The following is a 115,343-nucleotide window of genomic DNA, read 5'->3' as shown; positions in this document are numbered from 1 at the left end:
AACAAATTTGTTTCATATGGATAAATTCCGGTAACAATCACTACTTGGGTAGGATTTTTCGTTGCTGTAAAAATTACTCGAATTGTTATAATATGGATTGTTGAGTTTCTTTATGTTTTCCGATTAGTTAAAAGAACGCGGGACGGTCACAGATCTTAGAGCTATCATCAACGACGAAAAAAAGTGCAGGTGCATATGATGAGAGAATTACCATTAAAAGATAACCTAACAATCTTAACTACACCCACAGAAAACAATTTATGTATATTTTCAAAAGAAAAAGCTACTATTAAAATTTTTGAAGAAGATAAAATAATTCATACTTTTGAGAATGAACTGTTCGAACAAAAGGAAATTAAGATTCATGGAATTATGATGTATAAAAATGAATGGTATCTATTTTTTTCGATGGATGATGAAGAGGCTATCTTTATAAATAATTCTATTACTGTATTAGGAAATGGAATACTAAATATAGTGCCATCTCCAAGCGGAGTATTAGTTGCGTATAATGAAGAAGGAATACTATCCGCAGAAAACGATTGGGCTCACTATGGATTAGTAGAATTCAATATAGATTTAAATAGATTTAATGCGGTACTCCCTCATCATTTAACTTCGACATTCATTGATCTAGGGGCTATATCTACAACATCCGCTAATGGTGATATCTTTTTAATCGCATATACTGATGCAGAAACACAAATAATGATTAAATGTAATTTGTATAGCCATTTAACTGAAGTAAAAGAAATTGGGTGTGACGCTACCATATTTGAACTTCGACAATTTAATGATTATATTTGCGTTTTTGCAGAAGATTCCATTTACTTATTTGATAAAACTATGTGCTATATTAAAAAAATAGATATTAGTGAAAAAGTAGGACACGAGATATATAATGTTTATTCTAGTAAAAACAATATTATTTTTGAAACAGAGGAAATGTATATTGTAGCCACTATGGGTGAACTGCTAAATAGCATAATATAGTCTAAAATGTTATCATCATTATTTAATCATTGAATTTACCAATGAAACTGCAACCTAATATGTGAGAGATTAAAGTCAGACCAAGAGTGAGATACAATGGATGATGACTAAATTATTTGAAGAATATGGTGGGGTGCGTTGAAAAGTGCAGCAAATTATGCGGTTTATCTGTTAATAATATCCAAATGATTAAATCATCAAGGTGTTTAGGAATCTATTTAAAAGAGTGTTCAGAAAATAACTATTTTTTGAGCACTCTTTTTAGATACCATAATTGCAGTAAAGCTTTTTATTTTTATGTCCTTAAACTTTTAAATTAAATGATTGTTCATTTGAAAATCATTTTTATAAGTATTTGGACAAATTCTTAACGGGGTCAGAAACTTAATAGTTTTTGATCCTTTTTCTATATTAAACAATAGAAGAATAAATTATATTGATAAATTTCATGTTATAAAAATTCCCTCGTGGTTTTTAGTTATTTCATCTGTCTATGAAAAAAATGATTTCAAATGGATTGGAATTCCATGTAAGCTAAGTCATGTAAGAAAGAAGTATGCATACAAACTTACGGAAGAAGTGCCAAAAACCTTCGTTTTTTAGAATAGATATTTGTTATGTATTCTATAAAATAGAAAACCTATTCTAACAACTTTTCCAAGACATTCGATGGTATCGGATGTCTTTTTTTATTGTCCTCTCAAATACGAAGAATTATGAGACATATCAGTTGTTTTTATAAGAAATTTGAAAAGTTGATAGAGAGGGAATAATTGGCTTAACTGGAGTGTATATACCTACAGGAAAACCTGATTCAAAACCACCAGAAATACGTTGAAACGTAGAGTTTTAAAGCACTCGATACTATTTACACAAGTTCAAAAAGAGGTGATCATATGTGCAATTATTAAAGAGGAAATGTATTTGGTTTTGTTTATTAGCATTGTGGATTTTTGTCCCAACTGTTTCTGCCCAAACGGTTCAATCGAATAGTTCGATTACCTTTCAAAATATCATTCAAGACGAAATACAGCCGGAGCCACCAAAAGGAGATCAGGCAGACATTCAAGAAATCCCCACATACAAAAAGCCAGAAAGGCTTCCCCAGTTAATGTCTATAACAGAAACACATATTGTGTTTCTAGGAAGCATCTTGTTGATCGTTTTTGTTCTATTAAAGAAAAGGAAAGAAGGAAAAAGAAGTGAAAAAGAAGTATTTAGCAATTGGATTACTTAGCAGCTTGTTGTTTGGAAATGTTGTTACAGCTTCAGCCGAACAAATTACAAGAAATGCAGAAACAGAAGGAGAAGTAACTCTTTCGATAGTTGATGATGTTGACACGGTCGATCCAGATCCAGACCCAGACCCAGATCCTGGAATTATCATTCCCCCAGTACAAATCGGGGAGTTTTCCATAACATACGTGCCTACTTTAAATTTTGGGATGCACGATAATGTTCATTCAACAGGTTTGCTAAAATTTGAGGCCCTGGCAGAGTCCTTTGAAGTGAATGATGAGTCTGGGGAAGAAGTTTTGCGTCCACATTTTGCTCAGATTCGTGATACCCGTGATGTATCAACAGGATGGACATTGAGAGTTGAACAAGTAACACCATTTACCAATGATAATAATGTGCAATTGAATGGTGCATCCATTACGTTTAGTAACCCAAGACTTTCTCAAGCCTGGGATTCCGAGGTTGCTATTCACTCAAATCCTGTCACTATTTCGGCGGAACATGGCAGCCAAATTCTTATGGGTGCAGAAGTGCTTAACGGGCGCGGATGGAATTCGATTACCTGGGGAACGTTAAATGGTGAGGTGAATCCGAATATTGTTTTAGAAATTCCAGGAGAACGAGCAAACGGCCAATTCACAAGTGAATTGAATTGGAGTCTAAGCAATGTCCCTTCTTCGCTGGCCCCTGTTATTTAAGAACAACGAAAAACGTATTGGCAGAATATTGTTGGTCTCTTTTATATGAATGAGATCAACAATATTTGTAAGAAGATTATTTCGTTGAAATATGAGGAGAAGAAAATGAAGAAATTCATAGTTTTAATAGCGATATTTTCTTTAATCAGTCATTCATCCCCATTGCTAACTTTTGCTCAAACAGTATCTATAAACGAAGTCTATGAGGAAACTAGCGATTCTTTCATGGAAGATAGTGTTGAGAAAGGTAGTGATCATAATGAGGAAGATGAAATACAATCAAGCGATAAAGTGGCAAGAGATGACGCGGTTTCTCCCAGTGATAGTGGTAGGGACACTTCAGAAAGCAAGCAAGAAGAGAATGCGGTTTCTTCTGAAACCCGTTCTTCCGCAGGCCAGTTGATCACTGGCGTATGGGGGACAGTTCCATGGACCTATGATTTGGTATCGTCAACAATCGTTCTCAGGGGAGGCGAGGTTGGGTTGACCGGACTAGCGCCTTGGAAAACCTATACTGATGTTGAACAGATAATTCTTGAAGATCGAGTCATCCTGGATAGTAGTGCTACAAGCTTGTTCAGTGGATTAACTCAATTGAAAAATATACAAGGGATTGAAAAGTTTGATACTGCTAATGTAACAAATATGAACTCAATGTTTCAAGGAGCAAGTAGTATAACAGAATTAGATTTGAGTCAATGGGATATGTCTAATGTTACCAGTACTACCACAATGTTTGCTGAAATGTCCAATTTAAAAAAACTAGATATAAGTTCATGGCATCGCAGTATCCAGGTTATTAACATGTTTAGAGCGACATCTTTCGAGCAACTCACTTTAGGTACCGGAACAAGAATTAACGGTACCTGGTTATCCAATATACCGGCAACGGAAACCTATACGGGGCGTTGGGTACTTCAAGATAGTTTGGCTAGTTCAACTAATTTTGTTTCATTTGCTAGTTCAACTGCATTTATGTCTGGATATAATGGTGCGAATCCTGGCGTATATGTTTGGGAAGAAACAATTGATCTTGAAGCACAAGTAAGGCCCCAGACAATCCTTCTAGGAGAGGGAACCCAAGACATTGATTTAGGCAGTGCGATTCATACGGTAACGGCAGATGGTGTCTTGTTGTCTTCAGGGGAGTACGATGTTACTTACATTGACCCATCCTCCTATCTTTATATAGGTGATCGATTTAAAGATGTGACCATTACATATCGAACGGTGCATACGTTATCTGTCCGCATTCCCATTTCCGTTCGTTGGGGCAACACAATACGTTTACGTGGAACATGGGCGAATAACTTCGAGGAGTGGCGAACAATAGCCGCTTTTACACATCACGTTGGAGAATCGGGCCCCGAACTGTCCCTATCGCCAGGACGCGGTGGGACAAACCCAACTACACCAATGATCCAACAGTTGCCAAATCAAGAGTTTGCTTCACTTCATGCATACTCAGGCTCCGCCACTATTCTTGTAAACCAAGGCCAACATTTTTTTGACTTTACGTTGTCTACTCAGCAAACACCTGCCGAAGCACAACAAAATTTTGAAAATGCGGTGGGAGAAAATGGACGTCTGCAGTTAACGGTTGGTGATATCGTCAGCGCGACGCACTTGTTTTCATCAGGAGAGGAATTTGATGGCGCCTTAGCTGGCTTCTCTAATCTAGAATGGAATGTACTTATGCAAGATGAAGCAGAAGAACATGTAGGCACAGATCACACGGATCATAAAAATAGTGCATTTTATGAAGTGACAGCAACTAACCTAAGACCGTTAGTGATCAATCAGTTGAAGCCGTTGCTGAACAATGAGGTTTGGCAATATATTTCTGAAGAGGAGTTATTGGTAGTAGCAGAAAGTTTTTTTGATTTTGACATTGCTGAAGGGTACGTTTCCATAGCGGAGATCATTGAAATGCCTGATACGAATCAGCCAGGAGATTCATCCATGGTTGTTCGAGTGCAAGAAAAGTTATCCTCTGGGCAATACGCTCAAATGGATTACACCGTTCCAGTAACAATAAGGCCGTTACAAGTCTCACCTAAAGATCCAGAGAATCCTCAAGAAGAATTGCATCCAGAGGTGATGCCAGAACTGCCAGAAAATCAAGGATTTTTAAGCATTGATTTTGTTCCTACGATTCAGTTTGGGGATCAAGAAATATCGTATTTTGCACCGGAAACACTATACGCCGAACCATTAAGAACAACAGCAAATGAAACACGTGCAAACTTTGTACAAGTTTCTGATAGACGTGGAAGAAATCAAAGTGATGGGTGGCGCTTATCTGTGAAACAACGAGAACAGTTTAAGAATAGCGGAACAGGGCATGTTTTAGCTGGCGCTTCTTTGCAGTTTCATCATATTCAAGCAATAGCAGTGTCCGGTCAAGAAAATCAGCCTACCCATTCAGAACAGCTCTCGCTCCTTCCGGGTGTTTCATCTACTGTCGCTCAGGCACAAGCAGGATCGGGATTAGAAACGTGGTTATTTGCCTTTGGTACAACAGACCAAGCAGATGAGAGTGTTGTACTGCACTTAGCGTCCGAACAGGAACGCCAAACTGGAACATATGAAACCACCTTGGAGTGGATTCTTCAATCGGTCCCTGATAATGTCATTCAATGATAGAAATCAACTGGATTCGTACTTCATCAGATGTTCAAACAGCCTAACATCCAATAAGAAATCATTTTGGTTGTTAGGCTATTTTTTCTGTTTGGCCATTTGCGAGGATTACAAGCGAGAGGACTCTGGCGGTACTGCTCCTCATTAGTAATCATGATGGTCAATTTGTGCATCGTCCCATACACAAATCGAGCGTATATGATTTATGAGTTTTGCTATGCTGGGGAGGAATTAGACACTCATGGTAGAAGCAAAAGAAATGAAGGCAATCCCCGTGGAATATAGAGAGGAAGATCGTTATGAATAAAATACTATTTAACAGTAAGAAAACTATGATGTACATAGTGGTAATTTTTATATTGACCCTGTTTTTTGGTCCAGTTGCTTTTGCTGATCAATCTGCTGGTTTTTCAGTTAGACCGATTCTGAGTGAAAATCAAGTGAATTCTGAGGTAGGCTATTTTGATCTGAATCTTGAGCCTGGAGAAAGCCAGACGTTATCCTTGGAGTTACGAAATATGTCTGATGAAGAGATCAACTTATCAATATCCGTACATACAGCTTTTACAAATGTGAGTGGTGTAGTGGAATATGGTAGCGACGCCGATGTCCCAGATGACACCCTACCATTTTTTTTGGCTGATTATATTCAAGGAGATGGCAAGATTACTCTTAGTGAAGGGGAGACGAAACAAGTAGATCTCTTATTGACCTTACCAGAAGATAAACCATTTGAAGGTGTTCTAGCAGCAGGAATTCGCGTGGAAGAAATCAAAGATAGCGAGCATTTATCAGAAGAATCAATGGCTATTGAGAACACACTGTCTTATGTTATGGGCCTCGTTGTATCGAATAAGCGGGAGCAACTTTCTCCCGAGCTAGATCTCTTAGCTATCTATGCGGATCAATTAAACTTTAGAAATGTGTTCAGTGCTCAGATCCAGAATCAATCGGGGACGTTTGTTAATCAGTTAGAGGTTATTGCCTCAATTTATAATGAAGATCAAACAAAACGCCTCTATTCCACAGAGGCATCAGGAATGCAAATGGCGCCGCACTCCAATTTTGCCTTTCCAATTCCTTTGAATGGTGAGTCATTTGCTCCAGGTACTTATGTCCTTCATCTACAAGCAAGTTCTGGAGAACTGGAATGGGAGTGGACGAAATCATTTGTGGTAGATGATCAGACATCTAAGACATTTAATCGACAAGATATAACTATTCCTAGCCAAACTAATTACTGGTTATTAGTCTCGATTTTTCTTGTTATACTATTACTCTTAGTGATTCTTATAAGGAAAAGAAAGTAACCTCAGAAGATTGCATAGTGATAGGAGGCCAAAATAAGTGGATTCTCTAGCAACAAAACTAATACTTAATGCACATAGTAAACGATCGTTACAGTTGCTTATGTTACTTGAAGTTAATTCAGATTTGACCTTAAGCGAAATCTCTCAAAAAGCAAATTTAAGTAAGCGAACAATTCAAGCTGATCTTAATGATTTGAGATACTTGTTTGGAGATGCGATCGACTTAAACGGATCTTTGTCGGGAATGCGAATGACCATCCATGATTACGAATGCTATTATGCTAAAAAAAAACTATTTTTTGATCAAGAGCCACTGATTAGAATGGTAACGTCCTTTTTTTCTAAGAAAAAAATGACGTTACCGGAGTGGGGGGCAGAACTGAATTTTTCTCTATCAACCCTTAATCGGATGCTCACTACGTTGCGTGACGAACTGGCAGAGTACCATATTGAACTGATTACTTCTCCATTATCGATCAGAGGAGAAGAAGTGATGATTCGAAAATTTTACTGGGATCTTTTCTGTGAGTCCACGTATTTTGAATTTGACGATTCATCTGAGTTGTCTAGCAAAATTGGTCAGTTATTTCCCGATATTTCTTTGAAAAAAGTGAAAAAAATTATTCATCTTACTTACCAAAGGATGGGAGAAGGAGAGCTGTCTTTTCCCGTTCATGTGCGGGAATTTTTAACAAATAGTTATTTATATAAAGAAATACTAGCTACCCTTTGTCAAATGAGCCGATTTAAGAGGGTGCCTTATGACAAACTTGAAGATGAAGCGTTTTTTATTTGCATAATGGTTTACGCGCATTGTGACTTTCGTGGCAAAACCAACGTACCATTGACTAATCTATCCCAGACAGCAGCCAATGTTGCCGATGGATTATATGAGATTTTGAGAGAACGTTTTTTGTATCTAGGCATTAATTGCGATATTCATGAAGTGTATGATTTTTTATCACGACAATATGCAAAAGTATTACTAGAACCTATTTATATTAAGAATGATTGTGTTACGAATAAATTTGCTCAATCGCTAGATTCAGATTTATTCGACTACTTAAAAAATTATTTGAACAGTTTGAAAGAATCAAATTATTTTACGGGTGCGTGGGTTTCTGATTTTTGTGGGTCGTTGATTGTTTATTTGTATCTAAACAAAAAAATTGGTCGCACGCATGAAATTCTTGTTATTCTTTCAAACGGATCATTAATAGATGAAACTGTAGCAATTCTTTTGGAGAGATTTTTCTATCGTAGATTAACGATTGTATATGAAGACACTGACTTAGAAAAAAAAATCAAAGGGTTTAAAGGGCACTTACTAATAACGAATATCATCCCTTTTGAATATCAGGTACACACAAAGACGAAACTTGTTTATTTGCCACGAATTTCTAAAGTGACTGATATTGGACTTTTTTTTCAATCGATCCTTGAAGATGAACTCTCATTTACTCATTCACAAATGATGTGTGACTAATCTTCCCTAGGTTTCTTTGTAGTTGTATATGCCTATAAATACATGATAGCTACCTGAGTAGTTTATGTAAGATCCTGATGCTCGGTTTATACAGATGATTTTGAATGATACGAGTAACGAATAGGGAATAGACAAGAATGACGGCAATGAAAAGTATAAAATATAATAAGTGGTTTGGCTGCACCGAATATACCATGTTAATCGTTTAGAAAGGAAAATAAATATGCTTCTATTCACGACAAAAAAAGAGTATACGGACTATTTTTGGCAAGAATTGGGTGATTCTTGCGCTGATGAAATTGAACTTCAAGAGTATATTGATCAACAGTTCGTCAGACTGGTAGAACTGACTGACAATATTTCGAAAACATCATTCTGGCAAGATTTTCCAGAAATACTTGGGTTGGATGCAAAGCTGAATCTTTTAGTGGAGTTATGTAAAATTCACGAATTTACCAGTGCTGACATCATTCGAATCACTGAAAATGATTATCGAACCTATTTTAAGGAACTATGCGGGTATGATTTAAGTATGAAAACAAAAAATTCAATGATATTCAATATTTCTTGATTGTTGAAAGAAGTTAATTAGTGTTGTAAGACTTCCAGAAAATATTTCGATTTTCGAAACAATTTAATTACGTATGCGATTCGCGTTGGCAGCTGTTACAAAGAGAAGAATGAAATTAAGAAAGCGCAATTCCATTGGAATAATTACAAAGAGACTGAATGGAACTACATTTATAACAGTAGAATGAGATAACCCTTTCGAGTTGGAGTTTTTGACCGGACGCAAGAATACGATCAAAACACCTCTAGGCTAGAGATATAGCTTAGAGGTATTTTTATGACTAATTATGGTAAGATTATTAAATAAAAGTTGTCTTCATTTCAAATCGCATCGAATCCTCAAGTGGGGGAGATTAGTGAATGAAAAGGTCCATTTGGGGTGAGCTAATCTTTACAAGAAAAGAAGATTGATTTAGATAATGAAAGAACGGGGAGAAGAAATGAAAAAGAAACATAAAGTGATACAAATGTTGGGTGGGGCTACACTCTTATACATCTTAGCGGTCCTGTTTATAGGTGGCGCAACACTATTGCTGTTCAAAAATCTTACCTTTTTGATTGAGCCAGTAGTTAAAGTATTTCAGGTGGTTCTTCCTCCGTTGACTATGACGCTCGTTTTATATTTTGTACTTAAACCAGTTGTAAAGTTTTTGGTAGGGCTAGGACTTTCAAAAGTACTGAGTATTATTATTACATTATGCACACTTACTGCTGCCTTCATCTTGTCAACTGCCCTCGCACTGCCGTTACTTATCCAACAATTTGAACGATTGATCGAAAACTTCCCAAATTATTTGATCGAAGCTGAACGAGTAATAGAAACTTTTATACAAAATACTAGATATGAACAAGCATATCATGAGGGACTCGAGGTTCTGGCGAATTGGATAAATCAAGTTTCTAATAATGTGGGCGTATATCTGGGCAATATTATTTTCGGTGCTTCACAAGTGTTTTCAACGATTACCCATGTCCTATTGTTGTTATTGACAGTGCCGATCATCACGTTCTTTTTATTGAAAAATGACCGTCAATTTGTAGAGTATTCTTTAGGTATCTTCCCCCCTAGATTACGTCATGAAGTCAAAGAAATCATTCGGACGATGGAAAATCAGGTGGGCGCCTATCTAAAGGGCCAACTAGTCGTTTGTGTGATCATAGGAACATTGACTTTTATTGGCTTCTTAATTATCGACATGCCTTTTTCTGGAAGCTTAGCATTTCTTGTTGGCGCAACAGCTATCGTTCCTTATATCGGACCGGTTGTCGCCTTTTTCCCTTGTGCAATCATTGCAATCATGACGTCTCCTACGATGTTCATTCAGTTGTGCATTGTCTGGATCGTTGTTCAATTATTAAATGGGGAGCTGATCGAACCTCAGGTCATGGGAAAACATATGGTGATCCATCCAGTAACAATTATTTTTGTGCTATGGATAATGGGTGAACTTTTCGGCATGTTTGGGTTGATTTTCGGTATACCACTTTATGCAATCGTGAAAGTGTTAGTGGTGTTTGGGTTTCGAAAATTTAAGCAGCGATACAATCGCATACATGCGGAAGATGTTCCCTATGAAGAAACTGAATTTAGTTTAGAATCATACACTAAGAAAAGCAGCCATGGTTAACGAGGGAAACCTGTTGAACAAATGAATTCAAGTACGCATGTCCTGCTCAAATTGATCGTCATAAAAGGTGCGATCCAAATTGATCGTTTGAGTTAAATCATTTGCTTTGATAGTGAAAGAAAGATTTTTAATACATAGAGTGCTTGGAAATATCTATTTTCTGAGTACTCTATTTTTAGTTTGGGCCGATGAATTTCCGATAATTAAGTTTTCCAGTGTCAGAAATTCATTGGATCATGACTCCTTTTTAGCCATTTCAATAACTTGTCATTTTTCTACGAAAGAGGCTGCTTGACTAAGCAGGAATCAACGCACAACAATGATAAGCGCCAGATGGATAGACTACCTATTTGACATCTGATTTCCCAAATGATATAGTTTCCAAATAGAAATCAATTTGAGGGGAAGTTTTCAATGAATAATTTAGAAGAGGTATTAGTAAACTTACAATGTGAATTGGTGGCTGAAAGAACCAGACTAAATCCTAAAACAATTAGTTGGCTTCAATATGATATTTTAAATATTCTAAATTCTGAAACTGAGATGCGCCCGTCACAAATGAGTGTTTTGCTAGGAATTAGTAGGACAAAACTTTCAAAGGCGTTAAAAGAGCTAAAATTAATGAATTATATTCAACAGAAACCCAATGATACAGATGGTCGAGAACTACTCACTTTTTTGACAAAAGAGGGAAGTCATTTATTAACAACTATTGATAATGGACATACACACTTATCTGAAATCGCAAATGCAGTTTTTAATCGGAAGGAAAAAGAGCAGTTCGCTGAACTAGCAAAGAAATATTTAGAAGCGCTTAAAACGGAAAGGCTGAGGTATGATGAATGATCTCATTTCTATCGAAGGAGCTAAAACAAACAATTTAAAAAATCTTTCTTTGAAACTTTCTAAGTATCAAGTAACTGTCGTAACAGGTGTTTCAGGCTCGGGAAAATCTTCTTTGGTATTTGATACCTTAGCAGCTGAATCCCAACGATTACTAAACGAGACCTATTCGAGTTATATCCAACAGCTACTACCTCACTATTCTCAACCAATCGTTGATAAAATAGAAAATCTACCAGTGTCTATTGTGATTAATCAGAAGAAACTAGGAGGAAATGCACGTTCCACAGTTGGAACTGTAACAGATATATATTCAAGTTTAAGGCTGCTATTCTCGAGGGTTGCAACCCCTTTTATTGGATATTCTATGAATTATTCGTTTAATAATCCCAAGGGCATGTGTGAAGTTTGTAAGGGATTAGGTGAGGTCAAAGAGATTGATGTCGATAAATTAATCGATTTTGACAAATCTTTATCAGAGGGAGCTATTCAATTTCCTACTTTTCAACCGGGAGGATGGCGCCTGTCTAGGTATACAGAATCTGGTAATTTCGATAACAATAAAAAAATTAAAGATTACCTAGCAGAAGAATTGGACCGTTTACTAAATGATCTCGGCAGCACTCCAAGTAATCCTACGAATAAATGGCCAAAAACTGCACGTTATGAAGGGATCATTCCCAGAATTACCAAAAATTTTATCGAAAAAGAAAGCACGCAATATAGTGCAACATTAAATCACATTCTGCAAGTGAAAGAATGTCCCAATTGTCAAGGCACTAGAGTAAGTAAACTCGTTCGCTCTGCAAAGATAAATGGAAAATCGATCGCAGACTGTGTGAGGATGCCTATTCCTGAACTAAACAAATTTATTAAAGAGATTCATTCTTCTGTTGTTCAGGTGATTTTGAAAGATTTAAGTAAGAAACTACAGAGTTTGGAGGAGGTTGGCTTAGGCTATTTGTTTCTTAACCGTCCAACAGCAACATTATCTGGTGGAGAATCTCAAAGAATAAAAATGGTTAAACATCTTAACAGTGCACTTAGTGATATTCTATACATTTTTGATGAGCCTAGTATTGGACTCCATCCAGAAGATATTCAAAAAATAGCAAAGATAATTAGGGGGTTAAAAGATAAAGGAAATACTGTTGTTCTTGTTGACCATGATCCGGATATTATACAAATTGCAGACCATATCATTGAGATCGGTCCAGGATCCGGGGATAGCGGTGGAAAAATCACCTTTGAAGGAACCTATGATGAACTACTGAAGTCGAACACCATCACTGGAAGAGCGTTGGCAGATCAGTTGAACGTTAATACACAAAGACAACAATTTTCTTCCTATTACGAATTAAATGAGGTTAGTTTGCACAATGTTGTAAACGCTTCTGTGGTGTTGCCAAAACAAGCATTAACGGTTGTAACCGGAGTCGCTGGTTCTGGGAAGAGCACACTCATTCGCTATCTTTTAAAAAAAAAATATCCTGAAGCAAGTATATTAGACCAGAGTCAGATAAATGGCAACATTCGCTCAAATGTTCTCACGTATCTAAATGTCTTTGATAAAATTCGGAGCATCTACGCGCAATGTTCTGGTAAAAGTGCCTCTCTTTTCAGCTATAACGGTAAAGGAGCATGTCCTCTGTGCAAAGGCAAAGGAGTGATAAAAATGGATTTGGCTTTTATGGGGGATGCAGAGCAAGTTTGTGAGAAATGCCGAGGAAAAAGATATAACGATGAAGCCTTATCTATTTTATGGCATGGTTTCACTATTTACGATATTTTACAATTATCAGTTCGAAAAGCAGTAGATTTGTTTGATGATCGCTTATTGATCAGAACGATGCAAATTCTCATGGATGTTCATCTAGAGTATATGAAGTTGGGGCAGTCGCTAGATACATTTTCTGGTGGAGAACTTCAGCGTTTAAAGATAGCAAAAATAATTGCTCAAGATACTTCTAATTGTCTAATATTAGATGAACCATCTACCGGCCTTCATGAGGCGGATATTGACAAGCTGTTATTATTGTTGAATAAACTTTTACAAAAAGGAAATACATTGATTGTTCTAGAGCACAATCTCAAAATAATTAGTCAGGCTCAATGGCTTATCGAAATGGGACCTGGCGGGGGGAACTTTGGAGGTAATATTGTTTCAAGGGTACCCAATAGACTTATTAACGTTAGAAGATTCATACACAGCAAAACATCTGAAAAGATATACAAAAAACAACAATTAAAAAAGGTGTTTATAAGAATTTTAGTTCATGATTTTTTTAACAGCTATATGAGGGGAAGAAATTTAATAGCTTTTGATCTTCTTAATTTTTCGACAAAGAGTGTTAAGAAAGTGACGAATTTCTGGACACTCTTTTTAGATACAATAATTTATATGTGTCACTGTATTTTTGTGTTCATAAACTCGTAAATAAATCATTGTTCATTTAAAATTTAGGTTCATGAATATTAGGACAATTCTTAGAAAGAGTCAGAAACTTAATAGTTTTTGATACGTTGGTAAACTCTCATTGAAATAAGCTCGAGAGAGCGTCATAAACTTATGTCGTAAATCTAATGTGAATTTTAGTGATTTTAAACAACGAATTGGATGTAACCAATCAATCTGCGTTAGACAAGGTTAAATAAAAACTTAGCAAGCAAAAAGAAAAAAATTATACGATTCGGGGAAAGTAAATGAAAACGAAGTTGATTCATTTACTACTGTACTAAGCAATCATCTTCATGAATTTGATTTTGAAATTAGGAGAAATTTGGATAGTATTTCCACTTGGAATGTTTGTAAAAGGAGAGTACAGAGAAGTTTTTCTCGGTATTCTCCTGATTTTTTGAGACAAGCTTATTCAATAGACCCATTTTCTAAGAGTGAGTAATAAAGTAAATCAAGCCCATTATTGTTGCATATGCAACAATAATGGGCTATTATAGTGCTAGATAGGGAGGGGATAGTTCGTGGAGGATATACTTCGTGAGATAGGTTCGATCAGTAGAATGTTGGAATCCATTGCTAATATTGAATTTAAAGAGGTTCAACTCAGTAAAGGACAATACATTCACTTAGTTCGTATATTTGAAAATGAAGGAATTATTCCTGAACGATTAGCCGAACGGATCAAAGTTGATCGCACGACTTTGTCCCGGGCGGTAAAAAAGTTAGAGGAAAATGGGTTTATTCTAAAAGAGTCAGACAAAGAAAATAAAAAAATCAAACACTTATACACAACCGCCAAAGGGAAACAAGCGGTTCAATTAATCATAAGAGAAAATAACTATTCAAATAAAGTAGCGATTCAACAGTTATCTGCTTTAGAAAGAAAAAATCTTGCGGAAATGCTGAAAAAAATAAAATCTTCGGTAGAAGTTGATTGGGTCAACGTCAAGAATGGGATCAAAAGAGACTATTAAACGAATAACGCCGCTGGGGAGATTGGATCTGATTGAATGTACATTCATGCTACCTAGGGTAGGAAGCACAGGTAGCTGATATTTTGTTAAAAAGGATATAGCTCGGCTGGCTGCTGAAAAAACAGAGAGCCTGAAAAATAAAGGACATGAATTTGTTCAAATAAACTAAATAGGAGTGTAGAGAAAGTGAAGAAAATAATGATCGATCAAGAATTTTGGGCACTATTTCCAGAAGCACAAATCAACTGCCTTGTTGTAAAAAATATAAACAATGTTGCCGATGCTGCACACGAAACGTTTTTTACTGACTTGCTAAAAAGTAGTAAAGAACAAGCGAAGCGCTACTTAACGACCGACACCTTCAGTGAAAACCAAGTGATCCAAGAATGGCGAAGTGCTTTTCAGCAATTTAAAACGAAAAAAGGGGTACGCTCTTCCATCGAAGCACTGTTGAAACGGGTGAATCAAGACAGAGAATTTTCTCCCATCAATCCTTTAGTAGATATTTATAATAGTATTTCCTTGAAATATGGTGTCCCTTTAGGCGGAGAAGACCTCGATACAATCGTTGGCGACCTTCATTTAGGCGTTGCAAAAGGTGGCGAATCTTTCTTTCCCTTAGGTGCAGATACTGATTCCCCAGCCTTGGAAAAGGAAGTCATTTACTATGATGAGAAAGGTGCAATCTGTCGATGCTTAAATTGGCGGGAAGCTCAACGTACGATGCTAACAGAAGCGACCACCAATGCTGTTTTATTCATTGAATCGATCAATGAAACGCAACGGGCTCGGGCGAATGAAGCAATCAAAGAGTTAAGTCAGTTGGTTCAAGAGTATTTTAAAGTAGCAGGTAATGATTATGTGCTAGGTAAAGAAAGTCCTGAAATCATTTTGTAAGGGCAAGCTTCTTGTCTATAGGATAAGGATGTACACGTACTTTTTCTCGATTTTGCATACCATTCTCTCATTTTGATTGCTCGGTCATCGTGAAAATCTTGACCCAAATATTCGGATGTGCAATAATTAGGTGGAATTTAAATAATGACATTAGATTTGTTCGCCGGAATAAATCTTATTGAAGTCAGAAAAACTAACCTTAGGCTTTTATGGTTAGTTTGTCTGACTTCTTTTTTGTTTTAGGAGGTACAGGCAGATGTTAAAAGAACAATTGAAAGAAAAAGGAAAGAGCCCTAACCAGTCGGGACTTTCCAGTAAAGAAGCAGAAATGAAGCTAGAGAAATATGGGTTTAATTCCATAGAAAGCAAAGACGAGAAGCATTTTTATGACTATTTGAAAGAGTCGATGAAGGATATTACCATCTTGATTTTAATCGTTGCAACGCTCTTATCTAGTTACGTTGCATTTCAAAACCACCCTGATGATTTTACGGAACCAATAGTCATCTTTTCAATTGTCATTCTTAATCTATATTTGTCGATTCGACAGCAAAAACATGCGGAAAAATCAATGAGTGAATTAAATAAAATGAGTGTTCCCGTGAGTAAAGTATTCAGAGATGGGGTGTTAAAAGAGATTGAAAGTTTGAACATTGTTCCTGGTGATATTGTTCAGTTGGCATTAGGGGACCGTATTCCAGCAGATGCTAAGCTTTTAACGAGTAGTAATTTCTTTGTTGATGAATCGTTTCTAACTGGTGAAAGTGAACCAAGTGAAAAAGACCCCACCTATATTTCTTCTAGTGAAGATTCTTTAGGGGACAGAAAAGACTTGGTTTTTTCTGGCTCATTAGTAGTCACAGGAAAAGCAAACGTTCGAGTTGAAAAGACAGGAATGAATACGGAAATTGGTAAAATATCGAGCTTATTAAGCAAGGAAGAAACAACCATAGCACCTCTACAAATAAAAATGCAAAAACTTGGGAAAGTTCTAGGACTAATCGCTATTCTCTCTGGCTTTCTAGCAATTGCTATAGGAATCAGCAAAGGATTGTCTTTAGAGACCAGTATCATGACCGCAATATCAATGGCTGTTGCTGCTATTCCAGAGGTTTTGCCAGTCGTAGTAACAATCTCTCTAGCTGTTGGGATGAGGAATATGGCACTGAAGAAAACCATCGTTAGGACTCCTTCAACAGTAGAAACCGTTGGAGGTGTTTCAATTATCTGCTCAGATAAAACTGGAACAATTACCGAAAATAAGATGATCGTGAAAGAAGTTATTATGATGAAGGATAGACTGACTTCCTGCTTAGAAATAACAGAAGAGAAGGAAAAAAATCTCTTATTTCTTTTCTATCTTGCTAGTTCGATGGAAGAAAATGCAACAGTAACCAGTAATCCAACAGAGTTGGCGATCAGAAAAAAACTGGCATCGCTCTTCACTAAAGAGGAACTAGGAAAAGTCGCTTCAACCTTTGAACAGATTCATGAAGTTCCCTTTGATTCAAAACGAAAAAGAATGACTGTTTTATATAAAGTAAACAACCAGTATGTTTCTGTCACAAAAGGGGCTTTTGATCGCTTGGATCTCATTGATGCGAACAACCCCACCTACGTGAACAAGCATGATGAGTTGGCCAATCAAGCATACCGTGTTTTGGGCGTTGCTTATAAAAGATACGATGAAAAACCTACACGTCTTACTGAAGAAATTCTTGAAAGTCAGTTAGAGTTTGCAGGATTTGTTGGGATTATCGACCCAGCTCGGCCCGAAAGCTATACGGCTGTTTCTATTGCAAAACAAGCAGGGATTCAAACCGTAATGATCACAGGGGACCACTTACTGACAGCAAAAAAAATCGCAGAAGATGTAGGAATTCTCACCGATGGGAAAAAAGCAATGACCGGCGCGGATTTACATGAAATGAGCGATGAAAAATTAGCCCATGTGATTGATGACTATCGAGTCTTTGCCCGTACTTCCCCAGAAGATAAAATTCGAATCGTAAAAGCATTTCAAAAAAATGATGAGATTGTCGCTATGACTGGCGATGGTGTCAATGATGCACCTGCATTAAAAGCAGCTGATGTAGGGATTGCAATGGGAGGTGGCACAGAAGTAGCAAAGGAAGCTTCTGATATGGTTTTAGTAGACGATAATTTTGCGACGATTGTTCAGGCGGTTGAAGAAGGACGACGGGTATACAGCAATATCAGAAAATCATTATACGCGATGCTTGGTTGCAATATTTCTGCACTGACGATCGTTTTAATTTCCTTGCTCGTTGGGTGGGGAGCACCTGTTACAGCGGTTCAATTGTTAATCATAAAAGTAGTTGCAGATGGAATCCCAGGAATGAGTCTTAGTATTGAACCAGTCGATAAAAAAGCAATGGAGGAAGCCCCTATCACTAAATACACGAGCATTTTTGCGCAAGGATTATTGGTAAAAATTGTAGAAATTTCAATTGTTTTTACAGGCGTCACATTAGGCGCGATTCTAATTGGACGTCTAGAATCGATAGAGGTTTCGCAGACAATGACATTTATTGTATTGGGATTATCAACTATTGTGCATATGTTTAATTGTAGAAGTAAAAAATCTATCCTGAAGCTGCGTTTTTTGAGCAATCCGTTGTTAGTAATGACAACCTTCATAGGTGCATTGATCATTATCTTGTTAGTAACGATTCCATTCACGCAGACCATTTTTGGCTTTGTCTCTCTTCGTGCAGTTGACTGGCTATGGGTAATCGGCTTATCCATTTTTCCTTTAGTGTATATTGAAGTGAAAAAATACTTTGGCTTGTTCTAATGTGAATGATAGGAAGAGAATCTTCTATTAACATATTTTCTTGAGAAATGAGGGAGGGCAAAAACTGGGAAGTTTTTGCTTCTCCTTTAATTATTTACAGATGCTTATAATTTCTGGTTTGATAGTATTTAGAAGATATCAGAATGCACAGCAACTATTGTTGTAAGGAAGGATTCGGTAGTATGTTTCAGGCAAATCGCCAGAAATAGCTAAAAAATCCCCTCTATTCTACTCTCTTTTTCAAGAATTCCTGTTAAATGGTAGGTTTTATGTCAAAATGAAAGGTAGAAATGGATGAGGAGTGGTTGAAATGAAAGAAACGATATTAGCAATGAAGCTGAAAGAATATAGAGAAAAAAACAAGCTAACGCAAAGTAGGCTAGCAGAATTATTAGAAGTAAGTGACAAGACGATCTCAAAATGGGAGGTAGGTGCTACGTACCCTAGCAAAAAAAATATGATCAAAATAGCCGAAGAATTGGATATCTCATTAGAAACATTACTTTTGGAAGAAACTAAGAAAGACAATGATGATTTAAAAGTAAGTATCAAGTATGGGGTGATTAGTTTTTGCTTGCTCTTTTTTGTCACGATGATCGTTACTTCGTTCAATCAAGACTTCAGCACGATTATGAATCTTTCTATTCAAGAAAAATTTGGTGTACTTTTAAACACTGCTTTAAAATTATTGAGCATCTCGGTGCCGCCAGCAATCATTATTGGCTCCGTGTTTTATTTTTATATCTTCCCTAAAAATAAAAAAGAGAACTAACCATTTCCTCGGTTTCGACAGAAATGGTAGATTAGAGTATAGGAATCAAGTGATGGACAGAAAAACGCATTTTAGATAAAAAGAATGCTCAGTCTGGCTAGTGTGAAAAGCGCATAAATTTTATAAGAAGGGGAGAACAGGATGGGATTATTTGGTAAAAAGAAAGAAGTCAGAAATTTAACGAAGGAAGAAGAAGCAGAGATCAAAGAAGAAATGGCACGACAAATTTTTTCAAAAAAAGAAAATGATATTGGCATGGTCAAGAAAATTAAAGTCCTGACAAACATGCGTACAGGACAAGCGAAAGACCTATTCCTGAAATTTAGGGATGAGTTAACCGAGAATTAATCGGATAGGGAATCAGATAGCGATTGCCCTTCAAGAAGGCGACATTTTGCTTATTATGTTTCTTTCAAAATTGAGATGAATAGAAAGGGAGAATAGATATGAAGAAAAAAAACTCTGAAAAATGGTATTTTTGGGTACTTGTTGTCATAATGATTGTTGTCTTTTTCTATCTTACTAAGTAAAGAGAATGAATTTTCTTGAAAATAAACACTTACTAAGAATGACCATTTTTTAAGTTATGAATGGATGATGATTTTATGAAAAACGAATATGGATTTACCTTGATTTCAGTTTTAACTATGTTATCCATTACATTATTACATTGATGAATGAAGCATCCAGAGAGCCATTGTTTTCTGAATGCTTTTTTCATCTACAAATCATTCTTTGAGAATCCGGCTGTTGCGAAAAATCAGTGATAGTGTATTAGAATATATGATGAATTCTGTTGAAGTAAGCGTACGCTACGAATGAACCAAGAGTGATTGAAATGATCGAAGACAATCATGAGAATATTCATTTACGAGACAAAGAACCTTTTAAAAAGTACTGAGTCTTTCTACTACGGGCCACAAAACATGTGTTAGAAAAGAATGGCAATGCACCTTTACTACGTTAAAGAAAAGAAAGTTTTTTTTACAATAAAAACAGTGCCTGACTAAAAATATGAAGTGGAATTTTTAGAGAATCCAGGACAGAAGTCTTTAATAAAATGCCGTTGGTAAGGACGATGATTCGTTTGCTGCTAGCGGTATTTTTGTTAGCATCTCCTCTGATTTTTTCGGAGAAAAGGTCTACCATTTCGGCACTGTCTTAAAAAAGCACATCGATACTCTAAATACGGTGGATAGCGGTGATTTGGATACGTGTTTCTAGTCTTCATAGAGGCAGATTTCAAGTAAGTCGAATGAAGGGAATTAAACACTTCCTATGTTGTTTGATGGAAGGATTATTAGTGAGGAGACTCCTTTATCCAGCTAAGGAATGACTTCTATAGGATGGTTTCCTTGTTAATTGTTGCAAGTGTGATGTGTAAAAATATTTTAAGATTCTTTTTTTAATGAATGGTATGTATAATAAGATCATAAAGCAATAAAGTGTATGCTGAAAAGAGGTCTCTTATGAAAAAATTTGCACTCGGCGTTTTTTGTTTCAGTCTTTTTATCACGGTCGTTGGCTTTTTTTTACAAACGATTTTGATCCCTATTCAAGATTTTGACACAATAAGCCAAGAAGAGCTTAAGAATATCCAACTTGACCTTGCTATTAATTATCCGTTAGGAACTGGTATGCTCTATGTCGGACTTCCTTTGTTAGTATGCTCGAGTGGTTATTTGGTTTATTGTTATTTTAGAGATAGGAAGAACTTAAAGAAGAGTAAAACTATCTGGAGTATAAAGCTTTCGTTCAATAGGAGGGATAAGTTGAAAAGAGGGTTATTTTTATTGTTTTATGTCCTATGGAAGGGGTTAGCAATACGTGGCATTCCTTCTTCTTATGCAAGATATTTGATGAGTTATAATCATTTCGGAGTAAAACTATTGTTCGTTTTACTTGGTATCCTCCTTTTCCATAACTATTTAGTAGAGAGTTATCAAAAGATAAATAAAATTGCGCTAATAAAAATCGGTCTCATCGTACCTACTAGTATTATCCTCACTATCGGTTTAATTAATATTCTTTTATTTCGTGATCTCAATGCGTTGATTTTTGTTTATCCCTCAGATCAAAGAACCCTTCCATTTGTATTCGATGTACTTTTGCTAGCACCTGTTTTCGAGGAAATGCTTTATCGCTATACACTGATTTATGTTGGAGAAAAACGATGGCTGAGAATCATCACTGCTGCCGGAAGTCTCTTGCTTTTTACTCAGAGTCATATTGTAAATGTGAACGGGAATCTTTTTGCTCTTTTTCCTTACTTTGTCATAGGGTTTTATTTGACGATCACCTATTTACGTAGGGGAAATATTTGGGAATCCATTGTTGCACATAGCTTCTATAATTTCGTTGTGATGGTAGCAGCTATCTTGATCTAAAGATTTCTTTTTATTGTTTCCCCTTAAGAGTAGAAGAATTGGGGGCAATTTATCTATATGTATGTATAGAATCTCTAAAACATATTTGGTGAAAGGAAATTTGAAAAGCCAGATAAGCGTCTTAGGCTTGTTGTTTTGCCCAGTTCTTATCTACGAATGTCTGTCCTTCGTCATTTTGTAGGTCATCATTTAGGTCCCACTATTAATATGAAAGGGAGTTACTTGATCAGTGCAGATTCACTAGTCGGAGTTATAAAAACAGTTTCATTTTTACAAAGAAAAGTGACGACCCACCATTCAGTAAGAAACAATATAAGTCCGCCTCCTTTTGCAAGGGGAGCGGACTTATATTGTTTTCCTTATTAGCTTTCAGTATCTAACATCCGATTCATAAACCATTCCACTTGTTGGGGGGCATCGTGGTCAAAGAATGCGGACTCTTTTTTATCTAAAGCGGCTATTTTTTCAATGTCTTCTTGGGAAAGCTCAAAGTCAAAAATAGCAATGTTTTCAGCCATCCGTTCTGGACGAACTGTTTTTGCTAAAGCGACGATGCCTCGTTGCATCAACCAGCGAAGAACAACTTGACCAACCGTTTTGCCATATTGCTTGCCAATTTCTGCTAATGTCGGATTGGTAAATAGGTCATGGCGTCCTTCTGCAAAGGGTGCCCAAGCTTCAACTTGAACGTCGTATTTTTCATGCCATTCCTGATCTTCCACTCGTTGATTCCAAGGGTTCACTTCGATTTGATTGATTTGAGGTTTCACCTCATTCAAGCCGACAAACTCGATCATCTTAGCTGATTTGAAATTTGAAACGCCAATTGCACGTAATTTCCCTGTTTTTTGAGCAGCAACCATTGAGCGCCAAGCACCATAAATATCTCCATATGGTTGGTGAATAAGATAAAGATCAAGGTATGTCAATCCCATTGTGTCAAGCGAATGTTCAATCGTTTCTTTCGCTTTATCTTCGGAAGCTTGGAGAATAAATAATTTAGAGGTAACAAAAAGTTCTTCCCGAGTGACTAGACCTTCAGTGATGGCGCGCTTGATTCCCTCGCCTGTTTCTGTTTCATTTCCATAAATAGAAGCAGTGTCGATCAGTCGATACCCAGCTTTGATTGCTTGGTAAACAGCTTCGGCTGTTTCTTCCAAAGGAATTTGATAAACGCCAAAGCCTAGTTGCGGCATGGTGACACCATTATTGAGTGTGATTGTTTGCATAGTGTTTCCTCCTCTAATTTTCATTACATGTTCTATCCTAAACCTTGGAGTTAAGTCCACAGCAAGTAAAAGATGTTACTTTTTTCGTTCCCATAATTTTTCAACTTTATCAGGGGTCATATTTCCTGCCTTAAATTTTGCGATATGCTCATCATACGTTTCTATCTTATAAATAAGTAGGTCTCGCACTTCCTGCATTTCTGCTAACTTTTTCTCTAATTCTTCGAGTTGATCGGATAAAATCTGTTTCTGAGCTTTTTCGACATTTTGACTTTCACGTACTTGTGCCAATTGGGCAAATTCAATTAGCGATTCGATGGACAATCCTGCATTTCGTAAATGTTTTGCTAAATAGATCCAGTTTAGATCATTCGTTGTGTACACCCGATAGCCACTCTCATTGCGTTGAACAGGTGGAATTACACCGACTCGTTCATAATAGCGCAATGTGTCTACGCTCAAATCAAACATTTCCGCTGCTTTTTTTATATTCATCGTTGGTTCTCCTTATCTTTTTCTATAAGTAATCATAAACCCTAAAGTGGACTCTAGGGCAAGTGGTTTAAAATAGTTTATTTAAAAGAATATATTTTGTTCGTAAGGACGACTATATAGGAAGAAAAAGCTACAAGCATTTTTATTTCAACAGAATGATTTGAGCAATCATCAGTATTGAAAGCTCCTTTTTTAGTGTGCTTCAAAGCATATCATGCTCTCATGCATAGGTTATTGTTTCGTTATCTATATGAGCGAGGCATTTTTTTCCATAGATTTTAAATAAATCCATCTCATGTTATGATGATGATGAAAATTCTTAACTTGGATCAAGGAAACAATCGGTTCTTGTTATGAAAAACGAAAAAAAGCTGATGAGAGTGTGACTATCCATGAATATAAAAGAAGTAAATAATATGAATCAAAAGTTAGAGCAACAATTAATTGAAGTTTGGGAGAGTTCTGTTAAGGCGACGCACACCTTTTTGTCAGAGTCTGAAATCCAAGCCATTAAGCAATACATTCCAGAGGCATTGCATCATGTGCCGCATTTGATTGTCGTAGAAAGTGAGCAAGGAGAGCCAGCTGGCTTCATGGGGATCTCGGATCGAAATCTTGAAATGCTGTTTATAGCAAATGAACAAAGAGGCAAGGGCCTAGGAAAGAAACTCTTGGCATACGGGATGGAAAACTATTTTGTAAATGAATTGGGAGTAAATGAACAGAATCCTCAGGCGAAAGGATTTTATGAGCATATGGGATTTGAGGTATACAAAAGAAGCGAGTTAGACGAACAAGGAAATCCTTATCCGATTCTTTATATGAAGAAAGTTGATAAAAAGTAGCTATTTTTTTATTTCTTTATTTTTGAGGATTGCTTGGCTGTATGCCTAGAAGATCTAAAATTAGGTTGATTGAAGACGATTTTAGAAACAAGATAAGCGTCACAAGCTTTTTATTTTCAGCAGTCGTTATATACGACTGTCTATCATTCATCATTTTATAGGTCGTCATCATTTAGATTATGCTAGTAATGTGAAAGGCTGCTACCCAATCAAGTCAGCTTCATTTGCAATGCCTCCAAAAAACTTTCCGATTTGAATAAAAAGCTCACCCCAAGCAACCCCCGAAAAATAGTTTCGGGGGTTGCTTGGGGTTTGGGGGGCTTAGCTAGCTAAGTAATGATCGATCACAAAAAAATGATCAAAACAGAATAGGCAATTTTTTGTTTTCAATCAAAAAATGTTGATCATTTTATCAAGCAGAGGATGGCACAAGTAAGTGGAAAGTAGGTAGTGGCTATTTTTTTGTTCAGGATGGGGAAGTAGATTTGTCTAGGATACGCCGGAGGATAAACGTTTTGAGGATCATTTGTTTTTGACTTACCTATGTGCCATCACTGCGGAAACCCTGTGGATGAAGGCGTCATGTACGACACCAGATACTCGGATGAGAGCTAAGGACGTTTGATTGCCGTGCCTGACACGCTTTTTCTAACCGCAAAGTCGTAGGGGCTAAAGAGCTACAGCGCTGAGACAGATGACTGCCCCGTGCGATTTTGGGTGTTTTTTGAACCCTACAAGCTGCTATTGCTGCTCGCCTATTCGTCGCAAGCTTGGAAGGTCTTCTCAGAAAATGCCCGTCAGCTGTCAACAGGCTGCCTTTTGCATCAGGAAGCATCAGCGTTCTAACAAATTTTTTTGATCCAGTAGTCGCCCACTCATTTTGGGCAACTTCTATCCGAGAAATCGTTGCGTTAGAAGTATGTCTGTCCGTCCTTTCCAGATAAAAGTCAGCTGAAAGAGGGCTGATACTTAACAAAACGGCAGTTAGGACGACCACAAGCGCTCTCAAAAAAACTCAGTCCTTTCTTTTCAATGGTCATTGTTCTTATCTGCACTTCATGATAGCACCGAAACGCGAATTATTTTTCGCGTTTTTTTGTTTTTAAAATAAAAAATTAGATATTCGCTTTTTTGGGTTAAATGGTATACCTGAGATGGAATAAAAATAATAAAAGAAAGGACAGGATTTACAATGAAGAAAACATCATTAGTTGCAGGTTTCGTTTTAGGTGTAGGCGTTTTGTTTACTCTAGGTGCATGCTCAACAGTGGAAGAATCAGGGGAAGTGGTCTCTGGGTCTGGAACGGAAACGTTGATCAGCGATTCGTCAGATGAAGTAGTTGTGGGAAGTGAAAAATTGAGTGATGACGGGTATTTTGAACAAATCGTAACTAAGGGAATCGATCCGAAAATCAAAGACGTCGTTTGGTATGAAACGAATTATGAAAATTCTGGTTGGGATCACATTCGCTTTTTAGTGAATCATGTAAAAATCGTGAATGTAGAAGAATTCAAAGACAAAGACAAAGAATACAAAACATTGCTTTCACTGAAATATCAATTGTTTAATGAAGATTCGAAAGACAAAAAAATCAAACCTGACAAAGCCTATTTGGTGTTGAATGATGGCAAAAAAGTAGAAGCGGAAGTGTTTGTGGACTACTTAGATGATGAGATTTTGACCCATGACAAACATAAAGATGGCTTTATTCATTTTAAAGTGGCGCAAGAACAAAGTTTGCCAGCGATCAAAGCGGTCGAAATCGAATTTAAAGCAGATGGAGATTTGACACATACGTACCATATTGATCTATCTTCCGCTGCTGAAAAATAGTATCTAATGATAGGAGGTAAAAAAATGGATACTAGCAAGAAAAAACTATCATTGTTGAGTTTTTTTGCAATAACTGCTTCAATGGTGATGACGGTATATGAGTATCCAACCTTTGCGACATCGAAGATGAATTTAGTTTTTTATTTACTCGTCGGCGGTTTCCTCTGGTTTATCCCTGTAGCCCTTTGCTCTGCGGAGATGGCTACTGTAAAGGGATGGGAAAAAGGGGGACTCTATACCTGGGTCTCAAAAACATTAGGGAGAAAATGGGGCTTTGCTACCATTTTCTTCCAATGGTTCCAAATCACGGTAGGCTTTATTACGATGATTTACTTTATTGTCGGGGCGCTTTCCTATGCCCTAAATTGGCCGGCTCTTAATACGAATGTTTGGCTGAAGCTGATTGCCACTTTAGTGATCTTTTGGCTAATCACGATCTCGCAATTTGGCGGAACAAAAAATACTGCGAAGATTGCCAAAGTAGGGTTCTTTGTGGGGATCGTCGCAACAGGGATCATTCTTTTTATCTTAGGAATTGTCTACATTGCTCAAGGGAATCCCGTCAAAGTTTCTTTTGGATCAGGTGCATGGATTCCTGATTTCACGAAAATCAATACGCTGGTCGTTTTTGTTTCCTTTATTTTGGCCTATGCAGGGGTTGAATCTTCTGCCAGTCACGTAAAAGACATGGATAATCCTGGAAAGAATTATCCGAAAGCTATTTTGATTTTAGTCGTAGCGACGATTCTTTTGGATACGTTAGGTGGGGCAACGGTGGCTGCCACGATTCCCCAAAATCAATTGTCTCTTGATACTGGTGTGATTCAAGCCTATTCTTATTTGATCCATCATTTTGGCGGCGGGGAATGGCTGGTTCGTTTGATTGCGGTGGTCATCTGTTTAGGTGTCATTGCAGAAATTGCTGCTTGGGTGGTCGGCCCATCGACGGCGATGCTTGAAGCAGCTGAAAATGGCTTGCTGCCAAAACAAATGGCCAAAGTCAATCAACACAATGTCCCAATCAATATCGTTTTGGTACAAGGCATCATTGTTTCCATTTGGGCGGTTGTCTTGACATTAGGCGGTGGAGGCGCCAATCTATCCTTCTTCGTTGCGATGGCGTTGACGGTCTGCATCTATCTGGTGGCTTATGTCCTCTTGTTTCTTTCCTATATTAAATTAGTCAAAGAAAAAGACGACTTAACAAGAACGTATCATATTCCTGGTGGGAAAAATGTGAAAATTGGTGTTGCGATGGTTGGTTTGCTTGTTTCTATTTTTTCTTTCTTTATTTCCTTCTTTCCACCGAGCGATATCGGATCCGGAAAGGGCGGAACCTATTTAGCCATCTTGATCATCAGTTGGCTGATTATTGTCGTGATACCGTTTGTCATCTATAAATATGTAGGTGAAAAAGCAAGCGATAAAAAATAAAAAGCACAACCTATGAGGAGGAGAGCTGCATGTTATTTAGTAAAAAAAATCGAAAAGAAGCCCAATATTTGGAGCCTATCTATGGGAATGAGGCAATGGATCAAGCGATCCCTATGTACAAATTACCAAAAGAGTCCTTGGTACCGCGGGATGCCTATGAATTAGTCAAAGATCAATTGATCGATGAAGGGGTCTCAAGACAAAATTTGGCGACGTTCTGTCAAACCTACATGGAACCAGAAGCAGTCAAAATTATGAGTGAAACCCTTGATAAAAACGCCATCGATAAAACCGAGTACCCACGGACAGCAGAAATTGAAAACCGCTGTGTCAATATGATCGCTGATTTATGGCATGCCCCAGAAGCGTCCGATTTTATCGGTACATCAACGGTAGGCTCAAGTGAAGCGTGTATGCTAGGTGGATTGGCCTTAAAATTTGCTTGGCGCAATCGGGCAAAAAAACTTGGCTTAGATATCAATAAACAAAAACCAAACTTAGTGATTTCTTCTGCCTATCAAGTCGTTTGGGAAAAATTCTGTGTCTACTGGGACATTGAAATGCGAACGATCCCTATCGATGAAGAACATGGCAGCATTAATGTTGAAAAGGTCACGGACTATTTAGATGAATATACGATCGGGGTCGTTGGTATTTTAGGAATCACTTACACTGGACGATACGATGATATCAAAGCACTAGACAAGAAATTAGAGGAATACAACAAACATACCGACTACAAAGTCTACATCCACGTGGATGCGGCTAGTGGGGGATTGTACACGCCATTTATGGAACCAGAACTTGAATGGGATTTCCGTTTGAAAAACGTTCGTTCCATCAGTACGTCGGGACATAAATATGGGTTAGTCTACCCTGGTATCGGTTGGGTGCTTTGGAAAGAAAAAGATTTCTTACCAGAAGAGTTGGTCTTTAAAGTAAGTTATCTTGGCGGTGAAATGCCAACGATGGCCATCAACTTTTCAAGAAGCGCTAGCCAAATCATCGGACAATATTACACCTTTATCCGCAATGGGTTTGAAGGCTACCGCTTGATCCACAAAAAGACCAGCGATGTTGCCCAATATTTAGCAAAAGAGATTGAAAACATGGGTTACTTCGATATTTATAATGATGGTTCACGGTTGCCGATCGTCTGCTACAAATTAAAAGAAGATGCCGATATTTCTTGGAATCTGTATGATTTGACGGATGAATTTGCGATGAAAGGTTGGCAAGTCCCTACCTATCCATTACCTGATAATCTATCACATATCAATATCCAACGCTTTGTCTGCCGGGCAGATTTAAGTATGCAAATGGCAATGGATCTGGTGCAAGACATGAAAGAAGGAATCGAGCGCTTGAACAAGCGACCAAGCCGTCATGTTTCATCCGATCAAACCTATGGCTTTTCACATTAAGAAACGGTATCGCTAGAAACCCTTTCATTGCTTGTTTCAATGAATAAAAAGTCCCTTTATGAAACGTTTTTTGCAAGACTGAATGAACATTGGTTTATAGAAAAATCAAAGGCGGTTGCATCGACTGCCTTTGATTTTTTTGTTTATAAGAACGGGTAAGCACTTGATAGTGTCGTTTTTTAAGAGAAAGTAAAAAAACAGTGCTTGATAATTTCATTTATTGACATTTCTGACTTGTGATAGTATTAATTATTAGGGTCTAAATATATTTTTTTAGAGAAGAACGTTTTACATAAACGAAAAGGAAATCTTAGAACGTTGTCGTGAGGGAATTCTTAGGGAAATTCGTCTTGCATCGAGGGTTTTTGTTTGTCAGTCATGGTTTGTTGGGGAGTAAGTGAAGGAAAAATATGTGTAGAAAGGGCCTGTTTTTACTGCGCTTGTTTGTTTCATAAGTAACGTACTGCTATCTTTTTCTGTAAATTGGTTGTAACTATTCTGAATGAATATAGATTTACACTGGAGGAAAAACAGTCATGTATAAAGAAGACTTACTGGATAAGGACTTAAAATTAGAGTATATCTTGCTCAAATTTTTGTATTTATCGACCGGTCATATCAAAAAAAGTGATGCGTGTCGGGAATTAGATATTACGATGCCGACCTTGACGAAATTATCAGAGAGCCTTCAACGGCAACTAAAAAATGAGAAGGTCTCATTTATCATCAATCGTTATACGTTGGAACTGCAAGTAACCGATAGTGTCTCACTGGATGATTTGACCGACACGCTATTGAAAAAATCTGCTAAATATCAAATCATCCATTATTTGTTTCAACATGCAGGCTATGATGCCTTCGTCTTGGCTGATGAATTAAACATAAGTGTGGGGACCCTCAATCGATTGATTGCTGAGTGCAATCAGTTGTTGCAGCATTTTGAATTAAAGATCAGAAACAAAAAACTAGTTGGAACGATGACACAACGCATTTATTTTTACTATAATTTTTTCAAAATGGGTGCAACAACGATCGATTCTGTTTTGATCGATGACCTGGTTGCGGAGTTAGCGAAAAAAATAACCTTATCGATTGCCCAACAAAAGCAGCTGAAGATCTGGTTGTTTGTGATTATGAAAAAAGTCACGTCTCACACGACCTTGGGAAGTTTAAGTCCGGAAGAACAAACCAAAATTGAGCGTTGCCAAGAGATGCCCCTCTGTCACTTTATTCGACAGATCTATGCTTCTAAAAAATGTATCTGCTCAGTAGATGAAGCGAAGATCGTGCCATTCTTTATCTGTCTCTTCCTCATTACGGTGGGCGGGATTCCTTACGAGGAACTTCGCTTAGGACTGTACACTAATAAAAATCCCGTCTTTGAGATCACCGATGAAGTCATGGCAGCAATCCAGTCCATTTATCGTCTTGATGCCTCGCATACGACGATCGATATCAAAGCCAATGTCTTTTCCTTAATCGCACAAGTTTATTACTTTCATGGAGTGAATTATTCCATCGATCGAGTCACGCTAAATTATTACCACAAAATGTTTCACAATTCCTTGCGAGATCAAGTGATCTCAGACATTCTGGAACACATTATTGCACCGACCAACTTGTTTACGCCCACGAAACTCAACTATCTCAAGAAACGCCTAGTCTTTTTAATTTATATGTTATCGCCTAAAGAAGAATATCGGGTACGGATCGGGGTCTTAAATATGTGCTCTAGTCTTTTGGCGGATGCTTCGATTTACTTGTTAAAAAATGAACTAAAAGGCAAGCAAAATGTTGTTGTTTTACCCTATACTCCGGACGAGACATTTGACTTGTTGATTTCCAATGCCAATCTCCCCCAATTAGGGAACAATTATGACCAATTTTATCAAGTGACCGCCATTGGTGCCGATTTAGACGTCAATCAGGTTTCTGCGATCGTCGATCAAATTGCTTATTCTAAGTATCATTCTTTTGTGGTGTGAGCCATCACTTGTTAGTTAAAAAGCAGCGAGTCAACGGATAGGTGATTCGCTGCTTTTTCAATTATCTGCGAAGTAGGGAAAGGAAAAGGCGCTTGAATTGCTCTTATCATTGATGACGGAATGAAAACAGGGATCAGTCAAGCAGCTTTCTGCTAGATAATGTGTCCAGTATCCTTGTATAACGTATCGCAACAGAGCAGAAGACATTAAGCGTGAAAATAACAGAAGGGATTCAAAATGCTGGTTTTGGAAGGATGTAAAAAAAAGACCCACATAATGATGTGAGTCTGCAATCGTTAGTTCTGATTTTCTAATTTTTCTAGAACCTTTTTGGGAATTGCATCTTTTTCAACGCTATTCGGGCCTTTTATTGTGCGCTTTTCACTGATCACCGCTTTTACATAAGAATTTGGGGTTAAGGGTTTTGCGTGATCTTCTGATAATGAAACCTCGAGTGTTTGTGTGCTGCCATCTTCTTTTACAAAGTTTAATGTGTAATCGTAAGAATACCAAGGTGACTGGTCGCCGATGCCGCTTTTACTTTCATGTTCTACCTTAGGGGGAATCTCAGATGGGACATACGCGTAAGCTGTTTGTCCTGAGTAGGTGGATTGATAATATTCATAGCCTTTGTATCCGGCAAACCCTAAAAGTACGACTAAGACGAATCCGATTATTTTTTTCATATAAACCATCCTTATCCTCAAATATGGAGCTATTATAACAGAATGGTTCTATAGATGACCTTTCATCAGACGAACAGTTTTGCAAGGAGAAATGTTACTAGCCAGTCGTGGAAAAGTGGGGAACGCCGCTAATAAAGGGTTCTATCTATAAATCGTCAGGGTATTGTTGCTTAGAGTGACTAGAAATAAGTGCGGAATCAGGCGACAAGACCTTAATAAAAAAACATAGCAAGTAGTATGACCTTTTTTGTACGCACAACAACTGACTACTTGATGAGGTGAGCCGTTTGTTTTTTCACTATAGAAAGGTGAAAAACGGCGCACCAGTTTAATAAAAAACCAGCAAAGACACTCCGTAAGAGCCCGTCTTTGCTGGTTTTTTTCTACCGAAAATGTTTGAGAGCAGGCCATGACAGCTGCTTACGGCTCGATTTTACTATACAAATCGAGGGCTCTTTTTCTGGATTCGTTGTGATCAACTATAGGCAACGGATAGTTGGTGCCTAAAACTACCTTTAGGTCGGCTTGTTCTTCGTCAGTCATCAGGTAAGGTTCGTGGATGAATTTTAGCGGCAACTGGGCGAGTTCGGGAACAAATTGTTTGATAAACGTCCCCTCTTTGTCGAATTTTTTCCCCTGAGTGATGGGGTTGAAAATTCGAAAGTAAGGAACGGCATCGGTGCCGGTCGAAGCTGCCCACTGCCAGCCGCCGATATTGCTGGCAGCGTCGTAGTCGATCAATTGTCGAGCAAAATAGGCTTCTCCTTGCCGCCAGTCGATCAATAAATCTTTGGTTAGAAAGGAAGCGACGATCATCCGTAGACGGTTATGCATCCAACCGGTTTGATTCAGCTGCCGCATCGCGGCATCAATGATCGGATAGCCGGTTTGCCCTGCTTGCCATTTGTTTAGCGCCTCTTCATCCTTTTGCCAATCCATATTTCGATATTTCTCAATGAGTTCATAGTTTTTTTGCTCCGGATGAGTGAAGTAGATCATATGATAAAAATCTCGCCAAGCCAGTTCTTTTAAAAAGGTCGCTTTGCCAGTGCTGGGTGGCATTCCTTGGCAAGCGGCCCAAACCTTCCGAATAGAGATTTGTCCAAAAGACAAGAAAGGGGACAGGCGGCTGGTTCCTTTGATCGAAGGGAGATCACGGTCTTTTTCATAGGCGGCCAAACGCTTTTGCACAAAGGCCTGCAATTGTTTATGCGCATAGTCTTCCCCAACGATCGTTGAAAAATCGGTCTTTCTATTTTTTAGCAGCTCAGCAAGCAGCGCTGTCCCTGCTTTGAAGTGAGGGGCATCATTAAAATGAGCGGCTTTTTCAAAATCAAGGGCCTGCTTTTGATTGACCGGTTTGGGCAGCTGGATCCATTTCTTATAATAGGGCGTAAATTTTTTGTAATACGTCCCGTCCTCTTTGGTGATTTCCGTTGGTTGGTGCAGATGATGTTCTTCGAAGAAATGGACAGTGACGCCTTTTTTTTCGACCAATTCTTTTATATAGAGGTCGCGTTTACGACCAAATCCACGGTTATCAAAGTTGAAGTACAGTTGGCTCCATTCTGGATAGCAAGCGAACAACTGATCAAAGGCTTCTGTCAAAGTCCCCGTCAAGAGGTGGATCGTCAGATTTTGCTTTTTGGCAGCCTCGATAAAGTGAGCAACCGCGCTAAAAAAGTAATCATGGCTTGGTGCATCGGGGAGAAACTGCTTTTCATTGAGATGAAACACACACAACAATTGGTCGTTTGCTTGAAGAGACAAAAGCGCCTCAGTAAGCGCCGTATTGTCCTCTAAGCGCAGATCCTTTCTAAACCACATCACATGAATTGCCATAACAACCTCCTTGATAGTATAACCGTGCAAAAAACCGATCGGATTTCGTTTATAGTAAAGGAAAGATGGGATTTATTCAAATTTGGCGATTGCGTAAGGAAAATTGCTGTTTCAGCAAGTCGAGGGATGCTTACAGGGTTTGTTTTAATTGGTGCACCGATTTGAATAGGCGCTTGTCATTTACCGTTTCGTTTCTGCAAATCGTCTCTTCTTAATAAATAATAGGTAAAAAATGAGTAGTAGGGGATGAAATGAGTTACATTTGCGTAACGAGAACGTATATAATCATAGTATATAGTGAGGCTTTTTGCTTTAGCGTTTATTAATAAGCGCATATTTGGATGGGGTGAAGGATGATCAAAAACAAATTACAGCAATATAAAATTTTAACGATTTTACTGATACTTGTGACGGTTGGATTAATTCTCTTTTTAAATCAGATGATTTATGCTTGGCAGGCCATTGAAATTTTGGCGATTCTTCTTTGTGGCTACTTAGTGGTTTTTGATCAAAGGGATGGAACTTCGAAGATTGCTTGGATCTTAGCTTTATTGTTTTTACCGATTGTAGGAGTCATGTTGTATTATTTAATTGGTCGTGAACCTCGGTTAAGGAAATTGCCCAAACAGCAGATACAAAATGAACGGGAAGTACAGCGAACGGTTTCGGCTATTCTGCAAGAACATTCAGAGATCATTCATGGAAAACATGATCTCTCCACTGAGATTTTTCATCTTTCGGGCAAGTATCCCACAACTAATAATCATCTGACTGTATTAAACGAAGGCGCTGAGGCGTTCGCTTCTTTGCTAGAAGATATCAAGAAAGCCAAGCATCATGTGCATGTGTTTTTTTATATCGTTAAAGGGGATGAAACAGGGGAGGAGCTGACAAATGTTCTGGTCGAAAAGGCCAAACAAGGGGTGGAAGTTCGGTTTATGTATGATAGCGTGGGGTCGATCGCCTTTCCTAATCAATTATTATTATTGATGAGAAAGAATGGGGTAGAGGTGCGCACGTATGATTTGTTGAACTCGCCTTGGCTAAGTAATAAAGCGAACTGGCGCAATCACCGTAAAATGGTCGTTATTGATGGGGAGATTGCACATACAGGAGGCATGAATATTGGAAATGAATATAGTGGGCGAGGCAGTAAGTTTTCTTATTGGCGAGACACAAACATCCGGATAGAAGGACCTGCTGTTCTAGAAGTACAAGAGTGCTTTATTTATGATTGGCTCTTTCTTGATGAAACGGAAGAAACGGTCACTCATTTTTTGACACAGACAGCTACGTATTTTCCGTTGAAGACCGACGTTCAAAGCGGTTCGGAAATCGTTCAGGTAATCTACGGCGGACCCTATGATAGCGAGCGAATCATTAAGGATTCCTTTAATGACCTCATTGGAAAGGCAACGGATTCGATTAAGATCGCAATGCCTTACTTTATTACTGATGAAGAAAGTTTAGGTGCGCTTAGAAGAGCAGCACGGTGTGGGATCAACGTACAATTGATTGTGCCGGGAAAAGGGGATCGAGGAATTTCTTTTCATGGCACGAATTCGTTTATTGATGAATTATTATCTGCCGGCGTCGAAGTCTACACCTATGATGAGACTGCTTTTATTCACTGTAAATATATGATCGTCGATGAGTTTGCTGCAACGATCGGGTCAACAAATTTTGATATTCGTAGTTTTTACCTTAACCATGAGTTATCTATGTTCATCTATGGGCCGTCGAAAATAATCACAGAGTTAAATCAGCAATTTATGGAAGACTTAGCTCATGCAAAATTAGTAGAAAAAGAAGAATGGCAAGCCAGAAGCCTTTTGACGAAAACAAAAGAAAAAATCAGTGGCTTGTTTGTTCCGATTCTTTGAAGGAAGATAGTGAACAGAGAAAAAAACTCGATTCCATCATCTGGAATCGAGTTTTTTCGCGTCATTTTCTTCTAGCAGCTCGAAAATAATTGATCCCGGTTCCCGCAAATACTACGAAACTAGCCAATAGGAACAAAAATCCTACGGGGACTAGATAGAAATTTTCATGTAAAATGCCGGATTGATCGATGTATTCCACGGAGCTTGCTTTGATGAAGAAGCAGGCAAAGCCGAATAGTAGTAAAAATGTTCCGATCAAGGTCGTGATCAAATTGAGTTTGGCGCGTCGGGTCTCGCTGCCGTCTTTGATTAGTTTTTCAGTGATCTTGTTCACTTGAGTTCCTCCTAAAATCAATTCATCAAGCGAGAGTTGAAAAATCGTGGCGATGGCAATCAACATTTCTAAATCTGGTAGATTGCGATTGTTTTCCCAGTTCGAAACGGCTTGTCTCGTCACGTGTAGTTGAGTGGCAAATTGTTCTTGGGTCAAGTTATTTATTGTGCGTACTTCTTTGATTTTTTCGCCAAATTCCATCTTTTTTTCCTTTCGCTGATGTGACTTAAGCATAGTCGAAACCCGCGTTGTTTCCAAGAAAGCAGGGCTTGCTTCTTGATAAATCAAGGGAAAGTGGTGCTTGCGTCGTTTTTTATCTGCTGTTTTTTTGAGAGGAGCATCGTTTTCATTCTGAGGTCGTGAAAAACGTCTGTGACAAAGTGACCTTGAAGCGTGTTATTTTTACTGCATATCATTTTGTTTATTATAGCACTGAGGCTAAGGGGAAGGAAATATGTGGCTCGTTTTTTCTCTTGCTTGATTGGTACATGTCCGATACATGACAGTTTATCGAGTGGGGAGCAACGCAACAGCAAGTTTCTTTTCTTAAAGAAAATCACTTAGTTGACAAAAAGAGAAACATCTTGTTTAATATACCCCGAGGGGTATAAGAAAGGAGCAAGAAATGTTTTCATTATTTAAACGCATACCAAGTATGTCAACAGCAGATTTACAAAAAGAAGGAGCCAAAGAATGGACGGTTCTGGATGTTCGCACGCCGGCGGAGTACCGTAGCGGGCACATTGCCTACGCCAAAAATGTACCGTTAAACAAGATTGCGGGCTTCACTCAAAAAGGTGACAAGAAACTGGCAGTCATTTGCCAATCAGGGATGCGAAGCAAACAAGCAGCCAAAATCCTAAATAAAAAGGGGTTTGATGTGGTCAATGTTCGCGGTGGCATGAATCAATGGCGGGGAACAACCAAAGGAGGAAAGTAACGATGGAAAAAATAGTTATTGTCGGTGGGGTAGCAGGAGGAATGTCTGCAGCAACGCGCTTACGTCGGCTTAAAGAAGTAGCGGAGATCATTATTTTTGAAAAAGGTCCTTTTGTCTCTTTTGCGAATTGTGGACTGCCGTATGCCATTTCTGGTGAGATCGAAGAGCGAGACGCCTTATTGGTCCAAACACCTGAGGCATTAAAAAAACGGTTTAACCTAGATGTGCGGCCTCTTCATGAAGTGCTGGCGATCGATCCTCAGGAGAAAACGGTGACGGTCAAACATGGCGAACAGGTCTTCACGGAATCTTATGATGCGTTGATTTTATCACCGGGGGCAAAACCGCTAGTACCAGCGATCAAAGGGCTAGAAGAAGCAACCAACGCCTTTTCTTTGCGCAATGTTCCTGATTTAGACCAAATCATGGCACATCTTGAAGACAAAAAGCCTCAAAAAGCGACGATCATTGGCGCTGGGTTTATTGGTTTAGAAGTCGCTGAAAATTTACATAAAAAAGGCCTACAAGTAACGATCGTGGAAAAAGCACCCCACGTATTGCCACCTTTGGATGAAGAAATGGCGGCGTATGTCAAAAATGAATTGATCAAGCAAGGGGTCAATGTTTTGACCTCGCAGTCAGCGACCGCTTTTGAAAAAGCAGGGCAAGAAATCGTTCTAGAGGATGGAACGGTTCTGGCTTCAGATATCACGATTCTTTCGGTGGGTGTCCAACCAGAAACGGATTTGGCAAAACGTGCCGGTATCCAATTAGGACACCGGGGGGGTATCCTGGTAGATGAGCAATACCAAACCAGCAAGAAAGATATTTACGCGGTGGGAGATGCCATCGTTGTGAAACAACAAATCACTAACGAAGACACGCTGATCTCCTTGGCGTCACCAGCCAATCGCCAAGGTCGGCAAGTGGCTGATGTATTGGGAGGACTGACTCGCAAAAACAAAGGCAGTATTGGGACGGCGATCGTGCGCGTATTCGATCTTGCCGCAGCGTCCACTGGGTTGGGTGAGCGCAGCGCCAAACTGGCGGGGCTAAATCCTCAGGTGGTTCATCTTTCAGGCAAAGACCATGCTGGGTATTATCCTGATGCGACGGATATTTATTTGAAATTGATTTTTGATGCTGATACTGGAAACATCTACGGTGCGCAAGGCATCGGTGCCAAAGGGGTCGATAAACGGATCGATATTTTAGCAACAGCGATCAAAGGTGGCTTAACGATCTTTGACTTGCCTGAACTGGAATTCACCTACGCGCCGCCTTTTGGCTCAGCGAAAGATCCAGTGAATATGATTGGCTATGCAGCGATCAATCTGGCAGAAGGAATCAGTGAGAATATCCAATGGCACGAATTGACGGAGGCCTTAGAAAACGGTAAGCAGTTGTTGGATGTTCGTTCAGAGATGGAATTAGCCAATAATGGGCGTTTTCAAGAGGCGCTCCACATTCCGTTAGATGAATTGAGAAATCGGTTGTCTGAATTGGATCCAAGTGTTTCGTATGTTGTTACGTGTCATAGCGGATTGAGAAGCTACATTGCCGAACGCATCTTAAAACAAGCGGGCATCAATTGTCAAAACCTCGATGGTGCCTTTTCGTTGTATAATACTATTAAGCCGGAGATGATTATTCATGATTAAAGCAATATCTATGGAGGAATTTACCCAAAAAGAAAAACGTGAGGCGCTTGAGATCCTTGATGTCAGAGAAGTTGATGAGTTTGCACAAGGACACATCAAAACAGCACAAAACCTACCGTTGAGCGAGCTGACGGAACAGATCAGCGACTTAGAGAAGGATAAAAATTACTATGTCATCTGTCACTCAGGGACTCGTTCGCAAATGGCGTCTGAGTTTTTGAGCCAGCAAGGGTTTCAAGTGACCAATGTCCTCGGCGGCATGTCAGCATGGAGAGGAGAAATCAAACGATGACCGCATGCAACAAAGATATTTTGAATCGGTTAAAACGAACCGAAGGCCAGTTGCGGGGGATTCAAAAAATGATCGAAGACGAGAAAGAATGCGTCGATGTCATCACGCAATTGTCCGCCGTCAGTTCCAGCGTCAACCGTATTATGGGAATCATTGTCGCTGAGAATTTGAAAAATTGTTTGGAAAATCCAGACAGCGACACGGAAACCCAAAAGCAGAAAATCGATCAAGCCGTTCAGCTGATCGTGAAGAAATAGCGGGATTTTTGAAAGGTTTGTCGCGTTTTTTATCATCCCATAGAAAAGGTTCAGAAGAGCAGTATGTTCTTCTGAACCTTTTTATTCTTCATCAGTGATTGCTTGTCGACACCAATGGAGGAAATAAGCGGAGCTTGTCGGGATGTTTTGTTTTTTAATTACGAAGGAATATACACCGAGAAGGCTGTATGGTTAAATGGAGAGAGAAACGTCAAAACGCCTGATGGGTCGTTGAGTATTTGCGACTATTAACGATCGCTTGTATTGTGATGTGAATCACAATTAGTGGGTGGGCGTTGTTCAGTTATTGCGAAGGAGAGAGGAGAGCTTCTTGAACAAAAAAATACAGTCTTTTACATTGCCTTTGATTGCTTCCAATTTGTTTCAAATCATTATTGCACAAGTTTCCTTAGCGATTATTTCAAGAAGATCCACGGAAGCGCTGGCGGCGATCGCACTGATCGACGGGTTTCTCTATGCTTTTGCGGGTATCTTAGGTGCGATTGGGCTTGCTTTTAATATTTATGGCGCAAAGGCAGTCGGGCAAAGAGAAGAGACGCAGTTAAATGATTATCTGTCGTCGGTTCTTTTTTTAGTAGTCGCGATCGGTGTGAGCTTTTTGCTGATTTTCCTGCTTTTTGGACGAGACATTTTACAGGTTGTCTACGGATTTAGCGGGGAGCTGCTAGGAACTGCGACGTTGTATCTTGCAATCATGTCCCCCTATATTTTACTTACGTTAGTCACGTTTGTTTTTACTAGCCTTTTAAAAATTGAAAAGAAAACGAACTACATCCTCGGTGTTTCGATCATTAGTGCGTTGGTACAGGTGTTGCTTAGCTATTTATTGATCAACGGCAATCTCGGTTTTCCCGCCATGGGGGTCTTAGGCAGTGGCATCGCAAATATGCTTGCGACTTTGTGCTTGCTGGGGATTTATGGGGTTCTTTTAAGAGAAAGTCTAGCAAGAGGGCTAAAACAAAGACCACGAAAACGCGCCTTTTTATTGAAAAAATCGATCCCCTTAATGATTCAGGAATGCTTTGAAGGCTTAGTCTTTATTATTGCTTTTGAAGCTTTCGTCTCACGGTTGGGTGTTAGTACGCTGGCCGCCTATGCGATCGGCAGCCAAGGATTGATGATCGCACGGTTGCCTGCTTTGATGTATGGCAACGCAGTGACCGTCTTTGCGAGTGAGGCGAATGGTCAGAAAAATCGTCAGAAGATTTTAGCAGTGGGAAAAAGTGCCTTCGCTTCTTCTTTCGTGGCTTATGTTGGAATCGTCAGTCTGATCTGGGGCTTTCGTTCTGCTTTTTTCCAGTTGTTTACTACAGATGTCGCTGTTTTAGACTTGTTGCCAGCTATTTTGCCAATCATGCTGGGGATAATGCTCGTCAGTCCGTTATATGAAATCACAAAATACTTATTACAAAGTTTGGAGTGCAGTCGCATGGTTTGTCTGTTGACAGGATGCGTCAACAGTCTGGTTTTAATGGGAATCACAGGCTTTTGGAGCAGTGGGCAGCTGAACTTTTTCTTCCTCTACTGTCTATACGGTTTGAATTTCCTGATTCTCGGCAGTTTCTTTGCAGGGCTGTTTTATTGGACGATCAAGCAGCGTTATCCTCAAGGCAAAGGACGCCTTTGAGGGGGATAGAAAAAAGCGAAGGTGCTGCTGATCCTTCGCTTTTTCGTCGCCTACAATTGGACAGGGGAGATTAATTGTGGCTGACTTCTTCGTAAAAGATAGCATTGCGTTCTGCAATCAGTTGGGTTTCCCTTCGCTCTAATTCGAGAAAGGTTTCGTCTGCCAGCAATTCGGCAGCAGAGTAGCCGGCCGCCAAGAAGTTTTCTGCATAGGTCAATTTCTGATTCGTGATGTTTCTTCGTTGCTCGGCAATGACGAGCAGCTGTTTCACATTCATACACTCACTCCATTCTTTTATAAAAAGCAAGTACTAAAAGAGGACAGCTAATAATACTTGCAAGTCAACGTTGAAGGCGGGATATCAATCATGCTCGGCTATTCATAAATAAGAGAAATACGGTAGGTTCGTTTCTGATTGGTCGTTTTATACGGAAGCTTTGTACTAAGTATAAAAAAATTTCCCCCGTAGCAACAGAACCTAGTCGTTTACATAAAGCAACGATTGGTTTACATTACTCGGACAAGCGGGTGTTACAAGAAAAACAAGTAATTTTTCCTAGGGGAACGGCGGGATTTGACGACAAAAAAACCTGCGATCGCCTCAGGCGGATAGCAGGTTTCACGGGCTAGTAGAAATAGCTTAAACGGTTTGTTTTGCTGGGCGCAGCAAGACTTCGCTGATCGCCACATGTTTGGGCTGTTGAATGGCATAAACCACTGCATTTGCTACATCTTCTGGCGTTAGGCTGTTGCCTTCTACGCGAGAGGTTTCTTTCAAGGCTGCTTCTAGTTGAGCATTACCTACGGTTTCAAACAATTCCGTGGAGACCATTCCCGGAGAGACGATGGTGGAACGAATGCCATGTTCACGTTCTTCTTGGCGCAAACCTTCCATGATTGCACGAACCGCAAACTTTGTCCCGTTGTACACGGCAGATCCCGGGTAAATGACATGTCCAGCAACTGAGTCAGTGGCGATGATCAAGCCGTCTTGTTGTTTTTGCATGATGGGCAGCACAGCGCCGATCCCGTTCAATACCCCCATGATATTGATATCCAGCATTTTTTGCCAGCTGTCATAGTTCAACTCTGCCAAGTTTCCTTGAGGCATGATGCCAGCATTATTGAAAAGGACATCAATCCGACCAAAGGAGGTCATGGCTAAATCAATGACTTGTTGGACTTGTTCGCGATTCGTGACATCGGCTGTTTGATACAAGACATTTTCTCCTAGTTTTTCAGCCAGTGCTTTGATGCGCTCTTCACGGCGGGCGGCGATTACTACTTTTGCCCCTTGTTCGGCTAGCTTAACGGCGGTTGCTTCCCCAATTCCTGAAGAGGCTCCCATAATTACGATAACTTTTTCTTTGATTTCTGTCATTTGTCTTTCCTCCAGTGAATGATTTTTTCATCGAATCCTGCTGCTGCCAAACCCAAACCTGCGAGATGACGGGTGATTGACAGTACAGTGCTTGCGGTGTAATTTTATTGTAGAACCTGAAGTTAGGTTTAGGTCAAGCGATAAACAAAACTTTTTTAGGAGCGATGCAAGTGAGTTACTCGATTGGTGAAGTATCAAAAACGACTAACATCCCCATCTCGACACTACGTTACTACGATCGAGAAGGAATGTTTCCGAATATGGCCCGTAGCAATGGCGGCATTCGGGTGTTTTCAGAAAAAGAAGTGGCGACGATCAAAGTGATCGATTGTTTGAAGAATACCGGCATGCCCATCAAAGACATCAAGAATTTCTTGGATTGGGGCGAAGAAGGCGATGCGTCTTTGCAGAAACGGCAGCAGCTGTTTCATGAACGTTTGGAAGAAGTCACCAAGCAAATGGCAGCCTTGCAAGAAACGATGAATACGATCAAATACAAATGCTGGTACTACGATACAGCGATGGAAGCAGGCACCGAAGCGGTAGTAAAAGAGCTACCGCTAGAAGAAATACCAGAAGAAGTCCGGGAATACAAATTGTAAGCAAAGAGAAAAACCACCTGCTGTTTTTGCAGGTGGTTTTTCGATTCTACTGGTTTTGCTGGGAAAATCAACCTTGCCAGTTGCCGTTTTCTAATGAAAGACTGACAATCCTACGAAAATGGGCTCTGTTATTCAGTAGCGCTACTCAATAACCCCCACTGGAATCAAATAGCGGGGTTCATTTTCCGTCGGCAGTTGTAATAATTCTTTGAGTTCATGATCCGTGAAGGCGCCGATCGGCACAGCGCCTAAGCCTAACGCTTGGGCTTGTAAAAGGACGTTTTGGGCGGAATGACCGACTTCGATATAGGCATAGCGTTCGATTCCTCGGTCCCCATAGCGCTCAATCAGTCGTTCATAAACCACTGTATAAAGCAATGTGGCAGGTGCCCGTTGGATCGCTTGCTGATCCAACGAACCTTCCGCCAATGCGGTCCGAAAATCACCAGCAAGGATTTTTTCTAAGGCATGTTGCTCAGGTTGATACAGATAAAGCCCTGGCTCAAGCCCCGTTACCTGTGTGACCACGACATAGAGGTCTAAGGGATACAAGGCACCAGCCGAAGGCGCTGTCCGGCGACCATCTTCTGTAGTGACACCGGCAGCGGCCCATAAAAGCTGTGCCAGCTGTTCTTGTGTTAGCTCGGTGTCTTGAAAATCCCGTTGCGAGCGCCGCTCGAAGAGAGCTTCCGCCACACTGGTTTCCCCGTCTAAGATCGGTTGCGGCAGTGGAAAGGTTTCATAGGAAACCGCTGGTTCAGAAGAAGTGGCGGTGTTGGCAGTCGGTTGTTCCTCAATCGGTGCCGTATCCGCACTGCAGCCAGTGAGGAGTAAGCCCAGCACCAAAAGAGCGACTAAATGAGCAAAGCGAAATCGTTTGTAACGGGTCATGAGGATTCCTCCTTTTTCTAAGGGCTTCGTGTTATTTATAAGTATAACAAGGATTGCTTTTTCATGCGCTTTTATTCACAAGTAGATAATTAGGGAGGTAAGCAGTCTCTCAGTCGTATCATAGGCTGATTGTGCTTTTTAATATTTTCTAAAGACCTAGATAATGAGTAGTATCGTATTAACTTGCTATGAATATTTTTTATGAAATCCAAACCGACTGCAATCAAACGTAAGAGAAAAAAAGGCCATACAAAAACCCTCCAGCAACGAATTGCTGGAGGGCTTCATTTAATTCGCAGCTGCCAATGACGCTTGGTTTTGTTTGGCATGGTAGGCTTCTACGTCTAAGATTGCTTGTTTGAACATTTCTCGCGTGATCTCATAAGGCACGTGGACGATATCATTGGTGGTCATTGCTTTATCTAAGATTGCCTCAAGGTCGCTGGTGGCGTTAAGACCCATATCTGCTAAGCAAACCGGCAGTTTGTTTTCCTTCATAAAGGCGTAGATGCGCTGGAAGAGGGCCTCTTGCTGATCGAGCTGCAACAAGGCCAAAACACCGTAACTAACGGAAGCACCATGCAAATAGTCTTCCATTTTTTCCAAAACGGTCGTTCCGTAGTAAAAGGAATGGGCAAGGGCGGAGTTGTAATCATTGATGACTAAGACGGAAACTAAGCCGATAGTCACGATGATATCCAAGACGACTTGCTCAATGGCATAAGATGGCTGATTGGCGGCACTGTCTTTCAAGGCTTGTGTGCCGTATTGCAATAAGCGTTCCGTGCACATTTTGCCGATTTGGATGCCTAACCCATCGGTGTAGTCTAACTCATCGCCCCGCGCTGAAAACGTCGATTCGATCTCTTTGGAGAGGGCATCGCCGATTCCTGCCCATAAGTACTTGTCGGGGGCCTGGGCGATGATCTCACTGTCGATAAAGGCATGGGTCGGTGGTTGCGAAGGGAAAAACAGCCCTTGCATCTCGCCGTTTTCTTTATAGATGACACAGACCGCGGTGACTGGTGAGCAGTTGGAGCCAATCGTTGGAAAGGTGAAGACTGGTTTGCCTGCTTTTTCTCCAACCACTTTGACGGTATCGCAAACGCGGCCGCCGCCAACGGCGAATAGAACATCGGCGGCTTGGACGCTTGGATTGGCTAACAGCTGATCGACGTTTTCATAGGTCGAGTTGCCGCCGTACCACAAGGTATCCGTCACTTTGACTGCTGACGTTAAACCGGCTTTGATCTTGTCTTCGGCTTTTTCAAGGGCGGTTTTTCCGCCGATGATCACGGCATTGGTGCCGTATGGTTTTACGATCTCATTTACTTTTTCGTAGGCGTCCGCCCCGATTGTGTAGTTTGGCAAAAAGATACTTTGACTCATACTGTTTTCCTTCTTTCTTGGCCACGAGATTGGCTAAAATTGGTCCGGTAATTTGATGGATCACCATGCCGACTGCGGCAGGGGTAACGGCTGCAGCAATGGCGGCAAAGTGGGCATTGGCTAACGAGATCGCTAGGCCGGTATTTTTCATTCCTAATTGAAACATGATGGATTTGGCTTGGGTGGCACTGACGCCCATCACACGGCTCAGACCATAGCCTGCACCGTAGCCAATCAAGTTATGGAGCAAGACTAAGAAAATCACGATCAAGCCAGATTGGACGATGACGGCACCGTTGCGAGCGACAGTTCCGGCAACGATCAATAAGATACTAACGGAAGAAATCAACACAAATGATTGCAGAAATCGCTCGATGTGCTTGGCAATGAGTTTGTGGACGATCACCCCTAAAATGATCGGCAAAAGCACCATCTGCAATACAGACAAGAGCATTTCCCAGAAGGAGATCTCAGTATACTGACCAGCCAAGATGTAAACCAAAAAGGGGGTAACGACGGTCGCTAACAAGGTCGATACCGTGGTCATGGAAACGGTGAGGGCGACATCGCCTTTGCCGATAAAGGTCATGACATTGCTGGCGGTTCCACCAGAAACGCAACCTAGTAGGACAAACCCGATGATCAAACCGGAAGAAAGACCAAACAGCTGCGCTAAGCCGTAAGCAACCAAAGGACTGATGGTGAACTGGAAAAGCACTCCTAAGATGAATGCTTTAGGCTGTAAGACGACCATTTTAAAAGCAGCAACGTTTAAAGTCATCCCCATACAAAACATGATGATGCTCAGAAGAATCGTTGTACGAGGCGGAATCCATAAGAAGGGTTGCGGGAAAAAATAAGAGACGATCATCAATAAAATCATGATATAGATCAAATACTTGTTTACAAAAGCAGCGATCGTGTTGACGGTTTTCATAAGAAAAAATCATCCTTCCTTTTTCTGCATGACCAATCAAGTGTTCAAACAGAAGGGGTCTTTAGAATAAGTGCAGTGCATAACCGTGGGGAATCGGCAGCAGTTGTTCAACGAGCGTTTTCGAATCTATCTGACATCAATGTGTCAGCCTGCAAAAGGCCGCTTCCTTGAAAATGGGTATAAAAAAACACTCCATCTCAAGAAGTTGATCTTCTTTTTGGATGCAATGTGAATAGGGACTCTTTGAATGTATAAATCAAACAGTCCCGGCTATAATAATAAAATAATTCGTTTGCTATCATTGGTGCAGGTCATATACGCCACCGTCCTTTTCTTTATTTGGAATTTTCTAAATATTTAAATTATTTCTACCTAGTCTACAAAAGAGTCAAGGCTTTGTCAATCGTTTGAGAAAATTTTTTCATTTTTTGGGGTGTTTTTTTTAAAACATGGGTTTCTATGGGGAAAAATAGCAAGAATTGGTTTGTGCTGTGCCTTTTTCTCCTTCGTTTAGAAACAGAATAGTTGTTGGATCTAGGTTTTTGTCCTACGATGATACTAGCAAGAGTTGGAAAAAGAATCGAGAGGAGTAAAGAAAATGAAAATTTTTGTCGTTGGTGCTACCGGACGGGTGGGCCAAAAATTGATCGCCTTTCTAGAAAAACAAGGACACATCGTTTATGCTGGTGCGCGCAGCAGTGAGAAAATCACAGAAACGGAGAATATCAAGCCCGTGTTCTTTGATTTACACACGGAACCGGAAGAGATGGCGGCCAAATTCGCAGATGCGGAAGCGGTATACTTCGTGGCGGGTTCCCGAGGCAAAGACTTGCTGCAATCTGATCTGTATGGTGCGGTCAAAGTGATGCAAGCCGCTGAATCAAAAGGAATCAAGCGCTACATCCACCTTAGCTCAGCCTATGCCTTAGAACCTGAACAGTGGCAAAGGGAAGGCATGGCGTCATTGATGGATTACACGATCGCCAAATTTTTCTCTGATCGCTGGCTGATCGACAATACCGCACTAGACTATACGATTTTGCAGCCGGGTGCGTTGAAAGAAACACCAGGATTTAGTTTGATCGAGATCAGTGAAACGACCTCTGGTGCGATCCCGATCGAGGATGTCGCCGTCTTGTTAGGTGAAATGCTGGAACGTCCAGCAACTTATCAAAAAGTCATCAAAGTCCAAGCAGGAGAAACACCGATCAGCGAGGCACTGGATCAGCTATAAGGCGTGCCTTTGGGCTTGAAGAGAATGTACTGAAGGAACTGCACGGCAGCGAATCGTTGTCGTGCGGTTTTTTTTCGTAAAAACTTTGAGATGCCTCTTCATTGCTATGAAAGCGATGACTCTTGACTTTGGAAAAATAGTTTGTTACGCTTATTGCTAACTTTAGAGGGGGTGGTAAACGAATGTCAAGCGACTCGAGTGACGGTGAGCAGAAACACTATTTTGACTTGCCTTACTTTTTAATTGAATAGGAGACCAACAACAGCGCGTTATTTAGGAGCAGTTTCTAAATAAGGGGCTTATTTGTGTTATCCATCAATGAAAAAGAAAAGGAAGAAAAAAAATGAATAAAAAAGAGTTTCAGTTATCAGTGTCAGAAACAATCGAACAGTATCAGGTGCCCTCTATCGATCAAGGATTGACTGAGGCACAAGTAACCGAGCGGTTAGAAACCTACGGATTGAACCAATTAGCGATCAAAAAAACCGCCAAGTGGCGGTTGCTGCTGCGGCAATTCCATAACACGATCATCTACATTTTGATTTTCTCCGCCATCTTAACGCTGCTGATGGGGCATTTCTCTGATGCCGTGATCATTGGCATCGTCGTACTGGTCAATGCGTTGATCGGTTATTACCAAGAAGCAAATGCTTCCGATGCGTTAGAGCGGATCAAAGAGATGCTATCAGCAGAAGCCACGGTCTATCGGAATGGGATTCGGCAAGACATTCCAGCTGCCGAAGTCGTTCCGGGGGATGTTGTATTCTTAGAAGCCGGTGACAATGTGCCTGCGGATCTGCGGATCATCGAAGCCGACAACTTGCGTATCCAAGAATCCGCCTTGACTGGTGAAGCCGATTCGGTGGAAAAAATAACAGATGCCTTAGTGGATGAAGCAACCCCATTAGCAGAACAACGGAATTTGGCGTTTGCTTCGACTTCCGTGACGTCAGGAAGCGGGAAAGGCATCGTGATCGCTACCGGCGCCACGACTGAGATCGGGAAAATCTCCACAGAAGTCAATCAAACGGAAGAACGAAAAACGCCGTTGATGAAAGAAATCGATGGGCTGGGGAAAGGCATCACCTATGTGATCATGGGCGTGGCGGTCTTGCTGTTTATCGTCAGTTTGTTCCAGCAAACCTACGCGATCTCTGTCTTGTCCTTAGCCGTCGTCACCATGATCGTCGGCTCGATCCCAGAAGGATTGCCAGCAACGACCTCGGTGGTTTTGGCGATGGGTGTCAGCGACATGGCAAAAAACAAGCACACCATCATCAAAACACTGCCGGCGGTTGAAACGCTAGGCTCAGTGGATGTGATCGCGACGGATAAGACCGGTACCCTGACCAAAAATGAAATGACGGTCAAAGACATCGTATTGGCTGAGCAGGAATATGAAGTGACGGGTGACGGCTATGCGCCGGTGGGCGTGATTCGTCCAAAGCAGGAGGACGTTCGCACGCAAGACATCTTGCAGTTGTTTTTGGAAGCTGGCTACGAAGCCAACGATACGGTATTGGTGCCAGAAGGAAATCACTGGACGATCAATGGGGAACCAACAGACGGCTCCTTTTTGACGCTGTATCATAAGCAATTTGCCTATCCGCAAGCACCTGCTTACCAAGAGCTGGATATGCTGCCCTTTGATTCGGACAACCGCTACATGGCGAAACTAGTGGCAAACCCTGCGGGGGAACGCTTGTTATTTGTTAAAGGCTCCCCAGATAAATTGTTTGAAATGGTGCAAAAACAAGCGGCACCTTTTAATGAAGCCTATTGGACAGGTCATGTTCGCCGCTTGTCGGCAGAAGGCAAACGAGTGGTAGCGGTGGGCTATCAGAAAGTTTCGATTGATCACATTGATGAAACGATTTTTGAGCAAGGGCTACAATTGCTAGGGATCGCCGGGATCATCGATCCGCCGCGAGAAGAAGTGATTGCCTCCCTGAAGGAAATGAACCAAGCCGGTGTTCAAGTGAAAATGATCACTGGGGATCATCCTCTGACCGCCAAAGCGATTGGGGAAAAGCTTGGCTTAGCGGATGAGATTCACGTCGTGACTGGGGCCGAGTTGGATCAGATGAGTGAAGCTGAATTTCAAGATGCTGCCTTGACGAATCAAGTCTTTGCACGAACCACGCCGAAAAATAAATTGGACATTATCAGAGCGCTACAAGCCAAAGGCAAAGTCACGGCGATGACAGGGGATGGTGTCAACGATGCCCCTGCGTTGAAGCGGGCGGATATTGGTGTAGCGATGGGGATCAGCGGCACGGATGTAGCCAAAGACTCTGCTGATATGATCTTGACCGATGACAATTTCGGTACCATGTCCTTAGCGATTCGCGAAGGACGTAGGATCTATGACAACATCAAAAAGAGCATTCTGTTTCTGTTGCCGACATCTTTTGCCGAAGGGCTGATCATTGCCTTTACGATCATGATGCAAAAAGAATTGCCGCTGCAGGCGACACAACTGCTGTGGATCAACATGGTTTCTGCTATTACGATCCAGTTTGCGTTTATCTTTGAACCAGCAGAGTCTGGGATCATGAACCGCAAACCGCGAAAGACAGGTAATAAATTGTTGAATCGCCACGATATTTGGCAGATGGCGTATGTATCGATTTTGATGGCAGTCATCAGTTTGATCGCTCATGACTGGCTCTTGCTGCAAGGCGTCAGCGAAGCCGTTGCCAGTACCATGATGGTCAATATCGTGGTCTTGAGTAAGATTTTTTATTTGTTCAACATCCGTACCAGTGCACCAGCGTTTTCTAAAGCTTCCTTCACCAATCCAAAAGCGTTCGTGATCATTGGTGTGATGCTGGTTCTGCAACTGTTATTGACCTATGTCCCATTTATGCAAAGCGCCTTTCATACGGAGGACATGTCCTTGATCGGCTGGGTCATCTCAGCAGCTTCTGGGATGGTCGTCTTACTCGTGACGGAGTTCGATAAATGGCTTCGTTCGAGAAAAAATATTTAACCTAGGTTTTCTCGTGTTTTTTTACAGGCAAAATCGCCTTGCTGCAGCTTAGGGAAATGGCGGAACGACAAGGGATTTCTGCTGTCGCTGCTTTGGGATTGCCAAAAGAAAAAGCCAAGAGGAATTCCTATTGGCTTGTAATCAGGCCTATTGACAAACAAAAATGGTCGGGCTAAAATGCACATGAATTGAATAGTATTCTTCGGGGCAGGGTGTAATTCCCGACCGACGGTGACAAGTACAATGCTTGAAGTCCGTGACCCGCATAGCTATGCGGTGGAGCCAGTGTGAATCTGGCACCGACAGTGAAAGTCTGGATGGGAGAAGAAAAACCACAAAATTTCAAGGGGCGCAGTGCGTCTAAAACTGATTTTTTGCCGGTCTTGTTTGTCTATGCCTCGTGAGATTCTCACGAGGCATTTTTTTATTGAAAGGAGGAAGGAAGATGCATAACGAATACATGCGTTTGGCGATCGCAGAAGCCAAAAAAGGGCGTTACCAAACCTTTACCAATCCGCTAGTGGGCGCCGTGATCGTCAAAGAGCAACGGATCATTGCCAAAGGGGCTCACTTAGTCTATGGGCAGCCCCATGCGGAACGAAACGCCATCGAACAATGCCATTCCTCCGAAGACCTAATCAATTCGACTTTATACGTGACATTAGAACCTTGTAACCATCAAGGAAAACAGCCGCCTTGCACCCAGCTGATCATCGACAGCGGCATCAAAAAAGTAGTCGTCGGCCAGTTAGACCCTAACCCGATCGTGGCTGGACAAGGCAAGCGCTTTTTAGAAAATCAGGGCATCGACGTGTTGGTGGGTATCGAAGAAACAGAAGTGCGCCGTTTGAATCCACACTATAATTTTTACCATCAGCATCAGCGACCTTACGTGGCATTGAAGCAAGCGATCACTTTAGATGGTCGGATCGCTCATGATGCGTTAACCCGCAGTGCCATCACTGGTTCAGCGGTTTGGCAAAAGGTCCATCAAGAACGTGGGGACTATCAAGGAATCTTAGTGGGCAGTCAGACGGTGTTGACGGATGATCCCACCTTATTAACCACGGTTGAAACCAGCTTTCCGCCGATTCGCATCGTGGTAGACCGTCGGGGGCGAACGCTGTCGCAACCCGATTTGGCACTGTTTGCCGATGATTCAGCACCCGTGTGGATTTTTACGCAGCAGACAGCTGTCAGCGACTTGCCAGCGCATGTCTCAGTGATCCAGCTGGAAGAGTTGACGATCGCTGCATTGTTGAAGGAGCTTGCCACACGACAGGTCCAATCGCTTTACGTAGAAGGAGGCGCTGCGATCCATGATGCCTTTTTAGCCAGCGGACTGTGGCAAGAAAGCATTACCTATGTGGCGCCAAAGTTTCTTGGGGGCAATAGTCTTGCAAGTTTTACCAGTGAGCGTACCCCGAAACAGCTGCAGCAGCTAACAGAGGTGACGGTGACGGCAGTTGGGGAAGATGTTTGCATCCGAGGAAGGAGACCAGAGGAATGTTCACAGGATTGATTCAGGAAAAAGGCCGTATCAAAGAGATCCGCAAGCAAAGCCGCACGATCCAGCTAACCTGCAGTGCGTCGGAAGGCTTGTTGGCGGATTACCAGATCGGAGACAGTATGGCGATCAACGGGACGTGTTTGACGGCGATCGCCAAACAAGCGACGACGTTTACGGTGGATATCATGCCAGAAACCTTTCAACGTACGACCTTTAAACAACTCTCGGTGGGTGCCGAAGTCAATTTGGAACGAGCGATGGCAGCAACGCAGCGTTTTGAAGGCCACTTTGTCGCTGGCCACATCGATGTAACGACCCGTTTGATCCAGAAAAAGCAGTTGGAAAATGCCTTGATCTTGACATTTGCTTATCCTGTCAGTGTGCAAGGGGAAATCATTTCGCAAGGGTCGATTGCGATCAATGGCGTCAGTTTGACGGTTACCCAGACGACGGCACAGGCATTTTCCGTTAGCTTGATCCCCCATTCCAAAGACCAGACGACGCTGGGGCAGTTGAAACAAGGGGAGTGGGTCAATATCGAGACGGATATGATCGGGAAATATGTCAAATACCAACGAAAATGAAAGAAGGCAGACGATGCATAAAGTAGAACAAGCAGTGGAATGGTTAAAAAAGGGCGGCTTAGTGATTGTCGCCGATGATGAAAATCGGGAATCAGAAGGAGATTTGATTGGGATCGCTGAATACGCAACGCCAGAATCTGTCAATTTTATGGCGACTTATGGCCGCGGCTTGATCTGTGCACCCCTCTCACAAGCGATCGCTGAAAAGCTGGCATTGCCTGAGATGACCGCCAATAATACGGATGCCTTTGGCACCGCGTTTACCATCAGTGTCGATCACGTGACGACGAGTACAGGAATTTCTGCGAAAGACCGGGCAGTGACGATTGAAAAGTTGGCTGATCCTACGTCACAGGCTGCGGATTTTTATCGCCCTGGCCATATCTTCCCATTGACCGCTCAACCTGGCGGCGTGTTGGAACGCAGAGGACATACAGAAGCGGCTGTGGATTTAGCAAAGCTTGCTGGCAGCGTGGAAGCAGCCTACATTTGTGAGATTTTAAATGAAGATGGCACGATGGCTCGGGTCCCAGAATTGAAAAAATTAGCAGAAAAATGGCAGCTGCCGTTTTTGACCATTGACGAGTTGGCGGAATATCTACGAGGAACTGCACCTATCACGGTGGATTTGCCAACGGCTTATGGGGCGTTCCAATTGACCTTATTTGAAGATGAATTCGGCAATGAACACCTTTTACTAGCCAAAGGCGAGATTCAACATACTACCGAGCCGCTGTTACTACGGATCCATTCAGAGTGTTTAACAGGCGATGTCTTCGGCTCTCATCGCTGTGATTGTGGCGAACAGCTGCAAGAAGCGATGCGCCAGATCGAAGCAAAAGGCCGTGGTGCGATTTTGTATCTACGCCAAGAAGGCCGCGGTATTGGCTTGCGGAACAAGCTCCGTGCCTACCAGTTGCAGGAACAAGGATTGGATACGTATGAAGCAAATATTGCATTGGGTTTTGCAGCAGATGCTCGTCATTACACGTTTGCTGCCGATGTTTTACGTTCCTTAGAAGTGCAGGAGATTCAACTGATGACCAATAACCCTGACAAAGTGAAGGAATTAGAAAGCTTAGGGATCAAGGTAGCAGAACGGGTTCCGCTGGAGATGCCCGCGCATAAAGAAAACAGCAGCTATTTGAAAACGAAGAAAGAAAAGTTTCACCATTACCTATCTATTTAATCAACCAAAGGAGAATGAGCGATGACAGTATTTGAAGGAACGTTTCAGGGAGAGGCAGTCAAAGTAGGGATCGTGGTTTCACGATTCAACGAGTTTATCACTTCCAAGTTAGTGGAAGGCGCCAAAGACAATTTGGTGCGTCATGGAGTCAAAGCAGAAAACATCGATGTGTATTGGGTACCAGGTGCTTATGAGATTCCGTATATTACCAAAAAAATCGTTGACCACAAACAATACGATGGGATCGTGACATTAGGTGCCTTGATTCGCGGAGCAACGACCCACTATGAATTGATCTCAAATGAAGTGGCGAAAGGCGTAGCCCAAATTGGTCTGAATGCCGACATTCCGATCATGTTTGGTGTGTTGACGACTGAAACGATCGAACAAGCCGTTGAACGGGCGGGAACCAAAGCCGGCAACAAAGGCAGCGAAGCCGCTCAAGGTCTTTTGGAGATGATTTCGTTGAATCAGCAAATCCTTGGCAACGCATAGGTTTCACGTTCGAACAAAGGGAAGCTAGCAAGAAAAAGCCTGCCTAAGCATAGGCATTAGACTGGAGACAGACTTCGTACGAAATGAAGTCTGTCTTTTTTCATCATTAAAAAAAATGGATTATTTTGCCGAAGAATTTGCTTCTTCACGGATACCGTGTTTTCGATAGGTCAATGGAGAGGAAAACGCCCAATCAATCCCGAACATTAGAATAACTCTTATTTAAGGAAATTTTCAGAAAATTATTTACATTTCACAAAAGGTTCCTTATAATGACTCTATTCATTGAGAGTGATTCTCATTTGCAAATAGATGTCAAAGTAGCACATGGCTTTGGCGCTTTTCATGAGAAGAACTTTTATAAGCGAAAAAACGCACAGATGCTTCTTTTATGATGGCGGCGAGGCAACACTCAGGTTGTTTTTGCTGTGAAATCAGAGGAGTTCGTGCTGAATAAAGGAGAATCACATGTCGGTAGGGTTGATTAAATCAAATCGTTGGATGGTGTCGACAATCATTTGCTGTGTTTTAGTTGTCGCCATTCTCTTATCTGCAGGAGTTGCTTTGGCAAACGGCCAAGCCAATATCACCCTTGGCGAAGTTTACCAAATTCTCTTCTATAAAATCAGCCACGGGTTGGTTGGTGATCTTTCAGGCATTTCAGACGCAAACATCAATATCGTCTGGTTTGTTCGGGCACCGCGGGTCTTGCTTTCTATTTTTGTGGGGATGGGGTTAGCGATCAGCGGGGCAGTGATGCAGGCAGTGGTCCAAAATCCGCTGGCAGATCCATATATCCTAGGGATCTCTTCCGGCGCATCCTTAGGGGCGACCTTTGCCATCTTAGTCGGTTTTGGCGGCTCGGCGCTAGTCTTGCAGCTGGGCTTATCGTTTGGCGCCTTTGCAGGAGCGGGGATTGCGACTATTTTGGTGCTGCTGCTTGCCAGTATCGGTGGGAAAATGACTTCCACAAAACTTGTGCTGTCGGGGACGATCGTCAGTGCCTTATGCAGCTCTGTTTCAAACTTGATCATCTATCTGGCTAGCAATGCAGAAGGGATGAAGACCGTAGCGTTTTGGTCGATGGGCAGCCTAGCCTCGGCTTCTTGGAATAAATTGGGCTTTATCGTGGTTCTGGTTTCTTTGATCACGCTGTTCTTCCTGACGCAATACCGTGTTTTGAATACGCTTTTGTTGGGGGATGAAGTTGCTTCCACCTTAGGGGTCAAGCTGACCTTCTATCGGCGTTTTTACATGCTGCTAGCAGCGCTATTAACTAGTATCATCGTTGCGAATTCTGGGATGATCGGCTTTGTCGGCTTGATCATTCCTCATATCGTACGTGGAGTCAGCGGCTCGGATCATCGCCTGTTGATGCCTTTGACCGCTTTGACAGGCGCGTTGTTTTTGATTTGGGCGGATGTGATCGCCCGCTCGACCCTGCAAGGAGTCGAACTGCCGATCGGGATCATTACAGCGCTGATTGGCGCACCGATCTTTATCTATATCATTGTCAAACGACAATACAACTTTGGGGGGTGACGAGATGAAATTGGCAGTTGAAAAGCTCAATCTGACGATCGGGGATCAGCAGATTCTAAAAGACATCTCCGTCCAAACCGCACAAGGGCAATTTGTCGGTTTGATTGGGTCTAATGGCAGTGGGAAGTCCACGTTGTTAAAAGCCATCTACAAAACGTTGAAACCTGACAGCGGCGAAATTTATTTGGGTGAGATGAATATTTTGAAAAGTTCCGAAAAAAAAGTCGCCCAGCAAGTCAGCGTCGTCAGTCAGTTCAATGAGTTGAGCTTTGATTTAACAGTAGAACAGATGGTGCTTTTAGGCCGCACGCCCCACAAGGGGTTGTTGGAACAAGACACCAAAGCCGATCATGAGCTGGTCACCGAAGCCTTAGCCAAAACAGGGTTAAGTGCCTACAGAAAACGCAGCTACCTCTCATTATCAGGAGGCGAAAAACAGCGGGTCGTCCTTGCTCGTGCCATCACCCAAGAACCGAAATTTATGATTCTCGATGAGCCGACCAATCATTTGGATATCCGTTACCAGCTGGAAATCTTAGAGACCGTCAAGCATCTGAAGATTGGCTTGTTGGCGGCGCTGCATAATTTAGAACAAGCAGCCAACTATTGCGACATCATCTATGCCTTAAAAGATGGTCGGGTCGTAGGGTATGGCGAACCAGAAACGCTGCTGACAGAAGAACTGATCGAAGAAATCTATGGCGTGAAATGCAGTATTTACCATCATCCGATCACAGGCGGATTAGGGTTTCATTATTATTTTGAAAAGGAGCAAACAGATGAATAAATGGGGAAAAATGATTGGGGTAGGATTGGCAGTCTTTACATTAAGCGCTTGCGGCAATACGAAGGATGAAGGAACTTCGGCTTCTTCCTCACAGGCAGAAAGTACGTATCCCTTAACCATCAGCAACTACACCAAAGCAGAAGGCGGCACGCAATGGACCGCCAAGGATCAAACCTTTAATGAGGCACCAAAAAAAGTCGTTGCCAACACACGACCAGCAGCGGAATTGCTGCTGCATCTCGGCCTCAAGGATCAGATTGCGGGTGTCGGTGCAACCTTTGGTGCCGCTGATGAGGAAGTTGCTGCCGATTACGCAGAACTCAACGACCTGGGCAGCGACTATATCAGTAAAGAAACAGCCTTAAGTGTGGATCCAGATTTGATTTTTGGCCGCGGGGGACTTTTCGATAACCAAGATTGGGGCGTCGGCACCGTTGATTCCTTGAATGAGATGGGCATTCCGACTTATGTCCAAGAAACCTCTGTCACTGGGGCGACGTTTGATTCTGTTTATCAAGACATTGAAAACCTTGGTAAGCTCTTCAATGTCCCTGAGGCAGCCGCTGCTTTTGAAAAAGAATTAAAGGATCGTCAGAGTGCCTTGGAAGAAAAAGTAGCAGACAAAGAAGAGCAAACCTTTGCCCATCTCTTTATGTCTGATCCTAGTGTTGTCAGTGTCTATGCCGCTCAGGACGAGTCTTTTTTCAATAGCAACTTTGATATGATCAAACTGAACAATGTGTTTCAAGACTATTCAGGGGAAGTCAGTGTCGAAACTTTGATCGAAACGGATCCCGATGTCTTGATCGTCGGCGACTGGTCAACGATCGAAGGCAGTGTTTCCGGTCAAGAAATCATTGAAGGCTTATACAAAAACGACAAACTCTCTAGCATGAAAGCCATCAAAAACAAACAAGTCTACAGCATGGACTACAATTATCTCTTTGGCTACGGCTACCAAGCCTTGACTGGTTTGGAAGAACTGGTAGAGCAAATGGCACAATAAACACCTCCTATTCCCATAAAAAGGAGAACCAACTTTTTATATAATAGAAGAAAATCAACGTTTCACTGGCCGATTGACCACAGAAACGTTGGTTTTTTGTATTTGGGAAAAGCAACCTTTGCCGCTGCCCGTTACGCAACAAGTAGCCCGTTAGCTGTTTTTTTCTGTCTCTTGGTTCATTTGATAGCGAGACAAAAGCTTTTCTTTGTGTTTTTGCATGATTGTTTCCAGAGAAATATCGTATTTATCGGCGAGAATAAATAAGTTATCCAGTACATCGCCCAATTCTTCCGTCAGATTTGCCAGTTTTTCTTCCGGCAAGCCTTCTTGCTCATCGGGACGGTCACGGCCAATCTCCAATGTCCGAATGGCACGGCTCACTTCCCCGACTTCTTCTGCTAAAAAATTCGCCCGAATAAACGGATCATATTGATACCAGTTGCGGGCTTTGTAGAAGTCACTGATAAATCGTTGATATTCCTCAATGTTCATAATTTTTTTTCCATCCTTTCCCAGAACCTTTATCAGAATCATGATATACTATTTCAAAATGATTGAGAAGGATGATGGAGAGTTTTATGAAAATTGCAGTCTATTGTGGTGCCAGTGTCGGTAATGAACCTAGTTTTGCAACAGCCGCCCAAGAATTGGGGCAGTGGATCGCTTCACGGCAAAATACGCTGGTCTATGGCGGCGGAAAAGCGGGCTTGATGGGCGTGCTGGCAGATGCTGTCTTAGAAAATGGCGGTCAGGTGATCGGGGTGATCCCAACCTTTTTAAAAGATCGGGAACTAGCACATCCTGGATTGACCGAACTCCATGTCGTCGAGACGATGTCAGAAAGAAAACGAAAAATGTTCGAATTGTCGCAGGCGTTTGTCGCACTGCCAGGTGGTCCCGGGACGCTGGAAGAAATCACGGAGATGATCTCGTGGTCAAGAATCGGTCAAAACCCGAATCCTTGTGCTTTTTATGATGTGAACAACTTTTACCGCGCAACGAGAGCCTTGTATGACAACATGGTGGAAAATGAGTTCTTGACGCAGGCCGATCGCGAAAAAATCGGCTTTGCGCAAACAACCCAGGAGCTGGAAGTCTTTATTCAAGCTTACGAACCACCAGTTATTCGGCAGTATTAAGCGTCTGTTGCAAAAGAGCAAGGCGAAGCACCGACGGGTGTCGTCTTGCTCTTTTGCTTCTTTGACTCATTCTTAGTATAATGGGGTTTGTTTTGCAAGTAGGGTCATAAAATAAGATCCTTGGACAAAGAAATGGAGCGTAAATCATGACAACAAATTTTTGGGCTGAATTGCCGAAGCCTTTTTTTATTCTAGCACCAATGGAAGATGTCACCGATGTCGTTTTTCGGCATGTCGTTCAAGCTGCCGGCGCACCAGATGTTTTCTTTACGGAATTTACTAACTCCGATAGTTACTGTCATCCAGAAGGACGCGACAGTGTGCGGGGACGTTTAGTCTTCACCGAAGATGAGCAACCGATGGTAGCCCACATTTGGGGAGACAAGCCAGAGTATTTCCGTGAAATGAGTATCGGATTAGCCGAGATGGGCTTTAAAGGGATTGACTTAAATATGGGCTGTCCAGTGCCAAACGTTGCCGGACGAGGCAAAGGCAGCGGCTTGATCTTGCGACCAGAAGTTGCTGCTGAGCTGATCCAAGCAGCCAAAGCTGGCGGCTTGCCGGTCAGCGTCAAGACGCGTTTGGGCTATACCGAACTAGGGGAAATGGAAGCCTGGTTGACCCATGTCCTGCAACAAGATATCGCTAACCTTTCGATCCATTTGCGAACCCGCAAAGAAATGAGCAAGGTCGATGCCCATTGGGAATTGATTCCTGAAGTGGTGGCCTTGCGGGACCGAATCGCCCCACAAACGAAGCTGACGATCAACGGCGATATCCCTGATCGTACCAAAGGTTTAGAGCTAGCAGAAAAATATGGCGTAGACGGAATCATGATCGGTCGGGGTATTTTCAAGAATCCCTATGCCTTTGAAAAAGAACCGAAAGAGCATACCTCAGAAGAGCTATTAGGCTTGCTACAGCTGCAATTAGACTTGCAGGATCATTACGCCAAAATGGTGCCACGCTCGATCGCAGGATTGCATCGTTTCTTTAAAATCTATGTCAAAGGCTTCCCTGGTGCCAGTGATTTGCGAGCAAAATTGATGAATACCAAATCAACCGATGAAGTTCGGCAACTGCTGGCAGAGTTTGCGGAGAAAAAGAACCACGAGGAAAGTATTGAAGCGTAAGTTTCAATGCTTTTTTCGTTTTTGGTTGCTGCATCCGCTCTCAATGTCAATCCTTTCTTGACAATAGATAGGTACCTATGTAAAATGGAGAGCGGACTTTTAACTAGGTACCTATCTAAATAGTGAAGAGGCGAAAGGAGCTGAAGGTCGATGGTTTCCGAACAAGAAATCGTGGAACGATTGTTTGAAGTGTATAAATTAAATCGGCGGTATGCGGAACAAAAATATGGGCGTTTTATGCCAGGTCGGGGACAGTTCAATTGCCTACTGGTATTGGACGAAAAAGGGACGTTGACCCAAAAAGATCTCGCCGCGTATTTAGCGATTCGCTCGACATCCACTGGCGAACTACTAAAAAAACTGGCTGAAAAAGGGCTGATCCAAAAAGAAGTCGATCCGAAAGATAAACGCATCCATCTGATTTCGCTGACGGAAGCAGGCAAGGAAGAGGCACAGCGAATGAAAGAAAAACGTAGCAAGGCGCACCAAGAAATGCTGACCTATTTGACGGCAGAAGAAAAACAAGCCTTTGGTCAAGCCTTAGCAAAAATCGAACAGTTTTATCTTGAGAAGGAGGCGGACGTTGATTGAGTGAAACAGTCCAACGAACGGAACGTCAGCGGACGCTGATTTTTATTAATTTAATGATTACATGTATTGCCGTATCCATGTTGGCGACCGCCTTGACGACGGCTTTACCCACCATCGTCACTGACCTGCAGATTTCCGTCACTACGGGACAATGGCTGACTAGCGGTTATTCCTTGGCGATGGCGATCGTTATGCCCTTGACGGCATATCTTATGAATCGTGTGCCAACCAAAAAGCTGTATCTCGCTGCCTTAGGAATTGCGTTGGTGGGCTTGCTGCTTTGTGCTGCAGCTCCCAATTTTCTAGTCATGATGCTTGCTCGTATTTTGCAGGCCGTAGGCAATGGAATCTTGACCGCGATGGCACAAGTGATCCTCTTATCGATTTATCCGATCAATCGCATCGGTGTCGTGATGGGCTGGTATGGACTCTCAATCACCGCGGCACCTGTGATCGCACCGACGATCGCTGGGCTGATCGTGGACCGCTTGAACTGGCATGCGATTTTTTATATCGTTGCCGTGATTGTTTTGATCTCATTGATTTGGGCCATAAAGGTTTTTGATGATGTATTGCCAGTAAGCAACAGCAAATTTGATCAGACCTCTTTTGTTTTGAGTGCCTTCGCCTTTGGTGGGATCACTTTAGGCTTTGGAAACATCGGCAGCTATGGCTTTTTCAGCTTGCCGGTTTTAGGAACCTTAGCGATCGGTTTAATAGCAGGGATCTTCTTTGTCTTCCGTCAGTTAAGAGCAGAAACCCCATTTTTGGATCTGCGGGTCTTAAAAACAAAAGAGTATGCCATCAGTGTCTTTGGCAGTATCATGCTTTACTTGGTCTTGATGGGTTCGGCGATGCTGATGCCGCTTTATGTGCAGTCGATTTTAGGCAAATCAGCGACGATCTCAGGATTAGTCGTTTTGCCAGGTTCCCTAGTCTCGGCTTTTTTAAGTCCGGTGGCTGGACGAATCTATGACAAAGTCGGCATCCGTCTGTTGACGATTTTCGGCGGCGGCTCACTGGTCTTGAGCAACATCGGCATGTATTTCATCCATATACACACGGGTATTTGGGTAGCAGTGGTCTTGAACATGCTGCGCTGTGCCGCCACAGGCTGTTTGTTGATGCCCTTCGTGACGTGGGGAAATAAAAATATTCCGCCGCAGTTGACGGCGCATGGAACAGCATTATTGACTTCTTTGCGGACGGTGTCAGGCGCTATCGGGACAGCATTATTTGTCGGGATCATGAATAGTGTGGCGCAAAACAGCACGACCTTAACGGGGACGAGTGCACTGCTTCACGGGATGAATGTTTCTTTCTTATTGATGACGATCGCTTCTGGTCTGCTGTTTGCAACGGGGCTATTTTTGATTCGTGATCAGAAACCAGAAGCCGTGTGGCTGGAAGGTGCGGAGGAACCGCTGGAATAAAGAGGGGCACCTTTCTTTGAAGGGTGCTTTTCTTGATTTATTTCATGAAACTCTATGAAAAACCAAAAAATTCGATATAATAAGATAACTTATGGTTTAGGAGGAGTATTTTTTTTCAGGAAAGACTTGTTTTCATGGAAAAAAATCAGGGAGAAAATGAAGAATAAAGGCGTTTATTTTGGGTTGTCTGCCTATGTCTTGTGGGGCTTGGTCACACTATATTGGAAAATAATCGTTGGGGTTTCGCCATTAGCAACGATGTGCTACCGAATCGTGTGGTCCTTTGTTTTTATGGTGCTGTTTATTTTGCTTTCCGGGAAGAAAAAGCAATTTTTACAAGAAGCGCGTCTGCTGTGGAAGAACAAAGTGTTTGCTGGACTGATCGTTTTAGCTTCTGTGCTGATCTCCATCAACTGGTTCACCTTTATCTTTGCGGTGAGTGCGGGCCATGTGATGCAAGCCAGCTTAGGCTATTATATCAATCCGCTAGTCAATGTCTTGTTAGCAACCGTTTTTTTGAAAGAACGTCTTAGTCGTACTGGCATGCTGGCGTGTCTGCTGGCAAGTATCGGGGTGATCTTATTATCGATCCAAACAGGAACGATTCCTTATGCCTCACTGATCATGGCCTTTTCCTTTAGTACGTATGGCTTGATCAAAAAAAGGATCCCCATTAGTTCGGTTACTGGGTTAACGATCGAAACGATGGTGATTTTCCCCTTTGCGCTCGTGTATATTTTAGGATTTTCAACCGTCGGCTTTATGAATTATCCCTTGCAAACCAATCTCTTATTGATGGGTGCCGGGATCGTGACGGCTATTCCGCTGTTGCTGTTTGCGGAAGCCGCGAAAAATGTTTCTTACATTACGCTTGGGTTTATTCAATACGTCAACCCGACGATCATGCTTTTGTTGGCCATCTTTTTGTTTCACGAAACCTATTCACTGGCCCAATTTTCCGCCTTTGCGTTTATTTGGCTAGGGATCGCGGTCTTCACCTATGGTACGTTAGGCACGGCTATGAAAGAGCGGCGCATGGGACAGCAAAGAAAGCAACTCTGATACATCAGGAATGGCTGCAGCTGAGCCGTTCCTTTTTTTATTAAAAAACAACTCAATTTAGATAGTGAAGGATGTTGCAAGGAGAATTGTTCAATGGTATAACAAAGGAAAAGCACGTTGCAGAAATTCTGATTGAAAAGGGTTGCATCTGCCACAGGGGTGTGTTATTATTCTTTCAGTTACAAGGATTGTTACTGTTCGGCAGGCAAAACCAGAATTGACCGTAGCGCGCTAATGGGGAGATTCTAGGTTTTTTTATTTTGGAGTGAGGGAAAACGATGGTTATTGGGAAAATATTAAATAATAATGTCGTCATCTCGACCAATGATGCCGGTCAGGAAGTGATCTATATGGGTCGTGGCATTGCGTTTAAGAAGAAGGTCGGCGATCCAGTGGATGAAGCCTTTGTCGAAAAAGAATTTGTGTTAAAGGATACGTTTACCGCAAATCAGTTTCAGCAATTGTTTTCAGACATTCCTGTGGAAGAAGTCGAAGCCGTCAAGCAAGTGGTGGATGATGCAGAAGCGTCATTGGGGATCGAGCTGTCGCCAAATATTTATTTGACACTGACCGATCATATCCATTATGCGCTAGTTCGGGCACGTGAAGGCATTGAGCTGCCGAATCCATTGTTGTTTGAGACCCGCAAATTTTATCCGAAAGAGTATGCGGTTGCAGCAGATGCCGTTGCTTATTTTGAAAAAGTCTTCGGGATTTCATTGCCGGAATCGGAAATTGGCTTTATCGCCTTTCATATCGTCAATAGCGAACAAGCAAATGGTACGATGGAAACCACGATGCAAGCGGTAGAGATCGTTCGTGACGTATTGGCGATCATCAGTCGTTTTTATGGACGAGTCTTTAACCCAGATTCCTTGAACTATCAACGGATCACCACGCATTTACAGTATTTTGCGCAGCGCTATTTAAGCGATGAACTTTCGGGGGAAAAAGATGAATTTTTATTTGCCCTTGTGCAATCGAAGTACCCTAAAGCGTTTCAAACGGTTCAACGGATCAACGAATATTTGATCAAAACCTACGACAAATCGATCGGTGAATCAGAAATGATCTACTTAACGATCCATATCGAACGTGTCGTCAATGATCAAACCAATTAACATTCAATCATTAACGGATTGTTACTGTCAGGCAGGCAATACCCAGATTGAAAAGACAACAGTCAGCGAGGAAAAGACTCGTTGGACGGTCGTTTTTTCAATCTGGGTTTTTTTATTAAAAAAGGAGTGTTGAAAAAATGAGTTCAAATAAAGAAATTGCAGTTCGCGTCCTCGATGCGGTGGGCGGCAAAGAAAATGTCAACAGCGTGGTGCATTGTGCGACCCGCTTGCGTTTCAAATTAAAAGATGAGAACAAAGCGGATACGGCACGCTTGAATCAAGACGACGACGTGATCCAAGTCGTTCAAAGCGGCGGACAATACCAAGTGGTGATCGGCAGTCATGTCAGCGACGTTTACCGTGAATTGAATGGAGTAGCGAACTTCGATGGCGAAGCAGACAGCAAAGGCGACAAAGGCAACCTGTTGAATCAACTGGTGGATATTATTTCGTCGATCTTTACGCCATTTTTAGGCGCAATGGCAGGTGCCGGGGTCTTAAAAGGATTCTTGACGCTGGCAGTCACCTTGAATTGGTTAGCGGCTGATTCTGGGGTCTACACCGTATTGTATGCGATTGCCGATGGGTTATTTACCTATTTACCAGTGATGTTGGCTTTTACTGCAGCGAAGAAGTTTCGGACCAATGAATTTCTAGCGGTTTCCTTAGCGATGGCGTTGGTTCATCCAGACATCACCGCTTTAGCTGGGCAAACGTTGAGTTTCTTAGGCCTTCCGGTCATTATTGGTGCGAGTGCTTATACGTCTTCCGTCATTCCGATTATATTAGCGGTCTTTTTACAAAGCTATGTGGAGCGTTTCTTTAAAAAAGTCATTCCTAGCTTCTTACAGATCATCTGTGTGCCTTTAGCGGTCTTCTTGATCATGGCGCCATTGACCTTTATTGTCGTCGGTCCACTAGGAACGATTTTAGGAAACTTGTTAGGTAGTGCCTATGACAGCATTTACCACTTCAGCCCACTGATCGCTGGGGCTGTCATGGGTGGTTTATGGCAAGTCTTTGTGATGTTTGGCATGCACTGGGGCTTTGTACCGATCATCATGTTGAATCTCAGCCAAACTGGTGTCGATACCATGGTACCCATGCTATTGCCAGCTGTCCTTTCTCAAGGGGGTGCAGCGCTAGCAGTGTTCTTTATGACAAAAAATGTGAAATTGAAAGGCTTGGCCCTTTCTTCAACAATCACCTCAATTTTTGGGATCACAGAACCGACGGTGTATGGGGTAACCTTGCCATTGAAAAAACCATTTATCGCCGCGTGTATCAGTGGTGCCATCGGGGGAGCCTTCATCGGCTTCAGCCAAGTCGAAAACTATACCTTTGGGTTAGTCAGCTTACTAAGTCTTCCTTCCTTTATCCCACAAGATACGAAAGATCTAAGTGGTCTGATCGCAGCTTCGATCGGCACGGCTATCGCTTTTGGCGCCGCGTTTGTCTTGACCTTCTTCTTACGTTTTGAAGATCAGCCAGCAACCGATGCCAGTGCAACATCAGCGAAAGAGCCAGCAGTACCCACAGATAGTTCGTCTAAAGAACGAGTGATCCTCAGTAGTCCGTTAGAAGGCAAAGTGGTTCCCTTAGCAGAAGTCAAAGACCAAGTCTTTTCTTCTGGTGCATTAGGAAAAGGCATCGCCATCGAACCGACCGTCGGGGCTTTATATGCGCCGGCAGATGGCACCATCACGACGCTCTTTCCTACTGGCCATGCCGTTGGTTTGACCACCACGGATGGAGCCGAAGTTCTGATGCATATTGGTATGGATACTGTGGAACTAGACGGCAAAGGCTTTGAGGTCTTTGTTAAACAAGACGATCAAGTCAAACGCGGCGATTTGTTAGTGAAGTTTGATCTAGATACGATCAAAGCAGCTGGCTTATCCACGATCACACCGATCGTTGTGACGAACACCCCGCAATATTTAGATGTGATGGATATGAACCAAACCGATGTCTTGCAAGGAGAAGACTTCTTAGCCATCGTAAAATAAGCAAAAGAAACCCGATCCTCGACTGAATATCAGCAAGGATCGGGTTTTTTGTAAGAAAATAAGGCGCAGTTGCCGGTCTCGCTTGCCTTCTTCGGTGGAGAATGCTTGTCACAGCGCTAGTTAAGGGCAAGACCAACAGCAGGAACGCGTACTCAGGGAAAATCCGAACATTCTTATGGGCTGCTCCTTATACATGGCTTAAATTTTCGGCAAGCGACTCTAAAGCGGGGAAATCGAGAATTGCATAGCCCTGTTTTTGTTTTTCGATCAGCTTGTCTTCACGAAAGCTGGTAAAGGTTCGCAGCAGGTGGCGATAGCTGACATTCAAGATTGCGGCACAGGTGGTTAACTGAAAGGAAAAGTGTTGGTTTTCTTGATGCGCAAGAATAAATTTGGCCAACCGTGTCTCTACAGGTTCCGTCAATGAATTCGCTAAGTTGATCCCCGAATTCAAGCGGGAACTGAGCAACTGACAGATGGTTTGCAAAAAGCGGACGTCTTGTTGCAAGGTGCTGCGGTAGCGATTCAAAGGGATGCAGACGCAGACGCAAGCAGAAGCGGCTTTGACACTGCTTTTCGGCAAGAGTTCCCATAAAGAGGAAGCTTCCCCTAAAGGTGCAGCCGGCTTGGCGTAATCAATACAAATCGTTTGGGTATCCGAAGAGAAGGAATAGACCATCACGGTTCCTTCTACGAGAAAATACAAGTATTCAGAAGGCGTGCCCGTTCGAATCAGGTGCTCTTCTTTTTCAAAGGAATGCAAAGTGGCCATCGCTAACAAATCATTGTCCATATAAGATTGCAGATCGTATGTGTCAATGTAATTCCTGAGGCGTGCGGTATCATCGATTTTTTTCATGGGAATCAGCCACTCCTGAATGGTTTTCTTTAAGTATAGCTTAGTTCCCCTTTTGACTCAACACGAACGATAAATAAAAACTAATGTAAATTGTATGTAAAAATAAGGTAAAATAGGACATGTGTCACTTCATTTTGAAGGGATACTTGGTATGATTTGAATGTAAGAAAGCTTCAAACCATTAGGAGGAGAAAAAATGCCATTGAAACGAATTGTTAAAGGAATGTTAGGAATTGCGTTAGTTGCCGCATTGACCGGCTGTGGGAATGGGAGCAGCAGCAGCGACAGCAGTGCCGCAGCCGAAAAAGAAAAGCTGGTGGTACAATTCGTACCGACCAATAATGACGGCTCGATGCAAGCCAAAGCAAAACCGTTTGCTGAGTATTTATCAAAAAAATTAGACCGTGAAGTAGAAGTAACGTTAGCAACGGATTATTCGACGATCGTAGAAGCGATGGCTTCTGGACAAGTTGATTTAGGGATCATGCCGCCAGCCGCTTATGTTCAAGCCAAAGATATGGATGCAGCAGAAGCGATTTTGACTTCTCAATTAGGTGCCTATGATCCTGAGACCGGCTTGCCATTAGAAGGGGAAAAAACCAATACCTTCAAAGGGGAGATCTTGGTACGTGCGGATAGCGATATGACAGAATTGACGGACTTAAAAGGGAAAAAAATCGCTACATTGAGTCCGAACTCTGCCAGCGGCTATATTTACCCAGTTGCCGAGTTGAAAGATGCAGGAGTTGATCCAACGACGGATGCTACATTAACGACGGTGAACGATATTCCAAGTGAGATCACTGCAGTCTTGAATGGTCAGATGGATGCCGCCTTTGTGTTTCAAGGGGCACGGAATGTCTTTGCGTCAAGCTTCCCAGATAACGATTTATTCGAAGATCTAAAAGTTCTTTACTTAACCGAAGGGGACATCCCGAATGACGCCATTGCCGTTCAACCGACGATGGATGCTGAACTAAAAGAGCAGATCAAAGAAGTGTTCTTGAATATGGCAGACGATGAAGAAGGCGCCGAAGCAATGAGCTTGTGGGGACACCAAGGGTATGAAGAAGCAGCAGATTCTGCTTACGATACCATTCGCGATTATACACAACGAGCAGCAGAGTAAAAAATCAGGGATTGCGGTAGAAGGATAACGGGACACGGAGATGTGCAGCGATTTACTAGGGGAATAGGTGGAATACGCAGTACCAGTGCATTTTTTAGTGAGATAGACCGTGACCGATTGGGGAAACTTTGCCGCGGTCCCTACATAATGGAGAAAACAGATGATAACTTTTGAGAATGTATCCAAAGTCTACCCGAATGGGGTCAAAGGATTACAGAACATAGATGTAACGATTGAGCAAGGTGAATTTGTGGCCATCATTGGCTTGAGCGGTGCTGGTAAGAGTACCTTTTTGCGCTCGATCAATCGCTTAGTACCAATCACTGAAGGAGATATCCGAGTAGACGGCAAATCAGTCACGAAAGCCAATAAAAAAGAATTGCGCTTGATTCGTCGACAAATCGGATTGATCTCACAAAGCTTCAATTTGGTCAAACGCAGTACCGTTCAAAAAAATGTTTTGTCTGGGCGTTTGGGGTATTACGGGACCTGGAAAAGTATTTTAGGGTTGTTTACGAAAGAAGACTACGAAAGAACGAAAGAAGCGCTAGCGACGGTCGGCTTGTCAGACAAACTGCAAACGAGAAGCGACCAGTTGAGTGGTGGGCAACAGCAGCGGGTATCCATCGCCCGTGCCTTGGTCCAACAAGCGCCGGTGATTTTAGCAGATGAACCTGTGGCATCACTAGATCCCATCACGACAGAGAAAGTGATGGAGGATCTGAAGAAGATCAATCAAGAAATGGGCAAAACGATTGTCATCAATCTGCATTCGATTCCCTTGGCTCGTCAGTATGCGACAAGGATCATTGCCTTAAAAGCAGGTGCGATCGTTTTTGACGGCAACGCAGCCGCTTTGACAGATCAGCGTTTAGAACAAATCTATGGCAAAGCAATTTTTGAAGAAAAGGCAGGAGAAATCGATGAAACTGAAAGAAACAGTTCATTTTAATTGGTACAAACACCTGCTGCTGGTTCTTTTATTGCTGCTCTTTTTTCAAAGCAGTGCCTGGATCACAGGGGCTGATTTTGCACAAGTGTGGTCGAATCGCAGCCAGATGACGGCTTTCATGGCTCGCTTTTTGCACCCAGATTTTAGTTATCTACCGCAACTGATGATACCCTTGATCAAGACATTGCAGATGTCCTTTTTAGGCACCGTTTTAGGAGTAGTCGCAGCGATACCGGTGAGTCTGTTGGCGACAACAGTCGTGACAGAAAGCCGTTGGGTCTCGGTGCCGATGCGTTTTCTCTTAGGTCTGGTGCGGACGATCCCCAATCTATTGTTGGCGGCATTGTTCGTAGCGATTTTTGGAATCGGTGAAGCCACTGGTGTTTTGACCATCGCGGTCTTTACCTTTGGTATGGTTTCACAGCTGATGTTCCAAGCGATCGAAACCATTGATTTTGCGCCGATCGAAGCAGCAGCAGCGGTAGGAGCGAATAAATTTCAAGTGACCGTTTGGGCGATCATTCCCCAAGTCATCAGCCAGTTTGCCAGCTATACTTTTTATGCCTTTGAAGTCAATGTTCGAGCTTCGACGGTGTTAGGGTATGTGGGTGCCGGCGGGATCGGGGTCATCTTGAACGCCTCATTGGCATTGTTGAATTATGAGCGGGTCTCAATCATTATCTTGACGATTTTGCTGACGGTAGCGATCGTTGATTTTCTCAGTGAGCGGGTAAGGAGGTCTTTCCTATGATGATCAGAGAAGTGAAGAAAACGACTTGGCTGTTATGGGGACTCTTTGCTGTTTTACTAGTTTTATCCGCTGCGACGCTGGATTATTCTGGATTAAGCACATTTTCCTTAGCGATGGGAAGAGATGTCTTGCAAGGGCTGAGTCAGCCAGACTGGTCCTTCTTTTATGACGGCAGTGGGGAAGATCTGTGGAGCTTGTTGTTACTGACGATCGGGATCGCTTGTCTAGGAACGATGATCGCAACAGTCTGCGCGATTCCAGTGACCTTGCTGAGTGCCGCCAACCTATGGACCTCGACACCCTGGGTCGCAAAAATCGGCAAAATGATCTGCAATATCTTGCGGGCATTTCCCGAGCTGGTTTATGCGATTATTTTTGTCCGTGTGGTAGGTCCAGGACCTTTTGCTGGAGTTATGGCGATCGGTGTCCACCAGATCGGTATGCTGGGCAAGTTGTTTACCGAAGAAATGGAAGCCATGGATGAGCGCTTGACGGAAGAGATGCAAGCCGTCGGTGCCAACTTTTGGCAGACGATGTTTTTCGTGCGGGTCCCTTACTTAGCGCCTATCTATAGTTCCTTTGCACTGAATCATTTTGAAATTGCGGTCCGCAGTGCGGCAACGTTAGGGTTAGTCGGTGCTGGCGGGATCGGTGCACCATTGATTTTTGCTATTCAAACCAGAACCTGGAGCAAGGTAAGTATTATTTTGTTGGGCGTCGTTGTGACCGTCTTCTTATTAGACCAGTTGACTGGAATCATCAGAAAGAAATTGAGATAAACCTATGAATGTATTGCATATATCAGATATCCATTTTCGAGAAAGTTACCTGCCTTGTGAAGAAGGGTATCAAGGAATGCTGGCAGCCATGCAAAATCCCTTGATTCCTCTTGAAGAGTGTATCCAAGATGCCAAGGCGCGAGCAGCGATCGATTTGGTGGTGATCAGCGGCGATTTGACCGAAGATGGCGCGCCTGCCGATTATGCCTCTTTGAAGCAATATTTAGAAAAAGCCTTTGGCTCAGTACCCATCGTAGTAACGCTAGGTAATCATGATATCAAACGGCATTTTCGCCAAGGCTGGCAAGGCAAGTCAGTAGAAACCGCCAGTGATACACCTTTTAATCAAGTCTATGAAACGGAGACATTGGCGATCGTGACTTTCGATAATTCCTGCTATGGCTATGCCGACGGTATCGTAGATGAGCGACAGTTTGAATGGCTGCAAGCCACGCTGGCGCAGCTCAAAGAGAAAAAGATCGTTTTTGTGACGCACCATCATTTGTTGCCCGACCAAGCAAGCACGCCGGCATGGGCCGGTGCCAATCGTTTGGTGGCATTATTGCAGCAGTATCAAATCTCTTGTATTCTCAGTGGACATACCCATCATGCGTTTACGGGAACGATCGCAGGGATTCCTTACTATACTGTGGCAAGTATGTCGTTTGTCGGGGAAGATGAAGGCGATGGGATGGTCCGTTTTGAAGAACGCTATGGATACAATTTGTATCGTTTCGAGGAAGGTGCATTGGTTCATCAATCCTCAGAAAACTATCGACCGAACCGTGTATTGATGCGGGTCAACATGCAAGGATAAAAAACAGACGTTCCGTCAACGCTGCCTTTAGCAGCAGGAAAGGAACGTCTGTTTTTGTGTGAAAAAGGCTTAACTTTGATTGCCAAAGGTTTTGACAACTTCAATCGTGCCGTCGATATGAAAAAACAAGGTATAATTTTCTTCGGTTTTGATACCGTCAAAACGTCGGGCATAATAGGTGACCGCGTCTTTGAAGGTTTGTGGGGGAACCCCTAAAAAATCAGCGCATGCCGCCAATGTTTTGCAGCCTTCTTCAAAACAAGCGATGATATCATAGGGCGTGACCACGATCGCAGAACCAATGTCGCGGGCTTTGCGTTCTTGTTTGCGTTTTTCGTTGGTATCTTGGGCGGTAATGTCGCCAGCACTGGTCAGATAATGACCGATTTCTTCACCGATGGTGCTCAAGAGGTCTTCTTGTGATTGGTCAGGGTTCAAGTAAATATGGTGATCGATGTACAATCCTTGCTGACCATCAGGCATATTTTTATCGAAAATAAAGTGCAAGTCTGGGTAGGCGGCCATCAGTTCTTCTACTTTATCCATTTCCATCATTCCTTTTGGGCGTGCCGCTGTTTTATAAATTCAATATAGCTGAGGATATCTTCCATCTGCTCATCGGTGACGTCATCATCAATATGGGCCGCAACGGTTTGAACTTTTGCAGAGGGCTGCGTAAAGCCTGCCGGGACTTGTCTGCCTAACAAAAAATCGGTGGATACTTGAAAAATCTCCGCGAGTTTGACGATGGTCTCGCCATCGGGTTCGTTACGATCATTTTCGAAATGAGAATACGCTGCGCGGGTGATTCCCAGCTGATCTGCGATCTGCTGTTGGGTTTGATTGGTACGTAGTCTGAGTGTTCTTAGCCGTTCGCCAAGCATGAGTGATCGCCTCCTTTTTTGTAGTATAGCACGTTGGATATAATTTGTATCTATTTTTGTATTATTTGATATAAAAAATATCACATCAGTTGACGATACGAATCGTATCTTTTATACTGGAAACAGATGATATGAATCGTATCAAAAAGAATGGGGGAGGATCATGGATACATCGATCGTAACAGTTGTCTTGCCGTCACTCATTACTGGTGTACTTACTTATTTGGCTACCCGAGTATCCAGCAAAGCGAATTTGGAACAAACGAATATCGAAAATGCCCAAAAGCTTTACCTAAAATATGAACAGATCAATCAAGAATTGACCCATAAAATCGATCAGTTAGAAGAAGAAGTCCAAAAGACCGCCAAAACCTACCAAGAAGAAGTCTTGGTCTATCAAGGAAAGCTTGCTACTGCCCAAAGCGAAAGGGATTTATTGCGGGCAGAAAACCAGGTGCTGAAAGAATTACAGCGAGGGAATCAAGTGCCTGTGGCGCGTGAAGAGAAGCAACATTCAGCCGTTGGCTAATAGAAAAAAACTGCTTATCCATCAATAAGCAGTTTTTTTTCTAGTTTTTATTCTTTAATTGATCATTTGTTCATTCACGTAGGCAGCATAAAGCGGGTGATTGTTGATCAATTCTGCATGGGTACCTTGACCGGTAATGGTACCTTTTTCTATAAAGTAGATTTGATCGGCATCCACGATGGTCGACAAGCGATGGGCGATCACTAATGTCGTGCGCCCTTCCATTAGATGATCCAACGCCCGCTGGACCTTTTCTTCCGACTGAGAATCTAGGCTGGCGGTCGCTTCATCGAGCATCAGCAGCTTGGGGTCTCGCAAGAATGCTCGTGCGATGGCGATCCGTTGTTTTTGCCCGCCAGATAGTTTGACGCCGCGTTCGCCGATTTGTGTTTCTAGTTTTTCGGGGAACTCTTGGACGAACTGATCGGCATAAGCCAATGCCAGTCCTTGCCACAATTCCTCCTCTGACAGTGTTCGGCTTAATCCGTATTGCAAGTTTTCCCGAATCGTACCGGCAAAGACCGCACTGTCTTGGGAAACATAGCCGATCTGTGCCCGCCAGTCCTGCAGATCAATGTCAGCTATCGGCTGTTCACCAATCAGCAAGCGCCCGCTGGTGGGTTCATAAAAGCGTTCCAGTAAAGCGAAGATCGTGGATTTTCCGCCGCCGCTTGGTCCCGCAAAAGCAATCACGGTGTTGGGTTTGGCTTCAAAAGAAATGTTTTGCAAAATCGGCCGTTTGGGATCGTAACTGAAATCGATCTGTTCTGCCCGTAGGACTGCGCCGTCGATAGCGGCTTTGGGTGCTGCCTGGATCGGCTCCAGCGGCGTATCCAAAATTTCTTGGATCCGTTCCGTAGCACCCATCGCTTTTTGGACTTGTGAAAAGAACATCGCAAACGTCGTCACAGGCGCAATAATATTAAAGAGATACAGTAGAAAAGCAATCAATGCGCCACTCGTCAAGGTGCCGGCTTGGACACGGATCGCGCCATAACCGAGGATTCCTACGAGTAATCCCAGCATTGCCGTCGTCATGATTGGCTGCAAAATCGCACTAACTTTCGCATCCTTGACCCCGAGGGTAAAGATTGCCCCAATGTTGCGCCGACCGTTTTCTTGTTCACTAGCTTCTCCGTTGCTGGCTTTGATCAAACGGATCTCTGAAAGTTTTTCGCTGGCATCCGCATTGAAATCGGCAGTCGCTGCTTGTAGTTGGCGTCCTAGTTTCGACATGATCTTGCCGATCGGCCACATGATCAAGGTGATCAAAGGCACCGCACTGAACATGATCGCCGCCATCTTCCAATCCATCAAAAACAAGATGATCATCGAACCAACCAATTGGATCAAGCCAGTGACAAAGCTGGGAAATTGCGAGGTGACTAGTTCTTTGATCACGGAAGTATCATTAACGAGTCGCGAACTGCTTTCCCCCGACTTATGGTCATCAAAATAGCTGACTGGCAAATGCAGCAGATGTTTCCAAAGACGTTCTCGTAATGTTTTCACGGCACTTTCTCCCACATAGCGCAAGAGAAAGCCGCCTAAAGTGCCTACGCCTAATTGCAGCACAAAGGCTAGGATCAAAACGACCAGCATGGAGGTGCTGAACGTGGGGGTGCCGCTGGCATCGACTAGCGTTTTCGTCAGCTGCGGCACGACCAAACTGGCGGCACTCGTGATCAGGCTAAAGAGCATCCCTAAAAGAAACAAGCCTTTCTTGGGATTGACACTGACGATCAGGTGGATAAAGTCTTTCATTTTAAATTTGTTTTTGTTCACTGTTGGTGTCGTTGTTTCCATTCGTTTTCCTCCGCTACAAGCAAGATGTCCTGCAGCTTTTTCTTTTTCATTAGGTGCTATTAGAAATCCTGCCAATCATCTTCGGCTGCTTCGTCTTTAGAAGCGGAATCAGGTCTTGCTTTGCGGTCTTGTCCAAACCCGTAGGCATCAAAAAAGTTGCCTTTTCCCCATGTGTCCCGTGGATCATTCGCCTCGCTACTATCAAATGGTTCAAATGGCCCAAATGGCCGATTGCCAAACATGCCGCGGTGTCCAGGAAATGGCATTTGCCGCATGGCTTCTTTGATCTGCTTTTTCATTTGACGCCGCTCGTCAGCGCCCATATCTTGCCAAGTATCTTTCATTTGTTGCTTCATTTTTCGGCGATCGTCATTCGTCATTTCCTGCCAATTTCCACCCCATTGCTTCATCATCTGTTCCCGGATCTCCTGCATAGCTTGTAGACGATCCATCGGGTCAATAAAGCGTTGCGTCTGTTGCTGAAAGTCAGCTTCCCACCCAGCGGCGATGTTTTCAAGCAGACGGGCAAATTCGGTTTGTTCTTCCGCTGTTAACCCAGCAAAAAACGTTTGACTGCTGGCGGCTTCTTTTTGTGCCAGTAATTTTTCTGCTTTTTTTCGTCCAGTCTCTGTCAGAAAGATTCGTTTGATCCTTTTGTCGGCTGCATCTTCTTTGCGTTGGATATCCCCACTGCTTTCCATTTTCTTCAATAGTTCTGCCAAGGAACTTGGCCGTAAATCTAAAACTTCTGCGAGGTAATTTTGCACCAAGCCATCTTCTAAATTTAAAACGGCTAGGACGCGTTGCTGTCCAGAAAGGCGTTGGTTATTTTGACTCATAAAAGCATTGCTGGCTTCGCTGATAAAACGAAGCTGTTTCATTAAGTGATCGGTCATTGTACTCATTGAGAACACTCCTTTTGAATTATTGTTCGGTACCTAATGATATCGATGAGTTGATTATAGTTCGGTGCCGAATGAATGTCAAGAGGAAGTAGCTGGGATTTTTTTCTAACAAAAAGTAAGCAAAATGATTGACTTACTAAAAGTAAGTTCGATATGCTGAGTCCATCGTTAAAGAAAACACAATAAAAGGAGTACAAAAGAATGGTCCTTGGATTTGGGAAAAAAGAACAAATAATTGAAAAAGAAGTAATTAAAGAGGTGTATCGCACTCCGGAAAAGAAAAAAGCGCAAAAAATCGGAATCATCGTTGGCAGCACGAGAGAAGGCCGCGTGAGTCCGCAAGTAGCCAATTACGTTTTACAAACAGCACGAGCACATAGCGACCGCTCATTTGAAATCATTGATATCAAAGACTACGACTTGCCCTTTATGGGTACAGGCGAAGCGAACCAAGCGTGGAATGAAAAAATCGCTGAATTAGACGGTTATATCTTCATCGTACAAGAATACAATCATGGGCTATCGGCTTCCTTGAAAAATGCGTTAGACAGCGCCCGCGAGGAATGGTTCAACAAAGCAGCAGCAATCGTCAGCTATGGTTCAGCAGGGGGTATTCGGGCCGCTGAGCAAGTTCGCTTGATTTTGGCGGAACAAAAAGTAGCCACGGTGCGCACTAATCCAGCCTTCAACTTATTTACTGATTTTGAAAATTTTGCCACCTTTACTCCTGGCGAACATATGACGGCAGGAATGAACGATATGTTGACGGAATTACTGGACTGGGCAGACACATTTGCCAATCGTTAAAAGACAAACGAAAACAATCTTAGGAGGAACCTATCATGAAATTTGGTATTATTTTAGGCAGTACAAGAGAAGGACGCGTAAGTCCGCAAGTCGGAGCATATATTCAAGAAATTGCTACTCAACGGTCAGAGCATCAGTTTGAGATCGTTGATGTAAAGGCATTTGATTTACCGTTTATGGGAACGGCTGAGCCAAACATGGCGTGGAACAAAAAAATCGCTGAATTAGATGGCTATATCTTCATCGTACAAGAATACAACCACGGTTTTGCGGCTTCCTTGAAAAATGCCGTAGACTCTGCACGGGAAGAATGGTTTGATAAAGCAGCTGGGATCGTCAGTTATGGTTCTGGCGGTGGGATTCGTGCCGCTGAACAATTGCGTAACGTTTTAGCTGAACAAAAAGTTGCCACCGTGCGGACTAACCCAGCCTTCAATCTCTTCACAGATTTTGAAAATTTCAGTACCTTCAAACCCGGTGCGCACATGGCTGCAGGTGTCAATGACATGCTGGATGAATTGTTGTTGTGGTCAAAAGCTTTTGCCACGATTCGCTGATCTGTTTTAGGAGGTCACCATTTATCATCGATCATTTGCTGTTTCATTCATTGAATGGAGCAGCATTTTTTTGCGTTTCCAAGGAATGGTTTTCACTGGAAAGGCTATTTCACTGAAAGAATGACTAAAAATCGGGTATACTAGAAGAACAGAAGATGCGGGCAACTGCGTTCGATTTTTTGCCCACGAGTGCATCCAGTAACAGAGGAGTGAACAAGAGCATGAATCTACTTTTTGCGATTGATGATCGATTCAGTGAACAATTAAAAACAACGTTATATTCAATCAAACGCCATACGACAGCAGCATCTTTCGATGTCTATGTCTTACAAGAAAAAGAATTGAGGCAAGGTGCAGAGCTAGAGGTCTTTTGTCAAAAATTGGCGATGACCTATCATCCCGTCATCATCGGTTCTGGTTCGATCTTTAAAACGGCACCAGTTAGTGACCGCTACCCAGAATCAATCTACTATCGATTGTTGGCACAAAATTACTTGCCGCAGCAGGTGGAAAAAATCCTGTATCTGGATGCGGATATTTTGTGCATCAATGATTTGCGCCCCTTGTATGAGCTGACGTTAGGGGATTTTCTGTATGCCGCTGCCAGTCATTCCAAGCTGACAGAAGTGACGACGGTCATCAATAAAGTCCGTTTGCGCAATTATGAGTCAGAAGGCTACTATAATTCAGGTGTCTTGCTGATGAATGTGCACCAGCTACGGCAAGAGGTCAAAGAAACAGAAATCGCAGCCTTCATTGAGAAAAATCATTTGAACCTCTTTTTGCCGGATCAAGATATTTTAAATGGGTTATATGGTGATCGGGTGCTGGCGATTCCTGATCAGCTCTATAACTATGATGTACGGAAAAACCGTACGTATGAGACGATCAGCCTAGGGGAATGGAGTTTGGATTGGGTCATCGAACATACCGTTTTGCTGCATTTTTGCGGCAAAGAGAAACCATGGAAGAAAGGCTATCGCAGCCGCTACGGTTCGTTATACAAATATGTAGAAAATGAACGGCGGAAGTTTGAAGAGGAACAATCAAAGAGCGTATGATTAAAAAAGCTTTACTTGGACAAAAGACAGGTAAAGCTTTTTTTTCGATCATTTTTTGAAGGGAATTCTTGTAAAATCAAGTAGACGCATCTAATTTGCTTCCGCATCGATAAGGAAACACCTTGTGTTCAAAAAGAAAGCGCTATCTATTATGATGACATTATCAACCCATTGCCATGCTAAATCAGGTGAGCAACTGATTTATTCAACGTAAGGAAAATCAGTACTACACCACTATTTAGCAGCTACTGAACATAGATAGTGAAAATGAGTGTATTCGTTAAGGAGGAAAACTATATGAAAAAAGCATTAATCATCTGTGCAGGCGGTATGTCTTCATCGGTCATTGCAAAAAAACGACGGAATATTTTAAAGAGCGAGGAAAAGAAATTGAACTAGATGCAACGTCTGCCTCTCAAGGAGCAGCCACGATCGCCAAAGATGAATACGACCTATACTTAGTCAGCCCTCAAACTAAGATGTACTTTGCGAATCTTGAAAAAGCTGCCATCAAGTACCAACGACCCATCGTAAATATTCCGCCCCAAGCCTATGTTCCGATACCGATGGGCATTGAAAAATTAGCTGCTGTGGTAGAACAAAATATCAAATAGCAGTTCAAAGCAGTTCAAATAAGTAGCTAGATGAAAATAGGTTGATGAAAAAGGTTGATGAATAATGTTGAGTAAAAAAGAAATCATCATGCTAAAGATGCTCTACCAAAACCGCAACACATACACTAGCAGCAAACAGATCGCAAATCAACTGGGGGTCTCGGATCGGACTACTCGCAAGTACGTTCAAGGTCTGGGACTTATCCTGAAGAACCATAAGATTGGTCAAATTTGTGCCAAGCAAGGACAGGGGTATCGCTTGAACATCACGGACCAGCGTTCCTTTGATCTGTTTTATTCAGAGAAGACCAATCTCAGGCCAACAGCTGACGATCTAACCACGATCAATGAAGCCAATGACCGGCAATATTTTTTGCTAAATCAATTGTTATTTGGGCATAAGCCCGTTTTTGTTGATGATTTAGCAGCGGATCTATGTGTTTCGCGCTCGACGATTTCAAATGATATCGTTGAAATCAAGCAATTATTAAAGCCTTATACGATCGAGTTGAAACATCGAACCAGTCAAGGCATTTATGTTGAAGGATCTGAAAACAGTCTGCGGCATTTCATCATGAATTACTTTTTCATGAATCGCCTGCAAGACAATCTTTATGCATTCTCAATGTACAAACATCTATTAGAGGGGATAGCGATCGAGGAGATCGTGATCATCGTCTTGGACACCTGCCGTAAATACTTTTTGAAACTCTCTGATTTTATGATCTATACGATCGTCCTGCATATAGGCTTAGCGATAAAACGGCTGCAGTCGGGCTTTGAGATCCAGCTGCATCCGCAGGATCCTGAATTGGAACAAGAAGCAGAATACCAGTCGGCTATAGAGATCGTTGAGAAGATTCGCCAACAGATGGGCATTGCTTTGCCGCCAGAAGAGGCTTTTTATATCGCCATTCACTTAAAAAACAAACTAGTTTCCGAAACTATCCGTGAACAGATCGATTTAGATGATAACGAGGTCAAACAACAGCTGTTAGCTGTTTTGCATAAAATCGATCAAGAAACCGGCTTTTGCTTAGTCGAAGATCCACTGTTGATAGAAGGGCTGATGATGCATATCACCCCCTTATTGCAACGATTGAATAACGGTACGAGTATGGAAAATCCTTTGCTAGAGACCATCAAAAAAGATTACAGTGACTTTTTTCAGTTAACGATTCGGCATTTTTCTGATGTTCCCTTCTTTGCCCCCTATAGAGTGACCGAAGGAGAGCTTGCCTATTTGACGATCCATTTAACTGCTGCGATGGAACGCTTAGCGAATCAACAAAAAGCCAAGGTCATAGTGATCTGTGCAACAGGAATTGGTAGTTCGCAAATGTTAAAAAATCGTTTGGAACACGAACTTGGTTCAAAAATCGTGATTGAAGATATGATCAGCTATTACGAAATCAGTGAACAAAAACTAGCAGGGATCGATTTGATCATTTCATCCATCAAAGTACCAGATGTGGTTCTAAATATCCCCATCGTCACCGTCAGTGTTTTTTTAGATAAAAAAGATATCCAAAAAATCAATCGCCAGTTGAAGCAGTATAAAATCAAAAAACAGTATGGTAGCATACTGAAACAACAGCCGAAATCTTTATCTGACAAGGAGCGGGAATTGATTGAGACCAGCTTTCGCTCAGAACTTTTTCTGCTGATAGAGGAAGAGACTGACAAAGCAACTGTTATGGATCAGTTGCTGACGAAAATTGAAGGCTTGGAAAAACGTTCAGTGAAAGAAGCGCTAGGCAAGCAGCTTGCTTTACGAGAAGCCTATAGCTCAGTAGCCTTTTCGGATTATTTGGCGGTGGCGCACCCCATTGAACCGATCACCAATGATGCTTATGCGGCCGTTGCTATACTAAAACAAGGCATAAAATGGGATGACGAGCATGACCAGATCCAGCTGATTTTCTTACTTTCCCCTGACCGATTGGGGCAAGTAGAATTGAACAAAATCAGCCAACTGTTAGTACCGATCATTGAAGATGAATCATTTAAAGATGCACTCATAGCAAGTGGTGATTTTGAACATTTTATGAAATGTTTTATTGGGTATCACCTAGAAGCACATATATAGCACATGTAAGGGAGAAAGAACAATGGAATCAGAAAAATTACAAGAGACCGCTTTTCAAATCATTCTTAGCAGCGGGGATGCTCGGACAATCGTTCATGAAGCATTCCAAGAGATGCGCCAAGGAACTTTTGAAGCAGCACAAGCAAAACTGGATCAAGCAAATGAAGCACTAGTAGAGGCCCATAAAGCACAGACGGGCTTATTACAAGAATACGCCAGCGGCGAAAAAATCGACATGGAGATTATCATGGTCCATGCACAAGATCATCTAATGACAACGATGACTTTGCGAGAAGTGGCGATTGAAATGCTGGCGTTATACCAGCGAGAGCGGTAGAAAGGAAGGAAACAAATGACCAATCAAGAACAACAGAAAAAAATGGCAGAAAAAAATTTTCGGTTTAATCGCTTCTTATTTCTAAGGTATGTATTAGCAGTGTTTTTCTTTGCAAATCTTTATTGGTTATTGGCTGCGATGGCCAGCAATGCCCTACTCCTGATTCTTCCGCTGGCGCTGTTGGTTTTGGCTATTTCGGCAATTGGAGAATACGTGCGCCTTTATGGCAGCCACTCAGAGCAAATAGCAGAAAAACTGCGGTGGACGCGCTTGTTTTATCTTTGTCAACTGACGATGAATCTCCTTTTATGCGCCGTTTGTTTCTTCTCTCCTCTGTTTTCATTCGTTTTTCCTTTTCTTGATAATACACTGCACAATCGAGGCATTCTTACACTCTGGCTTAGTGTGGGGCTAACGTTAGCTGCGCTATGTTTGCAGCGTGTGAATAAGATCCGTCGCAAAAAAGATACGTATTATGGATATATTAAAGAATACCAAAAACTCATTGAAGGGAAGTAGTTACATTATGGAACAATCAAATAGCAAGTTGTTCAGTCTCTTAGAAACGGCCGTCATGGGACCGTTAGGAAAAGTGGCACAGTTCAAAATCGTACGTGCCATCATGGCTGCTGGGATGGCTTCGATTCCTTTTACGATCGTTGGCTCGATGTTTTTAGTTATCAATGTATTGCCGCAGACCTTTACCTTTTTAGAAGATTTCTTCAATAATACTTTTTTCAGAGTCAGTGAATTGTATATGCTGGCAAACAGCACGACAATGGGACTTTTGGCATTATATTTTTGTATCGTTCTCGGCTATGAATACACCAAGATCTATGCGGAAGAAGAAGAGTTGGATCTTGCGCCTATGAGTGGGGCGTTACTATCGATGTTTGCCTTTTTCATGTCGATCCCACAATTGGTGATTGTGGATGGCAACATGTCACGGATCACCGATCAAGAAAATGCCATCATCAATGGTTGGGCGATCGGTGGCGACGGGGTGGAGCGTTTAGGAACGACCGGGATATTTACCGGTATCATTATGGCGGTGTTGGCCGTTCAGTTGTATCGTTTATGTGTGGCGAAAAAATGGGTCATCAAAATGCCTGAAGAAGTCCCATTAGGGGTTGCCCGTGCCTTTACAGCATTGATTCCCGCCTTTGTTGTGGCCTTCACGGTTCTTATCATCAATGGCGCATTAGTTGCAGCAGGAACGGATATTTTCCAAATCATTGCGGTACCTTTTGGGTTTGTTACCAATTTGACCAACAGTTGGTTAGGTTTGATGGTGATTTACTTTTTAGTCAGTGCATTATGGTTAGTAGGGATTCATGGCGCAAATATCATTTTCTCTGTATTGACGCCAATCACCTTAGGCAATTTGACAGCCAATGCTGAGGGCGCCAATTTTGCATTAGCTGGTGAGTTTAACAATGCGTATGTGACCGTCGGTGGTTCAGGGGCAACGCTAGGTCTCGCTTTATTCTTGGTTTATCTGGCGAAATCAAAACAATTAAGAGTGTTAGGAAAAGCTTCGATCATTCCAGCATTATTCAATATTAACGAGCCGTTGATTTTCGGGATTCCTTTGATTTATAATCCTTTCTTAGCGATTCCCTTTTTCTTAGCACCGATGGCATCCGCATCGATTGCCTATTTTGCGATCGAATTGGAAATCATTCGACCGATGATCGCCCAAATGCCATGGCCTTCTCCAATCGGCATCGGCGCATTTATTGGAAGTGGAGGTGATTGGAAAGCCGCAGTTTGTGCTTTCTTATGTGCAGGCGTTGCCTTTTTGATCTACTTCCCATTCGCTCGTTCTTATGACGCAGGCCTAGTCAAGCAAGAAGCCCAAGAAGGGGAACAAGCAGTATAAATCGAAAGGAATAAGAAAGAAACGTCCACACGGCCGTTTCTTTTTTTAAGCGTTCTATTCTGCTTTTTTTCGATTCGATGGTACGATGAAACTAGCGAGTCATGAAAAAAAGAAGGAGTGGAGAACATGAAATTTTTAATTTGGCTGGTCTGTGTGATCGGCATTGAAGCAACAGGAATCATCTCGAGTTTGTTTGCGGGGGATATTGCCGGAACGTATGCGCAAATGGAAAAACCCTTTTTGGCCCCTCCTGGCGGGATCATTGGGATCGTTTGGACGATTTTGTATGCCTTTATGGGAACGACGTTGTATCTGTTGATCGTCGCCAAAGTCAATCCAGCGCTTAAAAAGAATGCCTACATCTTCTTTGCGATCCAGCAAGTATTAAACTTCTTTTGGAGTATCGTTTTCTTTGGCTGGAATGCTTACTGGGCAGGAACGGTCATTATTGTCTTGTTAGTGTTATCAGTGATTATTTGTATGATCCTCTTTGCTCGCATCGACAAAAAAGCGATGTACTTGTTTATTCCTTATTTGATTTGGTGTTTATACGCCGGCTACTTAACGATTGGCTTAACTTTATTGAATGCCTGATAGAAAAACCCTCTTCCAAGCGTCTTGTTGGAAGAGGGTTTTTTCTTTTAGATATAGTCTTCAGTCAATTCCATAAAGCTGGCAACATCTTTTAGGACCATGTCGATCCCTGCTTGCCAGAAGTCTGGTTTCGTTAAATCGACACCAAGGTGTTTTTGCGCCAGTTCTTCCGTCGTCATTGAAGCAGTATCTTGCAATAAAGCAATGTATTCTTCTTCAAAGCTAGACCCTTTTTCATTGGCATACGCGTAGATCCCCATACTAAAGAGGTAACCAAAGGTATAAGGGAAGTTGTAGAACGGCACATCGTCAATAAAGAAGTGCAATTTGGCTGCCCAGAAATGTGGGTGATAAGTCGCTAACCCATCCGCATAGCTTTCTTTTTGCGCCGCAGTCATCATTTCCGTGATTTGTTCCGCTGAAACTAAGCCCTTTTGACGAGCTTGATAGAAGCTGTTCTCAAAAATAAAACGTGCGTGGATGTTCATGAACATCGCGATCGCATTTTGCATTTTAGCATCCAATAGATTGATTTTTTCTTCTTTTGTCGTTGCTTCTTTGAGGGTTGCATCAGCAACGATCAATTCAGCAAAGGTACTTGCTGTTTCGGCAACGTTCATGGCATAGTTGCGGTTTAATTCTGGCAGCTCCCAAAGAACGCTGCTGTGAAACGCGTGACCTAGCTCATGGGCAAGCGTCGCTACTTCGTTGACTGAATTGCTGTAGGTCATGAAAATACGTGACTCTTTGGTTTCTGGCAAGCTGGTGCAATAGCCGCCAGGACGTTTGCCGGGACGATCTTCTGCTTCGATCCAGCTTTTTTCAAAAGCAACTTGGGCAAAGTTAGCCATTTTCGGACTGAACTTACGGAAGTTGGTCAAAATAAAGTCAGCTGCTTCATCAAAGGTGTAGGTTCTTTCTTCCATGTCCCCAAGGATGATTGGCGCATCTTGGTCTTGCCATTCCATTTTTTCTTTGCCGAAAAGCTGGGCTTTGCGAGTCAAGAAATCAACGATTGGCTGTTTGTTCTTTTGGATTGTGCCCCACATAGCATCCAATGTCGCTTTTTGCAGACGATTGTATTCTAATGGTTCCTTCAAGTAATCAGTGACACCGTGAAGTTTGAAGGTAGAAAGGCGGAAACCGTCTAAGTGGTTCAAGGTATCCGCAAAGAGGTCTTCTTTTTCTGCCCACGTCTTTTCCCAAGTATCGAATAAACGCGCACGAACTTCCGGATCAGGATCGCCCATCATTTTATTGAAGGCTTGACCAGCTGAAAACTTGATCGTCGTGCCGTCTTCTTGAAGGAAAGGAATTTCGATTGAGGCAACGATCGTATCGTAATGTTGGCTCCAAGCATTCAAGCCATCTAAATTTAAAGTGTTGATGATGGTCTCTTCTGCTTCGGATAATAATTCTTTGCCGTCGCGGCGAATCTCGCTTAAACGAAAAGCGACAGGTGCTAAGTTTTCCGCTTTAACTAGTGCTGTCCAATCATCCTCAGAAATTTCTGTCAATTTTTTCGAGAAAACGGTTTGTGCTGCTTGCAATGCTGGCAATTTTGCGTAGAGGTCACCCGTCAGGATTTTGGCTTTGCTGTCATTGACATTCGCTGAAAGCAAGGCATTGATAAAGCTGCCGCATTGTGAAAATCCTTGACTAATAGTTGCGGATAAATCAAGTAACTCTTCTAATTTTGCTGCATCGTCTTCGCTGTTGGGCGACCATGCATCGACTGTTGTTCGGTAATTTGCAATTTGTTCTTCCAGTTGGCTCATGCGTTCTTTTAATTGAACAGAATCGCTGCCTCCCGGAAAGATTGTTTCCAGATTCCAATTGATTGAATAGGTCATTCCTATCAAACCCCTTTCTTTTCCTTCGATCTTATTAAGTATAGCATAACGAAATTTGGTCGCAACCATCAGAATCCTTATGAAATAAGGGTTCTTGATGAAACTGTACCAAAAACAAAAAATGGAATGTATATCTCCTTGATCTATTGATAGGGCGGAAAAACGTCAAAAATAAAAAAACTATCACATCCTCATCAAATTCTTAGAAAAAAATCGATGGATAAATATTACATATGAAAAAAAACAGCGAGTAAAAAAACGCCTGATGAGCGATATTCGCTTTTTCATGCATAATGCCAAATCCTTTGCGAAAAGAACACGAAATATACCACTGCGAAAGCGTATACAATTAGGTAGCATAGAGGTGTAAACAGAAGAAGGAGGAAGAAAAATGCCAAATGCTATTCATGTTTTTTCAGAGATTGGACGATTGAAGCAAGTCATGCTTCACCGCCCTGGTCGGGAATTGGAGAACCTTGTTCCTGATCATTTGAACCGCCTGCTATTTGATGATATTCCTTTTTTGGAACAAGCCAGAGCAGAACATGATCGGTTTGCGGAAGTCCTACGTCAAAATGATGTGGAGGTGTTGTATCTAGAAGATTTAGCTGCTGAATCGCTCACGTCACCAGAAATCAAACAGCAATTTCTCAAGGATTATTTAGCGGAAACTACAATCCAAAGTTCTGAGATCATCAAAGAAGTCACGGATTATTTTATGTCTTGTGACAATGATCGGGAACTGATCGACAAAACTATGGCTGGTTTAGCCAAAAATGAACTGGAGCTGCCAAATACCCAGAGCCTCGCTGGGACCGTGGATGATCAATACCCATTTCTGATCGATCCAATGCCAAATTTGTATTTTACACGAGATCCCTTTGCGACGATTGGTAACGGAGTATCCTTGAATCGCATGTATTCAGAAACAAGACGGCGCGAAACGTTATACGGCAAATATATTTTTGCTCATCATCCAATGTTCCAGCAAAATCCGCCTCATATGCTTTATGATCGCGCTCAACCAACCCGCATCGAAGGTGGCGACGAATTAGTTCTGTCAAAACATGTGTTGGCGATTGGTATCTCGCAAAGAACGGATGCCGCTTCGATTGAGCAGCTGGCCCGCAAAGTGTTCGAAAATGAGCCAAGCTTTGAGTATGTTCTAGCGTTTGACATTGGTCAAGAGCGCAAATTCATGCATTTAGATACGGTATTTACAATGGTCGATCATGACAAGTTTACGATCCATCCAGAAATCGAAGGAGAGCTGACGGTTTATTCAATCTCACGAGCAGGTGATGGGGTGACGATCAAAGAAGAAAAGGACACGTTGGAAAATATTTTATGTCGCTATCTAGAACTAAATGCGGTTGAATTGATTCGTTGCGGCGGCAGTGATTTGATTGCAGCAGCTCGGGAACAATGGAATGACGGTTCCAATACCTTGACGATCGCACCTGGCGAAGTCGTCGTATATGACCGCAATACCATCACCAATCAGAAGTTGGCGGAAGCCGGCATCAAATTGCACAAAATCTCCGGCAGTGAATTGGTTCGTGGTCGTGGCGGTCCTCGTTGCATGAGCATGCCATTTGTTAGAGAAGATATTTAAATTAGAGGAGGAATCATCGATGGAACAAGTATTTAAAGGAAGAAGTTTTTTAGCAGAAAAAGATTTTACGAAAGCCGAGTTAGAATACCTCATTGATTTTTCAATCTATTTAAAACAATTGAAAAAACAAAATATTTCTCATCGTTATTTAGAAGGCAAGAACATTGCCCTTTTGTTTGAAAAAACATCGACTCGGACACGGGCGGCCTTTACGACAGCTGCCATCGATCTTGGTGCCCATCCAGAATTTTTAGGCGCGAATGATATTCAGCTAGGCAAAAAAGAATCTGTCGAAGATACAGCAAAAGTTTTAGGCAGCATGTTTGACGGTATTGAGTTTCGTGGATTCAGTCAACAAGTCGTTGAAGATTTAGCCAAATTCTCCGGTGTTCCTGTTTGGAATGGCTTAACCGATGAATGGCATCCAACCCAAATGATCGCTGACTTTATGACCATCAAAGAAAACTTCGGCACCTTGGAAAACATTACGCTAGTTTATGTGGGCGACGGCCGGAACAATATGGCGAATAGTTTGTTAGTGACGGGGGCAATTTTAGGGGTCAACGTTCGTATCTGTGCACCAAAAGAACTTTTCCCAGCGCAAGAAGTGACAGACTATGCCAACAAATTTGCTAAAGAATCTGGCAGTCAGTTGATGGTAACAGATGATATCCAAAAAGGCGTCAAAGATGCAGACGTCTTGTATACCGATGTTTGGGTGTCAATGGGGGAAGAAGACCAGTTCGAAGAGCGGGTGAAGCTGTTGAAAGATTACCAGATCAACCGCGAAATGGTGATGGCCACCGGAAAACAAGACGATGGCTTGATCGTGCTGCACTGCTTGCCAGCGTTCCATGATACGAATACAACGTATGGAAAAATGATCGAAGAAAAATTTGGCATTTCTGAAATGGAGATCACAGACGATATTTTCCGTAGTCACTGGGGTCGTCAATTTGAAGAGGCTGAAAACCGGATGCACTCGATCAAAGCGATCATGGCAGTAACATTAGGCGATCTATTTATTCCTAGAGTGTGAGAAGGAGCAGTGAGCAGATGAGTGAAAAGAAACCAACGATCGTTGTCGCCCTTGGCGGCAACGCCATCTTAGCAGAAGATGCCAGTGCCAAAGGGCAAAAAGAGCGACTCAAACAGACCGTGGACTATCTGATTCCCTTGATCCGAAAAGACGTCAATTTGATCATTACTCATGGGAATGGTCCCCAAGTGGGAAACCTGGTTTTGCAGCAGCAAGCGAGCGATTCTAGCAAAAACCCAGCAATGCCTTTAGATACCTGTGTCGCCATGACCCAAGGCAGTATTGGCTATTGGTTGCAAAATGAGCTGAGAATCCAGTTGAAAGCAGCACAAATAGCGAAGCCGGTGGTGACTGTGGTCACGGAAATTACAGTCGATGCCCAAGATCCAGCATTTGCCCATCCGACAAAACCAATCGGGCCTTTCTTAACGGAAACGGCTGCCAAAGAAGCCATGGCGGCTTCAGATGCCATCTACCGGGAAGATGCTGGTCGTGGCTGGCGGAAAGTCGTGGCTAGTCCTGCACCACAAGCGATCCAAGAAGTTGCCAGCATCAAAGCGCTGATTGAACAAAACACGATCGTCATTTGTGCAGGAGGCGGCGGCATTCCCGTGCTAGACAATGGCCTGGGTGTTGAAGCCGTGATCGATAAAGATTTTGCTTCTGAAAAATTGGCTCGATTAGTCGATGCGGATCAGCTGATCATTTTAACGGGCGTAGAAAAAATCGCTTTGAACTTTGGCAAGGAAAGTGAGCAGTGGTTGGATCATGTGACCGCCGCGGAATTGGAAACCTATGTCGATGAAGGCCATTTTTCACCAGGTAGTATGTTGCCGAAAGTACAAGCCGCTTTGAACTTTGTCAAAATGGGGGCGGAAAAACGGGCAGTGATTACTTCTTTAGACAAGCTGGCAGCTATCGATGATGCTGGCACGCAGATCACCTGGAAGTAAGCGAAGCAGCAAAGCAAGACCCAAAACATTGGAGTGAGAAAAATGATCGACCACCAAATAAAAGATCCATCAACAAGAGCGAACAGCTTTCAATGGCTGGAAGAAGAAAATCAGCAGCGTTTGAAAGAGCATATTTACTGCCGTACGTACAAAAAAGGTCAAGTGCTTTTTTATGAAGGCGACGTAAGAGATCGGATATTCCTTGTGATAGAAGGACTTGTGCGGATCGAAAAGACCGACGGAACTGATTCCTATTGTTATGTAGATTTTGTTGGGCCAGATCAGTTATTTCCTTTGATTGGCTTGTTTGAAAGAGACAACTATGATGTATCGGCATTCGCTGCAACAGACATTGTCGTGCAGTTTGCAGCGATGTCACTGTTTGAACCGCTAGTCGTTTCGTCTACAAGTCAGTTGCTGTGGCTCAATCAGCAAATGAGCCGGCAGTTGGAAAAGCAAAGACGCCGTGTCGAGTATTGTGTCACCTCCAGCGCGCAAACAAGAGTCGTTAATACGATTGGTCTTTTGATGATCGAGCATGGGCAGACACAAGGTGAGCAGATTCGCATCCCTTTTCCAGTTTTTATCAATGATATAGCCAAGTACAGTGGAACGACGCGAGAGACAGTCAGTCAAACGCTCAAGGCGCTCGTGCATAAAAGAAAGATTTATTATCGCTACAAAGAACTCATTATTTATGACCAAGATTATTTTTCTCATGTTGCCAAGTAATGGCTGGCAGCAAATAGGATCGATTCAAAAAGGGGGAACACAGATGAAAAAAAAGCAAAAAGAAAAAAAATCGCTGACATCATTCAGTATCTTATTTCTGATCATTATCGCCTTGACGGTCGCTTCCTGGCTCTTAGCAGGGCAGCCTTTTGCGCCTTCTTTACCAGCAGGCCAAGAAGAGATGGTCAGCCAAGTGGTGGGTGCCAAGTTTTCTGATTTCTTTATGGCGCCTTTTAACGGATTTCGTGATGCGATCGAGATCTGTGTGTTTATTCTCTGTTTGGGTGGTTTTTTGAATATCGTCACGCGAACAGGCGCTTTGGAAGCCGGGATTCAGCATTTGGTCAAAAAACTCAAAGGCAATGAGTTGATTTTGATTCCGATTTTAATGATCTTGTTTTCGATCGGCGGCTCCACTTATGGAATGGCGGAAGAAACGATTCCTTTTTATTCCTTATTAGCAATAACGATGGTGGCATCAGGTTTTGATACGATCGTCGCAGCAGGAACCGTTATGCTGGGTGCTGGTGCCGGCGTGATTGGCTCCACCGTCAATCCCTTTGCGACCGGCGTTGCGATGGATGCCTTGCGAAGCATCGATATTGCCCCAAACAATGGCACGATCTTAGTAGTCGGGGCATTGCTTTGGTTAGTCACGACCGCATACTGTATCTTTGTGGTGATGTCTTATGCCAAAAAAGTCAAAGCCGACAAAGGCTCCACGATCTTATCGCTGCAAGAGCAAAAAGAAATGGAAGAACATTTTGTCAAAGACACGAACGAAGCCTTGGTGTTTACGCAAAAACATCGCCTGATTTTGACGATTTTTGGTTTATCCTTTGTGATCATGGTGGTTTCCTTGATTCCTTGGGGCGACTTTGATATCCATGTGTTTGACGGTTGGACCGCCTTTTTGACCGGCAATAGCTTCGGTGAATGGTATTTTGGTGATTTGGCCATGTGGTTCTTCTACATCAGTATCATCATTGCGTTGATTCAAGGATTCTCAGAAAAAGAAATCGTGACCAACTTTATCGATGGGGTCAAAGACATTTTATCCGTTGTCTTGATCATCGTTGTGGCACGGGGTGCTTCCTACATTATGCAAACGACGTACTTGGATCTGTTTATTTTGGATCGGGCTTCCCATCTTTTAGAAGGTCTATCACCTGTCCTGTTTGTGATTGGCGCCTACATTTTGTATCTGCTCTTATCGTTCTTGATTCCATCGACTTCCGGACTAGCGTATGTATCGATCCCGATCATGGGGGCCTTGGCGCAAAGCATCGGACTCAATCCGAACGTCATGGTGATGATCTTTACTGCTGGTTGCGGATTAGTGAATTTGATCACACCAACTTCTGGCGTCGTGATGGGGGGATTGGAGCTGGCTCGGGTCAACTATTCCACTTGGACCCGCTTTATGCGCAAACCGTTACTGGTTATCGGAATTTCCAATCTTGCCATTTTAATCTTCTCAATGTTGTTCTTGTAAGCTACGTTTCAAGATGTGAACGAGACGGATCAACTATTTCAGTAAGCGAGGCGACTTGAGAGGAGCGGATCAAGTAAATGAAAAAAAAAGAGCGACAAGCAATTATCAAAAAACTCTTTGTCCTACATCGGATTGAGTCTCAAGAAGAATTGATGAATTTATTAAAAAAAGAAAATGTTTCAGCTACCCAAGCCACGATTTCTAGAGACATGCGGGAAATGAACATCGCTAAAACGTATGCTAAAAACGGTCGGCCGTATTATTCGATCTTTGAATCCAAAGAGCAGGATCTAGAAGACAGAATTGCGTTTTCGATGTATGAGTACCTAAAAAAGATTACGCAGATTGACTTTTTAGTTGTCGTTCATACGGCTGAAAACGGCGCCGATGTGATCGCCAATTATCTTGATGAAATGGAGCTACCAGAAATTGTCGGCACGATTGCAGGGTTTGATATTTTATTGATCATCACGCCGTCACAAGAAGCGGCAGCAGAGGTCGTCGATCGGTTGAACCATTATGTAGAAGGCTACGAGATGGGTTCGTCATTGTTTACTGGAGAAAAAAACGCAAAACAGCCCTGAGAATCGTTGAAGGAGCTGAACGTCACAAGCCCCAAAATCTCACAACCAAACGGGTGACGGCTTTTCATACCGATGGCTATTTTTAAAAAGAAAGAGTGCTTCTAATCTTCACGGAAGCACTCTTTTTGTGTGTGCAATGTCACCACGGTTTGCTGGAAAAACAGTTGCATCACCAAATGAAAATGGTAAGATAGGAAAATGAGGAGTGAAAACTATGAAAAAATTACTGAAAGAACCGAATTTTTACTTTTGTATCGCACTTGCGGTTATGGTCATCCTCTTTATCAGTTCTTCACAAACCTATGAGCAGCAATCACAAATCGGGTTGCTTTCACGAATCTTAAAAAATGAACCATTGAAAGAGTGGCTAGAGAAGATTTCTTTTTCCTATGCTGGTTCGGAGATCAGTATTGCGGAAAAAGGCTATTTTTCATTTGTGGAATTTTTCATTCGTAAAGGCGCGCATTTCTTTACCTATTTTGTCTTAGGGGGCAGTCTGTTCTTCGTTCTCGTATATCGCCGTACGCCGTATTGGCTAGCCGCTTTTTTTGCTTGGTTAGCAGCTACCGGCTATGCTGGGATCGATGAATACCATCAAATGCTGACGGGAGGACGGACGCCGCTTTTTCAAGATGTCATGCTGGATTCAGCTGGAGCACTGACCGCCGTTCTTTTGGGGTGGTTGATTTGTCAGTTATCGAAAAAGTCACCTAAACGCCGCAAAACATAACGAGTTGTCGGCGTTTTTAAGCGTTAAGCTGTTAGAAAGTATAAAAAACAAGAGGCGAAACCAATGGAAAAAAGTTTGAGTAGTGTCAAAGGCAAAACCGAGTTTGTCGTGCATGAAAGTTTGCCGGTGGGGGTTCTTCTCGCGATGGCTGGCGGCTTTTTAGATGCCTATACCTATCTCTTTCACGGTGAAGTGTTTGCGAGCATGCAGTCGGGGAATGTTATTTTGTTAGGGATCAATCTTTCAACGGGGCAGTTTGAACAAGCCTTTCGGTATCTGCCACCAATCTGTATGTTTTTAGTGGGGATCGTGGTGACGAATTATCTGCAGCATCATTTTCCGACTGGTGGTTGGATCGTTTGGCAAAATGCTGCGTTGATCTTTGAAGCAATCGGTATTTTGGTTCTGGGCTTTTTTGCGCGTTCTTTACCCAATGTCCTGGTTGATTCCGGATTATCTTTTTTTGCAGCGATTCAATATGCCGCTTATCGGCGCTTGGCAGGGATGCCCTATGCCACCACGATGACCACTGGCAATTTACGTTCGCTGGCTGATTACTTGTATTTGCGCGGGTTTAAGCAGGACCGATCAGTGACACCCAAGATCATTTCTATTTCCTTGATCATCGGCGGTTTCTTTTTTGGGGCGGTTTTAAGCAGCTTGCTAGGAATTTTCTTGTTCCACCGGACCATCTGGGTGGTTTCAGGAATTTTAGCCCTGGTGTTGGGAATCACGATCCACAGTCAAAATAAAGAATAGAAAAAAGACATTCTCCGGAATGTCTTTTTCGTCTTACTTTTTGGTGCTCGCGCGTGAATCTTTGAGATAAAGCGCTATTTCTACCAGCAGTGCTGCTAGAAGATAGCTACCAAGGACGGCTATCTGGTAAAATTTCTCTTCAATCAGCTCGTTGCGCTGCAGCAAAATGACCCCACCTAGAAAGAGCATCGCCAACAGGGAGAACCACTGCTGGGAAAAACGCCAATTGCTGACACTGGCTGTACTGCGCTTGGTGCGAAAGCCGAATATATAATTGGGTTCTTCTCGGTAAAAGAACCGGAAGACGATGAAAAAAATACCCGTAAAAATCAACAACAAAAGACCAATATCGATCGAGATCACTTCCTTTCAAGCGAGGTTTGTTGGGAAAATCAGCGAATAAAAAGGATTATCTATTTATTGTACTCGCTGTAAAGGGTTCTATGAAGGGGAACTATTGAAAAAATAGATAGTTTTGCGTAAATAAAAAGGGAGGGCGCTATAAGTCGCCATCCCTTTTTCAATTATCCGCGTTGAAATGGTCCTTTAGGTGCAATCAGTTCAAGATTGGTACCATCTGGATCTGTAAAGTAGGCAACACCTGTCCCGAAGCCGCTTTTTAAACCATCTTGTTCTTCAAAAACGATTGGGGTACCGTCAGGTTCAACCCCGATGGCTTTTAGACGAGCAACGGCTTCATCAATATTTTCGACTTCAAAACAAAGATGCATGGCACTGATTTGCTCATTGGAATAGCTAGCTTTGTTGGATTTTGGTTCGACGTATTCTAAAAGGTCGATGTTGAGATTGTCTAAATGAAGATTGGCGTATTTGATCAATGTATCCTCTAAACCTTGCGTTTGCGCCATTCGTTTGCCACCGATCGTATCTTGATTGGCGATTTTCTTTCCAGTTAATGCTTCATAAAATTGGATGGAACGTTCGAGATTGCTGACGGTGATTCCCACGTGGTTCACCATTGAAAAGCCTGTGTTTGTGTTTGTCATTATACTTCCTCCTAAGGTTTTGTTTAGTATATCGTTTGGTTAATGAAAATCGAATGTGTCTGGATCTGGACCCACTCGCAGGTCCTCATTTAATGCGTTCAAGCGAGCCATTTCATCTTCTGATAAATGGAAATCAAAAATCGCTGCATTGGCGCGCATTCGCTCAGGGTGTGTCGATTTGACATTGACTAAGATTCCTTGTTGGATAGCCCAGCGTAAAAGCACTTGTGCCGCTGATTTTTGCTGTGCATCGGCGATCGCCAAGACGGTTTCCTCTTTCAGCAGTTTGCCTTGCATCAAAGGTGACCAAGCTTGGATCGCAATCCCCTTTTCAGCACAAAAGTCCCGCAGGTCTTGCTGCGTAAGTTTGGGATGCAGTTCGATCTGATTGACGACAGGAACGACCTTAGCAGCGGCCAATAGTTGCTCCAAGTGATGAATCTGGAAGTTGCTGACCCCGATTGCTTTGATTTTTCCAGCGGCATACAAGTCTTCCAAGGCGCGCCATGACTCTTGAAATGCCTGGTTTCCCGGCCAATGGATCAAGTACAAGTCGAGATACTCGAGGTTTAAGCGGGCCAAACTTTCATTGAAAGCATGGATCGTTTCATCATAAGTTAAATGATCGTTCCAAAGTTTGGAAGTGACAAAGAGTTCTTCACGAGCCAACCCCGTTTCTTGTAAGCCTTGTTTGATTCCTTCCCCTGTTCCTGTTTCGTTGCCGTAAATAGCCGCCGTATCAATCAGGCGATACCCATTGATAATGGCCTGTTTCACGACCTCTGCTGTTTCAGCTTCAGGGATTTGAAAGACACCTAACCCCAAACCGGGGATTTTGCTGCCGTTGTTCAGTGTAACGGTATCCGATAATTTTTCGATCATAAAAACATCTCCTTTATTTTTTTCTGTAATCATCATATAATGAGGAGGTAAGGTTGTATAGTACGTACTTTTTTGTTTGATACACACATTTTGGTAACATTTGTGTGTTTACAGACTTGATGAGGTGAAAAAAATGGAAGAAAAAATTTATAATATCGGTGTAGAAGCAACGATGGATGTCATCGGCGGGAAATGGAAACCAATCATTCTTTGTAATTTACGCCATGGGGCATTGCGTCCTAGTGATTTACGGCGAAAAATTCCTGGCATCAGTCAAAAAATGTTGACGCAGCAATTGCGGGAACTAGAAGAGTCTGATATCGTTACCCGCAAATCCTATAATCAAGTACCACCCAAAGTTGAGTATTCCTTGAGTGAATATGGAGAAACGTTAGGCGGCTTATTGGATACCCTTTGCCAGTGGGGCACGATGCACGTCGCTGCGCTACAAGACAAAGGAGAACAAGTTACTTTGTTAGAACAAGAAGAGGCGATTGTCTAGCAGAGGGCAAGTGGCATGAGAAAAGGCCGGCAGAAACCATTGGTTTCCGTCGGCCTTTTTTAGGCTATGCTTGTTGGATCAATTCTAGAATGGCTTCAGCATTCATGCCGCTGTAATGATTGATGGGAAATGACAGGCGCTTGATTCGCGGCGGGATGGCCTGCTTGATCATCGGATCTGTTAAAGAAAGCAAAGGATCGACCAAAACGATTTTTTCTTGCGAAAAACGATAATTCATCAGACGTTCTGGTGTCACAACAGTCACGCTGATTTGATCCTCGGACAGCATTTGGATGTTGCGGGCGAAAATTTTAATCAGACTTCCAGCTAAAGTAGAACGATCAATAAAGACAACTTTTTCCAAAGTGATTCTCCTTTTTAATTAATATGCTTAATTAAGTATATTAATTAAATGGCGCTTTGTAAACAGGAACATTTGGAAACAACAAAAAAGCCGCAAAAGAATTTTTTTGCGGCTTTTGGTTCATCTATAAAAAGGTTTGACTCTTTTTTCCATTAAATCACGATCACGGGTGTCCCGACTTCGGCTTTACTGTACAATTCTTTCATCACGCCTGGCGGAGTATTGATACAGCCGTGAGAGCCGCGGGTTTTCCAAAGATCACCACCGTATTCCGTTTGCCAATCAGAATCATGGATTCCGACACCGGTCCAATCGATCGGCATCCAGTAATCAACAGGGGACGCATAATCTTCACCGGTCAAGGTTGCATCTTCTTCTTTGTTCCAGACATAGAAGACACCAGTTGGCGTTGGTGTGGCTGGTTTTCCAGAGATAATTTTCGTATCTAGCACCAGCTCGCCATCTTTGTAATACCACATGTGTTGGTTTTTCAGATCAACTTCGATATACGTGTTGCCAAATAACGGGCTGCCAGCATCGGTGCTTCCTTGAGCGATCGGTGTGCGCGTGAAGTCTTCGCCGGCTTTTAACGCCTCAATCAATGCTTCTGTTTCCGCATCGGTTTGGATCGTCCAGCTGAGGGTGCCGGCTGGAACCGTTACTTCGCCTTGTTTGGTACTCTTGAAGGTCGAAGAATTGGTGCTGGTGTTGTATTGCTCTCCGATAGAAGCGACATAGCTTCTTACTTTGTCTTCGTCGATCGTGGTGTTGCCATCTTTGTAAGAGAGCCAATCCATGATCGATTCTCTTGGAATTTGAAACGTGTTTCCGTTGATCGTATAATTGCCGGTTACTTTGGCGATTTTATTCAACGAATCCATTTCTTTGGTTAGATCAGGATCATCAGCGGTCACACTTGGTTTTGTGACGTAATCGACGAGATTTAATTCCTTTTCGCCACTGACGATGGCTTCTTGTAAGTCTGCTACTGCTTTGTCCACATCAATGGCATCGCCGTCAACTTCTGGTTTGATAGAAAAGCCGTCTTCGCCTTTTTCCAATGTTGCATCGGCTGACTTGGTACGATCCTCATTTAAAGTTTCTAGTTCCTTTTGAATCGTATCCGTTTCGCTGTTTAGCGTATCTTGATCCACCGAGAGATTGTCCAGTGTTTTTTCTTCTGCAGCGGAAACATAAGCCATTCCCCAACTCCACTGGTTCTGTTCATCTTTTAACGATTGCAGCTCATCGGTGAAATCCGTTTGTAACCCAAATTGAGCAAGGTTGATTGTCTTCCATTCGCTATCGCCTTCTTTGATGGTGAAATCTTCTTGCGAATAGCGGTCATGCAGCAGGGCATTGGCCTCGGCAACAGTTTTGTTGCTGATGTCGATTCCATCGATTTCAGTCTTTGGTAAAAAACGGTTTGCATAATATGTACTTCGGTAGGTATAGCCGCCAGCGATCACTACTAATATAGCAGCCACAACGATCAGAACAATTTTCTTGGTATTGTTCTTGGCGTCAGTATGTTTGTTTGAACGAGTCATTCAACTACTCCTTTTTTTCTAATGGCATAATAGATAATAACGCTTAAATCATACCATATTCCCCCAAGAAAGCGAATATGGCAAATGAAACTTCCATGAAAAATAGAAAATTCTTAAACTATCTTTAGCTAAGCTGTAGAAAAGCATTTCTTTGCATAAAAAAACTGAACGAACCGCAGCAAATCATCTTGATCAAATTGTTCTGAAAAAGAGTGAGCTGTAAGGTTCGTTCAGTGGCATAGTTGACTAGCTAAACGAAGTGAAAGAAATTATTGATTGTCTTCTGCATCTAGTTTCGCAAAAGCTTCATCAAGAATATCTTTTAATTGTTTTGCAGAAGCGGCCATCCGGTCTTTTTCACCATCCGTCAATGGGATCTCAATCACTTTTTGGATCCCTTGGGCGTTGATAACTGCAGGCGCACCGATGTACAAGTCGTTTAAGCCGTATTCGCCGTTCATGTACACAGACAATGGTAAAACAGCATTTTCATCGTCTAAGATCGCGCGAGTGATTCGTGCTAAGGCTACCGCGATCCCATAGAAAGTCGCACCTTTTTTCTCGATGATGGTGTAGGCTGCATCACGAACGCTGAAGAAAATGTTGACCATTGCTTCTTCATCGATATCTGGGTTGTTTTTGACCCATTCATAGATTTGCAAGCCGGCTACGTTGGCATGAGACCAAACAGGGAATTCTGAATCCCCGTGTTCGCCTAAGATATAGGCATGGACGTTACGGGCATCAACATCGACTAATTCAGCCAAAGCTTGACGGAAACGTGCAGAGTCTAAAGAAGTACCTGAACCGATGACGCGTTCTTTCGGGAAGCCTGAGAATTTCCAAGTCGAATAAGTCAAAATATCGACTGGGTTTGCTGCTACTAAGAAGATTCCGTTGAACCCTGAATCAACGATTTGGGTAACTACTTCCCGGTTGATTTTCAAGTTTTTATGAACCAAATCTAAGCGGGTTTCACCTGGTTTTTGAGGCGCACCAGCTGTAATAACGACTAAATCAGCATCATGTGCATCTTCATAAGAAGCGGCATAGATTTTTTTAGGGGAAGTAAAGGCCAAGGCATGGGACAAATCAATTGCGTCGCCTTCTGTTTTTGCTGTATTTATATCAATGATTCCGACTTCTTGCGCAATGTTTTGGGTCACCAGCGCAAACGCGTAACTAGAACCAACCGCACCGTCTCCAACAAGAATTACCTTTTGGTGATCTTTTTTGTTCGTTTTTGCAGTCATCTGTGTATCATTCCTTCCGCATAATTGTTTTACTCGCTATCATCCTACCATTTTCAAGTATATTTGTCATGTGATTTGCACAACAATATTACACAAAATATCGCTGTTTCAGTTGTAAATGCTTTCTTTGTTATTACGTCAAAAAGAGGATATATCAACGTTTTATTAAGATTCGTTAAGAAAGATAAAAACTGAGCAAGAGGACGCCACCATAACAGTCCATTTCGTGTTATAATTATTTCAGCAAAAGAACTGGGCGCATTTGTGTGCCCAGTATTTTGTGTTTGGATAAGAAAACCGATAAAATAGATGAAGAATCAGCTTGAAACTAGAAATAATGGAGCGTAATCGAAAAATGAAAATGATTGTAGGCTTGGGAAATCCCGGCAAAAAATATGAGAAAACCAAACACAATGTTGGCTTTATGGTAGTGGATGCCTTGGCACAAAAGTACCAAGCAACCTTTAAAAAGTCGGCTTTTGAAGCAGAAGTGGCAGAGTTTTTCTTGAAGGGTGAAAAAATCCTTTTGGTCAAACCGCAAACCTTCATGAATGAATCCGGTCGTTCGGTAGGTCCGTTGATGACCTATTTTGGCATCTATCAAGAAGAATTAGTAGTGGTCTATGATGACCTTGATTTAGCATTAGGGAAAATCCGCTTGCGCCAAAAAGGCAGTGCGGGGGGACACAATGGAATCAAGAGTTTGATCGCGCATTTGGACTCGACAGTCTTTGACCGCATCAAAATCGGGATCGATCGGCCACGTCCAGGACAAACCGTGGTCAATCATGTACTGAGTCCTTTTGCAAAAGACGATCTGCCCATCGTTTTACAAAGTATTGATAAGGCAGTCGAGGCAAGTAGTGATTACTTGACCAACGGCGACTTTCTTGCCACAATGAATCGATTTAACTAAGGAGGGCCGAGATGGATTTAATTGAATTAATAAATAAAGTGCCGACAGTGGCGGCTTGGCATGCAGGTTTACGTGAACAGGCCCCCCGGCAATTACTGACCGGTCTAGCTGGATCGGCAAAAACATTGGCGATCACCGGTGTGTATCAGGCATTTCAAAAACAAGTGATCGTGGTGACACCAAATCTGTATTATACGAATCAACTAGCCGAAGATCTGCGCAACGTGACGGATGATGTCTATGTTTTCCCAGTGGACGAAGTGTTGTCAGCCGAAATGGCTTTTTCTTCACCAGAAGCACGAGAAGAACGAGTGGCAGCGCTGAATGCTGTTTCTCAAGGAAAAACCGGGATCTATGTGTTGCCGGTGGCGGCTTTGCGAAAGTATTTGCCTGAAAAGAAAACCTGGTTAGCCAACCAATTCCAATGGCAAATCGGCGATGAGATCGATTTAGAGCGTTTGCCGCAACAATTGATCTTGATGGGTTACGAACGGCAGTCAATGATTGGCAAACCCGGCGAATTCAGTATTCGTGGGAGCATCCTCGATATTTATCCATTAAATGCCGAATACCCCGTACGGATCGAGTTATTCGATGTAGAAATCGACTCGATGCGTTCTTTCAACGTGGAAACGCAACGCTCAGTGGAAACGCTGCAGCAAGTGGCTATTTTACCGACTACCGAATTGGTTTTCTCAGCGGAAGATTTAGCTGCGGGGCAAAAGCAGCTACAAGAATTATTGAACAAACGGTTGGCGGTCACCAAAGAAGTAACTGATCGCGCGTTTTTAGAAGACTATTTCGGCCAATTGGCCTCCCAATGGCAAGCGGGGATTCCCGGTGAAAGTGCCCGTTATTACACGGATTTGCTTTATCGTCAGCAAACGAGTGTCTTAGATTATTTTTCTGAAGACGCCTTTTTGATGATCGATGATTATGCTCGGATCATGGAGACCAATCGTGAGATCGAACGGGAAGAAGCGGAGTGGCATACCCAAAAATTAGCGGAGCTGCGGGTCTTTTCTGAACAGCAATTCGGGATCGATGTCCATCAACTGCTGCAAAAAGAAACCTTTGTGACCAGCTTCTTTTCTTTATTCCAAAAAGGAATGGGGAACATTCGCTTCCAAGCGATCCATCAATTCCAATACCGGCCGATGCAGCAGTTTTTCAGCCAAATGGGTCTCTTGAAAGTTGAGATTGATCGCTGGGAGAAGCAACAGCAAACGGTGATTTTTCTGGTCAGTGACCAAGAACGGGCCAAGAAGTTAGAGCAAGATCTGCGAGATCATGATATCTATGCCGTGCAGACGCAACAAGACCGCCTGTTTACGGGACGCACCCAAATCGTGGTGGAACGTTTGCAAAGCGGCTTTGAAATGCCGCAAGACAAGCTAGTGGTGGTTACAGAAAAAGAAATTTTCCAAAAGATGAACAAAAAAAGAGCCCGCCGGCAAAATGTCACCAATGCGGAACGTCTCAAAAGCTACAATGAGTTAAAAACCGGCGATTATGTCGTCCATGCGAATCATGGGATCGGGAAGTACATCGGCATGGAAACCTTAGAAGTCGATGGCGTCCATCAAGATTACATGACGATCTTGTACCAAAACGAAGACAAGCTCTTTATTCCAGTCACCCAATTGAATTTGATTCAAAAATATGTGGCTTCCGAATCGAAAACACCGAAAATCAATAAATTAGGCGGCAGTGAGTGGGCGAAGACCAAGCGCAAAGTGACGGCTAAAATTGAAGACATCGCAGATGATTTGATTTTATTGTATGCCAAACGCGAATCAGAAAAAGGCTATGCCTTTCAACCAGACGATGCCTATCAAAAAGAATTTGAAGATGCCTTTCCTTATTCGGAAACCGATGATCAGCTGCGCAGTACGGCAGAGATCAAGCGGGATATGGAAAAAGAAAAGCCGATGGACCGTTTGTTAGTTGGAGATGTCGGTTTTGGGAAAACAGAAGTGGCGCTGCGGGCTGCTTTTAAAGCGATCAAAGAAAGCAAACAAGTGGCTTTCTTAGTGCCGACAACGATCTTGGCACAGCAGCACTATGAAACGATGGTCGATCGTTTTGAAGGCTTCCCCGTCAATGTTGGGGTGCTGAGTCGTTTTCGGACGAAAAAACAGCAGAATGAAACGATCGAGCAAGTGCGCAAAGGGCAAGTCGATATTTTGGTGGGGACCCACCGATTATTGTCAAAAGATGTCGAGTTTGCTGATTTGGGCTTGTTGGTGATCGATGAAGAACAACGTTTTGGGGTCAAACACAAAGAGCGCTTGAAACAACTGCGTTCGCAAGTCGATGTGTTGACGTTGACGGCAACGCCGATCCCAAGAACATTGCATATGTCGATGCTGGGCGTGCGGGACCTATCTGTGATCGAAACACCACCGGAAAATCGTTACCCGATCCAAACCTATGTGATGGAGATGAATCCAGGAGCGGTGCGAGAAGCGATCCAACGGGAGATGGCACGCGGGGGCCAAGTGTTTTATCTCTATAATCGTGTCGATACGATCGAGCGAAAAGTCGAAGAACTGCAGGCGTTAGTGCCAGATGCACGAATCGCTTATGCCCACGGGCAAATGACCGAGATCCAATTGGAAAATACCCTGTTTGACTTTATTGAAGGGCAATACGATGTGTTGGTGACGACGACGATCATTGAAACCGGTGTGGATATTCCCAATGCCAATACGTTGTTTGTGGAAAATGCCGATTACATGGGGCTTTCGACGTTGTATCAGTTGCGTGGCCGTGTCGGTCGGAGCAATCGAGTCGCTTATGCGTATTTCATGTATGAACAGCAAAAAGTGTTGAACGAAGTCAGTGAAAAACGTCTGCAAGCCATTAAGGACTTTACGGAGTTAGGTTCAGGATTCAAAATCGCGATGCGAGATCTTTCGATTCGTGGGGCAGGAAATCTATTGGGGGCGCAACAGCACGGCTTTATCGATGCAGTCGGGTTTGACATGTACTCACAAATGCTGTCGGAAGCAGTCACTCGTAAACAAGGGAAAAATACCCAAACAGAAAAAACGACCGTTGAGATCGATCTGGGGATCGATGCCTACTTACCGACTTCGTATATTGAAGACGAACGGCAAAAAATCGAGATCTATAAACGAATTCGTGAGCTGGAATCACAAGAAGCAGTTGATGAACTTCAAGATGATTTATTAGACCGTTTCGGAGAATACCCTGTAGAAGTGGCGCACCTCTTAACGGTGGGCGAGATCAAAATGAACGGCGATCGTGCCTTGTTAGAAACTATCCGCAAGCAGCAACAAACCGTGTCGTTTACTTTGAGTAAAGTAGGCACGAAAAATTATTCGGTGGAGCAGCTGTTTGAAGCATTGAAAGCTACTAAATTAAAAGCCACGATGGGTGTCGATCATGAGCAAATGACCATCAAATTACAGATTCCGCCAGTGATGAAAGAAAGCACCTGGCTATTAGAAATCCAAGATTTTGTCAAAGCGTTACGGGAACAAAAATACGCCAGCCAAGGCTAGAAAGGAACCAGAGGGATGCCGAAATCACAATTGAAGCGTACGATGGAAGGGGCGTTTATTTTAACGATCGCTTCCTTTATCGCAAAAATCTTAAGTGCCGTTTATCGGGTCCCTTTTCAGAACCTGGTAGGCGACGAAGGGTTTTATGTGTATCAACAGGTCTATCCGATTTATGGATTGGCAATGACTTTGGCGTTGTCAGGTTTGCCGCAGTTTATCTCCCGCATTGTTGCTGAAGAACCTGATCCTTTGAAAAGCAAGGAGCGGCTGCAAGCGTTGACGTCTTATGTGCTTTGGTCGGCGATTGGCTTATGGGCTGTGACCTTTTTATTTGCCGGTCCAATCGCGCAAGTGATGGGGGACCATCAACTGGCAGGCTTGATTCGAGTCGTTTCCTTTACCTTTTTGTTTGTCCCACCCTTGACCTTTTATCGAGGAATGTTTCAAGGAAATCTACAAATGGTGCCAACCGCAGTGTCTCAAGTTGTAGAGCAGCTGCTTAGAGTTGGTGTAATTTTAGGTGCTGCGGCAGCTTTCCAGCAATTGGGCTGGACGATTTATCAAACGGGGACTGTCGCCATGATGGGTGCCTTAGTCGGGGGCCTTGCGGCGTGGTGGATTTTAAGTTATTATAGCCGACAAATCAACGGCAAACGCCTATCGCTATGGCATAAACCAGTCACCCGTACAGGAGAAAATACCGCTGGTTTATCCGCCTCGTTGAAAAAACGGTTCTTCTTAGAAGGCGGTCTGTTGACGATTTATAGCGGCTATTTGATCTTGTTCCAGTTAGCGGATTCGTTTTTATTGACCAATGCGCTAGAAGCGGGGGGATTGACGGCACAAGCAGCCCGGATTTCGAAAGGGATCTATGATCGCGGACAACCCCTCGTCCAACTAGGTCTTGTGGTGGCGATGGCGTTAAGCTCGACGTTTTTGCCAACGTTGACCAAGTATTTGACGGTAAAAAATCAGCAGCTGTTTGAAAAGTCGGCAAAAATGTATTTGCGCCTAATGATCGGGATTGCTTCGGCTTCTGCGGTAGGGTTAGCGATTTTGCTGCCTTATATCAACTTTGCTTTATTTAAAGACGGATCTGGCAATGCGGCGCTGGTATTGTTTGTCTTTTCCATCGCTCTGATGGCGACGATCCAAGCCTATCAAAGCATTCAACAAAGTCGCAATACCTATACCTTCGGCTTGCTCGCTGCGGGAATTGGTCTTTTAGTCAAATGTCTATCGATGTGGCCGCTGACCGCTTCTTATGGGACTGCAGGAGCAAGTATCAGTACGCTGTTGGGGTTAGGCGCGACCTTATGCTGTTTTGTGGTTTCCGAACAGCGTCGAGCACAAAGTAGCATCAATCGCTTTTGGTATGAAGGAAATTATGGAAAAAAATTATTTCTTTGTTTAGGGATCATGGCAAGCGTGCTATTCTTATATTATAGCTTCGTTGCGATCTTATTGAACGGTCCTTTGACCCATCGACTACAGGCGCTGATTTTTTGCCTAGGCGGTGTCGGTTTGGGAGGCGCAGCCTTTATCGGGGCAGCGATCAAAATCAAATTGTTAACGATTCGCGAATGGCTGTTAGTTCCATTTGGAAAGAAACTATTAAGAAGAGGTGAAAAACATGAGATTAGATAAATTTCTTAAAATCTCCCGCATCATCAAGCGTCGCTCTGTGGCCAAAGAAGTGGCAGACAAGGGACGCATTCAGATCAACGGCAAATTAGCCAAGTCAAGCAGTGACGTCAAAGTAGGCGATACTATGCGTATTCAGTTCGGGAATAAGGTCTTGGAAGTAAAAGTCAATGAATTGCATGAATCGACGAAAAAAGAAGACGCTGCAAAAATGTATGAGATTGTTTCAGAGGAAAGAATCTCATAAAATGCTTGATTTTTACGGCATTTTCAGTTAGACAAGCTTTGCGGATGTTGGTATAATGTAAAAAACAAAGACAGCGACGGGAGCGAGTTCAGGTGGCAAAAGAATCAAATAAAAAAATAGAACTATTGCAGACCGATTATGCGAAAGAGCAATTTGCCAAGTTTGAAAAAGAGCGGCGGCAAGTCGTGTTTCGCCGACGTCGGCTGGTGGCGTTTTTCGTGGCGGCATTAGCGATATTTGCAGTCGTGGGGATTCAGATGTTTAACGACCAAATGCGCCTGCAAAAACTAAAGGAATACAAGGCGGAAACAGTCGCCGAACAAAAAGAAGCTGAACAAAAAGTGGCTTCATTGGAGCGAGATGTTGCCTTATTGCAAGACGATGAGTATGTGGCAAAATTGGCCCGCAGCCGATTCTTCTACTCAAAAGATGGCGAAAAAATTTATCCTGTCTTGCCAGATGGAACGGATTCTCAAAACACTAATGAGCGTTCTGCGCAAAGCGAACAAGAATCATCATCCACAGAGTCACAAGATTAAGCAATGTCATACCTACTCAGCGCAGTAGTTTGAATTATTTTAAATGGGTAAAAATTAGGAGGAACATTTTTTATATGTCAATCGAAGTTGGAGCGAAACTAAAGGGCAAAGTGTCTGGTATTACAAATTTTGGTGCGTTCATTGATCTTGGTGAAGGGAAAACTGGTTTGGTGCATATCAGTGAAGTATCAAACGGATTCGTCAAAGACATTCACGACGTGTTGTCTGTTGGGGATGAAGTGACAGTACTTGTTACGGCAATCGGCAACGATGGAAAAATTGGACTATCGATCCGCAAAGCAGAAGATAAGCCGGAAGAAAAACGTGAATACCCGAAAAAAGAATTCAATCGACCAAATCCGAAAAAATCTTTTTCACGCAATCAAACTACGAATGTAAATAAACAAGACTTCGATTCATTGATGAGTTCTTTTCTAAAAGATAGTGATGATCGTCTTTCATCATTACGTCGAAATACAGAAGGAAAACGCGGTGGCCGCGGCGGACGCCGTAACTAAACATGAATAGCAAGTTGGAAAAAGCTGAAACAAAACTGTTGGTTCGTTTTGTTTCAGCTTTCTTTCTTGTGGGTCTACCAAATGAGAAGGAGGGCAAATGATGGTCATTCAAACCGTTCGAGGGCAACTCACTGCCATCGATCCTGAAAAAAAACGCCGCTTTTTGCTGGCGGTATCGACGGGAGTCGACTCCATGGTCTTGCTGCAGGTCTTTTGTCAGTTGTTTCCCGAAATGCAAAAAGAGCAGGTCTTTGGTGTGGCACATGTAAACCATCAATTGCGTCCAGCATCTGCTGAGGAAGCTGCTTTTTTACGGCAGTACTGCCAAGAACGCGGCATTCCTTTTTATGAGCGGTGCTGGGAAAATCCGCCAGAAACTGGCATAGAAGCTAGCGCTCGGGACTTTCGCTATACGTTTTTTGCCGATGTCATGTCCCGAGAAGGCTATGATGTTTTGCTGACTGCTCACCACAGTGATGACCAAGTAGAAACGATGCTGATGAAGATGATGCGAGAAGGCCGCTTGCAATCGGCTGGCGGGATGCAGCAGCAGCAGCCTTTTCACGCTGGAATCCTGTTGCGGCCGTTGCTTAGTGTCAGTAAGACAGCGATTTACGACTATGCGCAAGTACAGCAGATTCCCTACTTTGAAGACGAAAGCAATCACGAACCGCTGTATTTGCGAAACCGACTACGCCAGCAAGTAGTGCCGGCATTAAAAGCGGAAAATCCGCAACTGTTGCCGCATTTTCAACAGCTTTCTGTAGAAATGCAGTTCGCCAATCAGTTGATCCATCAAGAGCAGCAGCAATGGTTGTCTGCGTTCGTTCAACAGCAAGCTACTCGCTTAGTGATCGATCTGCAACAGCTGCCGACGTTTTCGCCGGCGCAGCGCTATTTTTTCTATGCGGGGTTTTTGCAACAAGCAGAAGCTTTTACAAAGCATCCACTCAATCAAAAACAGCTGCCACAGCTATTGCGTTTGCTAGACGAAAAGAAAGGGCAATGGCAATTGGCGTTGCACAAACAGTGGCAGCTGCGGCGCAGTTATGACCAATTACTATTGGAACCCATTGCTGTTCCCCAAAAGCCTGCAGCGCCGTTGACAGAAGTCAGTCAGCGTCTGGTTTTAGGAGAAGGGATCTATCTTTCTGAAAAGGAATGGATTGGGTATTTTCCGATAAATGAACAGCATATTCCCAAAAAAATCACAAATTGGTCAGAGTTTTCCCAAGATTTACCGCTAAACTATTCCTCTGAGCTGATCGTACGTAAGCGTCAGCCAGGAGACCGAATCCGCTTGGCACGTGGCCTGACCAAAAAGATCAGTCGTTTTTTTATCGATTCAAAAATTCCTAATGAAGAGCGAGAAAAAAGTTGGGTCGTCACAAACCTTGATAAACAGGTGATTGCCTTACTACCTCATGCATTTTCCTATTTGAGTATTACGCCAGAAACTGATAAAATACACTACATACTTCTTTATAAATATCAGAAGTAAGAGTTGGAAGGAGAACTTTATGCTAGATAAAGATATTGAGAAAATTTTGATTTCCCGTGACGAAATCAAAAATCGTTGTGTGGAACTTGGTCAAGAATTAACGGCGGCTTATGCGGATAAAAATCCTCTAGTCGTAGGTGTACTGAAAGGTGCCGTTCCTTTCATGGCAGACATCGTTCGTGAGATGGATTGTTACTTGGAGTTAGACTTCATGGATGTCTCAAGTTATGGCAATGCCATGATTTCATCTGGAGAAGTCAAAATCATTAAAGATTTAGATACAAATGTTGAGGGCCGCGATCTTTTGATCGTTGAAGACATCATTGACAGCGGTCGCACGTTGGCTTATCTGGTAGATCTATTCAAATACCGTAAAGCGAAATCAGTGAAAATCGTGACGTTATTAGATAAGCCGGAAGGCCGTGTTGTTGAGATCGATGCTGATTACGTCGGCTTCGATGTGCCAAATGAGTTTGTTGTTGGATATGGACTGGACTATGCAGAGCAATATCGAAACTTACCTTACGTTGGCGTCTTAAAACCTAGTGTTTATCAGTCAAATTAGTGACTGTTCTAAATCAATTGTGATACAATTAAATGGTCAGGATTGATAAAACAAAATAGCCAGGGAGGTACGCATGAATAAGAAAAATAACGGTATGGTAAAAAATACCTTATATTATGTACTTGTCTTGTTGGCGATGGTCATGGTCGTTTATTTCATTTTTGGAAATGGCAATCAGCAGACCCCAACGATCGAGTACTCCACGTTTACAGAACAACTGAAAGACGGGAAGGTCAAACAATTTACTGTCCAACCCGCTAACGGTGTTTATCGAATCGTGGGTGAATACAATGAAGAACAAACTGTCAGCAATGACAACAGCTTGTCTGTTTTAGGCAATACACAGGCGAGTTCGACCCGCTTTTCAACGATCATTTTACCAAATGATTCTACGCTGAGCGAAGTCACCAGTCTGGCCTCAGCACAAGGGGTCAAAACTACCATCGAAGAAGAATCCAACAGTGGTATTTGGTTATCGCTTTTGGTTAGCTTCTTACCACTTGTGATCATCATTTTCTTCTTCTATATGATGATGAGCCAACAAGGCGGCGGCGGTGGCGGTGGCGGCCGTGTGATGAACTTTGGCAAATCAAAAGCCAAAGAAGCGGACAAAAAAGCCAACCGCGTACGTTTTTCAGACGTAGCCGGTGCAGAAGAAGAAAAACAAGAACTTGTCGAAGTCGTGGAATTCTTGAAAGATCCTCGACGCTTCGTTGAATTAGGTGCCCGTATCCCAGCAGGTGTCTTACTTGAGGGACCTCCGGGAACCGGGAAAACGTTGCTAGCCAAAGCCGTTGCCGGTGAAGCTGGCGTACCGTTTTACTCGATCTCTGGTTCAGATTTCGTTGAAATGTTTGTCGGTGTCGGTGCAAGCCGGGTACGTGACTTATTTGAAACAGCGAAGAAAAATGCACCAGCCATCATCTTTATCGATGAAATCGATGCCGTCGGTCGCCAACGTGGTGCCGGTATGGGTGGCGGACATGATGAGCGGGAACAAACATTGAACCAATTATTGGTTGAGATGGATGGTTTTGATGGGAATGAAGGCGTGATCGTCATTGCCGCAACGAACCGTTCGGATGTTCTAGATCCAGCGTTGCTGCGTCCAGGTCGTTTTGACCGTCAGATTTTAGTTGGTCGTCCAGACGTGAAAGGCCGTGAAGCAATCCTCCGTGTTCATGCTCGGAACAAACCTTTATCAGATGATGTTGATTTGAAAGTCGTTGCCCAACAAACACCGGGCTTTGCCGGTGCGGATCTGGAAAACGTCTTGAACGAAGCCGCCTTAGTTGCTGCTCGTCGTAACAAGAAAAAAATCGATGCTTCAGATATCGATGAAGCAGAAGACCGCGTGATCGCTGGTCCTGCGAAGAAAGACCGGGTCATCAACAAACGCGAACGTGAAATGGTTGCTTACCATGAAGCAGGACATACCATTGTTGGTTTAGTCTTGAGTCGTGCCCGTGTGGTACACAAAGTAACCATCATTCCTCGGGGGCGTGCTGGTGGGTACATGATCGCCTTGCCGAAAGAAGATCAATTCTTGATGACTAAAGAAGATATGTTTGAACAAATCGTTGGCTTGCTAGGTGGACGTACGGCTGAAGAAATCATCTTCGGTGTGCAATCAACGGGGGCTTCCAATGACTTTGAACAAGCAACTGCTCTTGCAAGAAGCATGGTGACAGAATATGGAATGAGCGATAAATTAGGTCCAGTTCAATATGAAGGAAACCATCAAGTCTTTGTCGGTCGCGATTACGGTCAAACAAAAGCATACTCTGAACAAGTTGCCTTTGAAATTGATCAAGAAGTTCGCAAGATTTTAATGGATGCCCATCAAAAAGCCCATGAAATCATTGAAGAACATCGTGCCCAACACAAATTGATCGCTGAAAAACTACTTGAACATGAAACATTGGATGCTAAAGCAATCAAATCCTTGTTTGAAGAAGGCAAAATGCCTGCAGGGACTGAAAGCTCTGAGTATCCTAGTGAAAAAGCCCAAACGTTTGAAGAAGCGAAACGTGCGCTGGAAGAAAAAGATGCAGAGAAGCAAGCTGCAGAAAAACACAGCGAAGATGCATCATCAAACGATTTTGATCAACAATTGGAAGACGTTCGCCGCAATAGCGAAAGCCAACCGACTGATCAAGAAAACAAAGATGATAACGCCTAAAACAAGACGTATCAAGGCGCCGAGGAAACTCGGCGCCTTTTTGTTTCTATTTAAGAAGACTTTTCTTAAATTCAAACACATTCAGTTGAAAAAAGCGGCGCTTCCTAGTATGATTCATTAATGAATAAAAAGGAGAATCAAGATGAAGGATTATTTAGTAAAAGCACTCGCATATGACGGCTTCGTCCGAGCATACGCCGTATCGGCAACAGAGACGATCGCCGAAGCACAACGACGCCATGAAACATGGAATACGGCATCTGCTGCTTTAGGGCGAGCGATGGTGGGAAGTTTGTTATTAGGCAGTACCTTAAAAGGGGAAGACAAATTGACCGTCAAAATTCAAGGAAATGGTCCTGCTGGGGCAATCGTCGTAGACAGCAATGGCCGTGGGGACGTAAAAGGATACATAAAAAATCCACAGATCAGTCTGCCATTGAATCCTCAAGGAAAATTGGATGTTCGGGGCGCAGTGGGAGACCAAGGGATTTTTACCGTAATCAAAGACTTAGGGCTAAAAGAACCTTTCTCTGGACAAACACCGATCGTCTCTGGGGAACTTGGGGAAGACTTTACTTATTATTTAGCAGTGTCAGAACAGATTCCTTCTGCTGTTGGTCTGAGTGTATTAGTAGAAACTGATGATTCGATTCGGGCAGCCGGTGGATTTATGCTACAGATCATGCCTGGTGCCAGTGAAGAGATCATTGATGCCATCGAAAAACGTTTGGGAGAATTGCCTCGAGTGTCAACCTTGATCGATGAAGGCCAATCACCAGAAGAGATCTTAGCGACATTGTTACCAGACACGACGATCGAAGTACTAGAAAAAATGCCCGTCCAGTTCCACTGTGATTGTACGAAAGAAAAATTTGCGACAGCGATCATCACCTTAGGGGCTGAGGAGATCCAAGCAATGATTGATGAAGATCATGGGGCAGAGGCAGTCTGCTCGTTTTGTGGCAACAAGTATCATTTTGATGAAACGGAATTGGCGGCGTTGAAGAAAGAGGCGGAAGCGTAAGTGAAAGATAGACAGACATGGCAGATCGGCTCGGTTGAGATTCCTAACCGCGTCGTCGTTGCGCCAATGGCAGGGATCACCAATTCTGCGTTTCGTGTGACAGTCAAAGAATTTGGCGCGGGTTTAGTCGTCTGTGAGATGATTAGTGATCGAGGGATTCAACTGCGTAACAAGAAGACCCTTGAGATGCTGTTTATTGACGAGACCGAGCATCCTCTTAGTATTCAGATTTTTGGTGGGAATAAAGCATCCTTAGTAGAAGCAGCCCAATTTGTCGCAGAGAACACAACTGCCGATATCATTGATATTAATATGGGGTGTCCTGTAAACAAAATCATCAAAGCAGAAGCTGGTGCGAAGTGGCTTTTAGATCCCGACAAGGTTTATGAAATGGTCCATGCTGTTTCCAGTGCGATCGACAAGCCCGTTACCGTCAAAATGCGGATCGGTTGGGATGAGCAGCACGTCTTTGCGGTTGAGAATGCCCAAGCCGCGGAAGCAGCGGGTGCCGCAGCAATCGGTATGCATGGCAGAACCCGTGTACAGATGTATGAAGGATCGGCTGATTGGGACGTTTTAAAACAAGTGAAGCAAAGTATCACCATTCCCTTTATGGGCAACGGCGATGTCAGAACCCCTGAAGATGCGAAACGAATGTTGGAAGAAGTCGGCGCTGATGCAGTGATGATCGGACGGGCAGCCTTAGGCAATCCGTGGATGATCCACCGCACCAAGCAATACTTGGAGACAGGCGAGTTGTTGCCGGAACCAACACCACGAGAAAAAATTTCGACAGCGAAACTTCATTTAGAACGGTTGGCTGATCTAAAAGGGGAAAAAATCGCTTCGCGAGAATTCCGCCAACATGCTGCGTACTACTTAAAAGGTATTTCACGGGCAGCCAAAGTGAAGGCAGCTATCAATCAAGCAGAAGATAAGCAAACGATTTTTGATTTATTAGATGCATTTGTAGAGAAGACCGAAAAACAGCCGGTAGCAACTTTTAAGGAATAAGAAACAAATCAAGTCGATTCGAAAGTTCGGCTTGATTTTTTGCGTCATCATTGGCATTATAAGAAGGAAACCCAAGTTAAGAATGGAGGAAAACTCGTGACAGAGGAACGACAAACACAAGAAGAATTGAATGATCAAATGTTGGTTCGCCGTGAAAAGATGGAAAAACTACGGGAAGAAGGCATTGATCCTTTTGGCAAGCGATTCGAACGCACCCATAATTCTGCCGAGTTACATGAGTTATTTGATCAAAGAACCAAAGAAGAATTAGCCGAAATGAATCTTTCAGCAAGCATTGCAGGAAGAATCGTTACAAAACGTGGAAAAGGGAAGGCTGGTTTTGCGCATTTACAAGACCGCGAAGGCCGTATTCAAATATATGTACGTAAAGACCAAGTCGGGGACGAACCTTACGAAGTATTCAAGCATGCAGATCTAGGTGATTTCTTTGGTGTATCTGGTGAAATCATGAAGACCGACACTGGCGAAGTGACCATCAAAGCCAAAGAAATCGTGATCTTATCCAAAGCATTGCGTCCATTGCCAGACAAATACCATGGCTTGACGAACGTAGAACAACGCTACCGTCAACGTTACTTGGATTTGATCAGTAATAAAGAGAGCTTTGATCGTTTCATGAAACGAAGCCAAATCATTAGCGAAATTCGTCGTTACCTTGACGGACATGGATATATCGAAGTCGAAACGCCAGTATTGCATAATCAAGCAGGTGGTGCAGCGGCTCGTCCCTTCATTACACACCACAATGCCTTAGACATGGATCTGTATTTACGAATCGCACTTGAGCTTCACTTGAAACGATTGATCGTGGGTGGCATGGAAAAAGTCTATGAGATCGGCCGCGTTTTCCGAAATGAAGGAATCGATACGACCCATAATCCCGAGTTTACGATGCTAGAAGCGTATACAGCATATACAGATTTCAAAGATGTGATGGATTTGACAGAAGGCATTATCCGTAATGCTGCTGAAAAAGTCTTGCATACAGCAACGATCCAATACGATGGACAAGAAGTCGATTTAGCTAGCGACTTTGCACGAATCCATATGGTCGATGCAATCAAAAATCAAACAGGTGTTGATTTCTGGCAACCAATGTCCGTTGAAGAAGCGCGTAGTTTAGCGAAAGAACATCATGTTGAAATCACTGATGCCATGACTGTTGGCCATATCATCAATGAATTCTTTGAGACATTTGTTGAAGAAACGTTACAGCAGCCAACCTTTGTCTTTGGTCATCCAGTGGAAGTTTCGCCATTAGCGAAAAAGAATCCAGAAGATGAACGCTTTACGGATCGCTTTGAATTATTTATCGTTGGTCGTGAATTTGCGAATGCCTTCACGGAATTGAATGACCCAATCGATCAAAGAGAACGTTTTGAAGGACAAGAAAAAGAGCGCGAAGCAGGAAATGATGAAGCCCATGGGGTGGATGAAGATTTCTTAGAAGCACTTGAATACGGTATGCCGCCAACTGGTGGATTAGGGATCGGGATCGACCGCTTAGTGATGCTGTTGACCGATGCACAATCGATTCGTGACGTTTTATTATTCCCGACAATGAGATAAAAAAGCTCCGTCCACTCGCAAGAGATGGGCGGCTTTTTTTCTTGTCTGCTGGATCAGGGAGAAAAACAGTGAGGAATTAGAGGGGAAAAAGCCAGGGTAATTGCTAGAAAACGGATTAAATGCGAACGATAAAAGCTGGATTCAATGTGATTAGACGGGTTTGTAAAAATTAAAAAAAGCCATAGAAAATGATTGACCGCAAGGGATTTAGTTGGTATATTATTACATGTGCCAAATGACTGAAATGAATTCGTAAAAAGAATTGAAAAAAGTGGTTGACGCACAGCTCGACAGATGATATTATAACGAAGTCGCAATTTTAAAATAGTTAATCGACGTTGATACATCAACAAAATTAATTAAAAAAAGTTGTTGACAAATAACAAATCATTTGTTATTCTAATGAAGTCGCTGAGACAGCCGCTACGAAGTTGAAAAACAACGGGCGAAAAAAACTTTTTAAAAAAGAGTTGACAATCAACTGTCGCTCTGATATGATATAAAAGTTGCTAACACAGCACTGTAGACCTTTGAAAACTGAACAAAGCAAGCAAACGAACCAATGTGTAGGACGTTTCAATTTATTGAAACAAATACATGCAAGCAATAGCTAGCAAAGTTAATTTTTATGAGCTTAATGACCGTATGGTCATTCAAACAAATCATTATGAGAGTTTGATCCTGGCTCAGGACGAACGCTGGCGGCGTGCCTAATACATGCAAGTCGAACGCTTTTTCTTTCACCGGAGCTTGCTCCACCGAAAGAAAAAGAGTGGCGAACGGGTGAGTAACACGTGGGTAACCTGCCCATCAGAAGGGGATAACACTTGGAAACAGGTGCTAATACCGTATAACACTATTTTCCGCATGGAAGAAAGTTGAAAGGCGCTTTTGCGTCACTGATGGATGGACCCGCGGTGCATTAGCTAGTTGGTGAGGTAACGGCTCACCAAGGCAACGATGCATAGCCGACCTGAGAGGGTGATCGGCCACACTGGGACTGAGACACGGCCCAGACTCCTACGGGAGGCAGCAGTAGGGAATCTTCGGCAATGGACGAAAGTCTGACCGAGCAACGCCGCGTGAGTGAAGAAGGTTTTCGGATCGTAAAACTCTGTTGTTAGAGAAGAACAAGGATGAGAGTAGAACGTTCATCCCTTGACGGTATCTAACCAGAAAGCCACGGCTAACTACGTGCCAGCAGCCGCGGTAATACGTAGGTGGCAAGCGTTGTCCGGATTTATTGGGCGTAAAGCGAGCGCAGGCGGTTTCTTAAGTCTGATGTGAAAGCCCCCGGCTCAACCGGGGAGGGTCATTGGAAACTGGGAGACTTGAGTGCAGAAGAGGAGAGTGGAATTCCATGTGTAGCGGTGAAATGCGTAGATATATGGAGGAACACCAGTGGCGAAGGCGGCTCTCTGGTCTGTAACTGACGCTGAGGCTCGAAAGCGTGGGGAGCGAACAGGATTAGATACCCTGGTAGTCCACGCCGTAAACGATGAGTGCTAAGTGTTGGAGGGTTTCCGCCCTTCAGTGCTGCAGCAAACGCATTAAGCACTCCGCCTGGGGAGTACGACCGCAAGGTTGAAACTCAAAGGAATTGACGGGGGCCCGCACAAGCGGTGGAGCATGTGGTTTAATTCGAAGCAACGCGAAGAACCTTACCAGGTCTTGACATCCTTTGACCACTCTAGAGATAGAGCTTCCCCTTCGGGGGCAAAGTGACAGGTGGTGCATGGTTGTCGTCAGCTCGTGTCGTGAGATGTTGGGTTAAGTCCCGCAACGAGCGCAACCCTTATTGTTAGTTGCCATCATTTAGTTGGGCACTCTAGCGAGACTGCCGGTGACAAACCGGAGGAAGGTGGGGATGA

101 protein-coding genes, 1 rRNA gene, 2 pseudogenes and 1 riboswitch (1 of these 105 running past the window's edge) are annotated in these 115,343 nt (G+C 42.7%); of the genes and pseudogenes, 81 read left to right on the top strand and 23 right to left on the bottom strand.

The window, feature by feature from the left end; all coding sequences use genetic code 11:
- Window positions 1–198: 198 nt before the first annotated feature.
- From CXM95_RS17175 to CXM95_RS17095, 16 genes and pseudogenes are all read left to right on the top strand, one after another.
- Window positions 199–993, top strand: a complete 795-nt coding sequence (locus CXM95_RS17175; protein WP_233499065.1) for a SufE protein — start codon at window positions 199–201, stop codon at window positions 991–993.
- A gap of 898 nt (window positions 994–1,891) precedes the next feature.
- On the top strand, window positions 1,892–2,230 hold the full coding sequence (locus CXM95_RS17170; protein WP_101699470.1) for a hypothetical protein: 339 nt from the start codon (window positions 1,892–1,894) through the stop codon (window positions 2,228–2,230).
- Entirely contained in the window at window positions 2,196–2,930 is a 735-nt protein-coding gene (locus CXM95_RS17165; RefSeq protein WP_101699469.1) for a WxL domain-containing protein, read from the top strand. The genes CXM95_RS17170 and CXM95_RS17165 overlap by 35 nt, the downstream gene beginning before the upstream one ends.
- A 105-nt stretch (window positions 2,931–3,035) precedes the next feature.
- Window positions 3,036–5,573 carry a WxL domain-containing protein gene (locus CXM95_RS17160; protein ID WP_158297433.1) on the top strand — a complete coding sequence of 846 codons (2,538 nt, stop codon included), beginning with the start codon at window positions 3,036–3,038 and terminating at the stop codon, window positions 5,571–5,573.
- 299 nt (window positions 5,574–5,872) lie between these two features.
- Window positions 5,873–6,883 carry a DUF916 and DUF3324 domain-containing protein gene (locus CXM95_RS17155; RefSeq protein WP_101699467.1) on the top strand — a complete coding sequence of 337 codons (1,011 nt, stop codon included), beginning with the start codon at window positions 5,873–5,875 and terminating at the stop codon, window positions 6,881–6,883.
- A 37-nt stretch (window positions 6,884–6,920) separates the two neighbouring features.
- Complete coding sequence (locus CXM95_RS17150; RefSeq protein WP_101699466.1) at window positions 6,921–8,369, top strand: helix-turn-helix domain-containing protein; 1,449 nt, start codon at window positions 6,921–6,923, stop codon at window positions 8,367–8,369.
- Between the two features lie 223 nt (window positions 8,370–8,592).
- Window positions 8,593–8,940, top strand: a complete 348-nt coding sequence (locus tag CXM95_RS17145) for a DUF7006 family protein (RefSeq protein ID WP_061053421.1) — start codon at window positions 8,593–8,595, stop codon at window positions 8,938–8,940.
- Window positions 8,941–9,379: 439 nt separating this feature from the next.
- On the top strand, window positions 9,380–10,567 hold the full coding sequence (locus CXM95_RS17140; RefSeq protein ID WP_035006938.1) for an AI-2E family transporter: 1,188 nt from the start codon (window positions 9,380–9,382) through the stop codon (window positions 10,565–10,567).
- A 414-nt stretch (window positions 10,568–10,981) separates the two neighbouring features.
- Window positions 10,982–11,413 (top strand): MarR family winged helix-turn-helix transcriptional regulator, encoded by a 432-nt coding sequence (locus CXM95_RS17135; RefSeq protein ID WP_016620260.1) that lies wholly within the window; start codon window positions 10,982–10,984, stop codon window positions 11,411–11,413.
- Window positions 11,406–13,659: pseudogene (locus tag CXM95_RS17130) on the top strand (ATP-binding cassette domain-containing protein). Before CXM95_RS17135 ends, CXM95_RS17130 begins: the two are co-directional and overlap by 8 nt.
- A gap of 730 nt (window positions 13,660–14,389) precedes the next feature.
- Window positions 14,390–14,842 (top strand): MarR family winged helix-turn-helix transcriptional regulator, encoded by a 453-nt coding sequence (locus CXM95_RS17125; protein ID WP_101699465.1) that lies wholly within the window; start codon window positions 14,390–14,392, stop codon window positions 14,840–14,842.
- A gap of 198 nt (window positions 14,843–15,040) precedes the next feature.
- A complete protein-coding gene (locus CXM95_RS17120) occupies window positions 15,041–15,739 on the top strand; it encodes a B3/B4 domain-containing protein (protein WP_101699464.1) in 699 nt (232 codons plus the stop codon).
- A 256-nt stretch (window positions 15,740–15,995) separates the two neighbouring features.
- Entirely contained in the window at window positions 15,996–18,557 is a 2,562-nt protein-coding gene (locus CXM95_RS17115; RefSeq protein ID WP_101699463.1) for a cation-translocating P-type ATPase, read from the top strand.
- A 310-nt stretch (window positions 18,558–18,867) separates the two neighbouring features.
- Window positions 18,868–19,329 (top strand): helix-turn-helix transcriptional regulator, encoded by a 462-nt coding sequence (locus CXM95_RS17110; RefSeq protein ID WP_101699462.1) that lies wholly within the window; start codon window positions 18,868–18,870, stop codon window positions 19,327–19,329.
- Between the two features lie 141 nt (window positions 19,330–19,470).
- The gene (locus CXM95_RS17105) at window positions 19,471–19,677 is read left to right on the top strand and encodes a hypothetical protein (protein ID WP_101699461.1); all 207 of its coding nucleotides are present in this window, start codon (window positions 19,471–19,473) and stop codon (window positions 19,675–19,677) included.
- 1,121 nt (window positions 19,678–20,798) lie between these two features.
- On the top strand, window positions 20,799–21,716 hold the full coding sequence (locus CXM95_RS17095) for a CPBP family intramembrane glutamic endopeptidase (protein WP_233499064.1): 918 nt from the start codon (window positions 20,799–20,801) through the stop codon (window positions 21,714–21,716).
- Window positions 21,717–22,078: 362 nt separating this feature from the next.
- On the opposite strand, the gene CXM95_RS17090 is transcribed toward CXM95_RS17095, so the two are convergent.
- A complete protein-coding gene (locus CXM95_RS17090) occupies window positions 22,079–22,945 on the bottom strand; it encodes an aldo/keto reductase (protein ID WP_101699460.1) in 867 nt (288 codons plus the stop codon).
- 75 nt (window positions 22,946–23,020) lie between these two features.
- Window positions 23,021–23,440 (bottom strand): MerR family transcriptional regulator, encoded by a 420-nt coding sequence (locus CXM95_RS17085; protein WP_015510553.1) that lies wholly within the window; start codon window positions 23,438–23,440, stop codon window positions 23,021–23,023.
- 392 nt (window positions 23,441–23,832) lie between these two features.
- Here CXM95_RS17085 and CXM95_RS17080 point away from each other — a divergent pair, with 392 nt between their 5' ends.
- The 5 genes from CXM95_RS17080 to CXM95_RS17055 all read left to right on the top strand — a co-directional run bounded on the left by CXM95_RS17080 (window position 23,833) and on the right by CXM95_RS17055 (window position 30,962).
- On the top strand, window positions 23,833–24,285 hold the full coding sequence (locus CXM95_RS17080; RefSeq protein ID WP_101699459.1) for a GNAT family N-acetyltransferase: 453 nt from the start codon (window positions 23,833–23,835) through the stop codon (window positions 24,283–24,285).
- Window positions 24,286–25,477: 1,192 nt separating this feature from the next.
- Window positions 25,478–26,119, top strand: a complete 642-nt coding sequence (locus CXM95_RS17070) for a hypothetical protein (protein ID WP_101699457.1) — start codon at window positions 25,478–25,480, stop codon at window positions 26,117–26,119.
- A 24-nt stretch (window positions 26,120–26,143) separates the two neighbouring features.
- Window positions 26,144–27,553, top strand: a complete 1,410-nt coding sequence (locus tag CXM95_RS17065; RefSeq protein ID WP_101699456.1) for an amino acid permease — start codon at window positions 26,144–26,146, stop codon at window positions 27,551–27,553.
- 29 nt (window positions 27,554–27,582) lie between these two features.
- On the top strand, window positions 27,583–28,977 hold the full coding sequence (locus tag CXM95_RS17060) for a glutamate decarboxylase (protein WP_005233215.1): 1,395 nt from the start codon (window positions 27,583–27,585) through the stop codon (window positions 28,975–28,977).
- Window positions 28,978–29,513: 536 nt separating this feature from the next.
- Window positions 29,514–30,962: a helix-turn-helix domain-containing protein gene (locus tag CXM95_RS17055; protein ID WP_101699455.1), complete on the top strand. Its 1,449-nt coding sequence runs from the start codon at window positions 29,514–29,516 to the stop codon at window positions 30,960–30,962.
- Window positions 30,963–31,258: 296 nt separating this feature from the next.
- Here CXM95_RS17055 and CXM95_RS17050 read toward each other — a convergent pair whose 3' ends face one another.
- A complete protein-coding gene (locus CXM95_RS17050) occupies window positions 31,259–31,648 on the bottom strand; it encodes a YxeA family protein (protein WP_233499063.1) in 390 nt (129 codons plus the stop codon).
- 420 nt (window positions 31,649–32,068) lie between these two features.
- Entirely contained in the window at window positions 32,069–33,490 is a 1,422-nt protein-coding gene (locus CXM95_RS17045) for a cryptochrome/photolyase family protein (protein ID WP_101699453.1), read from the bottom strand.
- A gap of 353 nt (window positions 33,491–33,843) precedes the next feature.
- Here CXM95_RS17045 and cls point away from each other — a divergent pair, with 353 nt between their 5' ends.
- Entirely contained in the window at window positions 33,844–35,373 is a 1,530-nt protein-coding gene (gene cls, locus CXM95_RS17040; protein ID WP_101699452.1) for a cardiolipin synthase, read from the top strand.
- 61 nt (window positions 35,374–35,434) lie between these two features.
- On the opposite strand, the gene CXM95_RS17035 is transcribed toward cls, so the two are convergent.
- Window positions 35,435–35,908, bottom strand: a complete 474-nt coding sequence (locus CXM95_RS17035) for a DUF3955 domain-containing protein (RefSeq protein ID WP_101699451.1) — start codon at window positions 35,906–35,908, stop codon at window positions 35,435–35,437.
- 424 nt (window positions 35,909–36,332) lie between these two features.
- Between CXM95_RS17035 and CXM95_RS17030 the strand changes: the two genes are divergently transcribed.
- The 5 genes from CXM95_RS17030 (at window position 36,333) to CXM95_RS17010 (ending at window position 40,505) form a co-directional block, all read left to right on the top strand.
- On the top strand, window positions 36,333–36,647 hold the full coding sequence (locus CXM95_RS17030) for a rhodanese-like domain-containing protein (protein WP_008380263.1): 315 nt from the start codon (window positions 36,333–36,335) through the stop codon (window positions 36,645–36,647).
- Between the two features lie 2 nt (window positions 36,648–36,649).
- Window positions 36,650–38,308, top strand: coding sequence for an FAD-dependent oxidoreductase (locus tag CXM95_RS17025; protein WP_101699450.1), 1,659 nt, complete (start codon window positions 36,650–36,652; stop codon window positions 38,306–38,308).
- A complete protein-coding gene (locus CXM95_RS17020; RefSeq protein WP_005233232.1) occupies window positions 38,301–38,600 on the top strand; it encodes a rhodanese-like domain-containing protein in 300 nt (99 codons plus the stop codon). The genes CXM95_RS17025 and CXM95_RS17020 overlap by 8 nt, the downstream gene beginning before the upstream one ends.
- Window positions 38,597–38,857: a metal-sensitive transcriptional regulator gene (locus CXM95_RS17015; protein ID WP_005230585.1), complete on the top strand. Its 261-nt coding sequence runs from the start codon at window positions 38,597–38,599 to the stop codon at window positions 38,855–38,857. The genes CXM95_RS17020 and CXM95_RS17015 overlap by 4 nt, the downstream gene beginning before the upstream one ends.
- A 331-nt stretch (window positions 38,858–39,188) precedes the next feature.
- Window positions 39,189–40,505: an MATE family efflux transporter gene (locus tag CXM95_RS17010; protein WP_008380256.1), complete on the top strand. Its 1,317-nt coding sequence runs from the start codon at window positions 39,189–39,191 to the stop codon at window positions 40,503–40,505.
- Between the two features lie 70 nt (window positions 40,506–40,575).
- Here CXM95_RS17010 and CXM95_RS17005 read toward each other — a convergent pair whose 3' ends face one another.
- Both CXM95_RS17005 and CXM95_RS17000 read right to left on the bottom strand, forming a co-directional pair.
- Complete coding sequence (locus tag CXM95_RS17005) at window positions 40,576–40,782, bottom strand: hypothetical protein (protein WP_008380254.1); 207 nt, start codon at window positions 40,780–40,782, stop codon at window positions 40,576–40,578.
- Between the two features lie 363 nt (window positions 40,783–41,145).
- A complete protein-coding gene (locus CXM95_RS17000) occupies window positions 41,146–41,886 on the bottom strand; it encodes an SDR family oxidoreductase (protein ID WP_008380252.1) in 741 nt (246 codons plus the stop codon).
- Window positions 41,887–42,050: 164 nt separating this feature from the next.
- Between CXM95_RS17000 and CXM95_RS16995 the strand changes: the two genes are divergently transcribed.
- Complete coding sequence (locus tag CXM95_RS16995; RefSeq protein ID WP_035006915.1) at window positions 42,051–42,488, top strand: MerR family transcriptional regulator; 438 nt, start codon at window positions 42,051–42,053, stop codon at window positions 42,486–42,488.
- Window positions 42,489–42,629: 141 nt separating this feature from the next.
- Here the strand turns inward: CXM95_RS16995 and CXM95_RS16990 are convergent, their stop codons facing one another.
- From CXM95_RS16990 to CXM95_RS16980, 3 genes are all read right to left on the bottom strand, one after another.
- Entirely contained in the window at window positions 42,630–43,379 is a 750-nt protein-coding gene (locus CXM95_RS16990; protein ID WP_101699449.1) for a SagB/ThcOx family dehydrogenase, read from the bottom strand.
- Between the two features lie 288 nt (window positions 43,380–43,667).
- Window positions 43,668–44,768 carry an iron-containing alcohol dehydrogenase family protein gene (locus CXM95_RS16985; protein ID WP_101699448.1) on the bottom strand — a complete coding sequence of 367 codons (1,101 nt, stop codon included), beginning with the start codon at window positions 44,766–44,768 and terminating at the stop codon, window positions 43,668–43,670.
- Window positions 44,704–45,705, bottom strand: coding sequence for a bile acid:sodium symporter family protein (locus tag CXM95_RS16980; protein ID WP_005233246.1), 1,002 nt, complete (start codon window positions 45,703–45,705; stop codon window positions 44,704–44,706). The genes CXM95_RS16985 and CXM95_RS16980 overlap by 65 nt, the downstream gene beginning before the upstream one ends.
- A gap of 598 nt (window positions 45,706–46,303) precedes the next feature.
- Here CXM95_RS16980 and CXM95_RS16975 point away from each other — a divergent pair.
- The 9 genes from CXM95_RS16975 to CXM95_RS16935 all read left to right on the top strand — a co-directional run bounded on the left by CXM95_RS16975 (window position 46,304) and on the right by CXM95_RS16935 (window position 57,044).
- Window positions 46,304–46,939, top strand: a complete 636-nt coding sequence (locus CXM95_RS16975; RefSeq protein ID WP_016620293.1) for an NAD(P)H-binding protein — start codon at window positions 46,304–46,306, stop codon at window positions 46,937–46,939.
- A 343-nt stretch (window positions 46,940–47,282) separates the two neighbouring features.
- On the top strand, window positions 47,283–49,931 hold the full coding sequence (locus tag CXM95_RS16970; protein ID WP_101699447.1) for an HAD-IC family P-type ATPase: 2,649 nt from the start codon (window positions 47,283–47,285) through the stop codon (window positions 49,929–49,931).
- A 194-nt stretch (window positions 49,932–50,125) separates the two neighbouring features.
- A riboswitch (FMN riboswitch) is annotated at window positions 50,126–50,264 on the top strand.
- 112 nt (window positions 50,265–50,376) lie between these two features.
- Entirely contained in the window at window positions 50,377–51,453 is a 1,077-nt protein-coding gene (gene ribD / locus CXM95_RS16965; RefSeq protein WP_016620295.1) for a bifunctional diaminohydroxyphosphoribosylaminopyrimidine deaminase/5-amino-6-(5-phosphoribosylamino)uracil reductase RibD, read from the top strand.
- Window positions 51,438–52,025: a riboflavin synthase gene (locus CXM95_RS16960; protein ID WP_101699446.1), complete on the top strand. Its 588-nt coding sequence runs from the start codon at window positions 51,438–51,440 to the stop codon at window positions 52,023–52,025. Before ribD ends, CXM95_RS16960 begins: the two co-directional genes overlap by 16 nt.
- A complete protein-coding gene (locus tag CXM95_RS16955) occupies window positions 52,003–53,214 on the top strand; it encodes a bifunctional 3,4-dihydroxy-2-butanone-4-phosphate synthase/GTP cyclohydrolase II (protein WP_077452420.1) in 1,212 nt (403 codons plus the stop codon). The genes CXM95_RS16960 and CXM95_RS16955 overlap by 23 nt, the downstream gene beginning before the upstream one ends.
- A gap of 21 nt (window positions 53,215–53,235) precedes the next feature.
- Window positions 53,236–53,709, top strand: coding sequence for a 6,7-dimethyl-8-ribityllumazine synthase (gene ribH / locus CXM95_RS16950; protein WP_005233264.1), 474 nt, complete (start codon window positions 53,236–53,238; stop codon window positions 53,707–53,709).
- Window positions 53,710–54,177: 468 nt separating this feature from the next.
- Entirely contained in the window at window positions 54,178–55,251 is a 1,074-nt protein-coding gene (locus tag CXM95_RS16945; protein ID WP_005233272.1) for a FecCD family ABC transporter permease, read from the top strand.
- Window positions 55,252–55,255: 4 nt separating this feature from the next.
- A complete protein-coding gene (locus tag CXM95_RS16940; RefSeq protein ID WP_086298790.1) occupies window positions 55,256–56,038 on the top strand; it encodes an ABC transporter ATP-binding protein in 783 nt (260 codons plus the stop codon).
- Window positions 56,031–57,044: an ABC transporter substrate-binding protein gene (locus tag CXM95_RS16935; RefSeq protein ID WP_005233274.1), complete on the top strand. Its 1,014-nt coding sequence runs from the start codon at window positions 56,031–56,033 to the stop codon at window positions 57,042–57,044. Before CXM95_RS16940 ends, CXM95_RS16935 begins: the two co-directional genes overlap by 8 nt.
- 150 nt (window positions 57,045–57,194) lie before the next feature.
- Here the strand turns inward: CXM95_RS16935 and CXM95_RS16930 are convergent, their stop codons facing one another.
- Window positions 57,195–57,536 carry a MazG nucleotide pyrophosphohydrolase domain-containing protein gene (locus tag CXM95_RS16930; protein WP_034872892.1) on the bottom strand — a complete coding sequence of 114 codons (342 nt, stop codon included), beginning with the start codon at window positions 57,534–57,536 and terminating at the stop codon, window positions 57,195–57,197.
- Between the two features lie 86 nt (window positions 57,537–57,622).
- On the opposite strand from CXM95_RS16930, the gene CXM95_RS16925 reads away from it, so the two are divergent.
- From CXM95_RS16925 to CXM95_RS16895, 7 genes are all read left to right on the top strand, one after another.
- On the top strand, window positions 57,623–58,183 hold the full coding sequence (locus CXM95_RS16925) for a TIGR00730 family Rossman fold protein (RefSeq protein WP_008380221.1): 561 nt from the start codon (window positions 57,623–57,625) through the stop codon (window positions 58,181–58,183).
- A 146-nt stretch (window positions 58,184–58,329) separates the two neighbouring features.
- Complete coding sequence (locus CXM95_RS16920; RefSeq protein WP_005230648.1) at window positions 58,330–59,316, top strand: tRNA dihydrouridine synthase; 987 nt, start codon at window positions 58,330–58,332, stop codon at window positions 59,314–59,316.
- Between the two features lie 150 nt (window positions 59,317–59,466).
- Complete coding sequence (locus tag CXM95_RS16915) at window positions 59,467–59,907, top strand: MarR family winged helix-turn-helix transcriptional regulator (RefSeq protein ID WP_086316644.1); 441 nt, start codon at window positions 59,467–59,469, stop codon at window positions 59,905–59,907.
- Window positions 59,904–61,340 (top strand): MDR family MFS transporter, encoded by a 1,437-nt coding sequence (locus CXM95_RS16910; RefSeq protein ID WP_233499062.1) that lies wholly within the window; start codon window positions 59,904–59,906, stop codon window positions 61,338–61,340. Before CXM95_RS16915 ends, CXM95_RS16910 begins: the two co-directional genes overlap by 4 nt.
- 156 nt (window positions 61,341–61,496) lie before the next feature.
- A complete protein-coding gene (gene rarD, locus CXM95_RS16905; protein WP_008380213.1) occupies window positions 61,497–62,402 on the top strand; it encodes an EamA family transporter RarD in 906 nt (301 codons plus the stop codon).
- Window positions 62,403–62,680: 278 nt separating this feature from the next.
- The gene (gene licT, locus CXM95_RS16900) at window positions 62,681–63,523 is read left to right on the top strand and encodes a BglG family transcription antiterminator LicT (RefSeq protein WP_005233287.1); all 843 of its coding nucleotides are present in this window, start codon (window positions 62,681–62,683) and stop codon (window positions 63,521–63,523) included.
- 137 nt (window positions 63,524–63,660) lie between these two features.
- Window positions 63,661–65,532, top strand: coding sequence for a beta-glucoside-specific PTS transporter subunit IIABC (locus tag CXM95_RS16895; protein WP_016620311.1), 1,872 nt, complete (start codon window positions 63,661–63,663; stop codon window positions 65,530–65,532).
- Window positions 65,533–65,719: 187 nt separating this feature from the next.
- Here the strand turns inward: CXM95_RS16895 and CXM95_RS16890 are convergent, their stop codons facing one another.
- Window positions 65,720–66,391: a cyclic nucleotide-binding domain-containing protein gene (locus CXM95_RS16890; protein ID WP_008380210.1), complete on the bottom strand. Its 672-nt coding sequence runs from the start codon at window positions 66,389–66,391 to the stop codon at window positions 65,720–65,722.
- Between the two features lie 196 nt (window positions 66,392–66,587).
- Between CXM95_RS16890 and CXM95_RS16885 the strand changes: the two genes are divergently transcribed.
- The 5 genes from CXM95_RS16885 to CXM95_RS16865 all read left to right on the top strand — a co-directional run bounded on the left by CXM95_RS16885 (window position 66,588) and on the right by CXM95_RS16865 (window position 70,819).
- Window positions 66,588–67,520: a phosphate/phosphite/phosphonate ABC transporter substrate-binding protein gene (locus CXM95_RS16885; protein ID WP_016620312.1), complete on the top strand. Its 933-nt coding sequence runs from the start codon at window positions 66,588–66,590 to the stop codon at window positions 67,518–67,520.
- Between the two features lie 160 nt (window positions 67,521–67,680).
- On the top strand, window positions 67,681–68,472 hold the full coding sequence (gene phnC / locus CXM95_RS16880; protein WP_005230661.1) for a phosphonate ABC transporter ATP-binding protein: 792 nt from the start codon (window positions 67,681–67,683) through the stop codon (window positions 68,470–68,472).
- The gene (gene phnE, locus CXM95_RS16875) at window positions 68,444–69,223 is read left to right on the top strand and encodes a phosphonate ABC transporter, permease protein PhnE (protein WP_016620313.1); all 780 of its coding nucleotides are present in this window, start codon (window positions 68,444–68,446) and stop codon (window positions 69,221–69,223) included. The genes phnC and phnE (CXM95_RS16875) overlap by 29 nt, the downstream gene beginning before the upstream one ends.
- Entirely contained in the window at window positions 69,220–70,002 is a 783-nt protein-coding gene (phnE, locus tag CXM95_RS16870) for a phosphonate ABC transporter, permease protein PhnE (RefSeq protein WP_010748972.1), read from the top strand. Before phnE (CXM95_RS16875) ends, phnE (CXM95_RS16870) begins: the two co-directional genes overlap by 4 nt.
- A gap of 4 nt (window positions 70,003–70,006) precedes the next feature.
- A complete protein-coding gene (locus tag CXM95_RS16865) occupies window positions 70,007–70,819 on the top strand; it encodes a metallophosphoesterase family protein (RefSeq protein ID WP_010748973.1) in 813 nt (270 codons plus the stop codon).
- Window positions 70,820–70,888: 69 nt separating this feature from the next.
- Here CXM95_RS16865 and CXM95_RS16860 read toward each other — a convergent pair whose 3' ends face one another.
- Window positions 70,889–71,365: an ImmA/IrrE family metallo-endopeptidase gene (locus CXM95_RS16860; protein ID WP_010748974.1), complete on the bottom strand. Its 477-nt coding sequence runs from the start codon at window positions 71,363–71,365 to the stop codon at window positions 70,889–70,891.
- A 5-nt stretch (window positions 71,366–71,370) separates the two neighbouring features.
- Window positions 71,371–71,703, bottom strand: coding sequence for a helix-turn-helix domain-containing protein (locus CXM95_RS16855; protein ID WP_015510522.1), 333 nt, complete (start codon window positions 71,701–71,703; stop codon window positions 71,371–71,373).
- A 163-nt stretch (window positions 71,704–71,866) separates the two neighbouring features.
- Here CXM95_RS16855 and CXM95_RS16850 point away from each other — a divergent pair, with 163 nt between their 5' ends.
- Complete coding sequence (locus CXM95_RS16850) at window positions 71,867–72,232, top strand: hypothetical protein (RefSeq protein ID WP_005233306.1); 366 nt, start codon at window positions 71,867–71,869, stop codon at window positions 72,230–72,232.
- Window positions 72,233–72,286: 54 nt separating this feature from the next.
- On the opposite strand, the gene CXM95_RS16845 is transcribed toward CXM95_RS16850, so the two are convergent.
- Both CXM95_RS16845 and CXM95_RS16840 read right to left on the bottom strand, forming a co-directional pair.
- Entirely contained in the window at window positions 72,287–74,038 is a 1,752-nt protein-coding gene (locus tag CXM95_RS16845) for an ABC transporter ATP-binding protein (RefSeq protein WP_008380198.1), read from the bottom strand.
- 59 nt (window positions 74,039–74,097) lie between these two features.
- The gene (locus CXM95_RS16840; protein ID WP_101699445.1) at window positions 74,098–74,943 is read right to left on the bottom strand and encodes a MarR family transcriptional regulator; all 846 of its coding nucleotides are present in this window, start codon (window positions 74,941–74,943) and stop codon (window positions 74,098–74,100) included.
- A gap of 201 nt (window positions 74,944–75,144) precedes the next feature.
- Here CXM95_RS16840 and CXM95_RS16835 point away from each other — a divergent pair, with 201 nt between their 5' ends.
- The 9 genes and pseudogenes from CXM95_RS16835 to CXM95_RS16795 all read left to right on the top strand — a co-directional run bounded on the left by CXM95_RS16835 (window position 75,145) and on the right by CXM95_RS16795 (window position 82,884).
- On the top strand, window positions 75,145–75,750 hold the full coding sequence (locus CXM95_RS16835; protein ID WP_101699444.1) for an NADPH-dependent FMN reductase: 606 nt from the start codon (window positions 75,145–75,147) through the stop codon (window positions 75,748–75,750).
- 35 nt (window positions 75,751–75,785) lie between these two features.
- The gene (locus CXM95_RS16830) at window positions 75,786–76,307 is read left to right on the top strand and encodes an NADPH-dependent FMN reductase (RefSeq protein WP_005233313.1); all 522 of its coding nucleotides are present in this window, start codon (window positions 75,786–75,788) and stop codon (window positions 76,305–76,307) included.
- 221 nt (window positions 76,308–76,528) lie between these two features.
- On the top strand, window positions 76,529–77,368 hold the full coding sequence (locus CXM95_RS16825; RefSeq protein WP_008380189.1) for a glycosyltransferase family 8 protein: 840 nt from the start codon (window positions 76,529–76,531) through the stop codon (window positions 77,366–77,368).
- 297 nt (window positions 77,369–77,665) lie between these two features.
- Window positions 77,666–77,982, top strand: a pseudogene (locus CXM95_RS16820) (PTS cellobiose transporter subunit IIB).
- A 64-nt stretch (window positions 77,983–78,046) separates the two neighbouring features.
- On the top strand, window positions 78,047–80,071 hold the full coding sequence (locus CXM95_RS16815; RefSeq protein ID WP_101699443.1) for a BglG family transcription antiterminator: 2,025 nt from the start codon (window positions 78,047–78,049) through the stop codon (window positions 80,069–80,071).
- Between the two features lie 22 nt (window positions 80,072–80,093).
- Window positions 80,094–80,408 carry a PTS cellobiose transporter subunit IIA gene (locus tag CXM95_RS16810; protein WP_016620318.1) on the top strand — a complete coding sequence of 105 codons (315 nt, stop codon included), beginning with the start codon at window positions 80,094–80,096 and terminating at the stop codon, window positions 80,406–80,408.
- Between the two features lie 15 nt (window positions 80,409–80,423).
- Complete coding sequence (locus CXM95_RS16805) at window positions 80,424–80,927, top strand: hypothetical protein (RefSeq protein ID WP_008380180.1); 504 nt, start codon at window positions 80,424–80,426, stop codon at window positions 80,925–80,927.
- A 7-nt stretch (window positions 80,928–80,934) separates the two neighbouring features.
- The gene (gene celB / locus CXM95_RS16800; protein ID WP_101699442.1) at window positions 80,935–82,290 is read left to right on the top strand and encodes a PTS cellobiose transporter subunit IIC; all 1,356 of its coding nucleotides are present in this window, start codon (window positions 80,935–80,937) and stop codon (window positions 82,288–82,290) included.
- 126 nt (window positions 82,291–82,416) lie between these two features.
- Complete coding sequence (locus CXM95_RS16795) at window positions 82,417–82,884, top strand: TspO/MBR family protein (RefSeq protein WP_016620320.1); 468 nt, start codon at window positions 82,417–82,419, stop codon at window positions 82,882–82,884.
- A 47-nt stretch (window positions 82,885–82,931) separates the two neighbouring features.
- On the opposite strand, the gene CXM95_RS16790 is transcribed toward CXM95_RS16795, so the two are convergent.
- Window positions 82,932–84,737 carry a M3 family oligoendopeptidase gene (locus tag CXM95_RS16790; RefSeq protein WP_101699441.1) on the bottom strand — a complete coding sequence of 602 codons (1,806 nt, stop codon included), beginning with the start codon at window positions 84,735–84,737 and terminating at the stop codon, window positions 82,932–82,934.
- A 391-nt stretch (window positions 84,738–85,128) separates the two neighbouring features.
- Between CXM95_RS16790 and arcA the strand changes: the two genes are divergently transcribed.
- From arcA to CXM95_RS16750, 8 genes are all read left to right on the top strand, one after another.
- Window positions 85,129–86,352 carry an arginine deiminase gene (gene arcA / locus CXM95_RS16785; protein ID WP_005233319.1) on the top strand — a complete coding sequence of 408 codons (1,224 nt, stop codon included), beginning with the start codon at window positions 85,129–85,131 and terminating at the stop codon, window positions 86,350–86,352.
- Between the two features lie 19 nt (window positions 86,353–86,371).
- Window positions 86,372–87,391, top strand: a complete 1,020-nt coding sequence (argF, locus tag CXM95_RS16780) for an ornithine carbamoyltransferase (protein WP_008380172.1) — start codon at window positions 86,372–86,374, stop codon at window positions 87,389–87,391.
- Between the two features lie 17 nt (window positions 87,392–87,408).
- Window positions 87,409–88,344, top strand: coding sequence for a carbamate kinase (gene arcC, locus CXM95_RS16775; RefSeq protein WP_005233327.1), 936 nt, complete (start codon window positions 87,409–87,411; stop codon window positions 88,342–88,344).
- A 42-nt stretch (window positions 88,345–88,386) separates the two neighbouring features.
- Window positions 88,387–89,076 carry a Crp/Fnr family transcriptional regulator gene (locus CXM95_RS16770; protein ID WP_005233329.1) on the top strand — a complete coding sequence of 230 codons (690 nt, stop codon included), beginning with the start codon at window positions 88,387–88,389 and terminating at the stop codon, window positions 89,074–89,076.
- Window positions 89,077–89,119: 43 nt separating this feature from the next.
- Window positions 89,120–90,571 (top strand): YfcC family protein, encoded by a 1,452-nt coding sequence (locus tag CXM95_RS16765; protein ID WP_008380167.1) that lies wholly within the window; start codon window positions 89,120–89,122, stop codon window positions 90,569–90,571.
- A gap of 77 nt (window positions 90,572–90,648) precedes the next feature.
- Complete coding sequence (locus CXM95_RS16760) at window positions 90,649–91,155, top strand: arginine repressor (protein ID WP_005233333.1); 507 nt, start codon at window positions 90,649–90,651, stop codon at window positions 91,153–91,155.
- A gap of 214 nt (window positions 91,156–91,369) precedes the next feature.
- Window positions 91,370–91,885 (top strand): VanZ family protein, encoded by a 516-nt coding sequence (locus CXM95_RS16755; protein WP_008380164.1) that lies wholly within the window; start codon window positions 91,370–91,372, stop codon window positions 91,883–91,885.
- Between the two features lie 63 nt (window positions 91,886–91,948).
- Window positions 91,949–92,644 (top strand): YoaK family protein, encoded by a 696-nt coding sequence (locus CXM95_RS16750; protein ID WP_008380162.1) that lies wholly within the window; start codon window positions 91,949–91,951, stop codon window positions 92,642–92,644.
- A gap of 33 nt (window positions 92,645–92,677) precedes the next feature.
- Here CXM95_RS16750 and CXM95_RS16745 read toward each other — a convergent pair whose 3' ends face one another.
- The 3 genes from CXM95_RS16745 to CXM95_RS16735 all read right to left on the bottom strand — a co-directional run bounded on the left by CXM95_RS16745 (window position 92,678) and on the right by CXM95_RS16735 (window position 94,569).
- Window positions 92,678–93,007 (bottom strand): SdpI family protein, encoded by a 330-nt coding sequence (locus tag CXM95_RS16745; protein WP_016611997.1) that lies wholly within the window; start codon window positions 93,005–93,007, stop codon window positions 92,678–92,680.
- 161 nt (window positions 93,008–93,168) lie between these two features.
- Entirely contained in the window at window positions 93,169–93,651 is a 483-nt protein-coding gene (locus tag CXM95_RS16740) for a VOC family protein (protein ID WP_005233337.1), read from the bottom strand.
- Window positions 93,652–93,690: 39 nt separating this feature from the next.
- Window positions 93,691–94,569: an aldo/keto reductase gene (locus tag CXM95_RS16735; RefSeq protein WP_016611992.1), complete on the bottom strand. Its 879-nt coding sequence runs from the start codon at window positions 94,567–94,569 to the stop codon at window positions 93,691–93,693.
- Between the two features lie 97 nt (window positions 94,570–94,666).
- Between CXM95_RS16735 and CXM95_RS16730 the strand changes: the two genes are divergently transcribed.
- Window positions 94,667–95,035 (top strand): winged helix-turn-helix transcriptional regulator, encoded by a 369-nt coding sequence (locus tag CXM95_RS16730; protein WP_005233339.1) that lies wholly within the window; start codon window positions 94,667–94,669, stop codon window positions 95,033–95,035.
- 64 nt (window positions 95,036–95,099) lie between these two features.
- Here CXM95_RS16730 and CXM95_RS16725 read toward each other — a convergent pair whose 3' ends face one another.
- The 3 genes from CXM95_RS16725 to CXM95_RS16715 all read right to left on the bottom strand — a co-directional run bounded on the left by CXM95_RS16725 (window position 95,100) and on the right by CXM95_RS16715 (window position 98,202).
- A complete protein-coding gene (locus CXM95_RS16725) occupies window positions 95,100–95,399 on the bottom strand; it encodes a hypothetical protein (protein ID WP_005233340.1) in 300 nt (99 codons plus the stop codon).
- A gap of 152 nt (window positions 95,400–95,551) precedes the next feature.
- On the bottom strand, window positions 95,552–96,949 hold the full coding sequence (locus tag CXM95_RS16720; RefSeq protein WP_101699440.1) for a L,D-transpeptidase family protein: 1,398 nt from the start codon (window positions 96,947–96,949) through the stop codon (window positions 95,552–95,554).
- 269 nt (window positions 96,950–97,218) lie between these two features.
- Window positions 97,219–98,202, bottom strand: coding sequence for an L-lactate dehydrogenase (locus tag CXM95_RS16715; protein ID WP_005230720.1), 984 nt, complete (start codon window positions 98,200–98,202; stop codon window positions 97,219–97,221).
- A gap of 355 nt (window positions 98,203–98,557) precedes the next feature.
- Between CXM95_RS16715 and pth the strand changes: the two genes are divergently transcribed.
- The 13 genes from pth to CXM95_RS16650 all read left to right on the top strand — a co-directional run.
- Window positions 98,558–99,118: an aminoacyl-tRNA hydrolase gene (gene pth, locus CXM95_RS16710; protein ID WP_008380153.1), complete on the top strand. Its 561-nt coding sequence runs from the start codon at window positions 98,558–98,560 to the stop codon at window positions 99,116–99,118.
- A gap of 11 nt (window positions 99,119–99,129) precedes the next feature.
- Complete coding sequence (gene mfd / locus CXM95_RS16705) at window positions 99,130–102,648, top strand: transcription-repair coupling factor (protein WP_005233346.1); 3,519 nt, start codon at window positions 99,130–99,132, stop codon at window positions 102,646–102,648.
- Between the two features lie 15 nt (window positions 102,649–102,663).
- Window positions 102,664–104,295 carry a putative polysaccharide biosynthesis protein gene (locus tag CXM95_RS16700; protein WP_101699439.1) on the top strand — a complete coding sequence of 544 codons (1,632 nt, stop codon included), beginning with the start codon at window positions 102,664–102,666 and terminating at the stop codon, window positions 104,293–104,295.
- Window positions 104,282–104,539 carry an RNA-binding S4 domain-containing protein gene (locus CXM95_RS16695; RefSeq protein ID WP_101699438.1) on the top strand — a complete coding sequence of 86 codons (258 nt, stop codon included), beginning with the start codon at window positions 104,282–104,284 and terminating at the stop codon, window positions 104,537–104,539. Before CXM95_RS16700 ends, CXM95_RS16695 begins: the two co-directional genes overlap by 14 nt.
- Window positions 104,540–104,631: 92 nt before the next feature.
- A complete protein-coding gene (locus CXM95_RS16690) occupies window positions 104,632–105,078 on the top strand; it encodes an FtsB family cell division protein (protein ID WP_005233351.1) in 447 nt (148 codons plus the stop codon).
- A 74-nt stretch (window positions 105,079–105,152) separates the two neighbouring features.
- The gene (locus tag CXM95_RS16685; RefSeq protein WP_005233352.1) at window positions 105,153–105,596 is read left to right on the top strand and encodes a S1 domain-containing RNA-binding protein; all 444 of its coding nucleotides are present in this window, start codon (window positions 105,153–105,155) and stop codon (window positions 105,594–105,596) included.
- A gap of 100 nt (window positions 105,597–105,696) precedes the next feature.
- Complete coding sequence (gene tilS, locus CXM95_RS16680) at window positions 105,697–107,097, top strand: tRNA lysidine(34) synthetase TilS (RefSeq protein WP_086332730.1); 1,401 nt, start codon at window positions 105,697–105,699, stop codon at window positions 107,095–107,097.
- 19 nt (window positions 107,098–107,116) lie between these two features.
- A complete protein-coding gene (hpt, locus tag CXM95_RS16675) occupies window positions 107,117–107,662 on the top strand; it encodes a hypoxanthine phosphoribosyltransferase (protein WP_005230750.1) in 546 nt (181 codons plus the stop codon).
- A 73-nt stretch (window positions 107,663–107,735) separates the two neighbouring features.
- A complete protein-coding gene (gene ftsH / locus CXM95_RS16670) occupies window positions 107,736–109,844 on the top strand; it encodes an ATP-dependent zinc metalloprotease FtsH (protein WP_005233354.1) in 2,109 nt (702 codons plus the stop codon).
- Between the two features lie 142 nt (window positions 109,845–109,986).
- Window positions 109,987–110,868, top strand: a complete 882-nt coding sequence (hslO, locus tag CXM95_RS16665; protein WP_008380144.1) for an Hsp33 family molecular chaperone HslO — start codon at window positions 109,987–109,989, stop codon at window positions 110,866–110,868.
- The gene (gene dusB, locus CXM95_RS16660; protein WP_005233357.1) at window positions 110,869–111,882 is read left to right on the top strand and encodes a tRNA dihydrouridine synthase DusB; all 1,014 of its coding nucleotides are present in this window, start codon (window positions 110,869–110,871) and stop codon (window positions 111,880–111,882) included.
- 96 nt (window positions 111,883–111,978) lie between these two features.
- On the top strand, window positions 111,979–113,472 hold the full coding sequence (lysS, locus tag CXM95_RS16655; protein ID WP_005230758.1) for a lysine--tRNA ligase: 1,494 nt from the start codon (window positions 111,979–111,981) through the stop codon (window positions 113,470–113,472).
- 663 nt (window positions 113,473–114,135) lie between these two features.
- Window positions 114,136–115,343, top strand: a 16S ribosomal RNA gene (locus tag CXM95_RS16650) (it continues 352 nt past the right edge of the window).

Origin of the sequence: Enterococcus sp. CR-Ec1 (assembly GCF_002850555.1) — a bacterium.
GTDB lineage: Bacteria > Bacillota > Bacilli > Lactobacillales > Enterococcaceae > Enterococcus_D > Enterococcus_D entomosocium.
Note: the sequence above shows the minus strand (reverse complement) of the source record. Positions and strands in the feature narration are given on the sequence as shown.

Coding starts and splice junctions, on each gene's coding strand:
- CXM95_RS17175 (WP_233499065.1), top strand. CDS start 199: ATGAGAGAATTACCATTAAAAGATAACCTAACAATCTTAACTACACCC.
- CXM95_RS17160 (WP_158297433.1), top strand. CDS start 3,036: ATGAAGAAATTCATAGTTTTAATAGCGATATTTTCTTTAATCAGTCAT.
- CXM95_RS17155 (WP_101699467.1), top strand. CDS start 5,873: ATGAATAAAATACTATTTAACAGTAAGAAAACTATGATGTACATAGTG.
- CXM95_RS17145 (WP_061053421.1), top strand. CDS start 8,593: ATGCTTCTATTCACGACAAAAAAAGAGTATACGGACTATTTTTGGCAA.
- CXM95_RS17140 (WP_035006938.1), top strand. CDS start 9,380: ATGAAAAAGAAACATAAAGTGATACAAATGTTGGGTGGGGCTACACTC.
- CXM95_RS17135 (WP_016620260.1), top strand. CDS start 10,982: ATGAATAATTTAGAAGAGGTATTAGTAAACTTACAATGTGAATTGGTG.
- CXM95_RS17120 (WP_101699464.1), top strand. CDS start 15,041: ATGATCGATCAAGAATTTTGGGCACTATTTCCAGAAGCACAAATCAAC.
- CXM95_RS17115 (WP_101699463.1), top strand. CDS start 15,996: ATGTTAAAAGAACAATTGAAAGAAAAAGGAAAGAGCCCTAACCAGTCG.
- CXM95_RS17110 (WP_101699462.1), top strand. CDS start 18,868: ATGAAAGAAACGATATTAGCAATGAAGCTGAAAGAATATAGAGAAAAA.
- CXM95_RS17105 (WP_101699461.1), top strand. CDS start 19,471: ATGGGATTATTTGGTAAAAAGAAAGAAGTCAGAAATTTAACGAAGGAA.
- CXM95_RS17095 (WP_233499064.1), top strand. CDS start 20,799: ATGAAAAAATTTGCACTCGGCGTTTTTTGTTTCAGTCTTTTTATCACG.
- CXM95_RS17090 (WP_101699460.1), bottom strand. CDS start 22,945: ATGCAAACAATCACACTCAATAATGGTGTCACCATGCCGCAACTAGGC.
- CXM95_RS17085 (WP_015510553.1), bottom strand. CDS start 23,440: ATGAATATAAAAAAAGCAGCGGAAATGTTTGATTTGAGCGTAGACACA.
- CXM95_RS17080 (WP_101699459.1), top strand. CDS start 23,833: ATGAATATAAAAGAAGTAAATAATATGAATCAAAAGTTAGAGCAACAA.
- CXM95_RS17070 (WP_101699457.1), top strand. CDS start 25,478: ATGAAGAAAACATCATTAGTTGCAGGTTTCGTTTTAGGTGTAGGCGTT.
- CXM95_RS17065 (WP_101699456.1), top strand. CDS start 26,144: ATGGATACTAGCAAGAAAAAACTATCATTGTTGAGTTTTTTTGCAATA.
- CXM95_RS17060 (WP_005233215.1), top strand. CDS start 27,583: ATGTTATTTAGTAAAAAAAATCGAAAAGAAGCCCAATATTTGGAGCCT.
- CXM95_RS17055 (WP_101699455.1), top strand. CDS start 29,514: ATGTATAAAGAAGACTTACTGGATAAGGACTTAAAATTAGAGTATATC.
- CXM95_RS17050 (WP_233499063.1), bottom strand. CDS start 31,648: ATGAAAAAAATAATCGGATTCGTCTTAGTCGTACTTTTAGGGTTTGCC.
- CXM95_RS17045 (WP_101699453.1), bottom strand. CDS start 33,490: ATGGCAATTCATGTGATGTGGTTTAGAAAGGATCTGCGCTTAGAGGAC.
- cls (WP_101699452.1), top strand. CDS start 33,844: ATGATCAAAAACAAATTACAGCAATATAAAATTTTAACGATTTTACTG.
- CXM95_RS17035 (WP_101699451.1), bottom strand. CDS start 35,908: ATGGAATTTGGCGAAAAAATCAAAGAAGTACGCACAATAAATAACTTG.
- CXM95_RS17030 (WP_008380263.1), top strand. CDS start 36,333: ATGTTTTCATTATTTAAACGCATACCAAGTATGTCAACAGCAGATTTA.
- CXM95_RS17025 (WP_101699450.1), top strand. CDS start 36,650: ATGGAAAAAATAGTTATTGTCGGTGGGGTAGCAGGAGGAATGTCTGCA.
- CXM95_RS17020 (WP_005233232.1), top strand. CDS start 38,301: ATGATTAAAGCAATATCTATGGAGGAATTTACCCAAAAAGAAAAACGT.
- CXM95_RS17015 (WP_005230585.1), top strand. CDS start 38,597: ATGACCGCATGCAACAAAGATATTTTGAATCGGTTAAAACGAACCGAA.
- CXM95_RS17005 (WP_008380254.1), bottom strand. CDS start 40,782: ATGAATGTGAAACAGCTGCTCGTCATTGCCGAGCAACGAAGAAACATC.
- CXM95_RS17000 (WP_008380252.1), bottom strand. CDS start 41,886: ATGACAGAAATCAAAGAAAAAGTTATCGTAATTATGGGAGCCTCTTCA.
- CXM95_RS16995 (WP_035006915.1), top strand. CDS start 42,051: ATGCAAGTGAGTTACTCGATTGGTGAAGTATCAAAAACGACTAACATC.
- CXM95_RS16990 (WP_101699449.1), bottom strand. CDS start 43,379: ATGACCCGTTACAAACGATTTCGCTTTGCTCATTTAGTCGCTCTTTTG.
- CXM95_RS16985 (WP_101699448.1), bottom strand. CDS start 44,768: ATGAGTCAAAGTATCTTTTTGCCAAACTACACAATCGGGGCGGACGCC.
- CXM95_RS16980 (WP_005233246.1), bottom strand. CDS start 45,705: ATGAAAACCGTCAACACGATCGCTGCTTTTGTAAACAAGTATTTGATC.
- CXM95_RS16975 (WP_016620293.1), top strand. CDS start 46,304: ATGAAAATTTTTGTCGTTGGTGCTACCGGACGGGTGGGCCAAAAATTG.
- CXM95_RS16970 (WP_101699447.1), top strand. CDS start 47,283: ATGAATAAAAAAGAGTTTCAGTTATCAGTGTCAGAAACAATCGAACAG.
- ribD (WP_016620295.1), top strand. CDS start 50,377: ATGCATAACGAATACATGCGTTTGGCGATCGCAGAAGCCAAAAAAGGG.
- CXM95_RS16960 (WP_101699446.1), top strand. CDS start 51,438: ATGTTCACAGGATTGATTCAGGAAAAAGGCCGTATCAAAGAGATCCGC.
- CXM95_RS16955 (WP_077452420.1), top strand. CDS start 52,003: ATGTCAAATACCAACGAAAATGAAAGAAGGCAGACGATGCATAAAGTA.
- ribH (WP_005233264.1), top strand. CDS start 53,236: ATGACAGTATTTGAAGGAACGTTTCAGGGAGAGGCAGTCAAAGTAGGG.
- CXM95_RS16945 (WP_005233272.1), top strand. CDS start 54,178: ATGTCGGTAGGGTTGATTAAATCAAATCGTTGGATGGTGTCGACAATC.
- CXM95_RS16940 (WP_086298790.1), top strand. CDS start 55,256: ATGAAATTGGCAGTTGAAAAGCTCAATCTGACGATCGGGGATCAGCAG.
- CXM95_RS16935 (WP_005233274.1), top strand. CDS start 56,031: ATGAATAAATGGGGAAAAATGATTGGGGTAGGATTGGCAGTCTTTACA.
- CXM95_RS16930 (WP_034872892.1), bottom strand. CDS start 57,536: ATGAACATTGAGGAATATCAACGATTTATCAGTGACTTCTACAAAGCC.
- CXM95_RS16925 (WP_008380221.1), top strand. CDS start 57,623: ATGAAAATTGCAGTCTATTGTGGTGCCAGTGTCGGTAATGAACCTAGT.
- CXM95_RS16920 (WP_005230648.1), top strand. CDS start 58,330: ATGACAACAAATTTTTGGGCTGAATTGCCGAAGCCTTTTTTTATTCTA.
- CXM95_RS16915 (WP_086316644.1), top strand. CDS start 59,467: ATGGTTTCCGAACAAGAAATCGTGGAACGATTGTTTGAAGTGTATAAA.
- rarD (WP_008380213.1), top strand. CDS start 61,497: ATGAAGAATAAAGGCGTTTATTTTGGGTTGTCTGCCTATGTCTTGTGG.
- licT (WP_005233287.1), top strand. CDS start 62,681: ATGGTTATTGGGAAAATATTAAATAATAATGTCGTCATCTCGACCAAT.
- CXM95_RS16895 (WP_016620311.1), top strand. CDS start 63,661: ATGAGTTCAAATAAAGAAATTGCAGTTCGCGTCCTCGATGCGGTGGGC.
- CXM95_RS16890 (WP_008380210.1), bottom strand. CDS start 66,391: ATGAAAAAAATCGATGATACCGCACGCCTCAGGAATTACATTGACACA.
- CXM95_RS16885 (WP_016620312.1), top strand. CDS start 66,588: ATGCCATTGAAACGAATTGTTAAAGGAATGTTAGGAATTGCGTTAGTT.
- phnC (WP_005230661.1), top strand. CDS start 67,681: ATGATAACTTTTGAGAATGTATCCAAAGTCTACCCGAATGGGGTCAAA.
- phnE (WP_016620313.1), top strand. CDS start 68,444: ATGAAACTGAAAGAAACAGTTCATTTTAATTGGTACAAACACCTGCTG.
- phnE (WP_010748972.1), top strand. CDS start 69,220: ATGATGATCAGAGAAGTGAAGAAAACGACTTGGCTGTTATGGGGACTC.
- CXM95_RS16865 (WP_010748973.1), top strand. CDS start 70,007: ATGAATGTATTGCATATATCAGATATCCATTTTCGAGAAAGTTACCTG.
- CXM95_RS16860 (WP_010748974.1), bottom strand. CDS start 71,365: ATGGATAAAGTAGAAGAACTGATGGCCGCCTACCCAGACTTGCACTTT.
- CXM95_RS16855 (WP_015510522.1), bottom strand. CDS start 71,703: ATGCTTGGCGAACGGCTAAGAACACTCAGACTACGTACCAATCAAACC.
- CXM95_RS16850 (WP_005233306.1), top strand. CDS start 71,867: ATGGATACATCGATCGTAACAGTTGTCTTGCCGTCACTCATTACTGGT.
- CXM95_RS16845 (WP_008380198.1), bottom strand. CDS start 74,038: ATGGAAACAACGACACCAACAGTGAACAAAAACAAATTTAAAATGAAA.
- CXM95_RS16840 (WP_101699445.1), bottom strand. CDS start 74,943: ATGAGTACAATGACCGATCACTTAATGAAACAGCTTCGTTTTATCAGC.
- CXM95_RS16835 (WP_101699444.1), top strand. CDS start 75,145: ATGGTCCTTGGATTTGGGAAAAAAGAACAAATAATTGAAAAAGAAGTA.
- CXM95_RS16830 (WP_005233313.1), top strand. CDS start 75,786: ATGAAATTTGGTATTATTTTAGGCAGTACAAGAGAAGGACGCGTAAGT.
- CXM95_RS16825 (WP_008380189.1), top strand. CDS start 76,529: ATGAATCTACTTTTTGCGATTGATGATCGATTCAGTGAACAATTAAAA.
- CXM95_RS16815 (WP_101699443.1), top strand. CDS start 78,047: ATGTTGAGTAAAAAAGAAATCATCATGCTAAAGATGCTCTACCAAAAC.
- CXM95_RS16810 (WP_016620318.1), top strand. CDS start 80,094: ATGGAATCAGAAAAATTACAAGAGACCGCTTTTCAAATCATTCTTAGC.
- CXM95_RS16805 (WP_008380180.1), top strand. CDS start 80,424: ATGACCAATCAAGAACAACAGAAAAAAATGGCAGAAAAAAATTTTCGG.
- celB (WP_101699442.1), top strand. CDS start 80,935: ATGGAACAATCAAATAGCAAGTTGTTCAGTCTCTTAGAAACGGCCGTC.
- CXM95_RS16795 (WP_016620320.1), top strand. CDS start 82,417: ATGAAATTTTTAATTTGGCTGGTCTGTGTGATCGGCATTGAAGCAACA.
- CXM95_RS16790 (WP_101699441.1), bottom strand. CDS start 84,737: ATGACCTATTCAATCAATTGGAATCTGGAAACAATCTTTCCGGGAGGC.
- arcA (WP_005233319.1), top strand. CDS start 85,129: ATGCCAAATGCTATTCATGTTTTTTCAGAGATTGGACGATTGAAGCAA.
- argF (WP_008380172.1), top strand. CDS start 86,372: ATGGAACAAGTATTTAAAGGAAGAAGTTTTTTAGCAGAAAAAGATTTT.
- arcC (WP_005233327.1), top strand. CDS start 87,409: ATGAGTGAAAAGAAACCAACGATCGTTGTCGCCCTTGGCGGCAACGCC.
- CXM95_RS16770 (WP_005233329.1), top strand. CDS start 88,387: ATGATCGACCACCAAATAAAAGATCCATCAACAAGAGCGAACAGCTTT.
- CXM95_RS16765 (WP_008380167.1), top strand. CDS start 89,120: ATGAAAAAAAAGCAAAAAGAAAAAAAATCGCTGACATCATTCAGTATC.
- CXM95_RS16760 (WP_005233333.1), top strand. CDS start 90,649: ATGAAAAAAAAAGAGCGACAAGCAATTATCAAAAAACTCTTTGTCCTA.
- CXM95_RS16755 (WP_008380164.1), top strand. CDS start 91,370: ATGAAAAAATTACTGAAAGAACCGAATTTTTACTTTTGTATCGCACTT.
- CXM95_RS16750 (WP_008380162.1), top strand. CDS start 91,949: ATGGAAAAAAGTTTGAGTAGTGTCAAAGGCAAAACCGAGTTTGTCGTG.
- CXM95_RS16740 (WP_005233337.1), bottom strand. CDS start 93,651: ATGACAAACACAAACACAGGCTTTTCAATGGTGAACCACGTGGGAATC.
- CXM95_RS16735 (WP_016611992.1), bottom strand. CDS start 94,569: ATGATGATTACAGAAAAAAATAAAGGAGATGTTTTTATGATCGAAAAA.
- CXM95_RS16730 (WP_005233339.1), top strand. CDS start 94,667: ATGGAAGAAAAAATTTATAATATCGGTGTAGAAGCAACGATGGATGTC.
- CXM95_RS16720 (WP_101699440.1), bottom strand. CDS start 96,949: ATGACTCGTTCAAACAAACATACTGACGCCAAGAACAATACCAAGAAA.
- CXM95_RS16715 (WP_005230720.1), bottom strand. CDS start 98,202: ATGACTGCAAAAACGAACAAAAAAGATCACCAAAAGGTAATTCTTGTT.
- pth (WP_008380153.1), top strand. CDS start 98,558: ATGAAAATGATTGTAGGCTTGGGAAATCCCGGCAAAAAATATGAGAAA.
- mfd (WP_005233346.1), top strand. CDS start 99,130: ATGGATTTAATTGAATTAATAAATAAAGTGCCGACAGTGGCGGCTTGG.
- CXM95_RS16700 (WP_101699439.1), top strand. CDS start 102,664: ATGCCGAAATCACAATTGAAGCGTACGATGGAAGGGGCGTTTATTTTA.
- CXM95_RS16695 (WP_101699438.1), top strand. CDS start 104,282: ATGAGATTAGATAAATTTCTTAAAATCTCCCGCATCATCAAGCGTCGC.
- CXM95_RS16685 (WP_005233352.1), top strand. CDS start 105,153: ATGTCAATCGAAGTTGGAGCGAAACTAAAGGGCAAAGTGTCTGGTATT.
- tilS (WP_086332730.1), top strand. CDS start 105,697: ATGGTCATTCAAACCGTTCGAGGGCAACTCACTGCCATCGATCCTGAA.
- hpt (WP_005230750.1), top strand. CDS start 107,117: ATGCTAGATAAAGATATTGAGAAAATTTTGATTTCCCGTGACGAAATC.
- ftsH (WP_005233354.1), top strand. CDS start 107,736: ATGAATAAGAAAAATAACGGTATGGTAAAAAATACCTTATATTATGTA.
- hslO (WP_008380144.1), top strand. CDS start 109,987: ATGAAGGATTATTTAGTAAAAGCACTCGCATATGACGGCTTCGTCCGA.